This is a genomic window from Lachnospira sp., from assembly GCF_016290755.1.
Lineage (GTDB): Bacteria > Bacillota > Clostridia > Lachnospirales > Lachnospiraceae > Lachnospira > Lachnospira multipara.
Genome location: NZ_JAEEVD010000001.1, coordinates 1 through 111,241 on the forward strand (window position 1 = coordinate 1; position 111,241 = coordinate 111,241).

The 111,241-nt window shown below is 30.2% G+C and carries 151 protein-coding genes, 16 tRNA genes and 1 other RNA gene; 132 read left to right on the forward strand and 36 right to left on the reverse strand.

The window, feature by feature from the left end; translation table 11 throughout:
* Positions 1–191, forward strand: a 191-nt coding sequence (locus QVA17_RS00005; protein WP_287385528.1) for a hypothetical protein, incomplete at its 5' end; no start/stop codon positions are given.
* A gap of 343 nt (positions 192–534) precedes the next feature.
* Here the strand turns inward: QVA17_RS00005 and QVA17_RS00010 are convergent.
* The 23 genes from QVA17_RS00010 to QVA17_RS00120 form a co-directional block, all read right to left on the reverse strand.
* Positions 535–912, reverse strand: a complete 378-nt coding sequence (locus tag QVA17_RS00010; RefSeq protein ID WP_287385529.1) for a hypothetical protein — start codon at positions 910–912, stop codon at positions 535–537.
* A gap of 1,345 nt (positions 913–2,257) precedes the next feature.
* Positions 2,258–2,785, reverse strand: coding sequence for a hypothetical protein (locus QVA17_RS00015; RefSeq protein WP_287385530.1), 528 nt, complete (start codon positions 2,783–2,785; stop codon positions 2,258–2,260).
* A 351-nt stretch (positions 2,786–3,136) separates the two neighbouring features.
* Positions 3,137–3,334 carry a hypothetical protein gene (locus QVA17_RS00020; RefSeq protein ID WP_287385531.1) on the reverse strand — a complete coding sequence of 66 codons (198 nt, stop codon included), beginning with the start codon at positions 3,332–3,334 and terminating at the stop codon, positions 3,137–3,139.
* 284 nt (positions 3,335–3,618) lie between these two features.
* Positions 3,619–3,819, reverse strand: a complete 201-nt coding sequence (locus QVA17_RS00025) for a hypothetical protein (RefSeq protein WP_287385532.1) — start codon at positions 3,817–3,819, stop codon at positions 3,619–3,621.
* 981 nt (positions 3,820–4,800) lie between these two features.
* A complete protein-coding gene (locus QVA17_RS00030; protein ID WP_287385533.1) occupies positions 4,801–5,187 on the reverse strand; it encodes a hypothetical protein in 387 nt (128 codons plus the stop codon).
* Positions 5,188–5,266: 79 nt separating this feature from the next.
* Positions 5,267–5,593, reverse strand: coding sequence for a hypothetical protein (locus tag QVA17_RS00035; RefSeq protein ID WP_287385534.1), 327 nt, complete (start codon positions 5,591–5,593; stop codon positions 5,267–5,269).
* Between the two features lie 909 nt (positions 5,594–6,502).
* On the reverse strand, positions 6,503–6,808 hold the full coding sequence (locus QVA17_RS00040; RefSeq protein ID WP_287385535.1) for a hypothetical protein: 306 nt from the start codon (positions 6,806–6,808) through the stop codon (positions 6,503–6,505).
* 1,221 nt (positions 6,809–8,029) lie between these two features.
* Positions 8,030–8,155, reverse strand: coding sequence for a hypothetical protein (locus QVA17_RS00045; RefSeq protein WP_287385536.1), 126 nt, complete (start codon positions 8,153–8,155; stop codon positions 8,030–8,032).
* A gap of 1,032 nt (positions 8,156–9,187) precedes the next feature.
* Positions 9,188–9,397 (reverse strand): hypothetical protein, encoded by a 210-nt coding sequence (locus QVA17_RS00050; protein WP_287385537.1) that lies wholly within the window; start codon positions 9,395–9,397, stop codon positions 9,188–9,190.
* 552 nt (positions 9,398–9,949) lie between these two features.
* On the reverse strand, positions 9,950–10,141 hold the full coding sequence (locus QVA17_RS00055; RefSeq protein ID WP_287385538.1) for a hypothetical protein: 192 nt from the start codon (positions 10,139–10,141) through the stop codon (positions 9,950–9,952).
* A gap of 974 nt (positions 10,142–11,115) precedes the next feature.
* Positions 11,116–11,328, reverse strand: coding sequence for a hypothetical protein (locus QVA17_RS00060; RefSeq protein WP_287385539.1), 213 nt, complete (start codon positions 11,326–11,328; stop codon positions 11,116–11,118).
* A gap of 259 nt (positions 11,329–11,587) precedes the next feature.
* Positions 11,588–11,911, reverse strand: coding sequence for a hypothetical protein (locus QVA17_RS00065; protein WP_287385540.1), 324 nt, complete (start codon positions 11,909–11,911; stop codon positions 11,588–11,590).
* A gap of 431 nt (positions 11,912–12,342) precedes the next feature.
* Complete coding sequence (locus QVA17_RS00070; protein WP_287385541.1) at positions 12,343–12,531, reverse strand: hypothetical protein; 189 nt, start codon at positions 12,529–12,531, stop codon at positions 12,343–12,345.
* 513 nt (positions 12,532–13,044) lie between these two features.
* Positions 13,045–13,428: a hypothetical protein gene (locus QVA17_RS00075; RefSeq protein WP_287385542.1), complete on the reverse strand. Its 384-nt coding sequence runs from the start codon at positions 13,426–13,428 to the stop codon at positions 13,045–13,047.
* A 333-nt stretch (positions 13,429–13,761) separates the two neighbouring features.
* On the reverse strand, positions 13,762–14,130 hold the full coding sequence (locus QVA17_RS00080; RefSeq protein WP_287385543.1) for a hypothetical protein: 369 nt from the start codon (positions 14,128–14,130) through the stop codon (positions 13,762–13,764).
* Between the two features lie 263 nt (positions 14,131–14,393).
* Positions 14,394–14,744, reverse strand: a complete 351-nt coding sequence (locus QVA17_RS00085; RefSeq protein ID WP_287385544.1) for a hypothetical protein — start codon at positions 14,742–14,744, stop codon at positions 14,394–14,396.
* A gap of 558 nt (positions 14,745–15,302) precedes the next feature.
* On the reverse strand, positions 15,303–15,839 hold the full coding sequence (locus QVA17_RS00090) for a hypothetical protein (RefSeq protein WP_287385546.1): 537 nt from the start codon (positions 15,837–15,839) through the stop codon (positions 15,303–15,305).
* 108 nt (positions 15,840–15,947) lie between these two features.
* Positions 15,948–16,178 carry a hypothetical protein gene (locus QVA17_RS00095; protein WP_287385547.1) on the reverse strand — a complete coding sequence of 77 codons (231 nt, stop codon included), beginning with the start codon at positions 16,176–16,178 and terminating at the stop codon, positions 15,948–15,950.
* Between the two features lie 42 nt (positions 16,179–16,220).
* Positions 16,221–16,586: a hypothetical protein gene (locus QVA17_RS00100; protein WP_287385548.1), complete on the reverse strand. Its 366-nt coding sequence runs from the start codon at positions 16,584–16,586 to the stop codon at positions 16,221–16,223.
* Positions 16,587–17,374: 788 nt separating this feature from the next.
* Positions 17,375–17,590, reverse strand: a complete 216-nt coding sequence (locus QVA17_RS00105) for a hypothetical protein (RefSeq protein WP_287385549.1) — start codon at positions 17,588–17,590, stop codon at positions 17,375–17,377.
* A gap of 1,186 nt (positions 17,591–18,776) precedes the next feature.
* Positions 18,777–19,337, reverse strand: coding sequence for a hypothetical protein (locus QVA17_RS00110; RefSeq protein ID WP_287385551.1), 561 nt, complete (start codon positions 19,335–19,337; stop codon positions 18,777–18,779).
* 15 nt (positions 19,338–19,352) lie between these two features.
* Positions 19,353–19,625 (reverse strand): hypothetical protein, encoded by a 273-nt coding sequence (locus tag QVA17_RS00115; RefSeq protein WP_287385553.1) that lies wholly within the window; start codon positions 19,623–19,625, stop codon positions 19,353–19,355.
* A gap of 65 nt (positions 19,626–19,690) precedes the next feature.
* Positions 19,691–20,608, reverse strand: a complete 918-nt coding sequence (locus tag QVA17_RS00120; protein ID WP_287385554.1) for a PD-(D/E)XK nuclease family protein — start codon at positions 20,606–20,608, stop codon at positions 19,691–19,693.
* A gap of 1,185 nt (positions 20,609–21,793) precedes the next feature.
* On the opposite strand from QVA17_RS00120, the gene QVA17_RS00125 reads away from it, so the two are divergent.
* The 5 genes from QVA17_RS00125 to QVA17_RS00140 all read left to right on the forward strand — a co-directional run bounded on the left by QVA17_RS00125 (position 21,794) and on the right by QVA17_RS00140 (position 24,386).
* On the forward strand, positions 21,794–21,928 hold the full coding sequence (locus tag QVA17_RS00125) for a hypothetical protein (RefSeq protein WP_287385555.1): 135 nt from the start codon (positions 21,794–21,796) through the stop codon (positions 21,926–21,928).
* Between the two features lie 983 nt (positions 21,929–22,911).
* Entirely contained in the window at positions 22,912–23,379 is a 468-nt protein-coding gene (locus QVA17_RS00130) for a phage tail tip lysozyme (protein WP_287385556.1), read from the forward strand.
* A gap of 246 nt (positions 23,380–23,625) precedes the next feature.
* Entirely contained in the window at positions 23,626–23,958 is a 333-nt protein-coding gene (locus tag QVA17_RS12510) for an N-acetylmuramoyl-L-alanine amidase family protein (protein ID WP_330635113.1), read from the forward strand.
* Between the two features lie 78 nt (positions 23,959–24,036).
* Positions 24,037–24,198, forward strand: coding sequence for a hypothetical protein (locus tag QVA17_RS12515; RefSeq protein WP_330635114.1), 162 nt, complete (start codon positions 24,037–24,039; stop codon positions 24,196–24,198).
* Positions 24,199–24,224: 26 nt separating this feature from the next.
* Positions 24,225–24,386: a hypothetical protein gene (locus QVA17_RS00140; RefSeq protein WP_287385557.1), complete on the forward strand. Its 162-nt coding sequence runs from the start codon at positions 24,225–24,227 to the stop codon at positions 24,384–24,386.
* Positions 24,387–24,450: 64 nt separating this feature from the next.
* Here the strand turns inward: QVA17_RS00140 and QVA17_RS00145 are convergent, their stop codons facing one another.
* From QVA17_RS00145 to QVA17_RS00155, 3 genes are read right to left on the reverse strand one after another with little or no spacing between them, the layout of a single operon-like run.
* Positions 24,451–24,642 carry a hypothetical protein gene (locus QVA17_RS00145; RefSeq protein WP_287385559.1) on the reverse strand — a complete coding sequence of 64 codons (192 nt, stop codon included), beginning with the start codon at positions 24,640–24,642 and terminating at the stop codon, positions 24,451–24,453.
* Entirely contained in the window at positions 24,614–25,099 is a 486-nt protein-coding gene (locus QVA17_RS00150; protein ID WP_287385561.1) for a hypothetical protein, read from the reverse strand. Before QVA17_RS00150 ends, QVA17_RS00145 begins: the two co-directional genes overlap by 29 nt.
* Positions 25,100–25,151: 52 nt before the next feature.
* The gene (locus tag QVA17_RS00155) at positions 25,152–25,421 is read right to left on the reverse strand and encodes a hypothetical protein (RefSeq protein WP_287385564.1); all 270 of its coding nucleotides are present in this window, start codon (positions 25,419–25,421) and stop codon (positions 25,152–25,154) included.
* Between the two features lie 1,775 nt (positions 25,422–27,196).
* Between QVA17_RS00155 and QVA17_RS00160 the strand changes: the two genes are divergently transcribed.
* The 126 genes from QVA17_RS00160 (at position 27,197) to QVA17_RS00775 (ending at position 103,228) form a co-directional block, all read left to right on the forward strand.
* Complete coding sequence (locus QVA17_RS00160; RefSeq protein ID WP_287385565.1) at positions 27,197–27,664, forward strand: hypothetical protein; 468 nt, start codon at positions 27,197–27,199, stop codon at positions 27,662–27,664.
* Positions 27,665–27,794: 130 nt separating this feature from the next.
* Positions 27,795–28,334 carry a hypothetical protein gene (locus tag QVA17_RS00165; RefSeq protein ID WP_287385566.1) on the forward strand — a complete coding sequence of 180 codons (540 nt, stop codon included), beginning with the start codon at positions 27,795–27,797 and terminating at the stop codon, positions 28,332–28,334.
* A gap of 368 nt (positions 28,335–28,702) precedes the next feature.
* The gene (locus QVA17_RS00170; protein ID WP_287385567.1) at positions 28,703–29,236 is read left to right on the forward strand and encodes a hypothetical protein; all 534 of its coding nucleotides are present in this window, start codon (positions 28,703–28,705) and stop codon (positions 29,234–29,236) included.
* Positions 29,237–30,412: 1,176 nt separating this feature from the next.
* A tRNA-Ser gene (locus QVA17_RS00175) sits at positions 30,413–30,485 on the forward strand.
* A gap of 834 nt (positions 30,486–31,319) precedes the next feature.
* Positions 31,320–31,544, forward strand: coding sequence for a hypothetical protein (locus QVA17_RS00180; protein ID WP_287385568.1), 225 nt, complete (start codon positions 31,320–31,322; stop codon positions 31,542–31,544).
* A gap of 28 nt (positions 31,545–31,572) precedes the next feature.
* Complete coding sequence (locus QVA17_RS00185; protein WP_287385570.1) at positions 31,573–31,884, forward strand: hypothetical protein; 312 nt, start codon at positions 31,573–31,575, stop codon at positions 31,882–31,884.
* A gap of 220 nt (positions 31,885–32,104) precedes the next feature.
* Positions 32,105–32,377, forward strand: coding sequence for a hypothetical protein (locus QVA17_RS00190; protein WP_287385571.1), 273 nt, complete (start codon positions 32,105–32,107; stop codon positions 32,375–32,377).
* A 187-nt stretch (positions 32,378–32,564) separates the two neighbouring features.
* Complete coding sequence (locus QVA17_RS00195) at positions 32,565–32,858, forward strand: hypothetical protein (RefSeq protein ID WP_287385573.1); 294 nt, start codon at positions 32,565–32,567, stop codon at positions 32,856–32,858.
* Positions 32,849–33,256, forward strand: coding sequence for a hypothetical protein (locus QVA17_RS00200; RefSeq protein ID WP_287385574.1), 408 nt, complete (start codon positions 32,849–32,851; stop codon positions 33,254–33,256). Before QVA17_RS00195 ends, QVA17_RS00200 begins: the two co-directional genes overlap by 10 nt.
* Positions 33,257–33,260: 4 nt before the next feature.
* On the forward strand, positions 33,261–33,698 hold the full coding sequence (locus tag QVA17_RS00205) for a hypothetical protein (protein WP_287385575.1): 438 nt from the start codon (positions 33,261–33,263) through the stop codon (positions 33,696–33,698).
* Between the two features lie 41 nt (positions 33,699–33,739).
* Positions 33,740–34,108: a hypothetical protein gene (locus tag QVA17_RS00210; protein WP_287385576.1), complete on the forward strand. Its 369-nt coding sequence runs from the start codon at positions 33,740–33,742 to the stop codon at positions 34,106–34,108.
* Between the two features lie 23 nt (positions 34,109–34,131).
* Positions 34,132–34,365 carry a hypothetical protein gene (locus QVA17_RS00215; RefSeq protein WP_287385579.1) on the forward strand — a complete coding sequence of 78 codons (234 nt, stop codon included), beginning with the start codon at positions 34,132–34,134 and terminating at the stop codon, positions 34,363–34,365.
* 3 nt (positions 34,366–34,368) lie between these two features.
* Positions 34,369–34,686 carry a hypothetical protein gene (locus tag QVA17_RS00220; RefSeq protein WP_287385580.1) on the forward strand — a complete coding sequence of 106 codons (318 nt, stop codon included), beginning with the start codon at positions 34,369–34,371 and terminating at the stop codon, positions 34,684–34,686.
* Between the two features lie 46 nt (positions 34,687–34,732).
* Complete coding sequence (locus tag QVA17_RS00225; protein WP_287385581.1) at positions 34,733–35,098, forward strand: hypothetical protein; 366 nt, start codon at positions 34,733–34,735, stop codon at positions 35,096–35,098.
* A 2-nt stretch (positions 35,099–35,100) separates the two neighbouring features.
* On the forward strand, positions 35,101–35,514 hold the full coding sequence (locus tag QVA17_RS00230) for a hypothetical protein (RefSeq protein ID WP_287385582.1): 414 nt from the start codon (positions 35,101–35,103) through the stop codon (positions 35,512–35,514).
* Positions 35,515–35,776: 262 nt separating this feature from the next.
* Positions 35,777–36,136, forward strand: coding sequence for a hypothetical protein (locus tag QVA17_RS00235; protein WP_287385583.1), 360 nt, complete (start codon positions 35,777–35,779; stop codon positions 36,134–36,136).
* Between the two features lie 68 nt (positions 36,137–36,204).
* The gene (locus QVA17_RS00240) at positions 36,205–36,531 is read left to right on the forward strand and encodes a hypothetical protein (RefSeq protein ID WP_287385585.1); all 327 of its coding nucleotides are present in this window, start codon (positions 36,205–36,207) and stop codon (positions 36,529–36,531) included.
* 4 nt (positions 36,532–36,535) lie between these two features.
* Positions 36,536–36,670 carry a hypothetical protein gene (locus tag QVA17_RS00245; protein ID WP_287385586.1) on the forward strand — a complete coding sequence of 45 codons (135 nt, stop codon included), beginning with the start codon at positions 36,536–36,538 and terminating at the stop codon, positions 36,668–36,670.
* 109 nt (positions 36,671–36,779) lie between these two features.
* Positions 36,780–37,232 carry a hypothetical protein gene (locus QVA17_RS00250; RefSeq protein ID WP_287385587.1) on the forward strand — a complete coding sequence of 151 codons (453 nt, stop codon included), beginning with the start codon at positions 36,780–36,782 and terminating at the stop codon, positions 37,230–37,232.
* Between the two features lie 253 nt (positions 37,233–37,485).
* The gene (locus tag QVA17_RS00255) at positions 37,486–39,219 is read left to right on the forward strand and encodes a DUF2828 family protein (RefSeq protein ID WP_287385588.1); all 1,734 of its coding nucleotides are present in this window, start codon (positions 37,486–37,488) and stop codon (positions 39,217–39,219) included.
* Positions 39,220–39,630: 411 nt separating this feature from the next.
* Positions 39,631–40,041 (forward strand): hypothetical protein, encoded by a 411-nt coding sequence (locus tag QVA17_RS00260; protein WP_287385589.1) that lies wholly within the window; start codon positions 39,631–39,633, stop codon positions 40,039–40,041.
* A 12-nt stretch (positions 40,042–40,053) separates the two neighbouring features.
* Positions 40,054–40,127, forward strand: a tRNA-Ile gene (locus QVA17_RS00265).
* Positions 40,119–40,418 (forward strand): hypothetical protein, encoded by a 300-nt coding sequence (locus QVA17_RS00270; RefSeq protein ID WP_287385591.1) that lies wholly within the window; start codon positions 40,119–40,121, stop codon positions 40,416–40,418. The genes QVA17_RS00265 and QVA17_RS00270 overlap by 9 nt, the downstream gene beginning before the upstream one ends.
* Positions 40,415–40,753 (forward strand): hypothetical protein, encoded by a 339-nt coding sequence (locus QVA17_RS00275; RefSeq protein WP_287385593.1) that lies wholly within the window; start codon positions 40,415–40,417, stop codon positions 40,751–40,753. The genes QVA17_RS00270 and QVA17_RS00275 overlap by 4 nt, the downstream gene beginning before the upstream one ends.
* Positions 40,734–40,943, forward strand: a complete 210-nt coding sequence (locus tag QVA17_RS00280) for a hypothetical protein (RefSeq protein WP_287385594.1) — start codon at positions 40,734–40,736, stop codon at positions 40,941–40,943. The genes QVA17_RS00275 and QVA17_RS00280 overlap by 20 nt, the downstream gene beginning before the upstream one ends.
* Positions 40,936–41,151 (forward strand): hypothetical protein, encoded by a 216-nt coding sequence (locus QVA17_RS00285; protein WP_287385596.1) that lies wholly within the window; start codon positions 40,936–40,938, stop codon positions 41,149–41,151. Before QVA17_RS00280 ends, QVA17_RS00285 begins: the two co-directional genes overlap by 8 nt.
* Positions 41,152–41,566: 415 nt before the next feature.
* Positions 41,567–41,638, forward strand: a tRNA-Glu gene (locus QVA17_RS00290).
* Positions 41,639–41,677: 39 nt separating this feature from the next.
* A complete protein-coding gene (locus tag QVA17_RS00295; RefSeq protein WP_287385597.1) occupies positions 41,678–42,169 on the forward strand; it encodes a hypothetical protein in 492 nt (163 codons plus the stop codon).
* 64 nt (positions 42,170–42,233) lie between these two features.
* Entirely contained in the window at positions 42,234–43,346 is a 1,113-nt protein-coding gene (locus QVA17_RS00300; protein WP_287385600.1) for a radical SAM protein, read from the forward strand.
* A gap of 26 nt (positions 43,347–43,372) precedes the next feature.
* Positions 43,373–43,669: a hypothetical protein gene (locus QVA17_RS00305; protein WP_287385603.1), complete on the forward strand. Its 297-nt coding sequence runs from the start codon at positions 43,373–43,375 to the stop codon at positions 43,667–43,669.
* 204 nt (positions 43,670–43,873) lie between these two features.
* A tRNA-Thr gene (locus tag QVA17_RS00310) sits at positions 43,874–43,945 on the forward strand.
* Positions 43,946–44,471: 526 nt separating this feature from the next.
* Complete coding sequence (locus QVA17_RS00315) at positions 44,472–44,768, forward strand: hypothetical protein (protein WP_287385608.1); 297 nt, start codon at positions 44,472–44,474, stop codon at positions 44,766–44,768.
* Positions 44,769–45,137: 369 nt separating this feature from the next.
* Positions 45,138–45,296 (forward strand): hypothetical protein, encoded by a 159-nt coding sequence (locus tag QVA17_RS00320; RefSeq protein WP_287385610.1) that lies wholly within the window; start codon positions 45,138–45,140, stop codon positions 45,294–45,296.
* A gap of 768 nt (positions 45,297–46,064) precedes the next feature.
* Positions 46,065–46,136, forward strand: a tRNA-Gly gene (locus QVA17_RS00325).
* A 38-nt stretch (positions 46,137–46,174) separates the two neighbouring features.
* Positions 46,175–46,600 carry a hypothetical protein gene (locus QVA17_RS00330; RefSeq protein ID WP_287385613.1) on the forward strand — a complete coding sequence of 142 codons (426 nt, stop codon included), beginning with the start codon at positions 46,175–46,177 and terminating at the stop codon, positions 46,598–46,600.
* 9 nt (positions 46,601–46,609) lie between these two features.
* A tRNA-Gln gene (locus QVA17_RS00335) sits at positions 46,610–46,683 on the forward strand.
* Between the two features lie 130 nt (positions 46,684–46,813).
* The gene (locus QVA17_RS00340; protein ID WP_287385615.1) at positions 46,814–47,038 is read left to right on the forward strand and encodes a hypothetical protein; all 225 of its coding nucleotides are present in this window, start codon (positions 46,814–46,816) and stop codon (positions 47,036–47,038) included.
* Positions 47,029–47,424: a hypothetical protein gene (locus QVA17_RS00345; RefSeq protein WP_287385616.1), complete on the forward strand. Its 396-nt coding sequence runs from the start codon at positions 47,029–47,031 to the stop codon at positions 47,422–47,424. The genes QVA17_RS00340 and QVA17_RS00345 overlap by 10 nt, the downstream gene beginning before the upstream one ends.
* A gap of 130 nt (positions 47,425–47,554) precedes the next feature.
* Positions 47,555–47,896 (forward strand): group I intron-associated PD-(D/E)XK endonuclease, encoded by a 342-nt coding sequence (locus QVA17_RS00350; RefSeq protein WP_287385870.1) that lies wholly within the window; start codon positions 47,555–47,557, stop codon positions 47,894–47,896.
* A tRNA-Ser gene (locus QVA17_RS00355) sits at positions 47,897–47,989 on the forward strand.
* A gap of 533 nt (positions 47,990–48,522) precedes the next feature.
* Positions 48,523–48,918 (forward strand): hypothetical protein, encoded by a 396-nt coding sequence (locus QVA17_RS00360; RefSeq protein ID WP_287385618.1) that lies wholly within the window; start codon positions 48,523–48,525, stop codon positions 48,916–48,918.
* Positions 48,915–49,409, forward strand: coding sequence for an NUDIX hydrolase (locus tag QVA17_RS00365; protein WP_287385620.1), 495 nt, complete (start codon positions 48,915–48,917; stop codon positions 49,407–49,409). The genes QVA17_RS00360 and QVA17_RS00365 overlap by 4 nt, the downstream gene beginning before the upstream one ends.
* Positions 49,410–49,415: 6 nt before the next feature.
* Positions 49,416–49,489, forward strand: a tRNA-Lys gene (locus QVA17_RS00370).
* A gap of 30 nt (positions 49,490–49,519) precedes the next feature.
* On the forward strand, positions 49,520–49,807 hold the full coding sequence (locus QVA17_RS00375; protein WP_287385622.1) for a RyR domain-containing protein: 288 nt from the start codon (positions 49,520–49,522) through the stop codon (positions 49,805–49,807).
* Positions 49,808–49,863: 56 nt separating this feature from the next.
* Entirely contained in the window at positions 49,864–50,265 is a 402-nt protein-coding gene (locus QVA17_RS00380; RefSeq protein ID WP_287385624.1) for a hypothetical protein, read from the forward strand.
* Between the two features lie 672 nt (positions 50,266–50,937).
* Complete coding sequence (locus tag QVA17_RS12645) at positions 50,938–51,075, forward strand: HNH endonuclease (protein ID WP_442911559.1); 138 nt, start codon at positions 50,938–50,940, stop codon at positions 51,073–51,075.
* A gap of 363 nt (positions 51,076–51,438) precedes the next feature.
* Positions 51,439–52,221, forward strand: a complete 783-nt coding sequence (locus QVA17_RS00385; protein ID WP_287385626.1) for a DUF7873 family protein — start codon at positions 51,439–51,441, stop codon at positions 52,219–52,221.
* Positions 52,222–52,511: 290 nt separating this feature from the next.
* Positions 52,512–52,585, forward strand: a tRNA-Asn gene (locus QVA17_RS00390).
* A gap of 4 nt (positions 52,586–52,589) precedes the next feature.
* A tRNA-OTHER gene (locus tag QVA17_RS00395) sits at positions 52,590–52,664 on the forward strand.
* A 6-nt stretch (positions 52,665–52,670) separates the two neighbouring features.
* Positions 52,671–52,744, forward strand: a tRNA-Pro gene (locus QVA17_RS00400).
* Positions 52,745–52,823: 79 nt separating this feature from the next.
* Positions 52,824–53,981: an ATP-binding protein gene (locus QVA17_RS00405; protein WP_287385627.1), complete on the forward strand. Its 1,158-nt coding sequence runs from the start codon at positions 52,824–52,826 to the stop codon at positions 53,979–53,981.
* Positions 53,982–54,604: 623 nt separating this feature from the next.
* Positions 54,605–54,793: an HNH endonuclease gene (locus tag QVA17_RS12650; RefSeq protein WP_442911560.1), complete on the forward strand. Its 189-nt coding sequence runs from the start codon at positions 54,605–54,607 to the stop codon at positions 54,791–54,793.
* Positions 54,794–56,379: 1,586 nt separating this feature from the next.
* The gene (locus QVA17_RS00410; RefSeq protein ID WP_287385629.1) at positions 56,380–56,916 is read left to right on the forward strand and encodes a hypothetical protein; all 537 of its coding nucleotides are present in this window, start codon (positions 56,380–56,382) and stop codon (positions 56,914–56,916) included.
* 53 nt (positions 56,917–56,969) lie between these two features.
* Positions 56,970–57,188, forward strand: a complete 219-nt coding sequence (locus QVA17_RS00415) for a hypothetical protein (protein WP_287385631.1) — start codon at positions 56,970–56,972, stop codon at positions 57,186–57,188.
* Between the two features lie 288 nt (positions 57,189–57,476).
* Positions 57,477–57,549: transfer RNA gene (locus tag QVA17_RS00420), tRNA-Met, on the forward strand.
* Positions 57,550–57,801: 252 nt separating this feature from the next.
* Positions 57,802–57,874: transfer RNA gene (locus QVA17_RS00425), tRNA-Ile, on the forward strand.
* A gap of 160 nt (positions 57,875–58,034) precedes the next feature.
* Positions 58,035–58,120, forward strand: a tRNA-Cys gene (locus tag QVA17_RS00430).
* Between the two features lie 5 nt (positions 58,121–58,125).
* Positions 58,126–58,493: a transfer-messenger RNA gene (gene ssrA, locus QVA17_RS00435) on the forward strand.
* Between the two features lie 364 nt (positions 58,494–58,857).
* Entirely contained in the window at positions 58,858–59,292 is a 435-nt protein-coding gene (locus QVA17_RS00440; protein ID WP_287385632.1) for a hypothetical protein, read from the forward strand.
* 552 nt (positions 59,293–59,844) lie between these two features.
* A tRNA-Trp gene (locus tag QVA17_RS00445) sits at positions 59,845–59,917 on the forward strand.
* Between the two features lie 80 nt (positions 59,918–59,997).
* Positions 59,998–60,315 (forward strand): hypothetical protein, encoded by a 318-nt coding sequence (locus QVA17_RS00450; protein WP_287385633.1) that lies wholly within the window; start codon positions 59,998–60,000, stop codon positions 60,313–60,315.
* Positions 60,316–60,318: 3 nt separating this feature from the next.
* Positions 60,319–60,507, forward strand: a complete 189-nt coding sequence (locus QVA17_RS00455) for a hypothetical protein (RefSeq protein WP_287385635.1) — start codon at positions 60,319–60,321, stop codon at positions 60,505–60,507.
* 25 nt (positions 60,508–60,532) lie between these two features.
* A complete protein-coding gene (locus tag QVA17_RS00460; RefSeq protein ID WP_287385636.1) occupies positions 60,533–60,832 on the forward strand; it encodes a hypothetical protein in 300 nt (99 codons plus the stop codon).
* Positions 60,829–61,071, forward strand: a complete 243-nt coding sequence (locus QVA17_RS00465; protein WP_287385637.1) for a hypothetical protein — start codon at positions 60,829–60,831, stop codon at positions 61,069–61,071. Before QVA17_RS00460 ends, QVA17_RS00465 begins: the two co-directional genes overlap by 4 nt.
* A 374-nt stretch (positions 61,072–61,445) precedes the next feature.
* Positions 61,446–61,835: a hypothetical protein gene (locus QVA17_RS00470; RefSeq protein ID WP_287385639.1), complete on the forward strand. Its 390-nt coding sequence runs from the start codon at positions 61,446–61,448 to the stop codon at positions 61,833–61,835.
* A complete protein-coding gene (locus tag QVA17_RS00475) occupies positions 61,836–62,138 on the forward strand; it encodes a hypothetical protein (protein ID WP_287385640.1) in 303 nt (100 codons plus the stop codon).
* 79 nt (positions 62,139–62,217) lie between these two features.
* Complete coding sequence (locus tag QVA17_RS00480; protein WP_287385641.1) at positions 62,218–65,451, forward strand: TonB-dependent receptor; 3,234 nt, start codon at positions 62,218–62,220, stop codon at positions 65,449–65,451.
* Between the two features lie 122 nt (positions 65,452–65,573).
* Positions 65,574–65,885: a hypothetical protein gene (locus tag QVA17_RS00485; protein WP_287385643.1), complete on the forward strand. Its 312-nt coding sequence runs from the start codon at positions 65,574–65,576 to the stop codon at positions 65,883–65,885.
* Positions 65,886–65,887: 2 nt separating this feature from the next.
* Positions 65,888–66,778: a hypothetical protein gene (locus QVA17_RS00490; protein WP_287385644.1), complete on the forward strand. Its 891-nt coding sequence runs from the start codon at positions 65,888–65,890 to the stop codon at positions 66,776–66,778.
* A 7-nt stretch (positions 66,779–66,785) separates the two neighbouring features.
* Complete coding sequence (locus QVA17_RS00495) at positions 66,786–67,076, forward strand: hypothetical protein (protein WP_287385646.1); 291 nt, start codon at positions 66,786–66,788, stop codon at positions 67,074–67,076.
* A 124-nt stretch (positions 67,077–67,200) separates the two neighbouring features.
* Entirely contained in the window at positions 67,201–67,497 is a 297-nt protein-coding gene (locus tag QVA17_RS00500) for a hypothetical protein (RefSeq protein ID WP_287385648.1), read from the forward strand.
* 252 nt (positions 67,498–67,749) lie between these two features.
* Positions 67,750–67,941, forward strand: coding sequence for a hypothetical protein (locus QVA17_RS00505; RefSeq protein WP_287385649.1), 192 nt, complete (start codon positions 67,750–67,752; stop codon positions 67,939–67,941).
* Positions 67,942–68,196: 255 nt separating this feature from the next.
* Positions 68,197–68,451: a hypothetical protein gene (locus QVA17_RS00510; RefSeq protein WP_287385650.1), complete on the forward strand. Its 255-nt coding sequence runs from the start codon at positions 68,197–68,199 to the stop codon at positions 68,449–68,451.
* 25 nt (positions 68,452–68,476) lie between these two features.
* A complete protein-coding gene (locus QVA17_RS00515) occupies positions 68,477–68,794 on the forward strand; it encodes a hypothetical protein (protein ID WP_287385652.1) in 318 nt (105 codons plus the stop codon).
* 70 nt (positions 68,795–68,864) lie between these two features.
* Positions 68,865–69,062, forward strand: a complete 198-nt coding sequence (locus QVA17_RS00520; RefSeq protein WP_287385654.1) for a hypothetical protein — start codon at positions 68,865–68,867, stop codon at positions 69,060–69,062.
* A gap of 102 nt (positions 69,063–69,164) precedes the next feature.
* Positions 69,165–69,530, forward strand: a complete 366-nt coding sequence (locus QVA17_RS00525) for a hypothetical protein (RefSeq protein WP_287385656.1) — start codon at positions 69,165–69,167, stop codon at positions 69,528–69,530.
* Positions 69,514–69,813 (forward strand): hypothetical protein, encoded by a 300-nt coding sequence (locus QVA17_RS00530; protein WP_287385658.1) that lies wholly within the window; start codon positions 69,514–69,516, stop codon positions 69,811–69,813. Before QVA17_RS00525 ends, QVA17_RS00530 begins: the two co-directional genes overlap by 17 nt.
* A gap of 3 nt (positions 69,814–69,816) precedes the next feature.
* On the forward strand, positions 69,817–70,056 hold the full coding sequence (locus QVA17_RS00535) for a hypothetical protein (RefSeq protein ID WP_287385659.1): 240 nt from the start codon (positions 69,817–69,819) through the stop codon (positions 70,054–70,056).
* Positions 70,040–70,339, forward strand: coding sequence for a hypothetical protein (locus tag QVA17_RS00540; RefSeq protein ID WP_287385661.1), 300 nt, complete (start codon positions 70,040–70,042; stop codon positions 70,337–70,339). The genes QVA17_RS00535 and QVA17_RS00540 overlap by 17 nt, the downstream gene beginning before the upstream one ends.
* Positions 70,340–70,348: 9 nt before the next feature.
* Positions 70,349–70,576 (forward strand): hypothetical protein, encoded by a 228-nt coding sequence (locus QVA17_RS00545; protein ID WP_287385662.1) that lies wholly within the window; start codon positions 70,349–70,351, stop codon positions 70,574–70,576.
* Between the two features lie 236 nt (positions 70,577–70,812).
* Positions 70,813–70,971 carry a hypothetical protein gene (locus tag QVA17_RS00550; RefSeq protein WP_287385663.1) on the forward strand — a complete coding sequence of 53 codons (159 nt, stop codon included), beginning with the start codon at positions 70,813–70,815 and terminating at the stop codon, positions 70,969–70,971.
* A gap of 217 nt (positions 70,972–71,188) precedes the next feature.
* A complete protein-coding gene (locus tag QVA17_RS00555; RefSeq protein ID WP_287385664.1) occupies positions 71,189–71,473 on the forward strand; it encodes a hypothetical protein in 285 nt (94 codons plus the stop codon).
* Positions 71,470–72,330 carry an FAD-dependent thymidylate synthase gene (locus QVA17_RS00560; protein ID WP_287385665.1) on the forward strand — a complete coding sequence of 287 codons (861 nt, stop codon included), beginning with the start codon at positions 71,470–71,472 and terminating at the stop codon, positions 72,328–72,330. Before QVA17_RS00555 ends, QVA17_RS00560 begins: the two co-directional genes overlap by 4 nt.
* 423 nt (positions 72,331–72,753) lie before the next feature.
* Positions 72,754–73,017, forward strand: a complete 264-nt coding sequence (locus tag QVA17_RS00565) for a hypothetical protein (protein ID WP_287385666.1) — start codon at positions 72,754–72,756, stop codon at positions 73,015–73,017.
* Between the two features lie 311 nt (positions 73,018–73,328).
* Positions 73,329–74,168 (forward strand): DUF7192 family protein, encoded by an 840-nt coding sequence (locus QVA17_RS00570; RefSeq protein WP_287385668.1) that lies wholly within the window; start codon positions 73,329–73,331, stop codon positions 74,166–74,168.
* Positions 74,165–75,190, forward strand: a complete 1,026-nt coding sequence (locus tag QVA17_RS00575) for an AAA family ATPase (RefSeq protein ID WP_287385670.1) — start codon at positions 74,165–74,167, stop codon at positions 75,188–75,190. Before QVA17_RS00570 ends, QVA17_RS00575 begins: the two co-directional genes overlap by 4 nt.
* Before the next feature lie 311 nt (positions 75,191–75,501).
* Positions 75,502–75,573, forward strand: a tRNA-Arg gene (locus tag QVA17_RS00580).
* 119 nt (positions 75,574–75,692) lie between these two features.
* Positions 75,693–75,938 carry a hypothetical protein gene (locus QVA17_RS00585; protein WP_287385672.1) on the forward strand — a complete coding sequence of 82 codons (246 nt, stop codon included), beginning with the start codon at positions 75,693–75,695 and terminating at the stop codon, positions 75,936–75,938.
* Positions 75,939–75,947: 9 nt separating this feature from the next.
* Complete coding sequence (locus QVA17_RS00590) at positions 75,948–76,115, forward strand: hypothetical protein (RefSeq protein ID WP_287385673.1); 168 nt, start codon at positions 75,948–75,950, stop codon at positions 76,113–76,115.
* 317 nt (positions 76,116–76,432) lie between these two features.
* The gene (locus tag QVA17_RS00595) at positions 76,433–76,636 is read left to right on the forward strand and encodes a hypothetical protein (protein ID WP_287385675.1); all 204 of its coding nucleotides are present in this window, start codon (positions 76,433–76,435) and stop codon (positions 76,634–76,636) included.
* 114 nt (positions 76,637–76,750) lie between these two features.
* Positions 76,751–76,927 carry a hypothetical protein gene (locus QVA17_RS00600; RefSeq protein WP_287385676.1) on the forward strand — a complete coding sequence of 59 codons (177 nt, stop codon included), beginning with the start codon at positions 76,751–76,753 and terminating at the stop codon, positions 76,925–76,927.
* Between the two features lie 306 nt (positions 76,928–77,233).
* Positions 77,234–77,659: a ribonuclease H family protein gene (locus QVA17_RS00605; RefSeq protein WP_287385677.1), complete on the forward strand. Its 426-nt coding sequence runs from the start codon at positions 77,234–77,236 to the stop codon at positions 77,657–77,659.
* A 73-nt stretch (positions 77,660–77,732) separates the two neighbouring features.
* Positions 77,733–78,329 (forward strand): hypothetical protein, encoded by a 597-nt coding sequence (locus QVA17_RS00610; protein ID WP_287385678.1) that lies wholly within the window; start codon positions 77,733–77,735, stop codon positions 78,327–78,329.
* Positions 78,317–78,523: a hypothetical protein gene (locus tag QVA17_RS00615; protein WP_287385679.1), complete on the forward strand. Its 207-nt coding sequence runs from the start codon at positions 78,317–78,319 to the stop codon at positions 78,521–78,523. Before QVA17_RS00610 ends, QVA17_RS00615 begins: the two co-directional genes overlap by 13 nt.
* Positions 78,524–78,614: 91 nt before the next feature.
* Complete coding sequence (locus tag QVA17_RS00620; RefSeq protein WP_287385681.1) at positions 78,615–78,983, forward strand: hypothetical protein; 369 nt, start codon at positions 78,615–78,617, stop codon at positions 78,981–78,983.
* A 144-nt stretch (positions 78,984–79,127) separates the two neighbouring features.
* Positions 79,128–79,445 carry a hypothetical protein gene (locus QVA17_RS00625; protein ID WP_287385683.1) on the forward strand — a complete coding sequence of 106 codons (318 nt, stop codon included), beginning with the start codon at positions 79,128–79,130 and terminating at the stop codon, positions 79,443–79,445.
* Between the two features lie 22 nt (positions 79,446–79,467).
* Positions 79,468–80,307, forward strand: coding sequence for a hypothetical protein (locus QVA17_RS00630; protein ID WP_287385684.1), 840 nt, complete (start codon positions 79,468–79,470; stop codon positions 80,305–80,307).
* A complete protein-coding gene (locus QVA17_RS00635) occupies positions 80,291–81,550 on the forward strand; it encodes a DEAD/DEAH box helicase (RefSeq protein WP_287385685.1) in 1,260 nt (419 codons plus the stop codon). The genes QVA17_RS00630 and QVA17_RS00635 overlap by 17 nt, the downstream gene beginning before the upstream one ends.
* A gap of 147 nt (positions 81,551–81,697) precedes the next feature.
* Positions 81,698–82,270: a hypothetical protein gene (locus QVA17_RS00640; RefSeq protein WP_287385687.1), complete on the forward strand. Its 573-nt coding sequence runs from the start codon at positions 81,698–81,700 to the stop codon at positions 82,268–82,270.
* Positions 82,267–83,343: a DnaB-like helicase C-terminal domain-containing protein gene (locus QVA17_RS00645; RefSeq protein ID WP_287385689.1), complete on the forward strand. Its 1,077-nt coding sequence runs from the start codon at positions 82,267–82,269 to the stop codon at positions 83,341–83,343. The genes QVA17_RS00640 and QVA17_RS00645 overlap by 4 nt, the downstream gene beginning before the upstream one ends.
* 28 nt (positions 83,344–83,371) lie before the next feature.
* Positions 83,372–84,094, forward strand: coding sequence for an ATP-binding protein (locus QVA17_RS00650; protein WP_287385691.1), 723 nt, complete (start codon positions 83,372–83,374; stop codon positions 84,092–84,094).
* Complete coding sequence (locus tag QVA17_RS00655) at positions 84,091–84,684, forward strand: hypothetical protein (RefSeq protein ID WP_287385692.1); 594 nt, start codon at positions 84,091–84,093, stop codon at positions 84,682–84,684. The genes QVA17_RS00650 and QVA17_RS00655 overlap by 4 nt, the downstream gene beginning before the upstream one ends.
* Positions 84,685–84,689: 5 nt before the next feature.
* Entirely contained in the window at positions 84,690–85,367 is a 678-nt protein-coding gene (locus QVA17_RS00660) for a hypothetical protein (RefSeq protein ID WP_287385694.1), read from the forward strand.
* A 9-nt stretch (positions 85,368–85,376) separates the two neighbouring features.
* Complete coding sequence (locus tag QVA17_RS00665; protein ID WP_287385695.1) at positions 85,377–86,384, forward strand: toprim domain-containing protein; 1,008 nt, start codon at positions 85,377–85,379, stop codon at positions 86,382–86,384.
* A gap of 387 nt (positions 86,385–86,771) precedes the next feature.
* The gene (locus tag QVA17_RS00670) at positions 86,772–87,008 is read left to right on the forward strand and encodes a hypothetical protein (protein ID WP_287385696.1); all 237 of its coding nucleotides are present in this window, start codon (positions 86,772–86,774) and stop codon (positions 87,006–87,008) included.
* A gap of 7 nt (positions 87,009–87,015) precedes the next feature.
* Positions 87,016–87,549: a hypothetical protein gene (locus QVA17_RS00675; protein ID WP_287385697.1), complete on the forward strand. Its 534-nt coding sequence runs from the start codon at positions 87,016–87,018 to the stop codon at positions 87,547–87,549.
* On the forward strand, positions 87,546–88,544 hold the full coding sequence (locus tag QVA17_RS00680; protein WP_287385699.1) for a PD-(D/E)XK nuclease family protein: 999 nt from the start codon (positions 87,546–87,548) through the stop codon (positions 88,542–88,544). Before QVA17_RS00675 ends, QVA17_RS00680 begins: the two co-directional genes overlap by 4 nt.
* Positions 88,545–88,546: 2 nt before the next feature.
* Positions 88,547–88,900: a hypothetical protein gene (locus tag QVA17_RS00685; RefSeq protein WP_287385701.1), complete on the forward strand. Its 354-nt coding sequence runs from the start codon at positions 88,547–88,549 to the stop codon at positions 88,898–88,900.
* A 67-nt stretch (positions 88,901–88,967) separates the two neighbouring features.
* Positions 88,968–89,501: a hypothetical protein gene (locus tag QVA17_RS00690; RefSeq protein WP_287385703.1), complete on the forward strand. Its 534-nt coding sequence runs from the start codon at positions 88,968–88,970 to the stop codon at positions 89,499–89,501.
* A gap of 147 nt (positions 89,502–89,648) precedes the next feature.
* Entirely contained in the window at positions 89,649–90,287 is a 639-nt protein-coding gene (locus QVA17_RS00695) for a hypothetical protein (RefSeq protein ID WP_287385704.1), read from the forward strand.
* A gap of 23 nt (positions 90,288–90,310) precedes the next feature.
* Positions 90,311–91,075 (forward strand): hypothetical protein, encoded by a 765-nt coding sequence (locus QVA17_RS00700; RefSeq protein WP_287385706.1) that lies wholly within the window; start codon positions 90,311–90,313, stop codon positions 91,073–91,075.
* 2 nt (positions 91,076–91,077) lie between these two features.
* Complete coding sequence (locus tag QVA17_RS00705) at positions 91,078–93,561, forward strand: adenosylcobalamin-dependent ribonucleoside-diphosphate reductase (RefSeq protein ID WP_287385707.1); 2,484 nt, start codon at positions 91,078–91,080, stop codon at positions 93,559–93,561.
* Complete coding sequence (locus QVA17_RS00710) at positions 93,562–94,251, forward strand: hypothetical protein (RefSeq protein WP_287385708.1); 690 nt, start codon at positions 93,562–93,564, stop codon at positions 94,249–94,251.
* A complete protein-coding gene (gene dut, locus QVA17_RS00715) occupies positions 94,211–94,654 on the forward strand; it encodes a dUTP diphosphatase (protein ID WP_287385709.1) in 444 nt (147 codons plus the stop codon). Before QVA17_RS00710 ends, dut begins: the two co-directional genes overlap by 41 nt.
* The gene (locus QVA17_RS00720; RefSeq protein WP_287385710.1) at positions 94,635–94,865 is read left to right on the forward strand and encodes a hypothetical protein; all 231 of its coding nucleotides are present in this window, start codon (positions 94,635–94,637) and stop codon (positions 94,863–94,865) included. Before dut ends, QVA17_RS00720 begins: the two co-directional genes overlap by 20 nt.
* On the forward strand, positions 94,862–95,353 hold the full coding sequence (locus QVA17_RS00725; RefSeq protein ID WP_287385711.1) for a hypothetical protein: 492 nt from the start codon (positions 94,862–94,864) through the stop codon (positions 95,351–95,353). Before QVA17_RS00720 ends, QVA17_RS00725 begins: the two co-directional genes overlap by 4 nt.
* A gap of 4 nt (positions 95,354–95,357) precedes the next feature.
* Complete coding sequence (locus tag QVA17_RS00730; RefSeq protein WP_287385713.1) at positions 95,358–95,657, forward strand: hypothetical protein; 300 nt, start codon at positions 95,358–95,360, stop codon at positions 95,655–95,657.
* 26 nt (positions 95,658–95,683) lie between these two features.
* Complete coding sequence (locus QVA17_RS00735) at positions 95,684–97,669, forward strand: DNA polymerase (RefSeq protein WP_287385714.1); 1,986 nt, start codon at positions 95,684–95,686, stop codon at positions 97,667–97,669.
* 244 nt (positions 97,670–97,913) lie between these two features.
* Entirely contained in the window at positions 97,914–98,138 is a 225-nt protein-coding gene (locus QVA17_RS00740) for a DUF3310 domain-containing protein (protein WP_287385715.1), read from the forward strand.
* A 3-nt stretch (positions 98,139–98,141) separates the two neighbouring features.
* Positions 98,142–98,417: a thioredoxin family protein gene (locus QVA17_RS00745; protein WP_287385716.1), complete on the forward strand. Its 276-nt coding sequence runs from the start codon at positions 98,142–98,144 to the stop codon at positions 98,415–98,417.
* A gap of 17 nt (positions 98,418–98,434) precedes the next feature.
* Positions 98,435–99,502: a hypothetical protein gene (locus QVA17_RS00750; protein WP_287385717.1), complete on the forward strand. Its 1,068-nt coding sequence runs from the start codon at positions 98,435–98,437 to the stop codon at positions 99,500–99,502.
* 245 nt (positions 99,503–99,747) lie between these two features.
* The gene (locus QVA17_RS00755; protein ID WP_287385719.1) at positions 99,748–100,083 is read left to right on the forward strand and encodes a hypothetical protein; all 336 of its coding nucleotides are present in this window, start codon (positions 99,748–99,750) and stop codon (positions 100,081–100,083) included.
* Positions 100,074–101,021, forward strand: a complete 948-nt coding sequence (locus tag QVA17_RS00760) for a hypothetical protein (protein WP_287385720.1) — start codon at positions 100,074–100,076, stop codon at positions 101,019–101,021. Before QVA17_RS00755 ends, QVA17_RS00760 begins: the two co-directional genes overlap by 10 nt.
* A 224-nt stretch (positions 101,022–101,245) precedes the next feature.
* Positions 101,246–101,431, forward strand: coding sequence for a hypothetical protein (locus tag QVA17_RS00765; protein ID WP_287385722.1), 186 nt, complete (start codon positions 101,246–101,248; stop codon positions 101,429–101,431).
* Positions 101,424–102,134 carry a metallophosphoesterase family protein gene (locus QVA17_RS00770; RefSeq protein ID WP_287385723.1) on the forward strand — a complete coding sequence of 237 codons (711 nt, stop codon included), beginning with the start codon at positions 101,424–101,426 and terminating at the stop codon, positions 102,132–102,134. Before QVA17_RS00765 ends, QVA17_RS00770 begins: the two co-directional genes overlap by 8 nt.
* Complete coding sequence (locus QVA17_RS00775; protein ID WP_287385725.1) at positions 102,131–103,228, forward strand: AAA family ATPase; 1,098 nt, start codon at positions 102,131–102,133, stop codon at positions 103,226–103,228. Before QVA17_RS00770 ends, QVA17_RS00775 begins: the two co-directional genes overlap by 4 nt.
* A 57-nt stretch (positions 103,229–103,285) precedes the next feature.
* On the opposite strand, the gene QVA17_RS00780 is transcribed toward QVA17_RS00775, so the two are convergent.
* From QVA17_RS00780 to QVA17_RS00825, 10 genes are all read right to left on the reverse strand, one after another.
* Positions 103,286–103,825 carry a hypothetical protein gene (locus QVA17_RS00780; protein WP_287385727.1) on the reverse strand — a complete coding sequence of 180 codons (540 nt, stop codon included), beginning with the start codon at positions 103,823–103,825 and terminating at the stop codon, positions 103,286–103,288.
* A 426-nt stretch (positions 103,826–104,251) separates the two neighbouring features.
* Positions 104,252–104,437, reverse strand: coding sequence for a hypothetical protein (locus QVA17_RS00785; RefSeq protein WP_287385728.1), 186 nt, complete (start codon positions 104,435–104,437; stop codon positions 104,252–104,254).
* 354 nt (positions 104,438–104,791) lie between these two features.
* Positions 104,792–105,058, reverse strand: coding sequence for a hypothetical protein (locus QVA17_RS00790; RefSeq protein ID WP_287385729.1), 267 nt, complete (start codon positions 105,056–105,058; stop codon positions 104,792–104,794).
* A 273-nt stretch (positions 105,059–105,331) separates the two neighbouring features.
* Positions 105,332–105,928 (reverse strand): hypothetical protein, encoded by a 597-nt coding sequence (locus QVA17_RS00795; protein ID WP_287385730.1) that lies wholly within the window; start codon positions 105,926–105,928, stop codon positions 105,332–105,334.
* Positions 105,929–106,231: 303 nt separating this feature from the next.
* Positions 106,232–106,540 carry a hypothetical protein gene (locus tag QVA17_RS00800; protein WP_287385731.1) on the reverse strand — a complete coding sequence of 103 codons (309 nt, stop codon included), beginning with the start codon at positions 106,538–106,540 and terminating at the stop codon, positions 106,232–106,234.
* A 447-nt stretch (positions 106,541–106,987) separates the two neighbouring features.
* Positions 106,988–107,380 carry a PD-(D/E)XK nuclease family protein gene (locus QVA17_RS00805; protein ID WP_287385732.1) on the reverse strand — a complete coding sequence of 131 codons (393 nt, stop codon included), beginning with the start codon at positions 107,378–107,380 and terminating at the stop codon, positions 106,988–106,990.
* A gap of 755 nt (positions 107,381–108,135) precedes the next feature.
* Complete coding sequence (locus QVA17_RS00810; RefSeq protein WP_287385734.1) at positions 108,136–108,351, reverse strand: hypothetical protein; 216 nt, start codon at positions 108,349–108,351, stop codon at positions 108,136–108,138.
* A gap of 1,257 nt (positions 108,352–109,608) precedes the next feature.
* The gene (locus QVA17_RS00815; RefSeq protein WP_287385736.1) at positions 109,609–109,830 is read right to left on the reverse strand and encodes a hypothetical protein; all 222 of its coding nucleotides are present in this window, start codon (positions 109,828–109,830) and stop codon (positions 109,609–109,611) included.
* A 569-nt stretch (positions 109,831–110,399) separates the two neighbouring features.
* Positions 110,400–110,534, reverse strand: coding sequence for a hypothetical protein (locus tag QVA17_RS00820; protein ID WP_287385737.1), 135 nt, complete (start codon positions 110,532–110,534; stop codon positions 110,400–110,402).
* Between the two features lie 246 nt (positions 110,535–110,780).
* Entirely contained in the window at positions 110,781–111,050 is a 270-nt protein-coding gene (locus QVA17_RS00825; RefSeq protein ID WP_287385739.1) for a hypothetical protein, read from the reverse strand.
* Between the last annotated feature and the right edge of the window lie 191 nt (positions 111,051–111,241).

The following is a 111,241-nucleotide window of genomic DNA, read 5'->3' on the forward strand; positions in this document are numbered from 1 at the left end:
TAGTTTCATCTTCTTTATTAAGTATATTAGTTATTCCAGTAAATAACATACTACCACATCCAATAAAAGGAATCCATTTAAATAGAACTGGTGTAAGTTCTAACATAGGGTATAGCAATAAACACTGGGAACTTATGGCTATTAACAGCAGTAGCCAATTATACTTAGCTAACTATGAAATACTAGTCTAAGTTCCCTGTTTTATTGACATATAAAATAGTAAAGAAGTAAAAATAATTATCGATAAGCAAACTATTAAATGCATTTATTTAATAATAAATTACTTACTTTCAGGATCATCTGAACCTGCATCTGGATCTGGTTCAGGGAGATTTGTAGGATCCTAGTCATCTTCTTTAGTAGTAGGAACATCTGGAAGAGGTTCTGTAGGTTCAGGTTTAGGCTAATCTGTATCATTTTCTGAATCTTTAGGTTCTAAAGATAGAGATCCTGCTCCAACAGTATTACTCAATTCGAGACCTCTAGTATGATATCCTACATATTTATCCTAAAAAAGTACTTGTCTTGCCATAATTAATTATTGTTCTTTAATTCATCAATTTTGTTGTATATATCTGTTATTATTTCATATAATAAACCAGATGTTAAAAGTTTACGACTTCCTTCAGTAGGTTCATCATCAGTATCTAATATCAAAGCAACTTTTTTATGCATTCCAATTTGACCATCTTTACTGGTAGTTTTAACAACAGAAAACTCAGGAAAAATCCTTGGAACATCTAAATCACGATTAATGTGAGATGGAATTATTTCAACTACTTTATTAGTTAAATCTTCTTTATCTTCACATACTATACCAGATCCTTTTTCTAAATATAACTTATCCCTTAAAGCCATTTTCTTATTTAAAAGTTCTTTCATTTTGTTTTTAATAGTTAATAATATTTTCATAATCGTTGTTCTAAAATAAGTACTCTTTGAGCTAATGCTTCTAAAGCTGTATAAATAGCTCCAGAAGTTAATAAATTTTCACTATCTTCAGTAGGCAATGTATCACATACCAAGTTAAAGGATCCTGTATCCATTGTATCATCTGGATTTTCAAAATCTTTTATAATATTAGTAACTCTAAAATACCCACTATCTCCTTGAGAATCTCCTTCTTTAAATTCTATTCTAGCATCACTAAATTCATCATATAACAGAGGTTTTAATCCTACTAATCCTGCTCCATTATTTAATAGTAAAGTTCCATTTAATTGGTCCCCTTCCTTACTTATCTTAGCATCTAAGCAAGATTCAGCAGTTTCATGATGTACTACATGTTCTTCAGTAGATCCATCTTGAGTTATACTCTAAGAAGTTACATCTGCCTCTATATTATTAGATTTATCTAATTCTAATTCTTTAAAAGAATCGTTTTTAGAATCATAATATTTTAGTACCATAATTACATATTTCTTATTTTAAATTTTAAAGAAGAGCCTAAGCCTTGTACTCTTATTCTTCTATCTTTAGGCATTTCTGGATCTTCTACAAACATATTTATAAAAGTATTATCATTTAATGTATAATAACCCCCATCTTCATTTATATATCTGTAATTAGATAAATCACTTTTATCTAATTTAAACCTTAATATAATCTGTGGAAATTTAGTAATTATATTTTTAATAATAACCTAATTAATATTTTCCCCTTTTTGATTTATTAATTGTACAACATTAGCTGCACTATTTACTATACTAACTATAAATTTTTGATTTGTAAAATCAGGAGTATACTAAATAGGAGGATTTAGATTATTGTCAATACTGAGTTCTGAAATAGTAGAATCATCTTCTTCTAAAGTAAAATTCCAAATATATAAAGGTACTTCTATGATATCATCGATATTCTAAACATTTATTGTAGTATAATCTGATGGTGTAGATGGTATAAAAAACATATTGTTAAAAGTATCATAATTTTCATTCTCTACTATATCATAATAAGCATCATATAATTGCTATTTAGAATATTTATTTAGTACAAATACATATTTTTCAGACCGAAATATAGGTTTTTCTAAATATCCTTCAACTGCAGCGTCTATAACATCATCTTCTGCATTACTTCTATAACTTTTACCTGGGTCTATAAATACACAAGACTGTATCCATTCTTTTAAGGAACTTTGATCTATATTTGCTTCATTAATTTTTAATGGATATAGTACACCTAAATTATTTACCTAATCAGTTTTATAATAATCTTTAGCTATACAATAGACAGTTGAACCTTCAGAAGTAATTCCCTAATAGATTAGTCCTGGACATGTTGGAATAATATGTCCGTCATTATCTGCTAATCTAAATAAATCGTTTACAAAGTATGCATAATAATCTTCTTCTCCCCAATTATTGCTTATTATAAAATCTATTAACTTAGTAACATCATTAATACTTATTAAAGTGCCAGTTTCACCACCTTGCCAAGGGAACCTTAATATTCCTGAAGGATCATTTATAGCAACATCATATAAAGGAATCTCTAAACGAACGTTAGAACCACTTGACAATATAGTATAATCATTAATACTATAGGGAGGTTCTGTAAAATCTGTATCTTGTTCTAACAACAATTCCTCATCAGAGAACTCTCTGTTATGATGATTAATTAATATTATATTAGTAGGTTTTGAACCTTCAGTTGCATCTGAAGGAATTGTAAATTCTAAGTCAAATTCATTATCTATATAATCTATAGTTTTTTCAATTACATAGTGATTACTGTTGTCATAGTAGTTTTCATCTACTATAACACTTTTAGTAATATCACACATAGCCCCCTAATTGGCATCATAATAACCATCTATTTTTAATTTAAATTTATAAGTTGTACCCTAAGGTTCAGTATCTTGTTCCTATTCAATATCATTTTTGCTATCAGATTTTTTAAATAATATTTTTAAATGATTTTCTAATACTGTATTTTCAACATTTATAGAATCTTCTTCATTGTTAGTATTATTAGTTGGAATATTGATGAATTTAAATCTAAATTTAGTAGAAGAAAATTCTGTACCTAGTACACCTCTTGTTGATACTCCTTGTTTTTTCCTATTATTATTATCATCTATCCAATATTCATTAATAATAGCCCTTCCAAATGTAAATGTTATAGGATTCTAATCCTAATCATCTTCATCAAACAATAAAAAAATAGGTTCTATAGGGTTTCTTCCATCATTTCCATGTAACAATATATCTATTAAAGATGTTACATCTGATATATTTACCCTATTATCTCTATTTATGTCACCCCTTATGGGTTTTCCTCCATATATATTTCCTGGATAATTTTTATTATCTTCATCTAAAAATGAATACACAGTATTATGCACTCCCATGTATATATTATTAGAGTCATCATCCAAGTCATCCTTAAATAATCCAGCTCCTGCTTTTAAATTGTTCTTTAATCTACTATCGGTATATTCTTTAGCAGCTTGTTCAGAGTTTTCAATATTCTATAATAGTGATTTATTAATAGACTATTGATCTTTTTTAGTTTCTTCCCATTCTGAATCATGAATATATTCTGCCTAAGATAATACTTTATCGGAAGTTGCTGGGTATAATTCGTTTGATAATTTAATTCCTTTTGCCATAATTATTATTTATTTGTAATATGCCAAGTTGTTCCTGGTAATAAACTAGCAGCTGATCTAACAATATTATAGTTTGTAGTTACAGATTCTCCAACAATAGTAAATGTTTTACTACCAGTATCATCATAGTATTCATTACTTAAATTAAATTCAATTCCAGATTCAGCATCTTTAAAAGGTTGGAAATTCTCAGATGGAGCTTGCATAGTTACATGACTAGGTATAGCTATATAAACATAATAATTACCTCCACCATTAATTGTTATATTACAATTTAAAGAGTTTTGACAGTTTACTGGAGTACCATTACTTAATACACTATTATATGTTTCATCTTCAGAGACGCTCTACCAAATATAATAGGGTGCGTATAAATCTACACTACTATCTTTATAAGTATTTAATTCAGTAGTATTAATATTCATTCTAAAATTTAACGTAGTTTTTCCAGAATTACTAAAGTTGAAATTTCTATACGTATTATATGTGGCACTATCATTTGAATCAGTAATATTTTCAATTATTGGAATATAAGAATTTCCATTTTTATAAGATATTTTTATACTATTAATATTACTGGGGGGAGTGTCTTGATGATTAGAGTCTTTTATTTCCCAATTAAATTTAATGCCTGTATTATTCTAATAGAAGTTTCCTCCTGCACTTGATGCAGAAAAAGTAGCCGAGGGTTTTAAATTTTCTAATATTAGTAGTTCTATTTTATTAAACTAATCCTAGCTTAGATGCAATAAATTCTATTGTTCATTTCTCATATGAGATTGAATAGATACGTACTAATTATTAAAAGGAATTTTTAAAGAATCAGTTATTTGATTGCTAACTTCTAAAGCATTCTATCTATTTTCATCAGAAGTGCCTATACCCACTGTAAATATTGAATTCTCATTTGTTGAATTAAAGTTTCCTATAGTAGTTTCATTACTTTTACATACCTATAAATTACTTGACGTAGATTTCTATTTAATAGAACCTTCATAATTTTCGTCAGTATCCCAAAAGTCATCTCCTATATTAGACAAAGCATTCCAAACAGTATCTCCAGAAACAGGTCTGGTATCTCCCTAAGTTATAGTACCATTAGGTGATAAATTCTATAAATAATTGAAAATAACTCCTCCAGTTACAATATTAGGATTATCTTGTTCTATAGTTCCTCCTATAAGATCCTATATATAATCATATACAGTATCTCCAGCTACTGCTTGAGTATCTCCATCTTCTACTCTACCACTTGGAGCAAACCCTTGTACAAAATCATATATGGCCCCTCCAGTTACTGGTTTAAGTTCGCCTTGTGAAACTTCTGTTGCAAGTGGGTATAACTCTTCCATTTTATCCATAAGGTCTTTTCCATCACTTCCTCGAAAAGCATTATGAGAAGTATACCCCAATTCTAATTTATCTCCAAAATCAAAACTACCAAAGTTCCTTACAAACTCTAAAACAACCCCTAGTACATCTTGTAGATTTTTTAACTCTCCTTCATCTATTACTTGAATAGCTTGAGCATGAGTTACAGGGTAAAATGGTTCCTGTTTTTCACAATCAACCATCTATTTTATATTAAATTTCTCTCTATTATCCATAATTTATTTTTTTGACAAAGATAGTAAAATTTAAACTTTATACAAATTATTTTCTTAACAATCTTATAGTATTATTATCAGGGTTATTTTCACGATAATCTAAAGTGATATCATTATAGATATTACTAAAATATAAGTTTGTTCCAACAATCGGATCTCCATTTTCATCAAGAACATTTAGCACCAGTTCATAAGGATTACTTAAATTTTTAGTTATATAAATATAATTACCTTCTTTATGTGAGAAAGTTAGATTATCTATAGTAACAACACTATCATTTGGGAATGCTACAATATAAGGTGAACTATTACTGTTTAATTTATATGAAATTCTATTTCCACGACTATCACTATTTGGTAATTCTAATCGCATTATTAATTCTCGTAAATCAGCTTTTGTTAAAAAACTATTATTATCAACACCAGGTACTTCGTTTCCTAATTTAAATTTAAATTCTATAGTTACAGTTGGAATACCTTGTTCAGAAGATTCAAATCTAGCATTAGTAAGATATACTTTTACTTTATTTTCACTTACACCTAAATTAGTTTCAGGGTTTCCTTTAATTATTTCAAATTTTCTTTCTAACTCTACATCACTAATCTATATATTAGTATAATAAACTCCCTACTGAGTAATAACCCATTGATATTTTCCAGTTGTACTATCATAATTACTTATAAGAGTATATAGATTATTATCATCGATAGTTAACTATGATGTCTTTTCAAAGTATTTTTCATTATCAACAGTATTTATTTTATAATATAAAATTTCAGTATTTTGATTAGGTGTTTTAACAACGCAAGTTCCTCCATTATCATAAAGTAAAATATACGCTAACATGTGCTAATTCTATTCAAAAGTAGGTAGTTCAATTGTATTTTGATTATACCAGAAAACATTATTACCTGTTAAAGAAATACTTTTAGCACTTATATTACCTGTAATTTCTGCATTTTCAGCTACTAATTTTCCACTTTGATATACTCTAAATGGAGCTTCTTGTAGATTTATGTCTACACTCTCCTCTTCATAGTCTGCAGAAGTACCTGCCCAAATTCTAACTGAATTATTCTTATTTCCATCAATAGTAATATCTTCATTCTACAGTATTAATTTAGAGTCTCCTCCAGTCATACCAGCTACAATATGGGCATCTTTATTCTCATTATCTTTATCGAATATTACTACTTCATTACTAGATAAATAGTCAACTTTTCCTTCTTCTGCATAAAGTACCTTAGTAGCAATAAATTCAAAATTTTCTGCTTTTATCCACTAAGTAGTATCAGTAGGGGCAATACCTGTAACTCTTCTTATACCATCACCTGTTTCTATAGGTAATACCATATAATAAAAAGAATCTGTATATTTTACAATATCTATGTATCTTATTCCTGTAAGACCTAATTCTGAATCCAAGGCATTTTTCATATTAACATATTCTACAGCAGGATCATAATCTCCTTTAAATCTTATTACAGGACCCGCTAATCCTTGAACTTCTTCAGGTGTTCCATTTGTACCATCTTTTCCAAGACTACTCCATAAACTAGGTTTACTATAAGATTTCCATTCATACAAATCTTTATCATTATTATAGAGTTTCTTTCGAATACTTACGTACTAATATGGATTTTCTACTGTAAGACCTACTGGATTATCAAACCAGAACTTATTTTTAAAATTTGGTCTAATATATTCATCAGTTTGGAAATTAAAATCATTTACCCATTCTTCAGGATTACTTCCATCGTTAAGCCAAGGGTCTGTGTCAGCTATTTCCTAATTTAATGCACAATATATATATTCTATATTTGCAGAGTCTGCTCCATTAGCACCCCATCTAGACCATAGTACAGGCTTAGACCATCCTTCTCCTAAAGGCTAATTTTCTAAATTATAGAAACGACTGCTTACATACTCATACCTTTCTACAGGAGTTACTCCTTGAGGTTCTTCTTTCCAACCATACTGTGCCCAGTTATCTCCTGGAGTGTCTAAGTTTTTATAGTAAGTATCTGTTCTATAATATATTTTCTTCTCATATTGTTCTTGTCCTCCTACATAATTACCTGATTTATCATATAGAAGAACTATCTTCCAAGTCTAAAAATTTTTAGTAGTCCCTTTTACTTTAACTATAGTAGAAGCCATCCAGATATATTGCCCTTCTGCATTAGAATAGCTAATATCCCAATTATTAAGAATTTCTCCTTTACTATTAATTTCAGGATCTTCTGGAGTTTCTAATTCATCTGTTAATGTAAATAGGAGTAACTCATATTCATACTATAAATTAGATATAATATCATTTAATGATTGGATATTATCTTTTAAAGTATTTATCTAATTCTATAAATATTCATTATTATTTTGTTGTGTGTCTAAATCATCTAAAGCTTGCTATATAGAACTAATACTATTATTTATTAGACAAACATCATTTTCTAATTTTAAACCATCTACAGCACGATATGCTTTTCCATCAGGTAATTCTCCAGAAATTCTCTAATATAATTCTAGAACTCCTGTTTCATAATAATTTTTTATATTATTAATATAATCTGCTAATGAAATAGGAGATTCTTGTAGATTAGTTAATATAACAGCATTATCGGTAGTAATTGGATAGATAATTTTCTATCTATCCAAATCTACCATCTACTATATAATTGCTTCATATTCTTTTACATTATATTCACAATCCATAATCAAAAATTATTAACCGTCAGATTCACCCTAATCTTGATGTAATACTCTATTAGGATCATATACTATAGATTCACTAATATTTATATATTGCTAAGGAGATCCACCAATATTTGGATTATTACTACTTACATTAGTTAACTGAACAACTTGATCATTTACATTATGAACTGTTAAAGGAGCACCAAGTCTTTTTAATACAGCTAATAATTCACTCATAGAATACCACTTATCGCCTATTACAAAATGTATGTCTTCTATAGTTTTATTATCACCTCTGATAATTTCAACAACATTTCTTCTATGTATAGTCTAATCAGAACTATTATAGTACCCGTCTCCTATTGAAAATACTACATCATTAATTCCATTAGATAAAAGTTGTTGTGAACTCTATGGTGGTATTTGAGGAATATTACTATTGAAATTTCCTATAGTTATACCACCCTCAGAATTAATAACGTTACCAGTACCTATTGCAATTCCTCGATTGCTGAGAACTTCATTCCCAGTTCCTAAAGAAACACCTCCTGAATAATATACTTTATTAGAAAATCCAGAAAATCTTACTGAACAACCAAAATAACCATTATTATTTTCATCATATAAATATAAATCGTCTAAAGTACCTTCCTTTACTCCACTTAAAGTTACTTTATAACTATTACCATCTTTTGTTAAAGATTCTATACCTGGATATATAGGAGTTGCATTATTTTTTAAATTCTAAAATGAAAAAGATCCTAGGTATTTAGTTGAACCATTTCTCTAGGAAATATTGCTTAATTCTATAGCTTTACCTAATTCCGAATTCTATAATACTTCCCAATAGACAGTATTATTATTACTATCTGTGTGTTTATAATATAACTTAAATATTTCTAATTTGTCATCGTCGGTTGTGTGGGTATTAGTATCATAAAGATATAAATTATCAATTCTTAAAGTATCACCTAAGGAAATTGCCCCATGACTTGTATTTCCTTCACCATTTTTTATTATAGAACTATAATATCCTCCTGATAAACTTGTATCAGCATTTTCTATTCTACATCTGGTACCAAATATTAAATTATTGACATTTATAGAATTTGAAATTACATTACCATTACCAAATACTGCATTATTACCCCCCTTAATAAAGTGCCTTTCTCCAGCTACTATATTACAAGGTCCTGCTACAGAAATTAAGGTTCCAAATGCTGTGGAAAATTTTCCCCTTTTTTCTTCAGAATCTCCGTACTCATATACCTAAGTATTACCTCTGTAGACTCTATATCTACCAATTTCAACATCATATCCTAAAGCAGTTGCGAAAAAACCACTATTAAATACTTTGGCACCTATACTAATAGAATTTCTATTTGTAGCTGTACAATAATTGTTTTTGTTTTGGTCAGTAGTTTTTTCATAGGAACCTATAGCTATAGAATTTCTTCCAGAAGCAAATCCTCCATACATAGAAACATTACACTAAACATTTCCATATTTATCAATATTTAGTCTAGAAAATTCTGATTGTTTACTAGTATCCGTTTCATTTTTTGACTAACTGCTACTTCCTATAGATACAGAATAAGGACTATTAATAATAGTACCATTCATAAGAGCAATAGATCCTGGAGACTTAATAATAGTTCCATTATTTAATGCTATAGAGTTCTGTGAATCACTTTTAATTTTACTTAAAATAGCTCCAACACTATTGGGACTTTCTACTTCAGATCCACTTAAACCTAAAGAATTATTACCACTTACTTTGGTTCCGCTCTAAAAAGCTATAGAATTATCTCCAGTTGCTTCAGCCCCTTGCATTGAAAAGGAATTGGATCCGCTTGCTATTCCACCGTGTCCTTTTCTAATAGTACTTCCTTGGTTTGTTACCTGGTTTGTAGTATATTCTTCAAATAAACAATCTTCTCCTAGATGTAAATTATCTATATATGTTTTATCATAGTAGTACTAACTTAAGAAATTAGTTACATAATTCTCTACTTGAGATTCTGTAATATACTAACTAAGTAAATTATTTATCTCTTCGAAAGTATATGTTGTAATATCATAATCTTTAAAGGTAACTTCTTCAAAATCATTAGTATATACATATACTACAGTTTTTATTCTTTTAGGACCATTGTCTGTTAAAGTTTCATCTCTAAATTGTCTAGTGTATACTAATGTATATTTACCTTCATCTTCTCTCAAAGTAGCTATACATTTTAGTCCAAAATGTCCTGTATAAGAAGTTTTTAGTTGAACTACTACTTCTGTAACATTATTAGTTTCCTATAAAATACTATACACATCTTCTCTGGTAGATGGATTACTAATAGAATCCTACAAGTCACTTTCTTTTAAAAGCACCTGCTCTGTGTTAAAAGTAGTATTAGGAGTATAATTATATATATTTTCTGCATATAAATCTGAGTCTATTAGGTCAATTTGTTTTCCACAAGATGAGCAGCAAGACCCTTTACAATTATTTGTAGTTTCTTCTTTTTTATTGCAGCAAGAACTTTCAACATAAATTTTATCAACTACCTTTTTAGTGCATCCGCAATCGTTACTCATATTATTAAATATATTGATATAAATAATTTTTGAAATTTTCAATATCTGAATAATTTTCTATTAACATTATCTTATTTAAAATATCTTGGTAGCAGTCTACATAGTAACCATTACCAAACTGTTTACATAGTTTAGAAAATTCTTCTACTACCTATGATTTAATTATATCAAGAACATCCACAACCGTTACTATAATTTAACTAAAAACAATAAGAGTCTTGATCTGAATTATTTTTATTACATTGAGATACACAGTTTAACAGTGTTAAAGCCTTACAATAATTGCATAATTCGTTTGCATATTTTACAGCATTTAAAGCCATCCAATAATAATCTCTTAACTATATGTCAGCCTAATTAGCTTTTGCAAAATCACTACAACTTTTAGAACATAAACCTTCTTGATAGACTTTTAATAAATCGTTAGCTTTGTTTATGTAAGCTTCCTCTAAATAACTATAATTTACTAAATCATCTGAATAACATTTTATAGTACTTGTAAAGGTTGATTTTTCTATACAGAGTACTTCTTCAAAGGAAATTTCTCTCCAATCATAGTGAGTTTCATACTCGTAATGACTGTTATTGTTTTCATCAGTAATTAATACCTAATATTTAAATAGTTCTCCTAATAAGAAACAATACTTCTCAGTATCAAATACTACTATTCTTTCAGGTAATTCACAATCTCCAAACTTATTTATTAAGGATTCTTTTAAGGAATCTATATCTACTTCTCCATCAAATCCTAAATTAACAAAATATTGTTTTGTAGGAATAATTAAATGTGTAAATCTATACCAACCATCACTTTTAAACATATATTTTGTAACATCTGGATTATATTGAATACTATTAGTATCTTCGTCATAAGTAACATGAATTATTAAATTGTAAGGTTCACAAGTGTCACCATCCTCATTAGGTATTCTTGTAGTCTCATTAGCACAATTTACAGTTTCTATAATATTTGCACTAATACAGTTTGAATACTAATATTCAGTTAAATTTTCATGTTCTGAATCTACATACTAACTAATTGGTTTTCCTTCAATTGTTATAGTATGTCTAGAAGTGTTTTTATTCTAACCCAGACAAGCTTCCATCTTTAAAATAGTCTAATTGTTTATAATGTTTTAATAATGGTTTAAATATAGCATCCCAACTTACAAGACTTAGTATAAAACTATAAACTATAATCATAGAAAAACCTTCTGTCAATCCCATAATTGTTCCAAGAATAATTCCACATATAACTGCTATAATTCTTTTCATATAAGTTGGAACTTGTTTATCTCCATTTAAATTATCTATTAATTTGATTATTAAATAGGTCAATATATTTACAGAAAAAGAATACCCAAAATCAAAACTTCCTAATAATAAATCAAAAATTCTTTCCATAACTATTAATATTTAATTTCATCATTATAAGGATTACCATCTGATATTTGAGCAAGTTCTATTTTAACCTTCTATCTGTCTACGTCAATAGAATCATTTTTATAGGCTCTATCTGTTCTTGCCTAGAACCATTTAATCTCAGTTTCTGCCTACAATTTTTCTCTTTCTAACTAGATCCTCTATTCATCTAAGGATTGTATCTTAGATTGTAACTATTGATTCTATTGATTTAACTACTAAATCTAACTTTGGGCTTGTTCTAATTGCTAACCTAACTATTGTATTTGGTTATTTTCAGCTTTCTTTTTAGCCCAAGATTTAGCTATTATATCTTTTAGTTCAGTTAAACTACGACTTGTTAAAGCTTCTGTAGCCATATCAGGTTCCATAAGTCCTCCTTTAATTAATTCTACAATTATATTCTACATATTCTACATATCTTTTAGAATACGAGTTGAAGGTACTATATGGATATCATAATCTGTATGTGTAAAATGTTCTGGTAAAGCAGTAAATATTCTTTGAAGTTTATCTCCTAAAATAATAGTTCCAGTTAAACCATTCCTCCAAACTATTTTAGCAATATCAAGACAATCCCCTAGAATATCTATAATAAGCATATCCATCTACTAGTAGAATGGTTTAGTTATAGTAAATGAATTACGGGCTCCTGCTTCTACATTGGAAACAGCGTCTCTCTAAGTTATACCATTTAATCTTTCACGAAAAACTCCTGTTATAGATGATACTTGATTTTCAATTCTTTCAAGTACAACTTCAAATGCTTGCATAGTCTAAACTTTAGCAGCATCATCATAACCAGAAGTAAATGTATTATTATTAAATCCTCGACCTTCCTAAGATGAATCCATTAAAGCTAATCCTGCTTTTTTATAGGATTGCCATTTAATAAGACGTTCAGTCATATCTGCTCCTAAAAATTGAGGCAACATAGATACATCCAACCAGTCTCCCATTGTACCACTATTTGCTAAAATATTATCACGTAAAAAAGTTACTACATCATATTTATCCTATAGATGAGCACATTGAAGTATAAGGGATGTTGGTCTGTGGTCTCGATTTATTAAGAATATTCCACCAACTGATAGTGAACATTTAGTCAAAGAATCCTACGAACGTATTACATTTTTAGCTTTTCCACGAGGAATATAAATAGATTCTCCAATACGAACTCCTTCGTACCTATTTTCAACGTATACCCCTTCTTGTTTATCTACGTCTATCCATTCTACTTCATATACAGGTAACCATTTATAATTAAATGACTCATAAGTATTTGAAGGGTATCCTGGAATTACACTTTTACCACTATCCAGATCTGCCATATCTCCTTCAGAATATCCAAGACTTAGCTCTCCAGATCTACTACGTATATACATATAATTAGTATCGCTATAGTGATCGTGCATATCTTCAAGTTCGTTTATGGCTTCTCTAGTTAATTCACTACCATATTTATTAAGAATTTGTTGCTTTGTCATCCATTTTCTCATAACGACTCTATATGAATCTTTAACATACTATGAGTCTGGATTTTTATCAACAAATGTATTTAAAGGATCTAAAACTTCAATACTAACATTATTATTCTCTGGAGAAGCTTTTACCTAATAATAAGCCTATCCTCCAACCAATAAATCAGTCATTAATTCCCTTTTTCTAGTATCTAAATCTGTACTACGAGACTATATTACATATTCAAGAACTGCTTGAGCAGCTTTTTCATATTCACTAACAAAGTTATTGTCTATATCTTCAACAAGCTTATCTAACTCTTTCTTTATAGCAGTATCTTCTACTTGAGGATTTTTCTAACCATTTAAAAACTATAAAGTGTCATTATTCAATTTTAATTTATAATAATCAAATATAGCTTTAGATATAGCAACTTGTTTATCTCTATCTATGTAAGATATAGTATTTTTATCTTTACAAGATATTTTTGGCATCATAGGTATATCAAGATATTCTCCTATAAGAGCATCTACATGTTTTTTAACAAGAGGAGTAAACTCTACAGAAGTTGGATTGCCTATACCAAAATTTTCTTCAAGATACCTAAATTGTTCAGGATCTCTTCTTCCATTATAGTAATTATAGGCTTTTTGCATTTTAAACTTATTATACACAAGTTCATTAATTGCTTTGTCTATATTTTCTATTATGTAATCATTATTTCTTTTTGCAGCAGCCATCTTTATTACAATATATTTTTTCAGCAGTAAAGTAATCCGTATAATGATATCTATTATGCTTTAATTCCTTAAAAATAAATTTCAAAAATTGTTCTGGAGTACCTTCAAAGGCTAAAGTAATAGGACGTTCATCTTTATTAAGACCTAACTCTAAAACATAACCTAAATTTAAATATTCATCATTTTCATTAGGATATTCTTTTAAAGTCTATTTGACTTTAATCTTTCCATTGTACTCTGCATTATATAATTTACGAATCATTTCAATAACTGCTAATTCTAAGTCGTTCGTATCCATAATAATCAGTTTCAAATGTTTTAGCAGTTCTAAAATTTTCTGGACCCATTGTAGGTAATTTATCAGGTATTATACCCTTATGTTTAATACCTCTTTCATCAGTCCAAAATCCAAAATGTCTAAATTGATTTTCTTTAGAATCTATACGTGGAGTTACAAACATAAGCTCTTCGTTTGCTAACATTAACATACCAAGAGCAGCAACAATATCAAATTCACGCTTTCTTTCATAAGAATAAGAACTAAGTTCTTCTATTATCTCTTTAAACCATATTTCTCCACAATACTCATCAATATAGTCAGATATTAAATCCAATTGGTGCCTAATTACAGCCTCAGTTGCTGGAGCTCCAAACTATTTACTACGGCCATTCTAAATATCAGTTTGACAAGACCTAGGTCTACGCATTAAGTATTTATCAGCGCATTTCTTTTCTTTAAAAAATTGTAATACTGATATACGAGAAGATTCTAGACAAGCCACAGCATTATAATACTAAAGCATTCTTAAACAAGTTATATGTGCTTCTTTTAATTTCTCAGGCCTATCTTTATAGTAAGCAACTATCTGTGGAGGATGTACTCCATAGGCTCTTCTCATTATAACTACACAGAAGTTAGAAGGATCTCTAGTAAAGTCTGATGTATCTTCTCCACCTAAGTCAATACCGTCAATCCCAGCAACATATAAATTACGAGGAACAACCCCAGATTCGTCTTCTTTAGGACGTTCTATTATATGAACTTTACCATTTAATTCTGGTTTAAATACTATTTTTTCAATAGTATCTTCTGAGACTTTACCATCTTTAAATTTATATTGAAGACTACCGTGTTCTACTGTAGGACCATTTCCAAGACGTAATTGAGTTAACTAATCAGCTAACAATACTTTGTTAAATTGATTATCACCTTCTAGAGCAAAAGCTTCATCTGGAGTAAAGCAAAACTCTGCACATTGTATAAGATATGCTTTTGGATCGTATAACAGTGTAGCTCTCTGATCCTCTAAATATTTTCGAGCTTTTTTAGTATCTGTTACTCCTCTTTCGTCAACTATACCAGGTTTATTTACAAATGTATATGCTGGTACAAAAAATCCTGTAAAAATATAAGCGCCATCTTTGGTATGATTGTGTTTATAGGGCAATACATTAAATCCTTGAGGATTATAAAACATATCACTAAGTTCATGCATATATTTACCATCTCCTCCAGTACCCCATACAAATCTAGTACCAATCTTTCTACCCATTACCTCTACAAGAGCGTTACCTTGAATAAATGTCTTTTTAAGAACTGGGTTAGAACCAGCTTCTTCAAAAAATAACCTATCAATACGTTGACCACGAAGTTTACGAGGATCATCAACTACCTTTCCTTCTATATCAGAGTTCCAAGAACTAGGCAATTCTTCACGCTACCTATTTACTTTAGAAGCTTTTTTATGCATATCAGAATTATACTTCTAACGAACATGCTTCATTCCAAGTTCTGTATTAGAATTAAGATTATCTAACTAATACCAAGCTTTTGATAATACATCGTCTAATTGACCCTGGGCAAAAGCTGTATATACACAGTGAGTGTTTCTTCTTGTAGTATAAGTACCTACTCCTAAAGAAGCAGCAATTTCAGAGAATCCCACAGCACGACTTTTCACAGCTAACACATCATGTTTTGTAAGTTCACATATTTCTATATAATGAAAATACTCATATTGTTTGCTTAAGAAACTTGGAAATATCATACCACGACCTTGTCCTGTTTTTTCTACCTAAGATTCAGGTAACTAATAATAGTTTAAGAAAAAGTAATGGTCACCAGTAATTCTATATCCATGACTTTCGTAACCTTCATTACATCTGCGATATTCTTCGTCCCAGAAATCACGATATCTCTTAGTTCCTAAAGGATATGAACAATATTTTCCAGTTTCTAGTTTTACGTCACGTGCTTTAGTAAACCAATTAGGATCGAAGTCAAATCCGTGTTCTTCATCAATTGGTCTATATTTGGTTAATTCATAAGATAGTGTAGGATCAAAAAAAGGTATTTTAGAATCTATTTTTACATCCCACACTATCTCTTCTTTTTTAAATAAAGATTTTTTTAGTTCTTGTATTTCTTCTGAAAAATCTTCATTTATTTTTTTCATTATTAAGCTAAGTTACGTTTACTTATATCAGAAGTTTTACTATTATCTTTATATTTATTAGAATCAACTTTATTAATATTATTCTTTATTCCCCCAGTATTTAAATTATTTTTCTTAGTAGGAGTAGAATTATTCTAAGAGTTCTTCCCAGTATAATTGTTAGCTTTTCTTAAATTTTCTACAACAGTACCTTTTTTAGTATTAGGTAGATTAGAATCTTTTTTAAGATGTGAAGGCTTTTTTATAGGCTAAATTTGAGCTAACATTCCAGGCTATGCTTTTCTAACTTTAGTAGCACAGCCGCCACCACAATCTTTTTGTACTTTTTTAGTCTTACCACCACATTTATAAGCCTATAAATCTTCTTCAGTTACACCAGCAAATTGTTTGAAAAATTCGTATTCGTTATTCATAATTTTTAGTATTTATTAATCATATGCTCCAGCCTCAACATTACCCATGAGACCATTTTCTTGTTCTTGTTCTTTTTTATAAAGTATCTCAAGCTATTTAAGATCTTCCACTAACTAAGGAATTGTATTCATTTCAGCCATTACATCTTTTACTTTGTAAACAGGTTTACTAGTAACTGGATCTCTTTCCTACAAATCAATAGTATCAAAATAATCTATTATTTTATCTACAACTTGTTGTGTAGATTTTATTAACTTAAGTGAACGTGAAGAATTTTGTAAATCACGGTACTTGCGTACTGCTTCCCTAAAAGTAGGATCTGACCATTCTTTTTCGGTTAATCCAGCATCTTTTAAACATTCCTCATGTCTTTCCTATTCTGAATAATCAGCATATGGAGATGCCCAATCGCACATTAGCCATATATAAGCAAGTTCTCTAAAAGCACGAGTTCTCTTTTGTCCTTTGGGATCTTTCTTAGTTTTATTTCGAGTAGGTTCCCACAAATCAGCAAATTCTTTTACAAGCATTACTTCAGGTTCATTAACAACTATTTCATTAGTTGCATTATTAAATAAAAAGAATTTCATACTTAATAATTTAATTTTAAAGTATTGTTATAAGGATTAGGGTACTATAAAGAAGTGTCTAAATTTAATGATTCAGGAAACTAATAAAGTTCAGGATTAGGATTTTGAACTTTCGGCTAAAAACTTGGATATTTAACGTTTAATTGTTCAGATAACCTTTCTTGTAATTTTGAATTAGGCTATCCATTTTTAGAGGATTGTTCACTTCTATATTTATGCATGTCTTTTATAGCCTATAAAAAAGGGTCTATAGACTCATTCATTAGATAATCACCAGCCTATATATCTGCAGAAGCTTGCATAGGTTCATATCTATTAGATCTATTCATCCCCTAAATAGTTTTAAAAATTCCCATTCCTAAACCAGCACCTGCTTTTAGGAAGTTCTAATTTTTATCAACCCATTTAGCAGCTGAGTTTAATAAACCTCCAATCGAATACTGCTATATGTAATTATCTGGCTTTGGAATTAACATACCATTATAAGCCCTGTTTATATGAGTACTTCCATCCTCACTTTTCTGTTTTTTATTTTGTCGTGGAACCGCTATTTTTTCTGAATTAAGATACATCCACTATCCTTTATATAATCCAATAGATTCTTTACCATCTACCTGATTTTTATTTAAAGGATTTTTTAATTTCATATATCCACCATCAGATGTTCTCACGGCACCACCACTATAGAAACGGTTTAAGTAGGTTACCCTATTACCATGTTTGGCAAGGATAGCCTACTGTCCCTATTGTCCTTCCTAAATAGCTTTCTATGCTTCTTGTTGAGCCTGTGCTATATTTTCTTCAGACGTATCTCCAGACTAAATTATTTCAGCACACTTATTTAAAAATTTTGCTCGTCCTTGTTCTGACATCATAGTCATAGCCTACTTAAACTAATTAGGGTCTTTTAAACCCATTATTTGCATAGCTAGAGCTAATACTTGAGTCTGAAGTCTATTATCCATTTTATAATTTTATTAAGTCTTTAGTGTTAAATACAGATTCCTATAATTCTTGAGTTGTAGTAAACCATCTACAACGAATTCCTTTAAAGAAATCTTCTTTTTCTTCTTTATCTTTATCAGGTCTAAATGTTAGAGTTTCTTTTTTAACTACTAACATTATAGGTTTATTTGGTAATTCCTACTTAAGAGTTACTAAATCTCCTGGTAGGAAATAAATTTTATCATTCTCCATTATTATTTAATTTATTAAAACGTTCTTTAATTCCTTCATTTATTACTACATGAATTTGTTGTTCTGCAACAACTTCAAAACCTTGACGGAAAAATGGAATAGGTACTCCACAAGCCCTTCTATAATATACTATATCTCCTTCTTTTACATACTTACAAGCAGGACCTACTTCAATAACATCAGCCTGTACAGATAAATTATATTCTGTATCCTGTTCTCCAGTATCTGGATTTTTAAAAGAACCGTCTGGGGTAGTTATAATGATACCTCCTTCTTCTACAAGTTTTTCAAAAGGATTCTTTGCATAAGGCCTTACAAGTACATATGTTCCTAGTGGAACTATTTCCATTGAATCCATTTTCTCAGTCATACGTTTAGCTTCTGCTAATTCACGATCAATTTGTTCTTGTACAACTGATTTTTTCTTATCAAAATTTTCATTAAATACTTCTACTGCTTTTTCACGAGTAGCATCATCAAGAGTCTTTGCACCAGCAAATCCTACGGCAGATTCTCCGCCAAAATAATTCATTTTTCCACTTTCTTCCATATTAATTCATATTTATTACCATTTTCCAAGAGGACATTTAGATTTTGCTACTCTAGTTTTAGCATTTAACCTACAACCACATCCTCTACGATATCCTATCTTTGGTGTATTACTTACATCTCCTGTTTGTACATTTAAGTATTTGTTATTATTACATATAGGGCCTGCAAGTGGCATAACTTTAAATAAAGGACATTCTCTACATATATCCATTCTCCATTTACTTAAATCACCATTCTGCCCTACGAATTCCTTAATATGTCCATCAATAATAGCCCCTAAACCCATAGTCTAATATTTTATTTAGAAATTATAATATCTCAAATAATAATTGAAAGATACTCGGTAGCACATTAGAAAACTATAGGTTTTCGGCTATCTTCACGTTGTTTGATGATTAACTTTTTCTTGTAGTCTTTCAACATCCTTTCAACATCTTTTTTTAAATAAGGTATTTCATACTCAGTAACATTATTATCATGATCATAATGAATAATGCCTAAATACTTTATCTTAAAATTTGGATTTAATTTTTGAAGCATCCATGCATATGTAGATAATTGCATAGCATAATGCATTTTATTACAATCCATTAAGTTATTTAAAGGATATTTCATCATTTGATTTTTCTTAGTATTAAAATCAAAATATGAAGTATCATCAATTTTCTTGTTAGTTTTATAGTCGTATATAATGATGTCATCACCATCTTTTATTAGTAAGTCAATCTGTCCTGCTATTTTAACAATTCCATCTTTAGATACACTATATATTAAATATTCAGGAAAGATTCCCTTATCAATATCAAGTAATTTTATATTGTTACAATCGAGAGTTTCATTAGTGTTTACTTTGAATTTTCCACCTAATCCGAACTTTTTGAGGTCTGTTTCTTTTTTTGTTGTGTACATCTTTTCAAGTTCGGCATGAATTCTGGTGCCTCGATCACAAGATGCTTTATTTTCACGTTGCCATTTATCAAGTATATTTTGTTTTACGAGATTAAAATTAGTCTCGTTTATCTGATAAGCGTCTAAGAAATACTGGACATCTACTTTCTTAGTTTGAAGTAGGAATTTCTTTTCAAATTTAAATTGTTCTGGAGTCAATAACTCTTGTAAAGCTTTATAAGAAGACCAGAAATCTTTGTCATACTCATTCTCATATTTTCCTATTAAAGTAGTTACTGAAATGTAGTTTCCACTTTCATCCCAATAAATATGTTCTTCATCATTATAATTTACATTTCCATTCTTTTTATCAATTTTCATAATTCTTCTTTAAGTTATTAAAGTCTAATAATATAGATAATTTATGTAATCCAGGATATATTATATCGTGAGAATACTTTAAATTTATCTAAGGCATTTCATCTTTATAAATAACTACTAATAATCCTATAGCTTCTTCAGTACCTCTTATAGGATATAGTGCAGCATATTTAAATTCACATTTTTTTAGTTTATGCCAGAAATTTGGAAACCTTATTTTACTAGTTGTTTCCTAATCTATAATTGTAAAATCATTCTAATTTATTTTCTGTATCTCATCAATATAATTAATATAATCAAGATCTGTCCAAAAATCTATACAAGGATAATTATCCATCCCTCTAAATTTTTCAGAGATTCCTGTTAGATGTTTATAAGCTAATCCATTAGAACTTATTAAACTATTATGATAGTTCAATAGAATTAAGTTACTTATACAAGAATCCCCGATAATAATATCCTACATTAAATCATTAATTTGTGGTGCTACTTTTTCTAAGTAAGTTTCCTATTCCACTAATATTTCTTTTTCAATATTATATTTCTTATCAATATAGCTTTTTATATTATTATTTGCTAATGATAAAAATATGACTCCAATTAATCCTAATATAAGTATAGTTTTTATCTGGCAAGGGAGTCTATCGAGCCATTTATAAAACTATACTAGGTAGTCAAGTATTTCTTTCATTTTCATTTTTAAATTAAATAATTTGTTCGTTTGCAAAATTATCTATAATTTTGTAAATAAAAAAATATTTTTAAATAAATTTTAATATGGAAATAATAAACTATGATGATTTATATGAATAGGCTATTGTAGATTTTTCAAATAAAACAGGTTTAAAACCTTTTAAAAGTTATTCTAAGACGTATAATTTAACAGACTTTTTACCTGTAAGAGAAGAACCTACAGTACAAGAATCTATTATTTAGGAATAGCCTGTGTAGAATACTACTCAAGTTGCTAAAAATAAACCTAAAGAAGATTATTCTAAGTTTAAAGGATATGAACAATTTAATAGAGCTTATGATAAAGTTCAAGCATATAATCCAGATGCTGCTAGATATAGAAACTTATTGACTAAAATAGCTTCTATAGAATCTGGTTTTAGATTAGGTGTAGTAAATAATATAGGTGCTGCAGGATATTTCTAGTTTATAGATTCTACTAGAAATGGTATTATGAAGAAGATTGGTAAAAGTACTAATAAACAGGCATTCTTAAATAATCCAGAATTACAAATATTAGCAGCGATAGAATTAGCTAAAGAATTTGAAAATAGTTTTAGTAAAGATTACCTTCAGTTAGCTTCTTAGAAAGGTCACACTATAAATGGATTAATATCAGGAGCTTGGCTTGGAGGTGTAGGTGGAGTTAAAAGATACTTAAAATCTGGAAGAGATAGTTCCGATGGAGGGACTACTGTTTCTAAAAGAATTAAAATTGGCGATTATATATGATTAATTTTTATGACTTAGAGGGTAGTACATATAATAATGATGTTGTAGACTTTTCTTTCGGCCCAAATTTTAAAAAAGTTTTGAACCATGATTCTACCCCTAGGAGAGTAGTTCCTGATGAAGTAACTCAAGAACCTGTCTAGGAAACAACTCCTGTACAAACAACCAAGCCAACATTATATAATAGATTATTATAGATAATTAATCCTTTATTAGGAGAAAAATACAGTAACTCAAAAAGACTGTAGAAAGGATACTCAGACTGTTCTGGTTTTGTTAATAAAGTTTATAAACAACTTGGAATAGATTTAAAAGGAGCTGGTTCTGGTTAGTTATGGTAGATAGGCTCTTAGGTAGATATCAATAATATCCGTCCAGGGGATTTAGTATTCTTAACAAGTACTTCTAATAGAAAAGTAGCTGGTAGTGTTCGTCGTGCTGGAGTAGATACTTCCCATGTAGCTATAGTATTAGAGAGACAAGGTACTAAAATTAAAGTAGCAGAGTCCACAGGATCTCAGGGAACAGTTACTCAATGGTGGGAGATAGGTGATCCTACTAAAAAAGAATCAGGTGTGGTTAATTATGCAAATGGTTCTGGTAGAAGAGATACATTCTTCGGTTTTCGAAGATTAATTACATAAGATAAAAGTTAGGAAGTCAACTACTTATCAAAAGATAAGCAATACTTCTTGGGTTCAGGCCAATAACCTGAGAATTTTTAAAATATTTTTATGTTTGACTTTCTTTCAAATATTAACTTAAACAATTAATAAATGAAGAAAGTAATAAGTTTAGTAATAGTATTGTTTTTATTAAATCCATTACATATGGATAGTATGCCAGTAGATAATAAAACAGAATTTGTTTCAAAAAATAAAAGATTTAGTAATATTGAAAATATGACCCATATATGGAACTATTTTAAAAATCAAGGAATTGATGAAAATATAATTGCTGGTGTTATGGGTAATATGTCAATAGAAAGTAACTTTAGTAGTTCAATAAGAAACAAATCTGGACATGCTGGTTACGTACAAATGAATAGGACTTTACAAAAACTGATAGTATCTAAGTATGGTAGCTTTAATAAAGATACCCAATTATTACATTTAAGTAATTGGTTATTATGTAAAGAAACTGGTAAACTTGCTTATATGCAAGATAATTTTAAACTTGCAGATAATAGTACTCCAGAAAAAGCTGCTAGAAATTTTGCTAAGTACTATGAAAGACCAAAATCAAAGAATTATAGTAATAGGCAACAAATGGCTAGGATAATATATGAAAAGTTTAAAGAAAATTAATTTAATTTTAGTTGGATTAATATTAATGGTACTCTCTAGTTGTGGAGAATATATTCCAGATACTGTAGTATATACTGAAGTACCGACTACCTATGTAGTATATGATTATCCAAGATATTATGGTGTATATAGACCAAGATATTATTACAGGTATTCTTATAATAGAATTCATAAAAGAAATCCTAATCCTAGAATACATCCTAGAGATAATAGAAATAGTAAACCTAGAAAAGTTAATCCTAGAAGATGAGTAAATATAAAATTTTAATAGATTACGGTCATGGAAATACTAAACCAGGAAATGTTAAAGGTAGTCCTGATGGTTTTAAAGAATGGCAAGGTAATCGTAAGTTAGGTAAAAGATTAAAAACTGCTTTAGAGAATGCAGGTTATGATGTATATGAAGTTGTAACTGAAAACTCAGATGTACCTTTGTCAACACGTGTTGCACGTATTAACAAATGGTGTAAACAATTTGGAGCTGGAAAATGTATATTAATATCCTGCCATTCTAATGCTGCAGGAAATGGTAAATGGATGAATGCTAGAGGATGGTCAATCTGGACCACTAAAGGTTAGAATAACTCTGACAAACTAGCAGAAGAAATCTGGAAAGTAGCTAAAAGTAAGCTCAAGAGTATTCCTGTAAGGTAGGATATGGTAGATGGAGATCATGATTATGAAAGTAATTTTTATATAATTAAAAATTCTAATTGCCCATCTGTTTTAGTAGAACATTTTTTCCATGATAATAAAGAAGACTTAAGATGGGGAACTTCTGAAGAAGGAATTGATTTATTAGTAGATATAGATAAATAGGGTATTATAAATTATTTAAGTAAAAAATGAGTGTAAAAAAATTATTTAAAGATAAGTATGTAGGTTATCATACATTTGGCCTTTCTTTAAAGGAAGTTTCAGTTGGTGAGAAACAAGAAAATAATCCTTCAGAAGCACCTGGAGAAAATGATGAACCTGGTTTTGATAGTGGTGATGTACCACCTTAGAGAAATACTTAAGTCTTATATAAAAAATAAACCCTGGCTCTTAACTGAGTCAGGGTTTTTTGTTTTAATACTTAATATATTTATCTATAGTATTTAAAAGTTCTTTTTGAGTTGCTTTTAATTTATAAACAAGTTCTCGTTCTTTTGGATTTAAATTTTGAAACTCCTTAGAGTTTATATAAATTTCTGTTATTCCATCTAATAATTCTAGACGTTTAACTTGCTCTTCAATAAGTGCTCCTAGTGATTTTTTCAAAGATGTCATCATACTCATCATCATTATCATATTCACAATCTTCTTCATAATCTTCACTATCCTCTTCTGTTAAGATATTTATTTTACAAGATGTTTTATCACATAGATGAGGACACTTTTTACTTTTAGGAGGAAATTCTATACCAACTTCTTCATCATTAACATATGCATGGCATTCCTCATGACCATTATCATTTTTCGCTGTTATTTTGTATACTGTGCCATCTGGAGTGGTCTCTGACATACTGCAATATCCTATATAATTAGCATTATTGTTTACTTGTTCAATAGGTAGTTCAGCTGTTAGAGTTGAATTCGGATTATAATTATTAGTAGTTGAACATACTTTATTACTTACTTCACAAGTAGGATTAAAAGGTGGTTTTAAAACAGTATCATTAGTGTTAGCGATTGTGTTGATTGGGAAGATGTTAATTTCATCTTCAATGCAATCCATAATTGTTAATAGTGTTTCCAATTGGAATCGAGGAAACTTTTTGTTTAAATTTTTAAGAGTTTTGATTTTGTCTACCATCGTCATTAATTTTAATTGTTTCTTGAGTATCTTGAATATTTGTAATATCTATTATGTTAGGATACATCACAGATATTTTATTTAATCTATCTTGCCAATTTATAAATACTTGAGTATTTTGTAAATTGTGTTGTACAGCAAACTCGTATAATTGCATACATAAATTAATAGAATTATTACTGTTAATTATAAATGTTTGCATTATCTGCTGTTCTTCTTGTATTTTTTGTTCTTCTGTTGTCATAGTCCTCCCCCAAAGATTCGAACTTTGACCTACGGTTTTAGAGACCGCAGTGCTAACCATTACACCAGAGGAGAATAATTAGAGTCTTTATTGAAGACTCTTTTTTAATTGTAGAATAGCATCAAATGTTTTCTAATCTTTATTTTTTATAAAGTTAGACACATATTCATTAACTTCAGAGAGTTCCATTTGTTGAAAATCTTCAAAAGTTATGTCTTTATTTCTTAGATATTCTGCAAATGTATCTATAGCTTTTTGAATTAAATCAGGTCTCTATAATATATCTTCTTCACGTTGAGAAGATAAGAAACTAAATAATTCATTTTCTTTTTCGTATATCTTAGTAAGTTCATCATCTGTTAACATTTTCATAATATCCTAAGCAAGAGAAAATAACATTTTATTATAAACTTCTGAATGCTATCGATTATATGAATCCAATAATTTTTCTAATTCCTTTATATAATTCATGTCTTTAAATTTTTAACACTACAAAGATATATATTATATATAATGTGTAAAAATTATTTGTGTTAAATGATGTTAATGTTTCCACTTACGGGCATTCTCTGCAAAAGTTGCTCTTTTAACTAAAGTTGGGTTACCACTTGCTTTAGCTTTCTTAATGCAGGCATCTGTTACTTTACCACCACAATAAGATGTAAATTTACCACGATTTTCTTTTTTAATGTGAATCTTACTTCCTTTTTTATAAAGACTCACTAGATTTGCAATTTTCTATATTTTATTCCAGTCCATAATTAAAATTTTTTTGCAAATATAATAAAAATTTATAAAACAAAAAAATTATTGATATTATGTAAGGGAAAGTACAGTAGTACAGAAGACCCCCGCCCTCCTCGAAATGGAAAATGAAATCGATTTTGAAGACCCACCCCCAGGGGGGGTCAATCAAAATATTTTTTAGTTTTCCCCTGCGGTCTAGTAGTTTTTTCTACATCTAATATATCTATTTGATTTATTAACGTTTATTAATTCCTAAATTCGTACGATTATGGAAAATCCCATTATGAATCAGAGACCGAGCAAGCAAATGCAGCCTTGGGCTGTAATTGATGTGAACAATGGCATCGAAGTTTTCAGCGGAAGCGAGCAGGAATGCCGTGACTATGCTGAGAACAAGGAAACAGGTCGCATTGACCCCAACCTGACGCTTTGTCCCGTCTTCTGACTTACAAACCTAACCCACATTCGTGGGTTTAGGTTTTGTTCGGTTCTAGTAGTTATTTTCACATACATTTTATATATGTGATTTATTAACATTTTAATTCGTATCGATATGGAAACATTAGAAATTCTGTGGCCCAAGAATGGTGCCATTGTTCAGATTACCAGTGATGAGCCTCAGCAAGTGGAAGTCTTTGACCCTCGTAGGGGCTATGAACGTCCTATCTTAGGCATTCCTGTTATCATTGAACAGGGTTGCCTTCGCAAGCAAGGTTTAATGTCTCTGAATTTCTTGTTCGGGACCGAGATTCTGACCAGGAATTCTATCGGAGAAACTGTCAAGCATCACTTTGCAAGCGAAGAAGCCGCTCTCAAGGAACTTCAGCACTGCACCCTCAAGTACCATTGGGGAAGAAGTGCTAAGGGCAATTTTTGGCGTTTCTTTAGCGTTGAGAAGGGCCTTCACACATTCTCGTAATCATTCACGCTCTCAACCCCTTAATTGGGGTTTGGGAGTTTGGGTTCTAGTAGTTATTTTTAAACCTCATATATGTATGTGATTTATTAATTTTTTAAAATTAACGCTTATGAAAACTATCGTTTCCATCGCTATTGCTGGCTTGATGCAGCAGGCCGTTGACACTGATAAGCCAGCCGTTGAACACCTCGCAGAACGCATTGCCATGCTTATTCCTGACGATTGTGTCAACGGACTTGTCGAAGGCGTGCCTTTCGCTGCTGAAGTCGTTGACCAGAACAAGTTCCAGTCTCGACTTGCCAAGGCAACTCAAGAACGCTCTGAAGATGTCCGCTTGCAGGGCAAGATTCACGTTGAGCCGAATGGCTATATCACCATTCCTGTGGCTTATCGTCGTACTCGCTGGGTCGAGTCCGAAGAGAAGGCCACGAAATGTGAGAAAGCCAACGACATCTACGCTGGTGTGGGCGAGAAGGATGATGAACATCCTATCGCATACGAATGCTGGCGCACAACTACCAAGAACACCTCTCTCTGCGAAGCAGAAGAATGGGGTCTTGAAGTTGCACGCTTCTAACCCATCGTCGCTCGTCTAACAACACCCACATTTGTGGGTTGTTGTTGGGCTGGACATAGTAGTTATTTTTAAATCTAATATAAATATATGATTTTATTAACTTTTTATTAACAAATAATACGTAATCCCAATGGAATCTACTGATTTATTTGCAATCGCTCGCCGTCAGGCAGAGCAGGCTGCCGTCCGCAATGGCGGCTCGTGTGTAACCTCACAGCAGGCATTTGCCGCAGGTGGCGGTGGCAGGCCCCCGCGTGACCCTGAACGCATCCGTCTTCACAAGGACGATACGTTCCAGGTTCCTGCAAGTCAGGAGTCTGACCAGTGGCTCGCTGCCCCGCTCAGTCAAGGTGGTAAGCCCGTACTGCGCTTGCTCGCCAAGGTTCAGCGTGACGGTGCCGAGATTCCTGTCGAAGTGTTCTGCGGGACCTTCGCCAAGACAGGCATTAGGCCCGACGGCACTTCCGTGAGCACGGTGACCAAACTCAAAGACGGTCGCACCGCCCAGGACCTTGCACAGGTGTGTGTGACCTCAGGTGAGTTTTGGAGCGCCTTGTTTGGCAAGACCTTCAAGGTCACCAGCGAGAAGCGCGAGACCATCAAGTCCCGTACCCGTGACGGTATGGTGACTACCCGCGACACTATGATTTACGTCATCGAAGAAGTCTAACCGACTCTTCGGTGGCGTAAGTCACCTTACGGAGTGAACCCCCTTTTTATGGGGGTTTCACTTCGTTTCACCCTAGTAGTTATTTTTACATCTTTAGTAATTTTTTGAATTAATTGAACTGTTTTTAGTCAGGTCGGTCACTACCTAAGTGTGACAGTAACGGCTGTGCCCTGGTTCGCACCCAGGGAGTGCGACACAGCCCATCAAGGGCCTTAGTAGTTATTTCTACATCTTTTATATGTATTTGATATTAGTAGTGTAAACCGTATGTATTGCGGACTATTAATTATCTGACCGTCAGGAAAGGCTGACCAGTAACATTTTTTTATAAACTTAATCCTTTAAAATTTATTATGGAAGGAACTAATTTGTTTGACGCCCAGAAGCGTCGTGCCGAGGCTACTGCTATCAATAATGGCAAGCCTCTCGTGAGCGGTGAAGCCGCATTTGCTGTTGATAACAAGCCTCGTCGCAGGAGCCTGGATGCTTCGACATTCCACGATGGTGATAAGGTACAGGTGCCTTATCTGCCTACCGACACTGCTCATCCCGAGGACAAGGACAAGTGGCTCGCACTGCCTATCAATAAGGGTGGTGATCCTGTTCTGCGTGCTCATTGTTTGTGCACTGACAAGGACGGTAAGCAGAGCGTGAAGGAGTTGTTCTGCGGTACGTTGTGCAAGTTTGTGCGCGACCGCGAGACTCAGGTTGAGGTTCAGACCAGTGGTTCTGCTGTTGATCTGATTGCTGACTGTGAGACCAATCAGGAGATTTGGTCTAAGTTGGCTGGTAAGACTCTGACCTTCAGCAACCCCAAGCGTGTGAAGACCATTATCCGTGGATTTAACGGTAGGCCCGACCGCGAGGGCGAGCAAACCGTTTGGCAGATTGACGTAGCCTAATCTTAGGCTATGCCAATCACAGTACGTGGTATAAAACAAGGTACCTCGCTCTCGGGTGAGAGCGGGGTTTACCCTGTTATTAACCATTCTGAACTTCCAGAAGGACGGTATATATATGCTCTTCTGGATAAGAAACCCAATGGATATTATTTATGTATTAATTGGGTTTATTAATAATAAAATACTTTTCAACTATTTACATTTGTAAATTGTTTGCATTTCTAAATTTGCATTTGTAAACAATTTGCATTTGTAAACTATTTTTTATAATGATGGAATATGGCATATAACAGCTGAAAGATGCCAGTAGCTCATATCCCATATTTGCTATGCTGTTTAATATGACAGAATTTCTTTTTTAAATTGTTTACAAAAGTAAACACAATTTTCATTTGTAAATTTACAATTGCAAATCCCAATTTGTGATTGTAAATTATTTTTTCCTTACTTATAGGAGTTGTAAATCCAGGTCACCTCTGGTTATATAGTATCGGGCAGATATTATATAAGTTTTATTCTGAATGCACCGCAGAATAAGACTCGGGGATAGTTGTAGGGGAGGGCATCCTGCACGCGCGAACTATCTCGATTATACGTGGCGAGTATAATCTCCATAAAGGACTAAAAATGCTACTCGGTATCATAGTGTGAGTATAAATAAGACTATGCCTAGTCCTGTGATGGCAATCAGGAGCGTTCTTAGATACTTGTAGGTGGAACTAAGGGCAGAATAGAAACCTTCTAAAGTGGCGGGTGGTACTAAGCCATACACTAGGGTGACGAGACCAAGTCCCTAGATTTGATTTATTTATGAAAAAACGTAGTGCTGGCTGAGGTCCGAATCCTCAGATACTCTTTCCTTCCTATTTTGGCCTAGGGAAGGTTGTGGGAGTTAAAAAGAGTGCGTGTCGAAGGAGACTGAAGTAGATAAATCTTTAGATGGACCATTTTGGGAAAGGGGTCTTTAAATATGCCCAACTGTGAGACACACAATCACAGTATAATAAATAGATAGGTGTTGGCAGTCTGGAATAGACAGACATTATAATACTAATTTTTACAGGATTACACAACGTATAGTTTGGAGATACTTAATGGTAGGAGCCATTAATGTGTTATTATATGTAAATTTTAGTATTTTGTAAGATATGAACTAATCACTCATATTCTTATTTTTCAAGAGTAGCTCAGTCTGGGGAGAGCGTTCGTTGATTACGAAAGGTTGTTGGTTCAAATCCAATCTCTTGAACTATTTATTAACTATAAATTTTTAAAACAATGATACTGAGATTTAATAAATTGAATTTTACTATAGAAGTAAAAGGAGAAATAAAAGAAGCAGAGCACGAAGATACTGCTATTGCAATTGTTGTTTCTACAGATAGTTCTTTCTTATTGAAGGGGGATCCTCTCACATTAAAACAAATAATGACTATTTGTTCGTGCTGTATTACTCGTTTAGATGGTCAGAAATATCTTAAAATTAGAGATATTTATGACATAGAATTCTAACTCTACTTGTGGGAAAAGAGTATAATTGAGAAACCCTCACTTAAAAACTCAACTCATTCCAAGACGTTGAGGACACCGAGTTTTTCTTTATAGGAATATTACTACAATGCAACTAGGGTTGCCAAGACAAAAACAACGTCTGTCTTGATGTTTAAGGTCTAATATGTACTATCTGGTGGCTCAAAGTACAAGAGAGAGTCAGATTAATATTTAAGTATAAAGTTTTTGGTGTAAAACGCAATTCCCCATCTACAATTATCACTTGTAGGCAAGGCTCTTACGTTATGTACGTACATGTCCACATCCCTCGAAACCCTTGACTATTAGTGGTATAGTCATAGTAAATATCTTTATAAGATATTTATATAAAAGGGAACAAGGTTGAGATTTGGTATAGGGTGATAATAACTATACTAAGGGTGTAGGTTCGAGTCCTACCGAGGGCAGCTAATTTTTATTAATTTTAAATTTATAAAAAATGGAACCGTTATATAAAGTTGGAGATACTGTTAAGATAAAACAGTTATCACTGAAGGATAATGATCATTACAGACATGGACTTAATGATAAAATGGTAGAATTATCAGGAGAAACCTTCAAAATTATACTATTAGAACCTTCTATTTGTCCTCCAGGTACAATACCTGATGATGGATTCAAATATAAATTAGAAGGTAGTATTTGGTCTTGGGCTTCTTCTATGTTTGAAACATCAACCAAATCAAAGAATAAGAAATCTAAAACAAAAATTTCTTTTCATAAAAAGAGAAAAATACAGTTTGATTTTAGTTTGTAATTTATTAATATTTTAAAATTATTTTATTATGCAGAAGCCTAGAATTATGCTTGCTCTTATGAACAAGCTTGAGTGCAAGCAAAACGATGCTAAAGTAAAGAGGATCAAGAAGTGTATTGAAGTGGCCATTATTAATTCAGAGGAAAAGATGGCTAAGGCAGATGATACACTGAATACATTGCTTAGTGATTTCGATGTAGATTCTGATGCTCAGGATCTTATCTCTGGTATCTCTGAAGCCCTCACTGAGAAAGATGATGCTCAGGCTGAAATCGATCAGCTTAAGCGTATTGAGAAGTATCTCTTTGAGGAACTTGATGAACCTGAAGAAGAGAAGTAATTTCATGATAAATTGGTGTGCATAGTATAGTCGCTATGCATACCCTTTGATAAATTGATTGTAACAATTTATCATTGTATTAGTTTAGTGATGTAGTGGAAAAGAGAAGACTATTTCTTAGCACCTGAATTAACAGGCAATGGTACATCCCTTATAAGGATGGAGCCCAGGTTCGATTCCTGGCTAAACTACTATTTTATTAATTTTTATATTTACAATTATGGCAAAGAAAACAAAAAAGAGTAAAGATAATAGGTTTTTACCTGGAACTCTTGTAATGCAAAAAGATACTCGTCAACATGGAGTTGTTCAATACTCTTATGCTGATGAGTTTGGTGGAGATGATTATGAAAGTCTCTCTATTATGTGGTTAAAAGATGGTGATCAAAAAGGTCATTGTTCTGCTTGGCATAATGCCTCTGATTTTGTAGAAGTACCTTTTGAGGAAATGATAGCTTTATATTTAAAAGTCATGCTTTCTAATGTTTTCTAAGGTATTAACTGATGATTAATTAATAATATTTATTATTTTTTATAAATATGACACTTGAATTAGTCAATCCTTATGCAGATTTTTATAATGATTTTAAAGATTTGCTATATACCCAACCTATCATTACTCCTAGAGAGTATGGAATGCGTTATAGAAAACGTAATAAACCATTTAAAAGAAAATAATTATGTTTCTCGACGATAAACTTGCAGAAATATTTGAAGAAGGCGCTTTTAATGAGGCTTCTATGGTAGATACTTGTCAGGCCCTTCTTGATGAATGCGTATCAAGAATTCCTGATCCCAGCACATGTTCAGTTGAAACTTGGATTAATTCTGTTAAACAAACAGAGAATGGTTGGAGACTTTTCTGTAAAAAATATCCAAGGTTTAGTCCTGATGGATTTAAAAATGTTATGTTAAACAGAACTAACCATAATCCTAAGTATAATTATATTTACGAAAAACTTGGTTGGTTATAGGATCTATTAATTTTTTATTTTTTATAATTATGGCAAATAAAAATATTGTTCCTGGAACTTTAATTCAAGATAAAACAACTGGAAAAAAAGCTATTGTAGAGTTCACTTCTTTACAGGCTTTCCAAAATGGGAGTAATTCTGAAGTTAGTCTTTTGTGGCTAGACAATAATGAAGAAATTGATTTTAGTAGTGCTTGGCATTCTATCTCAAGATTTAATATTTTAGATAGTGATATCGAAGAAAATTTGAAGAAGATTGTTAAGTATAATCGTAAAGAAGGTGAAGGTGCTCCTATTGGTATGAAGCCTGAAATGGCTAAAAAGCTTGGTTATACTAGTATTCATACTTATTCATCTGCTATGTCAGGTAGAAAAAGAGGTGATATAAAAATTAATTAAAAATATGAAAATAACTAAACAATTATCAGATACTAAGTTTGAGATTGAACTTGAACCTCATGATATGAGAAATGAGCAATCTATTAGGGTTGCTCATGATTATGTAAGGTTTGTAGGTAACAGTGGTATTCAAACTAATGGTTCTCTTACAGTTGATGGTCCATCTGCTTGGTGTTCTAATTGGATTCGTACTCAGCATGAAGTAACAATTGATATTCGAGATATGGTAAAATTCGTTTTACCTCTTCTTAATAAAAACGAATATTGTACAGAAGAACATCTTTTAAATGAAGACGGTACTCCTAATTATACTTGGGGAAATTCTGTAATCTTCTTTAGTGAAAATGGAGAGGAAAAAGTCTATATCAGACTTGATCGTAGTGATGAATGGACAATTATTCCTAGAAGTGTTTATAATTATTTAAAAAATAATAATAAATGATACCGCTAATAGTAACTATTGTTTTAATTATAACCTTTTTTATGATTAAATTTCTTAAAAAAGAAGATAAACTTGTAAAAGAACAAGAAAAGAAATTTGTAAAAGTTCCTATGATAACTCATTTGGATGATAATTCAGTTTCTGTCATAGGAGCTATGTGCTTAACTATAAATGAGAATATTAATTGGTTTTCTGAATATCAAAAACTTTTAGCAACAGATATTCTGAAATATATTCCCAATTACTCTAAACATGATTCAATTATATTAAAAACTACTAACGAATTAATACAAAATTTAATTGATTCGTCAGTTAACTCTTCAGAACCTTTTCAGAGGAGATGTGCTTGTGAATCGTTAATTAGAGTTATGTTAGAAGCGTTAACTAGAGAAGAACTTTTTAAAGAATAGTTATATTTATGTATAGTGATGTAATGGATACTGTAAGATCTTTGTTAGAACAATCTAACGAAGAGAGTTCTACAGTATTTGTAGCGACTATCGCACCAAATGGTTTAACTGCAAATGCTACTTTTTTAGGTAATGAAGAGCAAATGGTTAAACTTTTTGTAAGTTTAATTAAACTTGCAGATGAAAGACTAGATGGGAAAATACTTAAGGAAGCTGTTCTAGAAGCCTTTTCTAAAGGTGTAGTTAATATAGAATAGTTTATGAGAGGTTTAGATTTTCCAGTAAACATCAGGATATCTAATGAATATTTTGTTGGATATCCTGATGTTAAAATTCCAGCTAATTCAACATATCAACTTTTCTTTGGACAAACTAAAGAAGAAGTTCCTATAATTATTATTAAAAACATTGATAATGAAACTGTTTATTATTATGAAGAAGACGAATTGGTAAAAGAGTTAATGTACTCATATTGGAATCTTTGTATTCCTTATAAAATTATTATTAAAAATAATACAGAATCTCCTTGTGAACTGAATAATAAAAATATACAAATATATATAACAAATGAAGAGTGAATATAACATAGGACAAAAAGTAGTTTTATCTCGTACGTGTTCCTGTATGGCAGGAATAATTTTTGAGAAAGGTGAAACAGTAACCATCAGTAATATTGATGAAGATGGAGGTTATAGTTTCATTAACGATAAAGGTGAAGAGATTATTGAATGTGGCTGGGATTGCATTGAAAAGGCTGCAGTTATGGAACAACCCACAACTTCAGACAAATTCACTGAAAAAGAACTTAAGTTTGCTGAAGAAATGGCTCTTAAGGTCTTTAATGCCTCAATTGTAGAAATAGGAATTAAGAAAACCCTCAACATGATATTTGATGAAGAAAAAGTTGACTTCATCATAAAGGGAATTCAAGGAGCTTTTAAAACAGGCTTTGATTGTTGTATTGAATATGTACTTAATACAAAAGAATAATTATGGGTAGTTTTGGAAAATTTCTTAGTGGACTTTCTGTCCTATTAGTTTGTGCTGCTTTTATTTGCGGTCTGGCATTTGGCTGTCCTAGATATAAAGTCTGGGAACAAGAAATGTCTGGTAAAGCAGAATTTGCTAAAGCAGAACAAAATCGTCGTATTAAAGTAGAAGAAGCTAAGGCTAATCTCGAAGCAGAAAAGCTTAATGCCCAAGCTGAGATTGAACGTGCAAAGGGTGCTGCAAAAGCCATTGAAATTGAAAATGGTAGTATCACACCTACATATATTCAGTATTTATGGGTAAGGCAACAGGGTAATTTGAATGATAAAACTGTTATTTATATTCCTACGTCTGGTCCAGGAATTCCTAATTTTAATTTACCTGTAACTGAATCTACACGGATTTTAAATAAATAATAATATTTTTGCGATGTGGAGAAGTAGACTATCTCGCCCGACATGCTATATTATAGGTTGGGAGAACGGCAGTGCAAATCTGCCCATCGCCACTAAATTACAATTCTAAAAAATTAAAAAAACTATACCCGAGAGTGACGACTTTTAGGTCATGAGGGGCTCTAAGTCCGCAATCGACTTAGGTAAATAAAAGTTAATAAATCGGTTTTGGGAGGATATTATATCCTCCCTTTATTTTGTATAATATTTTATTAGATATTTTATGGAAAAATTAGATTTTGCAAAGAATAAACATTCTTTGGATCCTTTAGGTAAGGATACTTTATGCACTGTAATTATATTAATTCCAAATGGAATTGATGAATCTACTATTAAAAATCTAGAAGAATCTTTTAATAAATGTATAACCTATATAGGATTAGGACATGTAGATTCTGAGGGTTTTACTGAGGATAAAGCAAATGTTATTGTTGCAGATCATCGAATCCCTAAGGAAGATTTAGATGAAATATTCAGTTTTTGCGAAGAACTTAGTGTTATACCTTTATCATTTTATATGAGGTATGAAGATTTAGATAATTCAACTAATTCTTTTATGGGAAAAGTTATACCTGTAGTATAATAAAAATAACTTTAGTATTAATTATAAATTTTATAAAAATTATGACACAAGATTTAATTGAGGAAAGATTGTTTGAAGCTATTACGAATCCTAAAGTAGAGAATAATGGCCGTACTTTTACTGCAAAAGAAGTTGCTATAATAGCAAATACTGTAGCTGTTATGGTAGGAGACCCCAAGCCTAAGGATAATGCTTCTTTGTACAGGAAACTTCTTGAATATGTGAATATCCCTGATGATTTGCATATTTGCATTATGATGGGAATTCTTTCTGCAAGGGAAGCTCTTAAGGATTATTTGAACTCGGAAGTAAGGTCTTTCAAAATGGGACCTGATAAGAGCCAGATTCTTAAGGAGATTCAGGATTTCATTAAGAATATCAATAGCGAAGATTAAAGCAATGCGATTTGGTGTGCTTAATGCTACAAGTGGAATTCTTGTAGCAGTATTTTCTACTCCAGATAAAGCTCTCGAGAGAGTACAAAATGAGAACCAAAATGACCCTGACCAGATTTTTACAATGGTCCCCCTTTAGTGCTAATACTAGTTAATATAAAATATTATATATAATATATAGGTAGTCTTTTTAAGGACTACCTATATAATTATTTTTAAACTCAAGAATTAAAATAAATTAATAGATTATGGATTGGAAGAAATATCAGATTCAGGCTGTAGTAGATACAGTATTGGAAGAAGTTGGTAAGAAAGTAGAAGAATTAAAGAAGAAAATTAAAGAAAATCTCACTTTTACTAAGAAGCAGGAAGAACTTATCGACAGTTGTGAGGAAATAAAAGAACTGGTTTACAAGAAAAATGAAATTGAAAGTAAAATTTCAGAATTAAGGGCAAAGGTTAATAAGATTTCTAATAAGGAAATTGGTAATGACCTTTTCCCCTGGAGTATTTCTAGTCCTGAATATGTAGACTTTCAAAAGAACTCTTTCATTGATGAGATAGTTGATAAGAAGTTACCCCACGTTCCAAACTATGAGGAAGTACAGCGTAAACTTACTTTGCAAACTTTGTCTGCAGGATTCGATGTTGAAGCCTGGATTGAGAAGTTTGTGAAAGATTTAAATCTATGCGAAGAGTAATTATAACTTCACAAGATATACTTAATCCTACTAATACAAAAGAGAAAATCTATGAATATGATATCAACGAAGGAGCATGTTTTACAAGGTCTTTCCAAGATTTCGGAATTGATATCAAAGATTTCGATCAGTGGGAAGTATTACTGGGCTCACTACCAAACGGTGATTTTTACGAATGTAGAATTATTGCTTTGCGTGATAGCCCAATCATTATAACCTATAAAGAAATACTAATCTCAAATAAATAAAAACTATGAACGAATTCATTAAGAATGGCCTCAAAAAGGCTGCTGAAACTGAGTCTGGTAATGGTGCTTTAAAGTACTCAACAAGTCTCAATGTGTTTGTGGATGATTTTAGCTCTATGGGGCTGTACTTAAATCGTTCATATGAAGAATCAGCATCTACCATTCAGAAAGAATGGTTAACTTGTCCTGAAATGGCTCTAAAGATGCTGGGGTATCTTCGAATCATTACTCGCAAAGAGACTCATATCCATAAAACCAAATCGGTTCAACGTGGACAAGGTCTTCGTAAGGAGTACATCCATAGGATGATGTGGCTTGCATCCAATCATCCTGAAACTTTCTATAAAAACATCGATATTTTTGTAGAAATTGGTTCTCCTCGTGATATTTTTGCCCTTCTCCGTTATGATTTTATCAAAAACGGTTGGCAAAATCGTGAGTTGAATTGGAATAAGATGTACGAAGTAATTATCTCTCTTCTTGAGAATGATTCTACTCGTAATCTTGTACTGAAGTTTATGCCGACCCCACGCACAAATAGTAAGGCTACCACTGATGTTGCTAAAGCCAATAATGTTATTGCTCGTTGGATTAGTTGGAAGATGTTTCCTGCTAATAAATCTGCAATGAAGGAGTATCGTAAGCTTAAAGCTTCTGGTACTGCTCATACTTGGCAGCGACAGATTGCTGAGGAACAGTATCAAGACATTGATTTTGATAAAGTTCCTAGCGGAGCTCTTACTATGTTTACGCACCCCAGATACACTGTGCATAAACTTAGAAAGACTACATGGTCTAAGGAAAAGAAACTCACCACTGTACGTAGTGATGGAACAACTTTCCTTGAAAGACATAACCTTGAAGACAAATTCATTGAATGGCTTGATAAACAAGAAGATGTGAATACTACTGAGTATCCTCACATTATTCTTAAGCCTCTCTATGAAGTTTGTCCTGATGGTTTTAGGCAGAAAAGAAATTTGCCCAGAGTAACTGAGGTTACTGTCAATAAGAAGTTTGAAAGACTTCTTAATGTTGGTAAAGACGGAGTTAATACAGACTCACGACTCATTGCAGTTCGTGACACTTCTGGTTCTATGTCTGCATTGATCCCTGGACAGAAATTTTCTGCTAATCATGTAGCAAAGTCTTTGGCACTTTATCTTTCGCAATTCCTTGATGGGCCTTTCAAGGATGCTTGGATAGAGTTCAATCACACTGCTCAGATGCATATCTTTAAAGGATCTACAACTACTGAGAAGTACTTGAATGATGCTTCAAGTTATGTTGGAAATACTGATTTCTTGAAAGTTGCTAACATTTTTGTTAGTGCAAAACAAGAAGGTATTTCTGAATCTGAGATGCCGACAGGTATTGTTTGTTTTAGTGATGGTGAATTTGATCCAGTCAATAGCTGGAGAGATGTACCCGATCACACTACAAACTTTCATGCATTCTTGGGAATCTTGCGTCAAGCAGGATTTTCTGAAGAATATGTGAATAATTTCCAAATTATTCTTTGGGACATTCCCAATGGGTATTATGGAAAACCTTCGGTAAAGTTCGAAGATAGTGCTGATGCTCCTAATTTCTTTTACATCTCTGGATATGACCCTGCTGTCATTTCATTCCTTATGGGAGGAGAGTATGAGAAAAAGCAAAAGAAGCAGCCTAAGACTGCAGAAGAGTTGATGCAAGCAGCTCTTGACCAAGAAATTCTTGACAAATTATTTGTCTAGAATAAATATATGTTGTAATTTTGCAAGGCATCTGTATAAGATGTCTTGCTCGATTACGATATATCCCACCATTATTTAGGCCTAAAAATGTGTGGGCAGGTACAATGGAAGCTTTTACAGCAAAATCATTCTTTAATTTAGTAACATGAATCAAAGGTGATTATATAGTTTCTGATGAGTTCTATCGTAATATTAAAAACTCATTGTAAAGCTTCTTAACAACGAAAACTCTTACAGCAAACAATAAAGTATTTTACTTAAAAGCGTTTGTTTAGTTTATGTTTAATTTTTAAAACATTTCTTTTATTGGCTTTTGGGATGTTTTCCAATTAAAATAGAAATGTCCTTAAGAGTTTTTATTTATTAATATTATTTTACTTTAAAAACATGTGTACAAGAGTAACTTCTGAGATGCATATATCTCATGGTGTTGTTTGTTATAAGGTAGTAAAACTTCCTTTTAAAAGTACTCTTAAAGATGTACTCTTACATAAATTACATCTTAAAAAGAAATATAAAACTTGTTTTTATAATTCTGTTGTTAAAATTGGAAAAGAATATGTAGGTTCTCCAACTTTAACTAAACAATTAATTGAAGAAAATGTACGTATTGGACATTCAGTTGGTGGTGGGTTTATACATTCTTTTAAATCAAAAGAAGATGCTATTGCAGTTGCTAAAAGTTGGGGCTACTTATGTCCAGCAGTAATAGAATGTATAATTCCAGATGAAACTCCTTATTTTGAAGGCCTTTGGGAAAGTTCTATGGTTTGTGATTGTTATGTTTCAACTAATATCAAATACGTAAAACGAGTTTATTAATATTTATTAATTGCTCCTATGGCGCAATCGGTTAGCGCAGCTGTCTTATACACAGGAGGTTCTAGGTTCAAGTCCTAGTGGGAGCACTTAAAATTTTTTATATTATGGAACCTTTACTAGCAATAACTATTGGTGTAGTAATTAGTTTATTAGCTGGATTTTTCTGGCATGACAAAAAGAGAATGGATATAGAAGAAAGATTGGATTTTCTTAATAGATATATTAATATCTTAGTTAAAGATAATGACGATCTTAATTCTAAAGTAAGAAAACTTGAAGCAAAGATTTCTGATCAAGGAGAAATTATCTCTAAACTTAGGGATGGTATAAATAAATTAGCATTTCATACAAATTTTCCAAAAAGTAAGATAGTATGATTTATACAATAATTATATCTATAGTTGCAATATTAGCATTGATAATCTGTTTTTATCTATTAAATAAAATTAAAGTAATAAATTCTAATGTAGTTTCTTTAAAGGAAGATTTTAGTAAACTTGAAGACTCCCAAAATAAAGGTCTCATTACTTTACTTACTTTAAATAGACGTGTATCTTTTAATGAAAAAGATATAGAACGATTAGAAACTTTAGCTACTGAATATATAACTCAAGACGATTTAGATGATTTTTGTGAATCATTGTATACTAATATTCAAGGTGTTGGTGAAAGAGTTAAAAAACAAGTAAAAGATGAAATTAGTTCTAAATAATACAACTTATGAAGTACAGCATACTTCAGATGCTTTTTCAATAATAGAAGATTATTGTGAAGACAATGGATATATTATGGGGTATGTTCAAACTATAGGTACTAATATAGAGGTTGAAATAAATCATGTTGAATTTTATCCTGATAGTGCAAGTTTTATAACTGAAAAAGCAATAATTAAATATGCCTAAACTTGATATTAATGAAGTGCTTGAGGATCCTGATGTAAAACTTGAGATGGATCCTTGGGAATGGGAGAACAGATGTGGTGCTTGTGATAACTTTTACGACCCTATTCGTGGTTATTCAAAACACGCTATTTGTAAATGTCCCCACGAAGGACATGTAACAAAAGATACAAATTGGAAACATTTACATTGTAAAAAATTTCATGATTAAAATATGTCTTGGCTAACATTTAATGTCTTAAGTGGTATAATTATATTTTTAGCAGCTCTATTTTTAAAATTTTGCTTGTTTAAAACAAGAGAAGGTACATTAACTAAAGTTAATGATAACTGGAGCTGGCAGTTAAAAAGACCAAAGTATCCTATTTGGGAAGTTATACTAGTTATGATAGTTTGTTGTATTCCAGTAGTTAATTGGATATTATTTGGATGCCAATTAGTATGGATTCTATCTAGTATATCAGATAAAGATTATGTATTCTCTATTATAAATATAGATGGTATATATAACAATGAAGAATCTTTAAATGAATTTAAAGAACAATGGGTACAGACGCATAAACTTAAATATAAATTATATAAAAATATAAAAAGTGTATTCACTTTTAGTATAACTTAAGTTAAGTGGCCTTCTCGTCTATCGGCTAGGACAGCAGATTTTCGATCTGTAAAGCAGGGTTCGACTCCCTGGTTGGCTACAAATAATTAGTATAAGATAAATTAAAATACTTAGAAAGATGGCAGATAGGTTATTAATTGAAATTCCTGAAGGATATTCTGGAATTGATATAGAAAAATCTGATTTTGATAAAGGTATTATTGTCTTTAAGAAAAAACAAGAAATTCCTTGGGAAGATAGTGATCCTGATGTTAAAGGTTTTTATATTGATGATGATAATAGAATAATTCATCAAAAATCTTCTATTAGATGGATTAAACGTAATCGTAATATTTTTGCTACTGAAGAACAAGCAAGATCGGCACAAGCTATGGCTGAATTAAGTCAGATTATAGCTAATGATGAACGATTTGGAGGTCCTATTACTGGAGTAGAGTGGTCTTATGCTCATTGTACAAAGTATATAATTACTAGAATTGATAGTACTGTTGGTTATCAACGATACACTAATAACTGTTATTTCTTTCTTGCTTTTCATACTGAAGAACAGGCTCGACTATTTCTAGAAGAAAATGAAGATTTGATTAAGCAATATTATATGATTGATTAAATTAAAAAATATGTTTAAACGTATTATAGATAAAAAAGACTTTATTCAAGATCCTATTCTTGAAATGAATGAACAGGAGATTGAAAAAGCTTCTACAGATAAGATTGTATTATTTGATAAAGAATACAGAATGTATTCCGATGAATGGAAACATCATGTTCATATCAAATGTACTGACAGATGTGATGCAAACTGTGCATTTTGTATCGAAAAATCTGAAAGGAATAATCCACAGAATGCAAAAAACTTACTGCATTCTACAGGAGAAGTACTTTTGCAACTTGCTATGCAAGGTCATCTCAAGACTGTTTCTATTACAGGTGGAGAACCTACTGTATTTGTAAATATAAAAGAACTTGTCAATCTAGTAAATTCTTTTCATGTAAAGTTGTTTTCCATTAATACTAATGGTAGATTTTTAAAAAAGATTCCTACTAATTTTAATGGTTGGGTAAATATATCTAAACATAGTATTGATGATAGAGATGTATTTAACCGTTCATATTTTGTTGATTCTCCAAATATAATTTCATTTAAGAAAAATCATCCAAATGCTAAGGTTAGACTCCAATGTGTTCTTGGAGTATCTAACGATATGAAAACTCTTGAAGATATTATTGAGTTTATTGTAAAGTATCGTGGTTGTGTTGATGACTTTTCTTTTAGGAATTTGATCATTGAGGATGATGAATCACATATTAATGATTTGCTGTTAGATCTTAGAAATCTCATGTTTAATCATGGAGAGTTTGTTGAACAGGTTATTCAGGATTATTATGTTTATGAAACATATAACTTCCTTGGTACATGTGTAACTCTTTCATGGTCTAATATGAAGGAATTAAAGGAATATAATGAATCTCATGATTCTAATTTCCTTGAAGAGATTATTGTACATCCTGATGGAATGGTAACTGGTTCTTGGAATAAGAAATCTCTTATTATTTATGACCCTGAAGATAGAAGTAAAGATTCTTTTATAGAATGCAAAGGAGTTGGATGTAAAAATCCTTGCAAACGTCATATTAGTAAGCAATCTCCTTCCAGTGTGATTTCTTGTGCTGCTGATTCTTGTAGTTCTTCAGTAGATAGTTGTAGTTCTTCAGTAGATAGTTGTGGTCATTCTGTATCAAGCTGTTCTATTGATACTTGTGGAACATCAATAAGTAGTTGTTAATAACTTAACAAAATCTGTATAAACATATGGGATTATCATCAGAAATTGAAAATGTATTAATAGAAGATTTAAGGCATAAAATAAGTGCTTTATTAATGCATACTAATGAACAAAATCCTCTAGACTGTTATATTACAATAGGTGAAGATGAAGCTATGGGATTAAGTTCATTAGAACTCCCAACAGTTATACAAGCATTTCAAGAACCTTCAGAAGGAATTATATGGTTCCGAATGGAAGGAGTAGAAGAACCTATTGAATTTGACAGCTTTCGTGTTAAAGATCTAGAAGATATTTACGAAGGATTAATTGAACAAAGTTAATAATACAAAAATTTAATTCAAATAAAACAACTCTATGGCTGTAGACCAGCATTTAAACTGTCATTAGAACTACGGGTTATGCTAGCATTAAGACCACGTAGTACTTGATGGAGTATGCGTAGTGATCCTAGGCAAAGAAGTATGCTCCCATAGGCTTTAGCTTGAATATATTGGGCGAGATGGAGTGGAGTTGTTTTTTTGGTTGCCTCCTTAGCACAGTGGTAGTGCAGCTCACTTGTAATGAGCAGGTCATTGGTTCGAATCCGATAGGAGGCCCTTTCTTGATCTTTGTAACTTTAATGCAAAAGTTGCCATCGCAAGATGCTTTCATGGACGCATGAATTGAGAAGAGTAAAATAGATATGCGTTAACTGATATTTATTTTATAGTGAGCATAAACTTCAATAAAAAGGCTCTATATAAGGATGTTAAGGTGTGGTAGCTGTATTAAAGTCGAGAGATTTTGGTATGTGGTTCGAATCCACTGTCCTTATATAAATTGATAGTCCTGTAACTTATAGTGATATTGTGAAGGCCAGTGATTAAGAGCCAAATGTAGGTTCGATTCCTACCTGGACTACTAATTTAATAATTAATATTTAAAATGGAAGAAATTAGAAAATGTAAAGTGCATGGGTAGACTATTTTTAAAAGATATAAAAATGGTAAATCTTATAGATGGAGATGTTTAAAGTGTAATACTGAAGCTGTTGATAAAAGAAGACAAAAAATAAAAGAATTATCGTTAGAGTATAAGGGTACTAATTCTAGAAATGATTCTAATGCTCCATTATATAAAAAAATGATTGATAATGCTTTATGGACACTAGATTCTAATAATCCTTCTGGAGGATTACAAGGAGTATTTAATAACCCTGTTGTACAGGCTTCAACACTTGCTGCTGGAGGATATAGACTTTTACCACTTATACCATCTATATTAACAAATAATATAACTACTCCATTTACTGGCAAATCTATAGGACAACATTTAGGAGATGCTCTTCCAATACTTACAGGTACTTCTGGAGATGTATTAACAACCAGTTTATTATATCCTTCAATTCAATATAAAGGAAGAGTTGCGTTATATAATTAGAAAAACCCTTTTGGATATTCTAACGATATAGGAAGTACTTTTACTGGTATAAAACCTGTAAAGAATGAACTTCGTAATGTAGTTCTTGATTTTTTTAATCCTTTATCTATAAAACCTAAGAATAATCCCTATTGGTTAAAAGTTTTAACTTCTCCTGATAATTCTGTTAAAACTATGACAGGTATGCCTGCAGGTGCTGCTGCTGAATTTCGTAATATGATGTATCGTAAAGCTTTAAGGTTTAAAGATCCTAAAGAAGGTACTATTTTTGTAAAAAATTCTGATGGTACATATAATGTTGATATGAATAAAGTAAACACTATAAGGTAGAAATATGGTGGAAATAACTATGAACCTCATATATATTAGATGAGTGAACCTCAGGCATTTGAAGATCCAGTATACCACACACGTTTTACAACAGTTGATGATTTAGCTGGTGTTGGAGGCGGAGCTTCTGGTATTTTAGCATATAATCCAGAAACTGGAGGTACTAAAGGTATTATAGAAGATACCTGGGATTTATAGCCTTTTAAAGACTCTAGAAGTATATGGAAATGGGGTTCTAAAAATATTCCAGGTTTAAATAATATGGAAGTATTAAAGGTAATGGGAGGAAGGACTCCAACTACACGTTTTGTTTTAGATAATCCTAGAGTAATTCCTAGTTATTAGGTAGATAGAATTCCTCAACCGATTATTCCTAATAAGAAATTGTAAAAAATTGTATATAAGATATGACATTTTTACTTATTATTTTTTCTATTATAATTATTGGATGTATAATTCTAATATATAATAGTGATAGTATTCAACAAGAACGCTGTGAAGAATTTCGTCAAGAGAAATTAAAAGAAGGTTGGTCAGAAGAATTAATTAATATTGAATTATTAAGTAATGATTTCATGGTATGATATGTAAAATCTTTAATAGAACTGTAGAAATTTTATATAGTTTAGCTAACAAATTACATATGACGTATAATGAAATTAATATTATAGTATATTACTTTATTATACCGTTTACATATTTATTGATGTTAGATTTTATAATAGGAATTTTTCCTGTTTTATCACTTATGTGGATAAGTATATGTATTTCTACTATTATATATAATTATAACAGTTTTAGCCAGTTTTGTGATTTTATGTTTATAAAATCCGTAAATTTTTTATTAAAGTTTAATTATATAGGCTGGAACTATTATAAAGCATCAGTTAATATTTGTATAATATTAATGATTTTAATATATATAATATTAGGAATATTGCTTATAGTTGTATAATACTATTTTTTGCAGATATAGCACAATGGTTAGTGCTCCAGCCTTCCAAGCTGGAGATGCCAGTTCGATTCTGGTTATCTGCTCAAGTTTTAATTAATTAAAATTTTTAATAGATATTATTATGTATAAAAAGATTCTTAACAAGAAATTTTATGTAGATGAGACTAAGAACACTTGTGTATGTGTTCTTGAATTTGGTATTGTTCCTCAAAATTTTCTTGAAGAGGAAGTACTTAGTAAGTATGCAAGTAAGTGCAAACAAGCTGATAAGGTAAAGACTTATCTTCAGAAGTTTGAAGTACGTGGTATTGCTAAATGTTCTCCTGAGGATACTTTTGATAACAGGATTGGTACTGATATCGCAGAATTCCGAGCAGAGAAAGAAATGGCACGTATTGAACGTGAAATTCTCACTAATATGATTCGCAAGGTTGATATTTTAAGAGAAGAGTATGAATATATGTGGAATAAATCTTCAATGTTCTCTGAAACTCGTAAGTTTAACCTTGAAGTTTTGTGTAAACCTAATAAGGAAGAAGAAGAGTAATTAAGGTTCTGGGAATTAGCGTAATGGTAGCGCAACAGATTTTGGTTCTGTCCGTACAGGTTCGATTCCTGTATTCCCAACCAAATCACAAGACTATGAACACAACAACTCAGCAACTTGTTGTTTAGTAAACAATTAAGGGACTTACAGCAAGTATTATTTTATTTTAAGGATTAATCTTGTAAATTAACAACCAAAAATAATTAGTTCCTTATGGCTAAAAAAGAACCTATTAATAAATCAAATGAAGATTTAAGAAAAGAATTAGATGCTGGAGATATTATGTTTAAATCTTTAGCAAAACTATTACAAGAAGGTGAAGTTACTATTGATATTCATCTTTATAAACAATTTTCTGAACTTTTAAAAGAACGTAAAGTTACTTTTGAATATTCAAATAATATATTCAAATTAAAAGAAATTAAATCATGGAAATAATTATTTTCATCACCCTTTTAATTCTTATAATTAGTACTCTAATATATGGATTTCTAATTTTCAATAAAAAATATTATTGTAAGTATTTTGAAACTGAAGATTGGGTTAAATGGGAAGATATATTATCAAAAGTAGATAATATACATCTAGAGTTGATTTTTGAAAAAAGTCGTAGCTATTGGTTTACTATAGATGATTATCCTAATTATAGAATATCTCTATATAAACATAATGGTAAATATGTATCTTGTGTAAATGATGAAGAAACTTGCGAGAGTGTTCTTTGTTTCTTTGACAATTATCATTCAGATAAATTAGTTAAAGAACTGTTTAATATTCTTGAAAAAGAAAAGGACAGTCCAAATGTGAGACACAATCCTTATTAATAGGTAGGAGGGATGCCAGAGTGGTAATGGGCCTGACTTGAAATTTTAAAAAATAATGTTATATATGAAAAAAAATCCGTGGTCTAGTGAATATAAGTCTCACTAGGGAAATTTAGGTTTAGGAAGAGCAATAGCTTATTATACAACTAATTGCATTCCAGTTATGTTACCATTAAATGATACTCAAAAGTATGATTTAATAATAGATAAAGATAATAAATTACAACGAGTTTCAGTTAAAACTACTCAACACTTAAATAAAGCTGAAACTAACTATATTGTAAGATTATGTAATAGTGGTGGATCTTCTGGAAAATCTATTATTAGAAAATTTGATAAAACTTCATGTGATATAGTTTTTATATTAACTATAGAAGGAACAATGTATGAAATTCCATCTGAAAATATTGATGCTATTACAGAGTTAACACTGACAGACAAGTGGAATAATTATATTGTAACTTTAAATTAAGGAGGATTAAGCCTAATTGCTAAGGCAGTGGTCTTGAAAACCACCAGTAATCACTTAATAAGTGGTGTATGGGTTGGAATCCCATATCCTCCTCTAATGCATGAATCTTACATTGTTTTATAGTAGTGTGAGAAATGTATAATCAATTAAAGTAGTTACAGCAAAATATACTCTGAAACCGAAACTGCTAATTTCGCTAATTATAACTACTTTTTATGTTTAATTTATAAATAATTTATTATGATTTATTTATGTGGTTGTATAGCAGCTATATTATTCATAGTAATAACTGAAGTATATAACTATTTTGTTGTAGATGAATGTATAGTATTATTTGGTGATGCTATTACTTATATTATTCTTACATTATTTAGTTGGGTAGGAGCATTTATTGCATTTATTATAATGCTTATAGCAGCTGATCAACTTGTAAAATGTGAACAAGATCCAAATTATAAAGCCCTGTGTATGTTAGCAAAACAAGAAGTTTTAAATAGAACTGGTATTTGGTATGTAAGATTAATATAAATAATTAATTTAGGATATAGGAACCTGCGAGGAGTAGGGACGGTTTGCTAAACCGATCGGACACATTGTGTTTGGGGGTCGGAACCCTCCATATCCGCATGATGAAATATATTTTAAGTTTAATTTTAACACTATTTATAACATTTAGTGTATGTGGAAATACGTATAAAGTAAAGGCAACTTTCTACTGGCCTGGTCATGGCTGTGGTTGGGTAACAGCAAGTGGAGACCGAATTGATAATTCTAAATTAAAAAATAATCTTATAAGATGGGTAGCACTATCTGAAGATATGTTTAGATTATATGGATTTAAGATAGGTGATATAATTGTAGTAGAAAGTGAATTTTCTGAGTTGTGTGGTGAATGGATTGTAAAAGATAAAATGGGAAAAACTAATAAAAAAGGAGAAAAACAGAGTAGAAGAATTGATTTTCTTAGACACCGTTCCCATAAGAAATTTGACACTCATAATGTTAAAATAAGAAAAAAATGAAAAATGAACCTATTATTTTGCCTGATGGTACTAAATTTTATAGGAATAGAGGTATTGGAACTGTATTAGTACCATTCTGTCTTTATAATGGAGTTTGGTATACTCTTGCTAATAAAAGGGGTAAAAGAACTTCAGAGTGTAAACTTAAATGGAATAGTCCATCAGGATATCTTGATTGGGATGAATCTGGTGAAGAATGTGCTGCTAGAGAAACTAGAGAAGAGTGTGGACTTGATATTCCAGTTGAATGGATTGTTGAAGCAGAACACTCTACTTCTCCTAAGGAGAATAGGCAAAATATTATATTCAGATATTACGCAATTGTTCCAGATTTTTGGATAAATAAATCATTATCTTATAAAGATTCTGAAGAAGATGAAGTAAGAGAAATTAAATGGATTCCAATTAGTGAAATTGATAATTATGATTTTGCATGGAATCAAGCTGAAACCATTAAAAGAATATTTAATAATTACATAAATAATAAATAATGGGTTGTCTTCGTAGCTCAGTTGGTTAGAGCATTACACTTTTAATGTAGGGGTCCTGGGTCCGAGTCCCAGCGGAGACACTTTTATGTTTAATTTTAAAGATTTTAATTATGATTAATGATTATGTTCCTAACCCTATAGATACTAGTAATGTACAATTGCCAAGTGCACTTAACATTTTAGTAGAAAAGATGGCTGAAAATGTTCATGAAGAATGGGCTAAAGCACGTATGGAACAAGGTTGGACATATGGTCCTCAAAGAGATGATGTTAATAAAAAACATCCTTGTCTTGTTCCTTATGACCAACTTCCTGATTCAGAAAAAGAATACGATCGTAATACTGCGATTAGTACTTTAAAGTTAATTATAAGTATGGGATTTAATATTAATAAATAAGCTATATGAATTTCTTAGGTAAATTATCAATTTGTTTTATAGGTGTAATCATATTTATGGCTATAATTGGAGCTTGTGAACGTAAAACCTATAAAGAGAATAGAGAAAGAGAAGCTCGATCGAATTATGAAATGTATTTTAATGCTGTAGCAGAATCTTGTATGGAGAATTCCGATTTCTATGATAAACTTAGTAGAAATCTAAAGGAAGGTCATATGAAAAATTGTCCTGCCTGTAATTTTGTTATAGTTAACGAATACCTTAATAATGAAAATTGGGATGACACTGTAGGAGAATTATCAGAATATGATAACATTGATACTATGATTGCTGGATATTTAGATCTTATGAAAGATAAAAAATTAGAATGTACTCATAGTGATAAACATTTTAGCGATAGTTCTTCAGAACAAAGTTCAATAAATAATCTATTGTTTTATCAATCAGTAATGTTGTAATAAATTTATGGAAAAATTTTTAGGTTGTCTTACTGTTATAGGTCTATTTTTAGTAAGTCTTGCTATATCAACTGTTATTATATGGGCTTTATTTAATTGGTTAATTCCTCTTATCTATACTTTACCATTTGTTGTTGGTTGGAAAGAATCTGCAATTATTGCATTAATTATTACGCTTATAAGAAGTATTTTGTAAATAGGTTTGCGCCTGTGGTGGAATGGAAGACACGCCAGACTTTAGCAAAGTTTAATTTTTATTTTCCAATTTTATTTTGCGTACTCAATAATTTTTTGTAATTTTGTGTATTAAATATTTGTATTATGGCAAGTAAAAGGTATACAGAAGAACAATTTATTTAGGCGGTAAAAGACTCAAAGTCTTATTCCGAAGTATGTAGACGTATTGGAATTTCCGATAAAGGAGGAAATTTAAATACAGTTAAACATAAGATTGAAAAACTAAAATTAGATATGAGTCATTTTACTGGAGCTAGATGGAATAAAGGTCTTACTAGTGAAGATCATAAATCCATTAAAAAGAAAAATATTTCTGAAATTTTGATTGAGAACTCTGGATGGTCTTCATATAGTATAAAAAATAGAATACTTAAAGAAGGTCTTAAAGAGTATAAATGTGAAAGATGTTAGAAAACTGAATGGGAAGGCTTACCTATTCCTTTAGAATTACATCATATAAATGGAATTCATAAAGATAATAGATTAGAAAATCTTCAAATTTTATGTCCTAATTGTCATGCATTAACAGAAAACTATTCAGGAAAATCCAGTAATAAGGTATTGAGTGCTTAAGAAGAAACTCTTAAAGTAGAACTAGGCTAATTCGGGGAAGGTACAAGCCTTATAAAATAAATTGTAATAATCCCGAGCTAAATTGAACACACACGACTGAGCCGAATTGAAGAGTGTGAAGGAGTATCCGAAATACAGAAATAAGGTGGATATGATAACATGGCCGATGTCCTTCTTTAGTGTTCATAAATGTGTAGAGACTATACACCTAGTACCTAAGTCAACTTTTTGATATGGTAAAGATATAGCCCAAGCTGTTTGACTCAACAGTATGAGGATCTGGTGTCGCAAGACGTGTAGGTTCGAGTCCTATCAGGCGCACTATTATTGTTTAATTAATTAAAATATCTTAAGAATATGAAAATGAATTCTATGCTGGCTAAGATTGAACAAGTTGCTTCATCAGTTAGCCAAATGATCCATGATTATGCTGCTTTCTTTAAGACTAAGCAGGGAGCTTTTATGGGTGAAAAGAACACTTATGAACCTCGTGATGGTTTTCTTGATAAACCCGAAAAGCGTAGTTTAATTCGTGTACAAACTACTGTAAATGAAAAGCTTCAATGGTTTGAAGAAAAATACATTCCTTTTCTTGATGATGTATTTAGTGTAGAAGCTACAAATAGTTTAGATGCTCCTCGTGTTGAACTTATTGTTGAAGGTAAGCATTTCGGTAAACTTTCTGCAGCAGAGTTAATGCGTTTACGTAGTATTTTAACTAATAAAGAGTTAGATTCTATGTATCAGAATATTCCTGTTCGTTCTGATGCAAAGATTTATGAACCTTGTACAGATGAAGAGTATGAAGGTAGGGATATTATGCAGACTCTTCTATCTAAGTCAGTAGAACGCACTACAGATACTGAAGAAGTTATTCTTAAGGATCCTAATATCGATCCTGCTCATCTTCCTGCAAATTATCGAGCCACAACTACACAAAAGAAGAAAACTTTTGAAATTGGAGATTCTACGCATCAAGAATTTACTGGTGCTTGGACTCAAAGGCAAAAAGCAGAGTTACTTCGTCGTAAATCTGCTATTCTTAATGCTATCGCTGTAGCTCTTAAAGAAGTAAATGATATAAGTGTTTCTGATTCAAACTTGAATTGTGAAGAACTTATTAAATATCTACATTACGGAAAATAAATAATTTTTGACATATAGATTTAGCTTTACAAATTAGCTTTATTAATACTAGGTATTTAGCGTTAGATTTGTGTCAAAAGCTTTAGCTATATGGTTATCATAAATTCCCAGTATCTATTTTTAGAACGTAAAATCCTGGGTTCGAATCCCAGTACCCCCTCTAATTTATTAATAATAATATGGGGGCATAGAGTAGATGGTTAACTCGTACGTAATTGTTAGCTTAAGGATATTGAAAGGAATTTAAAACATTTCAGGATACTACTTCTAGGATATTGATTAGTATCTTGAGGGGTTTAGCTCAATAGGTTAGAGCACATGATTGTTAATCGTGGTGTTGGGAGTTCGAATCTCCCAACCCCTGCAATGCTGAGATGATGCAACGGTAGACATCACTATGTCCTAGTCATATTGTATTGATGGTTCGAATCCATCTCTCAGCACTATATAGGGAAGTAGTTCAGTAGGTTAGAATGCTAGTTTTGGGAACTAGAGGTCGCTGGTTCGAGTCCAGTTTTCCCTACTTGTATTTTATAAATTTTAATATATTAGATTTTATGAATGAAAAAGATGTATGGATGATATCTGATATGGGAGCCCGTATGATATCTCCAAGTTTTGTTATTAAGGAAAAACTTCCAGTAAGTGTTTATAATGTTAATTTAGTACCATTTACTGGATGGGTTTTAGAGCCTTATGCTAAGAAGTTTACATTTGATTATAAATTATATGATTTACAGAATGAATTTATAGATCACGTATGTAAAACATATAATAGTACTACAGGTAATCTTGGCATTCTATTGAATGGAACTAAAGGTACTGGTAAGACTGTAACTGCTAAAGAATTAGCTAATAAACTTAATCTTCCAGTAATTATTGTAAAGAGTTTTGGAGAACGTAATCAAGATTTGATTGAGTATCTATCTAGCATAAATTCAGATTGTATATTATTCTTTGATGAATTTGAGAAGAATTTCAACGAAAATGATTCTACAATTCTTCAAATTATGGATGGAGTATATAATTCTGGAAATAGAAAAGTATTTCTATTAACAACTAATACTATGACCATTAATGATAATTTAATTGGTCGTCCTTCTAGAATTCGCTATGTAAAAACTTTTGGTAATCTTGAACTTAAAGTTGTTAAAAGTTACCTAGATGATAATCTAGAAGATAAAAGTTGTTATGGTGAAGTTATAGAATTTATTGACTCTCTAACTATTTCTACTATAGATATTCTAAAAACTGTAGTAAATGAAATAAATATTCATGGTATTGAAAAGTTTAGAAAGACCAAGGAATTCTTTAATGTTAAGAGTACTAAGTATAATTATCAGATTTATGTAAGTGATGTAAATATACAACTTTTCTCACTTGATAAAGAAAGTAATCCTAGAAAGTATAGCGTAGAGAATTTCCTCGAACATCTAAAATATAAGAAGAAATTTGAAGAAGTAAGACTGCATTACATAGATTATAAAGAATTCGAAGATGCTAGAGATTCTTATGAAGAATTTAGGAGGAACAGTCCTTTTGGTAACTTCCAGTTTAATCAATTCGAAAGTAATTGTAAGTTTGCATCCTTACATGAAGGAGATACCACTGAGTATGGTACAGTTCTTCATATAGATCATGAAAGAAATGTTATCATAACTTATGACAATAATGATGGAGAGTATGAAGAAATTCATTTTATTTATTGTATAAATCCTAATACAAAGCCTTCTCTCTATAGCAACTATAAAGTATATTAATTTTAGAGCAATTAAAAATTAAACAGCATTATTTATTTATCTTCGGGATTTTTTTGATTTTTGAAAAAATTAGTATACTTTTGTACCAAAATACTATAAGAAGTCTTACTGCAAAACACAACTTTATTTAATTGACATTCATACAATTATAACAAAGCTTGTAGACTTCTTTGTATGCTCGAATGTTGGAATTGGTAGACAAGACGGACTTTTACGGAATACTTGGGGTTCAATATTTTATTTGTCTACCAATAATTTTGTAAACTAATTTATTTTATATAATTTTGTATATAAATAAAATGTATAAAATTATGAAAAAAGTAAATTATTCAAAAGAATTATTGGAATAGAAAATAAAGGATTGTTACTCCTTTGCAGAATTATGTCGTAGATTAGGTTTAAAACCAGAAGGTTCTAATCCTAATACAGTAAAAAAGAAATTAGATGAATTTGGAGTAGATTATTCACATTTTACAGGACAGGGATGGAAAAAGAAAGGTCATCCTAGTTTTGAAAAAAATTCTATACCTTTAGATAAGTTCTTTGTAAAAGGAAATATACAAAGGCCTTCTAAAATAAAAGAAAGGCTTTTAAATAATGGTATTAAAGAAAATAAATGTGAAATATGTGGTATTTCTGAATGGTTAGGTAATCCAATTACTATTCAATTACACCATATTAATGGTGATAGAGAAGATAATCGTTTAGAAAATCTCATTATGTTATGTCCAAATTGTCATTCTCAAACACATAATTTTTGTAAAAGAAAAAGTTTAATTAATAAAAAAGAGTGCTCAGATGGAAACGTCTGAAGTAGAACCAGGCTAATTCGGTGAAACTGCTAGCGGTTGCTAGGACAACGCCGAGCTAAGTTGAGATACAAATAATCTTGCTCAGACATGGGTAGAAATCTCATAAATGTGTAGAGACTATAGACCTGGCCCTAAGTTGAAGTTTGGAATTTGATCAGTGGAAGCCTGATATTTGTTGCGTAGGGTGCATGTATCCATCTAGCTAGAACTTCAATATGGTGATAACATAGTCCAGACTACAACAGACAATAATAATAAAGGAGTTCAGGTTAGAATCCTGTTAGAAAATGGGCTACACATCATGGTTTGTCCGTTTAGTGTATAGAATTTGAAACAGCACATTATTATTAATTGTTTGGCTATGGTAACATAGAGTAGTAGGAAAATCCGTTGGCTATTGCAGCCGTGTGGGTTCAAGTCCCACTTCGAGTACCAGATATATTGAATTGTTATAAATTAATTTGATAAATAATGTCGACAAAATTATTACCAAAAAATAATATACCTGAATATTAGTTAGGAGGTTTTATTAGTAATTTAGCTTTATCTTTAACTAATTTAACTAATAATTTATTTGGAAGATCCCCAGTATAGTAGAAAACTAGTGTACCTAGAAATCCAAAATATAATCCCTAGTTAAAAAAATTATAGGAACAGTTATATAATATAGGTGCCTTTAAAGGAGTTTCTAAAAATAAAGCTGTGGATGGAATACCTGGAAAATTAACAAATAATGCTATAAAAACTGCTTAGAGTATGGGATATTCTATTAAGAATAACAAATTAGTATCTCCAAATAATAACAGTTTTATAGATGGTATAAGAAATGCATGGAATAAATTATTTGGTTAGAGTGTACCAACTCTAGAAGAATTTAAAGAAAAGAAAAGATAGGAAATAAGGGATAAAGCTGCTTTAGTTAATTCTCAGATTATTACACCTGATTTTGTATAGCTAGGTACTGCTCCTGAAAAAGGACATGATTTAGATGTATTTGGCAAAAAAGGATGGTCTGTTGAAAAAACAAGGAAAGAATTTACTAAATATGCTAAATAGGCTAGAGAATACCTACAGAAAAATCCTAATATAGAACCTTTAGCTAAAAGAAGAATTGAAAATGCTATAAAATATTATGATAAAGTTATAAAAGATCCAACATATTTAAATAGAAATGGTGGAGGATACGGTTGTATATATACTGCTTCAGGTTCTTATGGAGATAACATGAGATATTCCAGCAATATATAGATGGCTAATGATATTTTAGCAGGTAAAGATACTGGATATGAACTTGTAGAACCTGGTAATTATAAAGTAGGAGATATCATATAGTTAGGACGTTCAGAAAAAAATAATTATCCTCATCATGCTCAAATGGTAACAGATACTTTTTTGGGATATCCAAAACTAGCTCAAACATAGGCAGAAGGGTATGGACCAAAAGATAAAGAAAATGATTGGAATAATATGGCATATCATAGTATTAGAGGAATGTTTGATAAACACGGTGGTCTCTAGGTAATACGTTTTGTTGGCACTAAAAAACAAAATGACTAGTGGGAAAAAGAATACCATAAATTATACGGATGAAAATTTTTAAAGTAATATTAATAATTTTATTTTTAGGTATAGTGTATTATGTAGCTTGGACACCTTCTACATATAATATATCTGAAAAAGCGAAGGAAGCTGTAAATATATCAGAGAATACTTATAAACCTAATACTGATTTTAGTAATTGCATTAATTTACCTATAAAAGATAGACGAGATTATACAGGAACTCCAGGTCCTTTTCCACAAACTTGTATGAATACTGTATCTTCTTTTTATAGTCCTAATGCTAATTGGGCTCAATGTAATTACTTTATAAATAATTTAAAAAAGTTAGGTTTTAAAGAAACATCTAATCCTAAACCAGGTGATATAGTAATTTTCTTTAAAAAGAATAATGATGCTAGACACACTGGTTTATATGTAGGAAAATCTTTATTTGGTCCATTAATGAATCATTCAGATGGTGGTAAAAGACCTCATAATTATCAAAAACATTTTCCTATAAAATTATTTATGTTAACAAGAAAAGATTATATAGAATATAGGTATTATACCTATATAAAATAAATGCCAAATCTTTTTAGATTTTATTAGTAATTTTAATTAAATTTAATTTAAACATGAAGAAATTAGTTTTTGTAATGCTAGCTGTACTAGCAATGAATTTTGCATCGTGTGATTCGCTTGCTGGTAAGAGCGAGCAAGTTCAGGATTCTATAGTATATACTGTAGATTCTGTAAGTGGTGATACTATTAGTGTGGATACAATTAAGGCAGATATGCCTGAAGTTGCTACCCCTGATTCAGTAGCTCCAGAGGAAACTGAAGACAACAAGTAATTAATTTTTAATTAATTATTACTCTCGTAGTTTAAGAAGAATGACAACTTATTTAGTTGAAGATGAAGGTTCGAGTCCTTCCGAGAGAACTACTATTGGCCATAGTGCATCGCTTACTATTTGCTTCGGGTGGAAAATAGCGTTTAAAGGGTACGAAAACCCTTTTTATATGAATATTATTAATCATACTACAAGTTTTTAGGCATCTACACTCTTAAATGAGGCAGCATAAAACTATATGTAGACATACGGCAAGAATTTTAAAGTAGTATGATTTTTATTATAGATAGCGGGATGCTAGCAAAGGTAGCTTGTCAGTCTCATAAGCTGAAGGTTGTTGGTTCGAGTCCAACTCCCGCTACACTAGTCCCAACCATTGGGTTAAGTGGTCCTTCTTCTTGTTTCTTCTATATAATAATTATAACTGGTTAAAGAAACAACTCTCATATAATTATATGGATTTTTCTTACTAATAAATAAATAGTGTTTTTGATTTATTAGTAATGCTTGCTACTTAAAGTAAGTAGATAGTTTTTTGCATGTTTTTCGGAAATCAAAAATATGAAAACTTAGGCCATATTGTTAAAGTAAGCCTTTTGATATGGCTATTTTTCGGAGTATAGCTCAGTTGGTAGAGTATCTGTCTGATACACAGAAGGTCATTAGTTCAAATCTAATTGCTCCGACGATTGGTTATAATCATTTAGGGTTTGTTCTTGTAACCCTTTATCAAAAACAGGGACGTTCGAGTATTTTCGGTAAAGAAGTACTAAAACGTAAATAACTAAAGTACAAGGTTATTTATATTAAGGACTGTTGAAGTGCATTGCTTTTGGTTCTTTAAATGTGAATGTGCTAGAGTGGCCAAATAGGACGGTCTGCAAAACCGTTTAGTAGTAATACTTTCGTTGGTTCGAATCCAACCATTCACTCTATTGGGGATAACTGGTTTTGACAGCGTGTAGAAGTGATAAATAAGCATGTAGAATGACTCACTTTAAGAGTTGTAATAAATTAAGTGGCAACACTGTTTATTTGATGGCTGCCTGATCGAAGTATAGTAAATCAGACCCATGCCTTATTCAATCCTGTAAGTGTTAAGGTTAATTGATATATTAGGGCTCATTGAATATGACACTACATTTAAGTTACTCTGTATACTTATTTGCTTAATAATCAGATAGTTTATATATAAGAGATGTCTTTAACTTTATATATAGGCGAATTTTTAAGTAAAGACTAAGCATGTAGAAACCTTATTAGTTCCACGTTTGGACGAGGGTTCGATTCCCTCTATCTCCACTAAATTAAAAATATTTTTTAACTATTATAACTTATGCCTAATAAAGAATATTTAATATCACAACATCCTACATATGAGGATTTTAAAAAATACTATGGATTAGAATCTACTCCAGGTACTTAGATATTATTAAGTGATCCTCATTTTAATTAGATAGATAAAAACGGAAGTTATCTTACTTAGAATAATAGAACTTTGACAGAAAAAGATATTCTTAATAAATGGAATACTTGGTAGAATATAGGTCCACAGAGTTCGATTAATTATGGGAATCCTGTACAATTAGATGAAATAGTTGTATAGCCAGATAAAAAATAGTTAAATGAATTAAGAAAAGCATTCCCAGATAATATTATAAGACAAAGTATGTTAAAGTATATTAATTCTGAAACTCCTGACAACTTAAGTACTTATGATACTGCTAATAGATTACTAGAATTATATGATTTAGCTGGAAAACCTTCTATAAAATTTAATATAGTAAATAAATCAATGACCCAAAAAGTCTTTGGACTATCTCCAGATATTCTAATAAAGAATTCTATAGAATATAAAAATGGTGAAAGATATCCTAATTATAATACAGGTAAAGACATTCTATCAGAATTTGGACATTCATTTGCGTATAAAAAAGATGAAAAAGGTAACAAATTTTCTGATAAAATACCTTGGAGAATTTGGGATTTCAGATTCCCTGATTTTAGTATAGGAAAATATAAAAATGCTTATGTAACTCCAGGATCGGAAGAACATATAGCACATTGGATATTTGAACCAGCACAATACTCATTTTTAACTTAGAGACCTATTGATTATTTTACAGAGAATAATAAAAATAATTCTCCAGATAATAAAGAGCTTGTAAATAGTAATTGGTATAAGAAGAACAAAGGCTTATATAATACTACTATAAAGTCTATTGAACAATTAAAAGAATTTGTAGATAAGGTATCTAATAATGCTATAAAATATGGATTGAGTACATATAATAAATAATGTTTTAACTTAATATGTATATTTATAAATCACGAGGTGAAGTTATAATATCTCGTATTCTTGAACAGCATAACTGTGATTTCTTATATGAACCTAAATATAGAGGAATCAAACCAGATTTTTGTATTATTAATAAAAAAGGTAGAAAATGTTTTATAGAATATAATGAAAGACAACATTATGTTCCAGTAAAATATTTTGGAGGTTTATTAGGTTTTACTAAACAATTATTTCGTGATATGTACGAAATAATTATGTGTAAAATTGACCGCATACCTTTATTGCGTATTAAATATAGTTTAACAGATTCAGAAATTGAAAAGGCCATCTTTAAATTTTTGAAGAAATAATAGTTTTTGGGGCATAGTTCAGTCGGTAGAATGCTGGTCTCCAAAACCAGAGGTCAGAGGTTCGAGTCCTTTTACCCCAGCAAATAATATTTAATACGTTTAATCATAGCCCCTAATGAATTTTTATAATTTGTTAGGGGCTTATTTTTTTATTTTAATTATGAATTATAATTTAGATAATGTAAAATGTAAGTACCCGAAAATTATATCTAGTGGTACTTTTGATGAGATTATTAAGTTGTTAAACACCTTAGAGGAAAAAGAGGAACAGTTAAGTAAGATAAATACAGAAAAGATTAAACTAGAACTTGAGGTAGAAGCTCTTAAATTGATAGTAGATGATTTTAGACCTCTTATAGAAGTTACAAGTACTAGAGGTGCTGTAAAAAATACAGAGAAAACTGAAGAATTTGATTCGCAGAAACCTCTTCCTTTTGGAATTATAAGTTCTGGAGAAGGTAACACTAGGATTGGATAAAATATGGATGAGAAAGTTATTTTATATTTGAAAGAAATAGATAATATAAGAAAATCTTTAGATATTAGTCCAGATGAAATTTTAGAACTTGTAAAGTTAAGTTTAAAAGATGATAACTATTTAAGAAAAATGGCTATCTGTTATGTAAATAAGAACTATAATAGTTATAAAAATGAACGGGTATTATATTGAATATTCTGTAGGAAGACCTAGGTTTTTGGAAGAATATAATTCTGACAAAGGAGTTTTATTTAGTGTATATGATTATTGTAGATCTGCAATAGCTTTGGCTAAAATAAGTCAGAAATTACTTAATGATCCCCTATATGGTGGTATAATTACTAAAGAGGAATGGGATAGTGATATTATGAAGTATACTATACTAAGGTTAAACAATGATATAGTAACTGATGAAAATGATAGTGTATTTAGAGTATTAGCTTTTCATACTCCAGAACAACGGGATCTCTTTTTAAAAGAAAATATAAACCTTATAAAAGATTATTTTATGCTATGAGCAATGAATTAGAAAAACTTACATCAATTAGTCAAGATTTAAAAGACTTTTTAATAGATATTAATTGGGAAGAGCGTACTTTTATGACTGCTATTTCTATATTTGAAACTACTATTAATAATGCAGGAGTAACAGATGCTAGTAAAAATATTGCATTTATAGGAGAATTAGCTGATAGTGCAATAAAATCTGCTAAAATATTTATAGATAGATATAAAAATAATTTACAAAATTCTTAATGTATATGACATTATTTGCTTTTTTTATTGGTATTTGTATAGGAATACTAGGAACAGCTTTTTTATATAATAAAAATCAGAAAACCTTAGAAAAAGATCTAGAAAATACACGTGATAATTACGAAGATACTATAATAGGATTGAAAAGTGAAATAAATTCTTATAAAGATATTGTTAAGTCTTTAAATAAGGATATTGAAAATTTAAAGAAATGACTACTCTAAATGATTTAATTAGACAATCTCAAGCTATTTCTAATAGATTTATATCTGGAGATATTCCAATCTATGTTAATGGAACCTCTATAAATATAAAATTAGAAGAGAAGCAAGATTGTGAAGGTAAATTTTGGGTAGATATGACTTTTAATAAAGATGTTTAAATATTTTAATCCTAATCCTTTATTTGATGGTAATAAAAAAGGTTGGAAATCTGTAGATTGTTCCGTTCGATCTATATGTGCAGCTACTGGATTAAGTTGGCAAGCAACATATAATAGTTTGTGTAAAATGGGGCTTAAAACTTTTTCTATGCCTCATGAATTATCTACTTATCATAGAACTATTACTAATTTAGGTTTTAAATTAGTAAAGAAATGTAAAAATAAAGAATTAAAAGTTAAAGATTTAGCTAAATTTTCTAAATTAAAAAATATTACTTATCTTTGTAAAGTTAAGAATCATTATGTGTGTTGTAAAGATGGTTATGTTTTAGATACCTGGGATAGTTCTGAACTTTATGTAGAACAGTATTGGGAAAAATAAATGAATGATGAAGAATTAAGTTTAACTTCTGGTCCTCCAATTACTTCATTAGATAATTATAGTTGGCAAGTTATACCTACGCAAACAACATTTAGTACAGTAGATAGTTCAAGAGAAAATCTACAAACTCAAATATACGAATTAACATCTAAAAACTATTCTTTAGAATGTCAGAATAAGATGTTAATGGACAGAATAAATTATTTGGAGCAACATATTTTTGGTTTATTATCTAAAGTAGATGAGATGGAACAGGTTATTATTAAAATGTATGAAAAGTATGCTTTGAATAATGAGGATTAACAAAAATTTCTAGATATTGTATTAATAAATTTAATTTTGTTTTATGTTTAAAAGGCTAACGTTTTTTATTATTTGTGCGATGTTAGTATTTGCATCTAATGCTCAAATTACTACATCTTCATTATCTGGACTAATTACAGATGAAAATTCTAGTCCTATGATCGGTGCAACAGTGACTGCTGTACATACTCCATCTGGAACTGAGTATTATACTAGTTCAAATATAGATGGAAGATTTCAAATCTCTGGTATGAGACCTGGAGGTCCTTATACTATTACTGTTAAATATATAGGTTATCAAGATAATAGTATTGATAATGTTAATTTACAGTTAGGTAATACTTTTAATATTGAAGTTCCAATGTCTGTAAGTTCGACTACTCTTGGAGAAGTAGTGGTTACTGGAACTCATTCTAAATTTCAAACAGAAAAGACAGGAGCGGTAACTAATATTAACAATCAACAAATTAGAAATCTCCCTACTGTTACTAGAAGTATTACTGATATTACTAAGTTATCTCCTTATGCAGGAAATGGTATGAGTATTGCAGGTACTGATGGAAGAACTGCTAATTTTACTGTAGATGGAGCTAACTTTAATAATAACTTTGGATTGAGTGATGCATTACCTGGTGGAGGTAATCCTATTTCTTTAGAGGCTATCGAAGAAATGCAAGTTGTAGTAGCACCTTATGATATTCGTCAGACCAACTTCATCGGTGGTGGTGTGAATGCTATTACTAAGAGTGGTACTAATAAATTTAAAGGAAGTGCATATGTTTTTCATCGTAATGAAAACATGCGAGGGGATGCTGTAGACCGTCAGCAAATTAGTAAAGCCCGTGATAAATTTGCTGAAACTACATATGGTGCATCTATAGGAGGTCCCATTGTTAAAGATAAACTGTTCTTCTTTGTGAACGGTGAAATGACCAAGCAGCCCACCATCGTGAACATGTGGCGTGCTTCGCAGAACGGTGTTGCCGTTCCCGACCAGTACATCTCTCGCACCACGTTCGCCGACCTGGAGCGCGTGAGCAACTTCGTGAAGAGCAAATATGGTTATGACACGGGTTCATGGACCAACTTCCCCGCCGACGAGAACAACTATAAGATTCTCGCCCGCTTGGACTGGAACATCAACCATGACCACCACCTGGCCCTGCGCTATAACTACACTAAGAACCGCTACTGGCAGAATCCCAACGCTACCTCGATGGACGGTGGCACTCGTATGGCAACTGCCCGTGTATCGCAGAAGTCCTTCTCCTTTGCCAACTCGATGTATGGCATGGACAACCTGGTACACTCACTATCATTTGATTTAAATAGTAGATTAAATGATAATCTATCTAATCAATTCTTAGCTACTTGGTCAAAACTTGATGATGTTCGTGTAAGTAATTCTTCTGAGTTTCCTTTCATTGATATAACAAAGACTGATGATGAAGGTAACAGGGACAATTATATGGCTTTAGGTTATGAATTGTTTACTTGGAATAACGCTGTTCATAATAAAATTTGGAATATCAGAGATGATTTAACATGGGCTTATGGTAATCATAAGGTAATTGGAGGTTTATCATTTGAACATCAAATGGCTGATAATTCCTATATGAGAAATGGTACAGGATATTATCGTTATAATAGTGTTGATGATTTCATTAATGGAGCAGCTCCTGAAGTAGTTTGTTTAACTTATGGTTATGGTGGAAACAATGCTCCTGCTGCTAGAGTACAATTTAATAAATTTGGTGTATATGGTCAAGATGAATGGAATATTAGTCGAAACTTTAAATTAAATTATGGTTTACGTCTTGATGGACTATTCTTCAATAACAAAGACCTTATGACTAATAATGCTATTTTAGCATTAAATTACCCTGGAGATCGTCATATTGATACTGGAAAATGGCCAAATAACCATTTAATTGTACAACCTCGTTTAGGATTTAATTGGGATATAGTAGGTAATAAGATTATTACTATGCGTGGAGGAACTGGTTTATTCTCTGGTCGTTTGCCTCTGGTATTCTTTACTAATATGCCAACTAATTCAGGTATGATTCAATATCAAGCACAACTCAGTGCTCGTAATGGTATTGATATGAATCAGTTTGCAGGAGGTTTAGTAGTTGATAGTGAGGGTAAACCTACAGTAGATGCTCTTAAGAATAAACTTATTGCTATGGGATATCCTGAGAATGTAAATCCTGATATGGGTACAGTTCCTTCATCTATTAGTGCTGTAGATCCTTCATTTAAAATGCCTATGGTATGGAAGACTTCATTAGCATTTGATTGGCAAGTTCCTGTTAAATTCCCATTTACTATAACTGTAGAAGGAATTTATAATAAGAATGTAAATGCTGCAACTATTAGTGATTGGAGTATTCCTTCTGTAGAAGGATTTGAAAGATTTACTGGTGTAGATAACAGACCTATTTATCCAAAGAATTTCCGTCAAGGTACTAAAGCATTTGTCCTTGGTAATACTAGTAGAGGATATGGTTGGATTGGCAATGTTACATTAAATGCACAGCCTACTGATTGGCTTAGTTTGATGGCTGCATATACTCATACTGTCAATAAAGAAGTAACTGGTATGCCAGGTTCTGCTGCTGAAAGTGCGTTTACTTATGTACCTACAACAGATGGTCCTAACAATATTAAACTTCACAATTCACAATATGTAATTCCTGACAGATTTGTATTATCGGCTGTTGGAAATGATAAGAGTGGAAATCATTATGGTTTAATTTATGAAGCATTCAGAGGTGGAAATAATTATTCATACATGACAAGTAATGATATGAATGGTGATGGTTATAACTATGATGCTATTTATATTCCTACCGATGAAGAAGTTAATACAAACCAATTCCGCTTCGTAAGTGAAGGTGATAAAACTCGTTTTATGGACTATGTACATGCTAACAACTACCTAAACAATAATCAAGGTAAAGTAGCTGAAGGTTATAGTGTATACAGTCCTTGGGTTCATAGAGTTGATTTAAGCTATAAACATGATTTCTCATTTAACGTTAGTGGTGCAAAACATACACTTCAGTTGTTATTTAATGTAAAGAATGTTCTTAACTTGTTTAACTCTAACTGGGGAGTTGCAAAATATTTGAATCCTGAAATTGGTAGTGATGCTCGTATTCTTAAATATGAGGGTCGTGATAGTGAAGGATATGCTTTATTTAGTACTCCTAAAGCAATTGATGGAAATACTAAGACCTTCGTTCCCAACAAGGCCATCGGTCAGTGCTGGAACGCTTCTATCGGTATTAAGTACATCTTTAACTAATTTTAATAATTAATATACAAACTTAAACTACGGGTATTTTATATATCCGTAGTTTTTTATTTTATATAACCATGAGTAATAAAGAGTATGTCTGGTTAAAAAAGAAAGAATATGTCAAGGCAATGGATAAATTTGGTAAATTTCTATATTACCTTGGAATTATTAAACAAAAACGCTGGAGTAAAACTTCGAAAGAATATTGTGGAACTAAAGATGCTGGTCCAGATGAAAGACCTTATCAAATACACTCTGGAGTTCATTATAGTTCAGTATTTGGTCTAAGATGGTGGAATCCTTTAACTTTAATTTGTGCAATTATATGTTTAATTATTGCTATTTTTAAAGTAGTAAAAGAGTTCATTCAAGATATTGACTGGAAAAAAGATCTTGAATTAGAAGTACATGTTAATAAACCTTTAATTAGTAAAGAATAACTATGATAAATATTGCAGAATTATTAAAGGATGCTCCTGAAGGAATTGAGTTATGGTTTACTTTGTACGGTAAAGTAAAACTTATATCAGTTAATTTTTATGAATCCTATCCTATTCAAATCAGATTAAATGATAATACTGTAGAAAAATTAGATAAATATGGTAGATACTTTAATCATTATGAAGATGCTGAATGTGTTCTTTTCCCCAGCAAAGATTGCCGTACTTGGGAGGGGTGGCAGACACCCGTTGAACACAAATTCAAAGTGGGGGATTGGATTACAGATGGTCATTGTATATGTCAAATTTCATCTATCGATAGTCGTTATTGGTATTCAGAAACTTGTGTATTAGGTAATATTATATCTATTGATAAAACATTTCATCTTTGGACTGTCCAAGATGCCAAGGATGGGGATGTACTTGTAAGTGGAATTGGTAATCCATTTATTTACAATAGTACTTATAAAAATGTTGAGTCCTCATTTATAGGCTCTTATGTTGGAGTTTCTCGAAATGGAGAAATTAGGTTAGATTTGTTTCCAAGTAAGGCCTGGACCAGCGTAAAAGATGTAAAGCCCGCCACTAAAGAGCAACGTAACTTGCTCTTTGCCAAGATGCGAGAAGCAGGGTATCAGTGGGATGCCGACAAGAAGGAACTGCGCAAAATCAAGCCCCACTACGACATTGCCAACTTTAAGCCTTTTGACAAGGTGCTTGTGAGGGAATCAAATAGGAGTACATGGGCTATTGATTTCTACGGTTTTGTTGATGAAGACAACTTATTTATCTGTAGTGGTTATGGCTATTATCCGCAGTGCATCCCCTTTGAGGGCAACGAACATCTGCTTGGCACTACTGATATGCCCGATGAAAGATTTATTAACTGGTAATTGAATTATGACAAGAGAAGAAAAGAACGCCTATAAGTTTTGGCGAAGATTTTATCTAATAGTACTTATTGTCGCTATTATTGCTATTTGTCTTTGTTCATGTGCAGAACACAAGTATTGTAATAGACACTTTGAAACTGGAGTAGTTGAATACGTAGAAAAGAGTCATGCTTATGCAAAGTATAAAGTTTGTGTAAAAGAACATGGTATGGGTACTCTTACTAAGTTTGATTATTATTGGTTTTATACTAACGACCTATTACAAGTTGGTGATACTATTCACATAGGTAAAAAGTGATTGAACTATGAAAGAGGTTTATGTAAGTTACGAAGTAGCCGAACTCCTTAAAGAGAAGAGGTTTGATTGGGAATGCCGCAGTTATTATGAATATTTTAGTTCAAATGTAACCTTGTTTCAAGGAATGTTACCTGAATTATCAGAAGCTGCATTTAATTTTAATAATAAAGGAACTGATATATGTAGTAGGCCAACTCAACAAATGGCTTGCCGTTGGTTAAGAAAACGTGGTATTCACATTATGCCAACAATAGGATGTGATGTCGATAGAACACCTCGTATCTTTTACAGAGCCATAATTGCATTATTCAATGATTATGATGACATAGATTATCGTGACCCTCTTGATGAGAATGGTTATGATGAGCCAGAAGATGCCATTGAAGCAGCATTGGAATATTGTTTAACTAATTTGATTTGACTATGAGAATGTATGGTTTTGTATGGTCAATGGGATGGCCGTGTATTTGCTTCGGCAAGAAGTCTTGGTTCTTCAAGATATACTACGGGAAAGCCATAAAACGGTTTAGGTTTCAACACTGGATTGCTGATACAAAAACAGTATGGTTTCAACGTGTTAATTCTTATCCATTCAGGTTCTTTGGCATCATGATTTTGCCAAACGAGGACATTTACGATTTATCTTAAAATTTGATTTGATATGAGTAAACAAATGGACATTTACACGGAATTAGACAACTTTATTGAAGAGAATGAAGGTCAAGTAACATTGACTGATGTGGCAAAGCATTTTACAGATTATGGCTGCAACTATACCGTTGATAAGACTTGCGAATGGCTGGACTCATACTTTGAGGATGGTTATGATTTATGTGATGATTACCGTAAAGCAATGGAGATATGAAAAAAGAATATTTTTCTAAGCATTTTTGCGATGAAAGTAAACTCGTTGATTTTCTAAACGAAAGAGTAAATGATGTTAATGTTATTTCAATAACATATAATGGTCGTTCATTAACACCTTATTATGTGTTGTTTTATTGGTGTTATGAACCGAAGGAAGAGTGATTATGTTTGACTTTTTAATAGTAACAATGGTTGTTTATGCGTTATCATCAACTTGTTTTTTGATACACATAACAAGAAAGGTGAAATAATTATGACAATAAAGATTTATAATAAAGATAATGTCTTTGTAAGAATGTATGAGTCTGATGCAGTACCCAATGTTAGTGATAAAGTTTGCATATTTCTCGGAGGTGTAAATAATCGTTATTGTAAAGGTAAGGTTACAGAGCGATTATTTGGTGAAAACTGTGTAGCACTCACAATAGATTCAGAGGATAAACCACTCTCAAATTATGAAATAGAAGCGGACGAATACCAATGGCTTGACGAATATGACGATTGGTAATTATTAATAGAAGGAGGAGTAAAATATGACACTTGATGAAGCAATAAAACACGCACAAGATGTTGCTGATACTAATTGTGGCCAGTGTGCAGAAGACCATAAGCAACTAGCCGAATGGTTGAAGGAGCTAAAAGAACTTAAAGAACAAGGTTGGCATCCAGCAAGCGAGTTACCCTCATTGAATAAAGATGGTAATTGGTATCACAGGCATTTTGATAACGCGCAAGATGTATGTACCTTCTTAAACGAAAACGGTTTGATGCCTGGAGATTTTGTCCTTGGTAAATGTAGTACTGGTGCAACATACACTATACTTTATTACTCAGATAAGTATTTGTATTAAATGGTGGTGTTATCCACCAAAAAAAGAATTAATTATCAAAGAATTGTGTGAAAGATAAGGAGAACTGATTATGGATAATTTTTACAAAGGAGAATTTGTACATCTTTTGATTGATACTGCACACAAACTTGAAAGTATAAGAGACGATATTAAAAATCATCCAAGAGGAAGCAGTGTCTTTGGTGCAATGTCTAAAGATTATATCAACGAAGCTGTAAGAAAAATACGAAAATTATCTTATAGAATATTAGACGGAGAGGTAGAGTGATTATGACTTGTATAATAATATTAGGTATTATTGCAATATTTGTAGCATGTGGAATATGTTTTTGGTTAGGATATTTGTGCGGTTCAGATAAATATTCACATTATGGTAGCAACAACAATCGAACAAAGTAAACATCTGCTAGAGCTTGGGTTAGACCCCAAGACAGCGGATTGTAATTGGAACATAACATTCGGTGAATGGGCTTTATGTGTTGGCAAGAATAATCTACCACACGCTGTTCCAGCATGGAGTTTAAGCGCATTACTTGAAGTGATGAGAAAATTAAATGCAACAATTACTTTGCAAATAATTAATAATTTTGCATTCTTACGTATTAAAGACAATGGGTTTATATGGCAGAAAGACATACACGTCAAAGATCCAATGGATGCCGTATATGGTGGTATGTTATGGCTGTTTGAACAAGGACTGATTAAGAAAGAAGGACAAGATGAAAGCACGAGTTAAAGCAACAGGAAAACTTTTAGAAAATGTTATTCCTATTATGTCAGTAGATAGTAAGATTGTTATGTTTCATGAATATGGAACAGAGAATGATTATTACTACTATGAAGATTTAGATTTTAGTAATACTATTGACTGGGAACAAGTCCGCATTGATGCTGCTATCAAGTTAACCTGTGCATTGAGTGATAAAATGCTCAGAGCTGGTTATAGCGAACAACAAGTCGCAGAGCAAGCAGTGAAACTTGCTGATGCTTTGATTGCTGAACTACGAAAGGAGGAGTGAAGTATGGTTTTTCTATACATATATTTGTCTGGAGTTGTTACAGTAATGATACTGTGGATTTTCATAAAGTGGTTAAGACCTGCTGCCAAGTGGGAAGCCATTGTTGACTGTTTGCTTTCGTGGATTACTATAGGTATGATTATATCTGTGTATATTGATAGTTGGAAACTGACACGAAAAATCCGTAAAATGTCGGATGAGGAATTATTAAAACAAGAAGAAAAAGATGAAGAAGTGGTCTGAATTAAAGCATACAACAAGGTGTGTAATAGTTGATATTGTTTGTACTGTGCTGTGTATACTATTATTGACTTTCTGTTCTTGTGATGATTATCATTACGCAAAAGGTGGTATTATAACAGAGGTTAAAGTTCATTGCGATAAGAAGATGGCTAATGGTGAATACCTTGATGCAAGATACAGATGCAAAGTAAAATGCAGTTCTTTTTATAATGGATTTTCCACTGATTTTTATTTATTAACTGACTCTTTATATCAAGTTGGTCAAAGAGTACAAATTAAGTAAACATAGATAGTGATGATTAATTTAATAATAATACTTCCCATTCTTATACCCTATCTTATTGTTGGTTTTATAATTGGGGCATTTGCACAAGATGATAGTACTCTTGAAAAGTTGGGACCTATTGGCTGGTTAATAACTTTATTTATAATTGTTGCATGGCCATTATTTTTCCTACTAATATGGTTATTTGGAGAAGATGGTTTTTTAGAAATATGTTCAAAGAAAAATAAATTATAAAAATATGAAGTGGATTGTACTCATACTATGCTTAATTTTACTTTTCGGTCCAGCAATTTGTTTTTGGCTAGTCAGTTATATATGGGAAAAATCTGATGAAAACTCTATAGAAGATTCAAAAAATAAAAATACCTTATGGTCATTTGATGAATGTTCCTATAAGGGGTCATGTTTAACAGATTGTACTTATAGAGCTGAATGCCCTTATTATTCATACTAATAAAAGGGAATAAGATATGGATGATCAAGAAATTTTAAATGAACTTCTCGATATTAGACATCGATGGGAGCAAGAACTTGAAGATCTTGAAAGACGTTGTAAAGAATGTCGCGTACAGATTGAGAAGGATACTAGACTTATTGTTTTATTAGAAGAAAAAATATACAAAAAATGAAACCTTTACTGTTGAAAATATTTGATAAAAAATTTAATTTAATTACTCAAATTCTTTGGGAATATAAAATACCTTCAGAAGGAGATCGTATAAGATGTAAAGACAATTTAGACAATATTGTTGATTGTAAAGTAGTATTAAAAGTATATGATTTTACAGATAAAAGTATAATATTAAATACAGATTATGAAAGAGATTAATTCAAGTTGATTAAAATATGTATAAAGTTAAATGTTATCACAATAGAGAAGCATGGGTTAGAGGTGACTTAGAAGAAGAAGAAGTACTGGTATTCTCTGATATATTTAAAACAAAAAAAGCTGCTAAAGAATATATAGAAAATAAAGTTAGAGGTAAGTCAAATGTAACTAGAGAATACCATCGAGGAGATAAAACAAGTTATGTATGGTATAATACAGGGCATGAATGGATTAATGAAAATTCTGGAGAACCTTGTTACGAGTGTTATACTTATACTATTGATAAAATTAATCCAAAATGAGACTAATAGACCCTGCTGTTGAATATATTCCCCAAGGAAATTCTTTAGAAGATGCTTATAAACATATAGAATTATGTGCTAGAACATGTTATAAATCAGAAGATAAAATAACAACTGATAGTGCAAAAAAGATGATAGATAATCTCATAAAGGATGGTCATACTTCAATGCTTGAACATGGTACTATATATTTAGCAGTTCCAATTACAACTAATCATTCTGGATTTGGAGTATATAGGTATGAAGAAAATCCATATTCTAAAGTGTATACAACTGAAGGTTTATCTATGTATGATGAATTTGGAGATTCATGTGATGGATGGTTAATAACAACTAATCTTAGAGTTATTATAGAAAATCATTGGGAAGATGATCTTGAATATTTATGTGAACCTACAGCATTTCATTATAAAAGATATACTATGAAATTCACTTGTGCTAGAATTGATTCACAATCTATAACCAGATATAGACATAATAGTTTCGCACAAGAAAGTCAAAGGTGGTGTAATTACTTTAAAGCTTCATTTGGAAGTTCGGTAACTTTTTCTAAACCAGTTTGGATAAAACCTGAAGATTTAAAAGAGCTAGAAGAAGATGTAAAAATATCTGAAAAACTATATTTTAAGTGGCTAGGAAAAGGTTATAAACCTGAACAAGCCCGTTATTTTCTTATAAATGGAACTAAGACTGAAATTATGGTTACTGGTTTTATGAGTGATTGGGAACATTTCTTTGATGAAAGAATTACAGGAACTACAGGTAGACCTTCTCCAGATATGAAACATTTAGCTACATTAGCTTTAGATCAATTTGTTAAAAATAAGATAATTGATCCTAATTTAAACCGTTGGTAACTATGAATGATCCTAATATAAAATATTGTGAAGACTGTGGTTATGAAATAGAAGATACTAATGATACTGGAGATTTGTGCTATAGATGTTATATGAGAGAATATTATGGTGAAGAAGTATGAAATTTGTTATTGAAGAAATTCTTTGGAGTTACACTACATCTATAAATGGATGTAAAATAAACAGTAAGTATCTATATGTTATACGATTAAAAAAATCTTTTCTTCAGTTTTTTAAAAGAAAGAAATACTTAAGAATAAATTCTTGTTATAATGATAAATATTTAGTAACTCTAACTACAGATAGTAATCATGCTACCAAATACAAGACTGAGGAAGAAGCCTCAAAAAGACTCCAAGATATGTTAAATAATCCAGAAAATTATGAAACATGATATCTTATAAAGAATTTGAAGAGTATTATATGTTTTTGGATGATTATTTATTCAATACTTTTGAAGAGATTAAATCTTTAAAGTGTTTTAATATAGGATATAATACTCAATATGAAGGAATTATTGATATATCTTCTGATACTATTACTATCGCTTTTGTGTATTTAGATTCAGATGGAAACTATACCGATTATACAGAATCTTTAAAGATTCCAAGTAATGTAGTATTTGATGAAGATGCTTTACACGATTGGATTCAAATAAATAAAGCTAATGGAGCGTTTAATACCTGAGAATTGCGAAAAACTTCAAAGTTTAGGACTTCCAGTTGATTTTGCGAATGGAAGCTTTTTTAAACCTGATGGTAAAACTTACTGTTATTGTGCTATACCCTACATATTAAATAGTCATACCTGTATACCATGTTGGTCATTGAATAATCTATTTGAATATTTAAATTCAACATTTGGACAAGATGATATAATTTTAAGTAATTCTGGAACAGGTTATTGGACTATTGTAGTAAAGTCTTGTGAAAAGATAGCTAATGGTAAAACAGTACTAGAAGCAGTGTATAATGTTATTATAAATATACTTAATAAAGATGCCTAGAGAGATATATAGAGAAAATTTTCCTAGTATTGCTAATCTAATTTCTACTATAGATAATAGAAAAAATTGTCATGTTATGAGGAAGGAACATTCTTCACAAACAGAAGAAAGTCGTGGAGGTAGTTGGTATAATACTAGAAATTATAAAGAAGCATGTGAATTTGCTAAATTTGGATGGCCTGATGTTTTAGATGATTTAAAGAAAGCTTTAAGGGCTTCTATTAAAAATAGTGCTAAATATCAAGTTACTCAAAAGACTATGCCTTCAAGTAGTATTGTTGGATACGTACCTCATGTTCCAAATGCAATACAAAATCTTCCAAATAGTATGATTAATACTGAAAGATTTCCTCAAAAAAGGAAAACTATTCACGTTATTTATTGCAATGGAGGTAATTGTTGTGAAGATCCTGAATTTTATTTAAATGCAGGAACTGCAATGATAAATGCCCTTAATATTATTGAAAGAACTGGTGTACAAGTTAAAATTGATTTGTGCTTTAAACCATCTGAATGTGGAAATGAGGTTGTTTGTCCAACAGTAACTTTGAAGGATTATGGACAACGATTTGATTTATTAAAACTTTGCTTTCCTTTGGCAAATTCTTCAATGCAAAGAAGGCTTGGTTTTAAATGGTTAGAGACTTGTCCTACTATTACAAATTCTAGTTGGGCAGGTGGTTATGGTAGAACTATAACTAGTCATGATACTTGTGTAGAAATACTTGGTGATGATTCTACGTATGTATTATCAAATTTCTGGATAAGGTCTAATGACTATAGTGTCGAAAAAATACTAGAATATTTAGGATTTAAAATTAATAATAAATGAAAACAATAGAAGAAATAAAAGCAGAGTTAGATAAAGATTTAACATCCCCTAAAGGGAAACGTACAAGTTCTGCAACTAAAGCTGTAGAAGCCATTCAAAAAGTTATAGTTGAAACTGTTGTAGGAGATGGTTTAGATGAAATAGTAAAATCTATTAAACCTGAACTTGATAGAAAGCTTATAGAAATTTATGGTAAACTTCCAGAAGTACATGTCATAAAAACTTCTACAGGTACTACAAAAATTAAAGGTACTACTCATGAAAAATTCGATAGGGTTCTTCAGTTAGTATCTGCTAATATTCCAGTATTTTTAACTGGAGAAGCAGGTACTGGTAAGAATGTTATTTGTAAACAAGTTGCAGAAGCTCTTAATTTAGACTTCTATTTTACTAATGCAGTAACCCAAGAATTTAAATTAACTGGATTTATTGATGCTTCTGGCAAATATCAAAAGACTCAATTTTATGATGCATTTACTAAAGGAGGAGTATTCTTCTTAGATGAGATGGATGCTTCTATTCCTGAGGTATTAGTTATTCTTAATGCTGCTATTGCTAATAGGTATTTCGATTTTCCTATTGGTCGTATAGAAGCGCATGAGAATTTTCGTGTAATTGCTGCTGGTAATACTGTAGGTAAAGGTGCTGATAACAATTACACTGGTAGGTATTGTATTGATGCAGCTTCTCTGGATAGGTTTGCATTAATAAATATTAATTATTCTGAAAAAATTGAGTTAAATATTTGTGAAAATAACGAAGAATTAGTTAACTTTGCACATAAATTTAGACAAGCAACACATGACTGTGGAATTGAATGTTTATTCTCATATCGTTCTATTATAAGAATTCATGAAATGGAGAAACTTGAAATTCCATTGTATGAAATAATGGATACTTCTGTATTCAAAGGTATGCCTGAAGATGATAGAAATATTCTTATTGAAGCTCTAGAAAGAGCTGGTATAAGTACCAACAGTAAATATTATAAAGCATGTAAAGGTCCAAATTTTCAGATGTAAAGGTTCCCAAAGAACAACAAAGTGTTATAGAACCCCAACACACCCTATCAGGAGATCCAGGAAGTCTAAGTCTTAGTGATGAAGAAATAAATGCAGTACTTAATAATAGTAAGTACAGAGGATTTAAAGATTATCATCCAGGTTTTATAAATGAAAAACCTTATGATCAAATCCCTGGCCCTGGTAAAATAAACCATATACATAAAATATGGGTACAAAACGGAAAAATAGTTGGAGATTTCTGGGTTTGGGAACCTACTTATTGGCCTTTACCTTTTTAAAATAATATAACCCTTTATAGGGTTATATATGCCTCTATAGTTCAACGGATAGAATAAGGGATTTCTAACCCCTCGATCTGAGTTCGATTCTCAGTGGAGGTACTATTAGATAATAAATATTAATTAATTAAATAAATAACATGAAAGAAAATAATATTACTTAGAATTTAGGATTAGATACTGTTCCATAGTATTTTTTTGGTGGTATATTTGATCCTTTTATGTGGGTTTTAGGGAAAATCATAAAAGAATCGTCTAAAAAAGAGGATGATAAAAATACTACAAAAGATGTAAGTTCAAAAAAATCAAAAACAGCTAGTACAGGAAAAAAATCTACTACTTATACTACTAGAACTGTAACTACTTCTACTCCTCAAAGTTCTACATCTTCTAGCAATACTTCAACTAGTAATATGGATTGGATGTCTGAGTATGGTTCTCCACAAACTACTACTGAAACTACTTAGCAAGAAGAGGTGGAGGAGAGAGAGCCTTTTAACGCAGTAGAAAAAGTATGGAATGATGATGTATTAAGTAAAGTAGATACTGCTGTTGCTAGTAGATATTTAAAAAATAATTTACAAGATCTTTTGAATTTATATAATATGAAGGTTGCAGAAACAATAGGACAAAAAAGAGGATAATAATTATGGCAATTAAAAGAAAAAGTAATTCAAATTAGTATTGGACTTAGAAGTTTACAAATATGGAGTCCATATATGATAAGGATGGGAATATAAGAAATGATTTAGGAATCGATAGAGATTAGTTAAATAAATTATATGGTGAAGCTGTAAATAAAGGATATGGTAGTTTTTATGATAAAAATACCAATAAAGAATATACTATATATGCTCATAGATATGATGATAATGGTAATAAAATTGGTATAAATACTACTGGTAAGGGTATAACAGATTCTAATACAAATAAGGATAGGGACCCTTTAGAAAGTTACCAAGTGTTAAAAGCTACGCATAATTATAACCATAAAAACGATTTACAAGAATATTCTGATTTAAATAGTTATATAAGACCTAGTGTTGTTTCTGAAGCTTCAGCAATTGGAAAATTAGACATACCTGAAATTACAATGGGACCTAGCTATGAAGGAATAAAGTATCCAAAACCTAAAAATTTTGATTTCGGATTAAATCAAGATTAGATAATAAATTTAAATAGTATCCCCGAAACAGGTAGAAAATCTAATTTTAGACAAACTCTAGGATTATATGAAGATTCTGATAAATATTTCAATAATCCAGATGTTATAAGGAGTATGAATTACTACTATGGAGCAGGTGATTGGGATGGTGATTATTATCTACACCCAAGTGGAGGCTATATAGATCCTAGAAATTCTATGAGAAGTACTTTAGACTATATTTACAATAATGCTAACCTTACCAAAGATAGAATGGGTAAAACTCAGAATTATCTTACTATGGAATCTTAGAGGTTAGATAGAGGTATTGGAAATTATGATGGTATATCTTACCGCAATTTATTAGACTACTTTAGTAATAAAGATAATCAATAGTGGCAAGCAGGAAAATATAGTAATGATTATAATAAGTTTATGTAGGAATTATTTGAATTAGGTGCTTCTAGGAATGGTATGTAGAAACATGAATTAAAACGTTTATTTGGAAATTCTTACGATGATGTTATGAAAAATATCCAAACTTATTATGGAGCAACTTTAAAAGATGGAGGAGTAATAAAAATGTTATTTATTTAATAGATAATAATAAATTATAGTATGTATAAAGTTTATACTGATGGAGCCTATTCCCCACGAAAAGATGTTGGTGGAATAGGTTTTATCATTTTAAATGACAAAGGTAGTGTAGTAGCAGAATTTAATAAATCCTATACTAATACTACAAACCAGCGAATGGAACAAATGGCTGTTATTCAAGCACTTAAATCTATAACAGTTCCTTCTGAAATAGAAGTGTATTCTGATTCAGCATATGTTGTGGAAACTTATAATAGTGGTTGGAAACGTAATTGTAATAATGATTTATGGACAACCATAGATTTATTATTAAAGTTTCATAAATCAGTTAAATTTATCCATGTTAGAGGTCACAATGGAGATGATTTAAATGAAAGGTGCGATAGAAATGCTAGAGCAGCTGTAGAAAGATCAAGTTATATTAAACCTAATGTCTTTAAATTATAGTTAATATTTGTTAATAGTATTGCGTAATAGCATTATTTTATGTAACTTTGTAGTTACATAAACTATAAAAATTATGAGAATAATTGAATCTGAAAAACAAAAACCTACTAATATTGACACTGTAGAAGTAGTAATATTAGAAGATACAACTAATTCTAAAGATACTATTAATTCTATTGAAGATACTAAGAAAGTTACAGATTTAGATAATGCTTTAATTAAACAAGTAAAACATTATTTAAGTAAGCATAAAGCTTATTTAGATATAATAGGTTATTATTATCATAATGGATTATTTAAGTTAAAAGAATTCTTTTATAGACAACAATTAGATTCTCTTAATAATGCATTATGTCTTCATAAAGGTTTATTAGACAGTGGTATAGAAATATCTTGTAAAGATGCTACTATAGATATTGATATAAAAAATTTAATAGAATCCCATAAAGACCCTATTATATTATTTAATAAACTAGAAGAAGAATCTTATAATAATCTTTTAAATATATTTGAAATTGCTTGTGAAAATAAGAACACTCCCTTAAAACTTACAGTGATGAATCTACTGCAAGTGGCCAGTGAGAAGAAAAAATTATCAGAAAAATTATTAAAGATAGTTGATTGTAGTTCTGATTGGTTATCAATACAAGATACAACATGCAGTTTGTAAACTTCTTTAAAAATAAAAATAATATAACAGTATTATTAGTAACTTTAATAGTTGTTATACTTGGAATATGGACTTATAGATGTGTTTCAAGACCAGTAAAAACAGATCCTTATAAAGAACTAGTACAAAAAATAGATTCTTTAAATTCAAAAATAGAAACTCTAGAATTACAAAGAGATACTATAAATAATTAGATTACTTTATCTAAAGAAAAAGTAATTTACATAAAGACTGAATATGAGAAGGATCGTAATACTGTTATTAATTAGTCTGTTGCAGACGACTGTGACTTTTTCTCAAAGTATATCTTATCCCAAACAAATTAATGATTCTGTTGTAGAGATTACAGCAGAACAATTGAAAAAAACTAATCTTATATTTGTAGAACACAAATCTTTAAAATCTGAAAATAAAGAATTACATTTTCAAATAGAAAAATATAAAGATTTAATTAATAATTATAATCAACAGGATTCTATAAATAGTATAAAAATTAGAGAATTAACAGATTATTCTAAATTTGCTAATGATCAATTAACTATTAAAGACAAGGAGATATATAAATTAAATAAACTAAAAAACAATTATAAGATTTTTACTATATGCGGTATAACTATAAGTACTGTATTAGGAGTTCTATTAATTTGTAAATGAAACATAAGGATGGTAAAGTAAGAGATTCTGGAGGAGTAATTCTAAAGTATCCTGAAAGAGATTGTATTGAATGCATAAATTATCCTTGTTTTGAAGGGATAAACAATCTATCTTGTAACTTTGCTAAATATGGTTGTCAGCAGTATGATAAGGAAAGTATTGAGAGCGGAATTAGTGACTCTTCAAAATGAGATAGACGGCTATATAACTTATGTATTTAGAAACCCTGAAGCTCAATTGACCTCTGAAAAATATATTATGTGTACGAGATTTCCAAATTGGAAAACTGACGATATAAATATAGGAGATAAAGGATTTTTAGAATATAACGAAGTATTGGCTGGAGATGATTATTGGTTTGACTATTATAATAATATATATGTACCTTACAAGTATACCAATAATCATTTTATAAATTTTATTAAAGATAAGGAACCCATAAAAAAAGAGATAATACTATGAAAATAAGTAAATATATTTATATATGATAGAGGAAAGATATAAAGAAGCATTGGAAAAGAAGAAAAATGATATTAAATCATTTGTTTGGAAAGGTAAAAAAGTTATAAAGAATGGAGAAATTATTCAAGATGAGAAACGTCTTGTAGATTGTTCTGATGAAGAACTGAAAAGTTTTTATACTCATTGTGAATCTATGCTTTATAATAATTCTAAGGACAACCCTGGAAGATATGTTGTTCTAGAATTAATCCATGATCAAATAAGTAAATGCAATGCTGAATTATTTATCAGATGGCTTGAAAAATCAAGAGATACTTCTAGATTTGTATTTTTAACAACCTTAAGAGATTTACTCAATAATAATCCTCAAATAGACCCTAAAGAAAATACTGTAGCTATTGCAGTAGGAGATTGTCCTAAAGAATTTCAAAATATTAAAATAAATACTGCTTTAGAAGCTTGTTTAGATACTTTAGGTAAATTCTCAAAAAGTCATATCACTTTATCATTTCTATTAAAACAAGGAGTATATCTTACAGAAGATGATTTAAAGAATATTCCTAAGAATGCTAATAAAGTAGAATATATAAGAGGCTGTCTTGACTTAAAACCGACTGTTAACATTTATGTAAGTTCTAAAGGACTGACTCTAGATCAAATGAAAGCTATGATTACATTGCGTAATCGTAAATATTCTGAATTATCTACAACTCAACTTGAAACATTACGTAATAGAATTTTATTTGCTCTAGAAGATGATGTTAGAACTCATATAAAACAATGGGAAGAAAGAGAAAGACAAATTAAACTTGTTCTTAAGTCTAGAGGAATTTCTATAGGAAACGATGGTGAGTCTGTATGATGAAACTTCTAGTAGAAGTATTAGACAAAAGACTTGCGTAGATAATTGGGTAAAAAATAAATGTGTTGGTACTGTAGTAGCAGCTACAGGATTTGGTAAAACTAATATAGGATTAATGGCTATTAAAAGATTCTTGGCCAAAAATCCCAATAGAAAAGTTTTGATAGTAGTACCAAGTGATCCTATAAAATTACAATGGGAATCTAAATTACAAGAATGGGACTTAAAAGCAGAAGTCAAAACTATGTACATTACTTCTCACACAGAAAGTATTTGTGATTTATTAGTTATAGATGAAGTCCATAAAATAGCTGCTCCTACTCTTTATTCTACATTTGAAAATATTACTTATAAAATAATATTAGGTTTAACTGCCACCTTTGAAAGGCTAGATGGAAGAGACATTCTTCTTTCAAAACATGCTCCAGTAATAGATGAAGTAACTGTTACTGAATCAATTGAAAATAATTGGTTAAGTGATTACAGAGAATATTTAATATTAGTTACTCCAGATGATATAGAAGAATACAATAAAATAAATAAAGAATTTATAGAACATTTTTCGTATTTTAACTATAACTTTGGAACTGCTATGAAAATGGCTACTGACTGGAAAGCACGTGCTAATTTAGCTAGACAAAAATGTTCTTCTCCAGATAACTTTAAGGATGTAAATAAACAAATATTAATTCATGCAATGGGTTTTAGTAGAACTCTACAAGCAAGAAAAAAATATATTAATAATCATCCAAAGAAAATAGAACTTACCAATTTAATACTGGAAAATCGACAAGATAAAAAATGTATTACCTTCAGTGCTACAATAGCTATGGCTGAAAAAATTAAATATGGAAAGGTTTACTCTGGAAAAGATTCTGCTAAAAAAGGAAGAACTACTTTAGCAGAATTTATAAATCAAGATACTGGTGTAGTAAATAGTATAGCTAAACTTAATGAAGGTTTTGACGACCCTTCTTTATCTGTAGCTGTTATACTAGGTATGAATAGCAGTAAAACTGTAAAAAAACAAAGACTTGGTAGAGTTTTAAGACATCAAGAAGGTAAAACAGTAGAAGTATTTAATATTGTATTAAAAGGTACTGTTGAAGAACAATGGTTCTATAATAGTACAAGTTCTGATAAATATATTACAATAGATGAAGATAATCTTTATCTAGTTTTAAAAGGTAAAAAGCCTGCTATAAAAAAGAATAAAGAAACCAAAATGTTATTTAGATTTTAATATAAATAATACGAGCATTTATATTAAAATACTTATGACATAGAATATCTGAGAAGATAGTAATCTATGTACAGTTAAATAGATTTAGCTCTTATAAGTCTTAAATTTATTTAATTGGAACCTTCAATTGAAACTAAATTAAAATTAATGATAAAATATGAACTTACTGCTGAGGAATTATTTATCATTGATTTACTATTTCTTGCTAGTGCAGAAGAACGTCACCCAGAATATCTATGTGAATATGTTGTTAATTCAAAAGTTCATTTAAGAGAGATACTACATTCTTTACAAGAAAAAGGAATAATATTAAAATCTTGGAAACTACCTAATACAGGGGAAAAATTTGATCCTGAAACTATAGTATTTAATAAAAATTTTATTAATAACTATAAGAAATATAGTGCAGAATTAGGAATAGAGTTCTTTAATGCTTATCCTAGTGTATGTATTATAAATGGTGTAGAAGCTCCTTTAAAGAATTTTGCTAAAAAATTTAATTCGGAAGAAGAATTTTATTTTGCATATGGAAAATCTATAGGTTGGAATCCAGAGACTCATAAAAAAGTATTAGATTTAGTACAATGGGCAAAAGATAATAACTGTCGTTTGATTAATATGAATATTTGTGACTTTGTAATATCAAAAATGTGGCAAAGTATTCAAGAATTAAAAGATGGCGGTGGAACTATAACCTTTGATACTATGCAAACAATATGATTAGTGGTAAAGAGAAACTTTTTGAACTTATAGAGAAAGGTAGAGACGGTTTTAATGTCGGACTTCCTATAGGTTTACCAAAAATGGAATTGTATATGGATGGATTATTACCAGGAGTATCTTACTTAGTAGCTGCTCAAAGTGGTGTTGGTAAGACTACTTTTACATTATATGCATTTATATATAAACCACTAATGGCATATTTAGAAGGAAAAGCTGCTATGAGAGATCCCCATTGGATAATGTTTAATCTTGAAATGACTCAAGAACAAATATATGCTAAATTAATTTCTATGTATATTTTTGATAAATATGGTGTAGAGATTTCTTTTAAAGAATTATTTTCAAGGGGTGAAGATATTAGGCTTTCAGATGAACATTTTGAATTAGTAAAATCATGTAGCGATTTTCTAGATATTTTAGATTCTAGAATAATTTTTCATGATGGGACTTTAAATGCAGAAAAGTATGAGAAAATCCTAACAAAAGATCTTGAAAGATTTGGTACTTTTACATCTAATGGTACTTTTATGCCTAATAACGATAATCAAGTTATAGGTGTAATTATAGATCATATGAGTTTAGTAAGGGCTAGTTCTGGAAGAGATAAAAAGAAAGAAATGGATGATATCTCATCATGCTCTGTAAGATTTAGAAATAATTACCATATAATAAGTCCAATCCATGTGATGCAATTTAATAGGAATGCAAATAATTCTGAAAGACTTAGACAAGGTCAACAAGAGCCTGATTCTTCCGATTTTAAAGATTCTGGTTCTATGTATGAAGATAGTCAGGTAGTTCTTGCATTACATTCTCCTATAAAATTTAAGCAGTCTAATTATAGGGGCTATAATATAAAAAAGTTAGGTCATAATTTTGTATCTTGTATTTTATTAAAATCAAGATTTGGACTTTCTGATGTTATAGATGGATTAGGATATTATGGTAATTGTGGTATTTTCAAAGAATTACCTAAAAGTGATGATATTATAGATTATGATAAATATTTAAACCCAAGTTGGGAGATAGTTCAAAAATCAGATACTCACAAAGTAATTTTTAATTTATAATTTTTTAATGGAGATACCTTTAAAGAAATTGCCGAAAGTAACACAAGACCCTAAAAATCTTATATTATATGGAGTACCTAAAATTGGAAAAACTTCTTTATTATCTACTCTTGAGGATAATCTAATAGTAGATTTTGAAGATGGTTCTGATTATGTAGAGGCTCTTAAAGTAAAAGTTAATAGTGTTAAAGATGTTAATGAACTATGTAAAGCTATAAAAGAAGCTAATTTTCCTTATAAGTTTATAACTATTGATACTATTACTGCACTAGAAGAATTTGCAAAACCATTAGCTCTTAAAATGCTTAGATTGTCTCCTCTGGGATCTAATTTTATTGGAGACGATGTATTACAAGCACCTCATGGAGCAGGTTATGGTTTCCTTAGAGAAGCTATACAAAAAATTATAGATAAACTAAGTAATTGTGCACCTAATCTTATATTAGTTGGACATGTTAAAGATAAAGCTATTATATCTATGGGAGAAAGTCAAGATACTAATATAAAAGAGTTAGATTTGACTGGTAAAACTGGTAGAATTTTAGCTGCTAAAAGTGATGCTATAGGATTTGTATACAGAGATAAGGATAGTAATTTATGTATAAACTTTGAAACAAATGGAGAAGCTACTGCAGGAGCTAGACCTGAACATTTAGCTAATAAAAGAATTGTAGTTGCTGAAAGACAACCTGATGGTTCTTTTAAATCCTGTTGGGAGCGTATATACCCATCTTTAAATAAAAAGAAATGAAATTTAAGATAGAACTTATTATAAATTTTGATCCTACTACAAGTAGGTCCAAAATTGAAACTACTAGTATATCTTTAATAGATTCTGGAGAACCTTTAACGGGTCCAATTGCTACCTTAGAAAGTAATAAAATTATTTTCAATAAGGAAGCTCTTAAATTTCTTAATAAAAATGAAGGAGATCGTATAGGTATTGATTATGGAGTATTGTCTGATGGGCTACTTCATCCTATTTTAAATTTAGAACAAGGTAATAAAATTACCAAAACAGGTACTTTAAGTTGTAGGGGTACTGCTAATGAGGTACTTTCTAAATATGGAAGTAAGTTTATTATTGAGAAATTTGATAATAAATTTATATTAACTGATTTAAAATTTAAGAAAGTTATTCATGAAGAAGATCCTGCAATAGTATTACCTTCAGAAGTAGAAGAAGCGGATATTGGAAGCTCTACTTTTAGTATTGACGATCTCATTAACGAACTAGATGAACCTACAGTAGAACCTGTAAAAGAATATAAAGATTTCTTTGGTAATACTGACGAAGGTAAAGAATTAAAAGATATTGATTTTGAATCGTTAATTGAATAAAATTTATGAATTTTAATCTAACAAATACTACTGGGGCAGCTAGTGCTCATATTAAAGCTTATGAAATTTCAAAGGTAACCTTTGAAGGCATTGAACTAAAAACGGGTACTTCTAAAAATGGAAGGGATTGGAAAGCATTACAGTTAAATTTTAAAGGTGATGGCTGGACATTTGAACCTATGTTTTTCTGCCCTGGTGAAGATGGCGAAAATAGAGTAACAGGTGAAACAGATGGCCGTAAATGGGAATTACCTTCTGCTATGGAAGATTTAATGCATAATGTAGGTCACTTTATGCATATTATTGCCCCTGAAAATTTTGAAAAACTAAAGGGTAAGATAAGTTTTGAACTTCCAAAAGAATTTGATAAACTTGTTGAAATCCTTAAGAAAGCAACTGAAAAGTCTATAGGTAAAGAATTATTTATTAAGACTGTAGCTAATAATCAAGGCTTTGCTAATCTGCCACATGTCGTTAAAATTAATTCTAAGTCTGGAGAATCCTTCTTAGGTAGTAATTGGTTAAGTGTTGATGGTAAAGATTTATCATTTACTGCTAATGAACTTAAGAAAAAAGCTGCCTTAGCTTCTATGAAGCCTTCTTCAATGAAAGATGATGATGAAGATGACTTGGAAGACGATACCATCGAAACTAGTGGAATATTGTCTATAGAGGATCTTTGATAAATAATTATGCCTATTTTTAAAATAGAACCTTCAATTACTAAAGAATTTCTATTAAGTAAAAATAGTCAAGAAACATATTTAAACTATTACCTAGGAGTTCCTGTAAGGAAAGGTTTATTTGTATCTCCTTTAAGAGATGATAAAAGACCTACTTGTGCTTTTTATACTAATAAAAAAGGGGATATTATCTTTAAAGATTTTGGATCTGATATGTGTGGAAATTTTATAAATGTCGTAATGATAAAATATAATTGTTCATACTATCAAGCTTTGAAGATAATTGCAAATGATTTTGGGTATATTAATAGTTCAATCCCCAAAAACCCAAAACCAATAAAAGTGTGTGAAGAAGAGTTTAAAGAGACTAATGAAGCAGTTATTCAAGTTAAACTCAAAAGCTTCACTACAGAAGAACTCAATTGGTGGAATAGTTACGGAGTCACAGAGGAAATCTTAAAGAAATTTAAGATTTTCTCTTGTGAAGCCGTATTTTTAAACGGTAATATATTTACTACTTATAATTCAAGACATCCTATATATGGATACTACAGAGGTAAAAACTCTAATGGTACTGAATTATGGAGAATATATTTACCAAAACATAGGCAAAAAGAACCTAAATTTTTATCTAATTGGAAATCTACTATGCTCCAAGGAGCTAAACAATTACCAAAATCTGGAGATTTATTAGTTATTACTAAATCTTTGAAAGATGTAGCATGTCTATATGGATTAGGTATTACAGCTGTAGCTCCAAATTCTGAAAATTTATTTATTACTGAAAATCAATTTAAAGTTTTGAGTAGTAAGTTTAAAAAAATTGTTATATTTTATGATAATGATTTACCTGGTATTCATAATATGAATAAGTTCAGAAAACAATTTAAAATAGATTGTTTTTGGATACCTAGAAAATATGGAGTAAAGGATATTTCCGATTTTTATAAAAAATATGGTAGAGAAAAAACTTTAGAATTAATAGAATATGCCAAAGAAAAAGCAAATTACAAATAAAGATTAGTTACCGCCAGAATCTTCTCAGAAGAAAAGTAATATTGGCAAAAAGAACAGACGTAAAGGTAACAGGTTTGAACTTGAAATTGTCAATAAATTAAAAGATATAGGATATTCTGGTTGTAAATCTAGTAGATCTGTTAATAAATTAGCAGATGCTAATAAAATAGATATAATAGATCAGAATGGTGAATTGCCTTGTAATATACAGACAAAAAATACTATATCTACTCCTAGATATTTTTCTATTAGAGATGCCTGCACTGATAAAACTAAACCTTTTTGTGTAATTTGGAAAAAAACTGGTGTTGGAGGTCATAACAGTCAAGGGACTGTGGCTATTATACCAGTAGATTTTTTCTTGGATTTACTTAAAAAGAATAAACAATGAGCACATTTTTAATGCCAATTTATGAATCCGATGTTGGTCCTTATATAATTGATGTAAAGGCTAATAATGGTCATGAAGCACTTCAAAAATTTGTAGAGGAATTAAAAGAAATATATGATTTACCTAAGAGTATAACTACTATTAGTGAACTTGATAAATATATAACTGAAGAATACGATAAAGGAGTGCTTATAATAGGTGAAATATATAATACAGAAGATTATAAAAAATGATTAACTTATGTTAAGGATAGGTTTAGATATAGACGATTGTCTTTGTAGTTGGTGGGAATCTTATTGTCTGTATTATGATACAGATAAGAATCCTAGACATCTAAAAGATGCTCAAATAACAAAGAATGTAGTTAGAGATTTAAAATTTAATCGAAAGTTTTGGTTAAGTCTCCCTGTAAAAAATACAATTGATTTTGTACCTGTTCTTTATTGTACAGCTCGTGTGAATAATAAAGATTGGTCAAAAAAGTGGTTAGAAAATAATGGATTTCCTAAAAGTCCAGTTTACCAAATGTATGGTCACAAAGTAGATAAGTCTAAAAGAATAAAAGGTAAGGTAGATGTATTTATAGACGATAGTGTTTATAATATGATTACTTTAAACTTAGCAGGAATTCCTTGTTTATTATATGATACTCCAAGAAATCAAGAATGGGGAGATATTGGAAGAATTAAATCTCTGGATTACAATACCATAGAATCTACCTATAATGAATTTATGGATAATCATTTTTATAATTTTAAAACATTAGTACAATGATAGAAATAGAACTGATTCCAGATAGTATTAAATATATACAAATGGATGATGAAAGATATTTTTCAAAAGAATTTTCTAATTGTATTAGTAATTCTAAATTATCTTTAATTAATCCAGAACAAGGTGGTTCAAAAGAAAAGTATTTAAATGGATTAGGTAAAAATTGCTCTGATAGTTTAGTATTTGGAAGTGCAGTGCATGAACTAGTATTACAACCAGATGATTTTTATTTAGAAGATAGTGTAGACAGACCCACAAGTAAACTGGGCTTTGTAGCAGATGATTTATATAAAAAGTATTCCGAAAAAGGAACTATTACTAAAAAAGATATTATAGATTCTTGTAAAACTATAGGATATTATGCTAATACTATAGAAAATAATGAAGATAAAATATCTTATGTTACAGATTCTTGTTTACCTTATATCGTAGAAAGATATAATATTGAAAAAGATTCTTTGAGTACTCCTATTTTCTTAGATGAAAAAAGTAGAACAAAGTGTATGGAATGTACTCAAAAGGTATTAGGAGATATAAATATTCAAAGACTCTTACATCCAGAAACAGGAAGTTCTGAGAATGAAGCTGCTTTATTTATAGATTTTAAAGCAACTGATACTGAAACTGGAAAATCGGTGATTCTTAGAATTAAAGGTAAACTTGATAATTTTACTATAGATCCTGAAAACAAGAATCTAGTACTAAACGACTTAAAAACTACTGGACATTTATTAAAAGATTTTCCTAATAGTTTTAAGAAGTTTCATTATCCTAGACAAATGGCAATATATACTTTATTATTAAAGGAGTATGCCAGAGTATATCATTCTATTGATTCTCCTAATAGCATAAGGGCTAATATGCTAATTGTTAGTACTATATCTGGATATTTTACAGGAGTATATAAGGTTAGTAAAGAAGAAATAGAAGAAGGTTTTAAAGAATTTATAGAATTATTAAAACTTGCTGCAGAAGTTGAATTAGAAAAAGCATAATTATGAATGAATGGAATCCTACTTATGCAGATTTAAAAGGAGTGTATGAGGAATACTTTTCATTAAAATTTGCATGTTCATTAGAAGATAAGTTTACATTAATAGGTTTAATATGTTATTTAACTAATAAACTTAGAATAAAGAATCCAGACTTAACTTGTTGGGAAGTTATTGCAAAAATAGCTTTTAAAGAAGGAACATATACAGATGAATATGTTCAAAGTTTAAGGGGACTGTCTATAATGTGTGAAGATTTTATGTACGGGGTAACTAAATTTCCTACTTTAGGATTTAAGAATGATAAAGAAATTTTAGATAAAGTTAAGGAAATTTTAAATAATTGGGTACCATTTTAATTTGGTAGTTAAAATTATTTATATTATCTTTGTGCGTATAATCTTAAAATAATATGAATTAATAAGTATGGCAAATTTTAGAACAATTGAAATCGAGGCCTTTTCTGCTCAAGAAGCAATGATAAATGGCCCATTTGCTGCCTATGCTATAGGAGCAAACTGTACTCAAGCTTGGAAAAAAGCTGGTTGTCCAAAGGAACCTGAACTATTGAATGAGTTCATGGAAGAACAACTTGAAAAGAAGACTAAATTCGGAACTGGAATTGGTCTTTATATAGTCCTAGAGAATGGCTATAAAAACAAAAGTACTCGTCCTTATAGGTATACTAATAAGAGAGTTGATTCCTATCAGAAGTGGACTAAAAGTTATTTGTTAGTGGACGATTCTAATAAAATAATTAGAGAGGTAAAGAGCAACAGGAGAACTGATGCTATAAAGGCCGCTCGGGAAGAGTATGCAAATGGATTCCAAGGTAACCTTAAAATTAAAATGGTTAAAACTGCCAATGACGACGTAGTTGGTAATTTTGAGTATAAACCTTCTAAAGGAACTCAACTTGGAAAATATTTATTATTCGGTACTGTAGGGTCTCTAGAATAATTTTAATTAACGAGTTTGTTGTAGGCATCCTCAGATGTGATATCTGGGGATGTCTTTTATTAGATCATTTCTTATACAAGATATTAATTTATTAAGAGTGAGAATCCCCTGTAGTCAAGGTATAACTCACTATAATTTAAATAATATATGACAAAAGAAGAAAAAGATCTGTGTATTAGTAAAATAGGATGGTGTCCTGATAAAGGAATAACTCCTACCCCTGATATGTTAAAAATACCAAAGGAAATGTATTTACAAGTTAGAATTAATGATTTAATATTTAACAAAACTGATGGAAAAATTGATTTAAGTGATTCTCCATTATATTCCGATGGTATGAATATTGTGAAGACAACAGATGGTAAAAAGTTATATAATATAATAGTTGAATATAAACAGGGAAAAGATGGTAATTTTGAAGATGCATTAGTTTTATTTGATACTTTATCTCAAGTATTATATTATTATTATGCATCTTGTAATGTTAATAATTATATACCTAAAAGACCTAAACAAGCATGTTTTATATTAATTTCTGATAAATATGTATGTAGTATCAATACTTGCGATATTTTAGATATGTTGGAAGAATTAAAACCAATATATCTTAAAGCATATTGGTCTAGAGATTTGAGTGCTTCTAAAATAAAGAGGTCTGAATTTATGGGACAAATTCAAGATATTTTTATAAAGTATAAGATATTAGATAAAATTACCTTCACTAAAACACTAGACACAGATTTTGCAGATATAATAGTAAACTCTGTAATTAAATTTACCATTTAGTGGATATTAAATTAGAAGAACTGTTGGAAGGTAAACCAACAATTATAGGTAAAAAAGCTTATTTTAAGACTGCTAATTATGTGCAGCCTTTCTTTGATAGATTAAAACCATTTACAGATGATTTTAGAATTCATGTTCAAACTCCAGAACAGATAACATTAACTCAACAAGGACAACAAGTAACTACTGATACTACTTATAATCGTATATATATAGAAGCTGTTATGCCAGATTCTAAATATTATGATGATCATGATAAAGTAATAGGAATGGTTATGGGTATTGATGTCAGAAAACCAGTAGTTAAATTTTATAGTGGAGCTTTAAATAGTGCATGTACAAATTTGTGTATATTTAATCCTACTCACTTAAGTATACAGGCTCTAGACCCTGAAACTCCAATTGATTTTAGACCATTAGAGGATATTATAAAAGTAGAAGACGATACTAAACAAATTCTAGAAAAACTTCATGAACAAAAGTTTGAAAATAATCTTCCTCGAAGAGAATTCTTATTAGGTCAATGGGTTAATAATGCTATTTTAATGGATTGGAATAATGGATTTCAACCAGTTAAGATTAGTACTGATAATGTAATTTCTGCATATAAAAGTTTATTTATAGATGAAAATTCTCAATATTATCAAGTAGGTAATTTTGTAAATATGTATGATATTTATAATGCATTTACTCAACAAATTACTAATATGGTAACAAAAAATAAAGATGTTTTTAGTGTTCCAGAAAAAACATTATTAGTTAGTAAAATTCTACAAATAAATCCTTAACCATGAATCAACAGCTTTTAGACTATTTTAAAGGAGATGATTTAGCGGCATCTACTTGGGAAAGTAAATATAAATTTGAAGATGAGAAGATTCCTTTAGATATGTATAAAAGATTAGCTAAAGAATTTAGTAGAATTGAATCATCATATTATAAAGATGATTTTATATATGATGAAAATTCTATTGAAAATGCCTTTAAAAATATGTATATAGTTCCTGGAGGATCTATTTTAGCTAATTGTGGTACAGGAAAGCCAGTCAGTTTATCTAATTGTTTTGTAATAGAATCACCTGAAGATAGTTATCATTCCATAATGAAGAGCAGAGACTATCAAGTAGAATTAATGAAACGTAGAGGAGGAGTTGGAAAAGATTTATCTAATTTACGTCCTAGAGGATCTGCAGTAAACAATGCCGCTGATACATCAACTGGAGCTGCTTCTTTTATGGAAGTTGATTCTGCTCTTACTAATGAAGTTGCTCAAGGTGGGCGACGAGGTGCCTTAATGTTAACTATTTCAATAGATCATCCAGATGCTGAAGAATTTATAGAAAAGAAACAAGATCTTACTAAAGTTACTGGAGCTAATATATCTGTAAAAGTTACCGATTCATTTATGAAAGCTGTAATTTCAGATGAAATATATTATCAAAGGTTTCCGACAGATCTTGATTTGGATACTATTAATTTACCAATTGACAGTAAACTTGGAGAACTAATAGAAGTAGGTTATCATAAGTATGTTAAAAGAATAAAAGCTAAAGATTTATGGAATAAATTAATTCATTGTGCTTGGAATACTGCAGAACCAGGAATTATATTTGAAGATACTATGCATGGAAATTCTCCAGATGCAATGTATCCAGAATTTAGAATGATATCTACTAATCCTTGCGGAGAAATAGGTATGGGTGCTAATGATTCTTGTAGACTTATACATTTAAACCTTAGTAAATTCGTAGAAAATCCATTTAATAAAGATTGTTATATAAATTATTCTGCCTTACAAGATGCTGCTTATATGGCTATGAAACTCGGAGATGATCTTGTAGATTTAGAATGTGAAGCAGTACAAAGAATAATTGATATATGTGATAATGATCTTGAAAAAGATATGTGGAGAAGTATTTATGATACAGCTATTAAAGGTAGACGAGTTGGGGTAGGAATATTAGGATTAGCTGACATGTTAGCTAAATTAAATGTAAAATATGGGTGTCAAGAAGCATTAAATGTTATAGAAGAAGTTATGAGAGCTATTATGATAGCCGAAATAAAAGCTACCACAGATATGGCTCAGACAAGAGGAGTATTTCCAGGTTATGATGATAAATTTGAAAATTTAGCATTTTATGGGTTAATTAGTAGCATAGATTTAGGATCTTATACTAGACTTATGAAATATAAAAGACGTAATATATCTTTTAGTACTATAGCTCCTACTGGAAGTGTAGCAATGCTCGCTCAAACATCATCAGGTATTGAACCAGTATTTATGCCACTGTATACTAGACGTAAAAAATGTGTAACAAGTGATGATAGAGTGGATTATACTGATAAAATGGGTATAAACTATTCAGAATTTATAGTAATACACCCAGGACTTAAACAATTTGCTAAAATATGGGCTACTAGAGATCTAGGCATTCCTAAAGAAAAAGTAGAAGATAAAATAAATAATCTAACTTTAGAAGAATGGAAAAATATTTTTGAAGAAAGTCCCTACTATGGTGCTACGGCTCATGAAGTTAATTGGGAAGATAGAATAATGACTCAATCCATTTGTCAAAAATATATAACTCATAGCATATCTTCTACAATAAATTTACCAAAAGAAACAACTGAAGAAGAAGTTTCTAATATATATAAAGAAGCTTGGTATAATTCTTTAAAAGGAGTTACTGTATATAGAGATGGCTGTAGAGAAGGTATTCTTAATTCTATAGAAGATAAAAAGAAAGATGATAAATTTATATCTGATATAGATGCTCCAAAACGACCTAAAAAATTAGAGGCTGATTTTTATTCTGTAGTAGTAAAAGGAGAATTATTTTATATAATGGTAGGATTATATAATAATAAACCTTACGAAATATTTGTTTGTAAAGGTAAGGATGGACTAAAATTAGCTAACCATAAAGGTGTAATTATTAAGAATAAAAAAGATAATTATACTTTTGATTCTGACAAAATCAGAATTAATAATATAGTTGAAGAAGGAGAATTAACAGAATTAGAATCTTTTGTATCTTTAGCTTCATCTATGTTAATGAGACATGGAGCTCCTTTAAAATGTATTATAAAAACTTCTCAAAAAGTAAAAGCTAGTATATCTAGCTTCTTAGCTGCAGTAACTAGGATTCTTCGTAAGTATTTAAAAGATGAAGAAGTAGAAGGAGAAAAATGTCCTGCCTGTGGAGGAAGACTTATCAGAGAAGCAGGATGTATAAGGTGTTTAGACTGTGATTATAGTAAATGTTTATAAATGTATACTTTAAAAATAGTTTATAACAGTCTTCTTGGAGATAAAACAAATACTCTAAAGTTGAAATATACTTTAGAGTATTTTATCCCAGGACTTCATATAGAAATATATGATGAAAATATTTATGGTAAAGAACGTAAAAGGGCTTTACAAATAAAAAATGCTTTTGGTGCTAAGTTAGTTCCATTTGCTGGAGTTTATGATGATAAAAGAATTATTAAGGGGTTTTACTCAGAAGATAGTTCTTTTAGAAGTGATAATATATTTAAATATTGTATGGATAATATGAACAAGATTAATAAGATAGAAATTCCTGTTGAAATAATGACTTTTGACGATAGGGTAAATAATATCCTAGAATTAAAAAAGTTAAGTAAAGAGGAATTTTTAGCTAGATATCCTGATGAAAATATTTATAATGATTTACATAATAGTAAAGTAGGACATATTAAAATAACAAAGATTAGCACAAATCCTGGATACCTAGGAGAGAATGAATCTAGAGAAGGATTTACTCCAGGTTTTGGGGAAGGCATTTCTTGTATTATAAGTAATCCTGAGTACTATTATTATACTTCTATTATAAAACAAATAGATTGGGAAAATAAGATATTTTATACTTTAAACTCTAAATATTCTTTTGAATTTAATGAATCAACAGACTCTGAAAGTTCGATTCAAGAAACTTGATGAAAAAGCAATAATCCCTACTTACGCTAAAGATAGGGATGCTTGTCTAGATTTAACTGCTATTAGTGTACGCAGAGATGATAAAGATAATTTTATATATGGTACTGGATTAGCATTAGAAGTTCCAGAAGGATATGCATGTTTACTATTTCCTAGAAGTTCTAATAGAAAGACATTTTGTTATTTAACTAATCATGTCGGAGTTATAGATTCTGGATATAGAGGTGAAATTGAAGTAACTTATAAATCTAGAGACTATAATCAAGTAGATATACCGTATAGAGTTGGGGATAGAATTGCCCAAATAATGATAATTCCATATCCAAAAGTAGAATTAATAGAATCTGATGAATTATCAGAAACTGAAAGAGGGACTGGCGGACATGGTAGTACAGGAAATTGATATGGATGTTTTAGAAATTTGCAGGAAAGTTTCAAGTTGTGAACAATCTTTAGAACTTGCTAAAAATGACAAGGACTATTTAGAAAAAAAGCTTGAAACTGTTAATGAAATGATTCCTAAATTAGAAGAAGAATTAAGAGAACTGCTCTCTATTCTTTCGAGTGGTGTTTACACCGATATTGATAATATTGATGATAATAATATAGTATGAAAATAAAAGGAGATATTCTTATTACAGATCCTTGTTATTGGATGAGGGATGAAGAATTTAATAAGTATTGTTTAGGTGCAGAACCTGGTGAAATAATTTTATTAAATCCAATAAATAATATGCAAGGAATGATGGCAGACACTATATATGGTGACTGGCATTGTGAGGTATACAAAACAGATGGTCCAGTAGATCAATCTGTACTAGAAGATATTATAAGATATAATAAAGCTCCTATAGGTACTTTAGTAGGAGAATTTACTGCTGATGCTGGATTGGTGTCTATATCAGAGTATAATGAAACTTGGGATTATGACAAGAAAAAAGCAGAAGATTTAGTAGATAAATACACTTGGACTGCAGCTTTATTAAATAATTTTGATGGAGATATTACTTTTGTAGATATATATCCTGGAAATGATTCTGAACCTGTAAGGTGTATAATAGGTAAGGGAAATTATAATTTTTATACTATACAAGTTGGTTAAAGTTATGGATAAGGAACTTTTTAAGAAAATCATAGAAGAGTTTATTAAGTTGGAAGTTTTCACAGATAAGTTATCTGATGCAGGGTTAGATATTTATGATAGCCCTGCTTATGAAGTTGGAGGTTTTTTATTTGATAAACTCTTAGAGGCTTACTTTACAGAAGAAGGATGTGATTGGATAGTTTGGTATATGTTTGAAAAACGACCAAATCCCGATAAAATCCATGCTACTGATGAAGATGGAAATGAAATTTGCACAAATATAGATGAACTTTGGGAAATAGCTAAAGAATATCTAAAGTGATATACCTAGTATCTGAACAGCCAAAATTGTTTGAATCAGAATATTATAAAAGAATGAGCGTCGAGGACTCTTTAAAGATATTAGAGTCCTTAGACGCTATTCAATATGATAGTGAAACTATAGGATTAGACCCTCATGTTGGAAAACTTTTAAGTATTCAATTTGGATCTAAAAAATTAGATATTCAAATAGTGGTTGATTGTGATACAATAGATATATTAAAGTATAAAGATATTCTTGAAAATAAACTATTAATAGGTCATAACTTAAAATTTGATTTACAGTTTCTATATAATTATGGTATTGTACCTTTAAAGGTATATGATACTATGATAATAGAACAGTTATTATTTCTCGGTTATTATAGTCTAAGATACAATTTAGCAGCAGTAGTAAAAAGAAGATTGAATATTACTCTTGATAAAAGTATAAGAGCTCAAATTGAACGTAGAGGTCTTGACGAACAAGTAATAATATATGCTGCATATGATGTTCGAGATCTTGAAGATATTAAAGAACAGCAAGAGAAAGAATGTCAATTAAAGAATTGTATTTTAGCTCAAAAAATAGAAAATAATTTTGTCCCAGTAATAGCTTATTTAGAGTGGTGTGGCATAAGACTAGATGTTTCTAAGTGGACAGAAATTATAAACAAAAACTATTCAATAGTATGTGAAACTACTGATAAATTAAATAAAATAGTTTTAGATTTATCAGAAAAATATCCTAATAAGTTTGACAATTATCAATTTATAGATCGTACTTTATTTGGCAAGGAGTGTGCTATAAATTGGAATAGTCCAAAGCAATGTATACCTTTATTTGAAAAACTAGGCTTTAAATTAGATGTATTAGACAAGGACACTCATGAAATGAAAAAGAGTCTTGCTGAAAATGTTCTAGAATCTCAAAGAGGTATTCACGATGAATTATTAGATACTTTCTTAAAATATAAAGAAGCTTATAAACAATATTCTACTTATGGATATACTTATATCGATTCTATAAATCCTAATACTGGAAGAATTCATACTGAATTTAAACAATTGGGAGCAGATACTAGTAGAATGTCTTGTGGAGATGATACTGCAAGAAATCATGATTTAGCTAAGTTAAAAGGTATTGATCCTTCTAGATGTAGATATGTTGCCTTACAAACTCTTCCTAAGGAAGCGGAAGTTAGACATTGTTTTATACCAGAAGATGATAATCTAATGACTAGTTGTGATTATTCTGCTATGGAATCTAGGCTTGGTGCTAATATATATAATGAACCAGCCATGATAAAAGAATTTCTAGAAGGAACTGGAGATTTACATTCATTAACTGCCAAAGCTTGTTTTCCAAAAGAATTAGAGGGTATAGAAGTTAAAGATATCAAAAGATTAAGACCTGATTTAAGAGATAGAGCAAAACCTGTTGAGTTTTCACAACAATTTGGGGGTACAGCTAAAGCGATTAAAGATCAACTTGGATGTACAATGCAAGAAGCTCAACATATAGCTAATAATTATAATGAGGGTTTTAAAGGTATTGCTAAATTTAAAGAAAGAGGTTCTAAATTTGTTAGAAAGTATGGCTATGTAGTTATTTGTAAAAAGACTGGACATAAAACATATTGGGAAGATTTTTCTAAATGGAAATCTATAGAAGAAGAACCAGAAGAAATAAGAAAACTAACATATTCAAAGAAAGAATTAAGTGAACATAGTGGAGCTATTTCTAAATGGGCTGAACGTAAAAGCCTTAATAGTCCTACTCAAGGTACGGGTATTATAATTATGAAATACGCTATGATTAGATTCTTTAAATGGATTGTTAGAAATGGATATTTTGGAAAAATATTGTTATGTGATTTAGTTCATGATGAAGCCTTAGTTGAATTCCCAAAGGAACTTGTAGATATTGTACCCAATAAGCTTAAAGAGTTTATGGAAAATTCTGCTAGTATATTTTGTGAAAAATTACCTATTCCAGCAGTTCCAGAAACTGGTAAATTTTGGATTCATTAATGAACAACTATACTATAAATAAAGAATTAAAATACTATACCTATAAAAATCGTAATGGTACTGCTTATTATTATAAAGATAGGTTTCTAAATTGGGGTAGTTTAACTTTCTCAATTTACGTATTTAAAGATAGAGCCTATAAAGAACATGGAAAACCTGATCGAAATTATAGGAAAACTAGTAAGATACCTTCTACTTTATTTAATAGATATAAATTTGGGGCATTAAAAAATGTTGATTAACTATGGAAGAACATAATAATATAAACCATCCAGAACATTATTGTACTGGTTCTATTGAGTGCATTGATGCTATGATAGCTGCATATGGAAAAAAAGATGTAGAAATATTTTGTAGATTAAATGCTTTTAAGTATCTTTGGCGTTCTAAACATAAAGGTAAATATGAAGAAGATTTAGAAAAAGCCTTATGGTATTTGAATAAAGCAGAAGAACTTAATAATCAATAAAATATGAAACTATATAAATTTTATGCAGATTGGTGTCAACCATGTAAAGCACAAACTAAATTACTTGAAGATCTAAATGAAAATATTGAAATTATTCCAATTAATATTGAAGAAGAGTCAAGTAGTGAGTTATGTGAAAAATATGGTGTAAGATCACTCCCTACACTAGTTCTTGTAGATGAATTTGGAGGAGATTTAAAGATTTGGCATGGAGTAACTCATCCAAAAGAAATTAGTGAGGCTATAGATGAATTAGAAAAAGCAGATACTGAAGAATGAATTAATGAAAAAATAACATGAGAAATTTAGTTTTTATAATGGTTGCGTTATTAGCAACTTTTAATATGTTTGGACAAACTGTAGAAAGTTCTAAATTATTTGATAATATTTCTGTAGGAGTACGTGGTGGAGCTACTGCTCTAACAAATCCTGTAAAGAATGGTTATCAAGATTGGGAACATTCAATTGAAGGAACAGCAGGTCTAGACATTACAAAAATGATTACTCCTGTTTTTGGAGCTGGTATTGAAGGACAAGTAGGCTTTAATAATGGAAGTAAGTTTGGTAATTTTCAGGGACGTAATGTATTAAATTATGTAAACGTTATTGCCAATTCAAAATTTAATTTAAATAATTTATTTGCTGGTTATAATGGAACTTGTCGTCCAGTAGAATTAGTTGCAGTAGCTGGTATAGGTTGGAATCATGGATTTGTATATTGGAATCCAGGTTTAAAGCAAGGTACTGCTCATACTAACGATATTATGGCGCATTATGCCGTTGAATTTAATTTTAATATTAATGACAAATGGCAAGTTAATCTAATACCAGAATATAACTTTAATTTAACTCCTAGTAGGGGATTTAAACATGTAAATCAACCTTCATTTGACCATAAAAATTCTTGGTATGGAATTCAAGCAGGTTTAACTTATAAGTTTAAAAATTCTAATGGAACTCATAACTTTAAACTTTGCCCATATAAATATACTCAAGAAGAATATAATTCTTTAATGGAGGAAATTAATTCTCTACGTAATAGAGAACCTGAAGTAGAGTACGTAGAAATCGAAAAGGTAGTTTATAAAGAACTTCCTCGTAAATTATACACTATCTCATTTGATTATAATAGTACAGAGTTGGATGCTCTTGGATATGATATCTTAAAGGAAATTCCAGCAGGATCTGTACTAGAAATCGAAGGAGAAGCAAGTACTCCAGGGTCTAAAGAATATAATGACGGAATTAGTTTAGAAAGAGCTAAAGTATTAGCAGAAGCAGCTAAGAAATTAGGTCATACTATTAAAAGTATAAAAGGTTTAGGTGCTACTGGCCGTCAAATAGTTAATATTATAGTAGAGTAATAGTATTTATTAATATGGGAACCTATTATAGGTTCCCTTTTTATTAATTTTTAATTTCAATTTATAATGAGACGTTACATTTTTAGTATTCAATATAATTCTTATGATAAAGATACAGATTTGTATTTTATGGATGGTTATAGTAAAGAAAATGCTCTTAGTAAAATTAAAAAACAATTTCCTGGGGTATTTAGTATAACTTTTGTAAGAATTGAAAAAGAATTATGAAAAGCTTAGGAGTACTAATGGGAGAAAAGATGGAGTTAGAACAAAGACTCCATGAAATTAATAAAGAAATTAAAAATCAAGAATCTGAAAAATATAAATATCTTGTAGGTAAATGTTTTAAATTAGGTAACATTAGGTATAAAATACTTAAAGTCAATGATATATGTTATCACGGACAAGATAGAATAGATATATTTTATACAGCTTTAAAAATAGGTAATAAAACTATAACTACAGATCTACAAGAAAATTTATTACTTGTTATTGAAAACAATGAGATTTCTTCAGAAGAATTTAATAATAAGTTCAATAATATGGTTGATTATATAAGAAATAATATTTTATGCAAATAGTTGATCCAAAAATAAGTATTTTAGAGCAAGGAGGCTCTAATATTATTTTAGATAACAATTCTACACCAGAAGATATTTCTAAAATACAAGGAGAATTATTTGAGCATATGATAACACACTTGGAAAAGTGTAATGAAATATGTTTAAAGAATCCTTTAAAAGATTCTGTAGAAAAGGGAGATAGTCTAGATATTTTGGAACATGGTACTATTTATTTAACTGTTCCTATAGGAAAGCCAGATCCTAAAACTACAGAAGATTACATGCGTAGAATGCAATTAGTTAATTTCTACCAGAATAATCCAGAATCCGTAGTAAAAGGATATAAATCTGATGAAGATGGTGTTTTATATGTATATTTTATAACAACAAATTATAGAGTTGTTGTTGAAAATAATAGACATTCAGATCTTCTATTTTTATATAATTATTCTGAATATCACGTTAAGAGGTCTACTTATTCTATCATAACAAATAAATATATTGCTGATAAATTATCGAAGATAAAATATTTAAGTGTTAGTCAAAGTATTCCTATTATAGAAGATGATGAACTTATTTTAACTAGTCATATATTTGATAATAATAGTGATTTAAAAAACAAGTGGATAGAATCTTGTAAAGAATCCTATAAAATTTATAAGGAACTAGTTAACAATGGAGTTTCAGAATCAAACGCATATAAGATACTGCCAGATACTATAAGAGTAAATGTAGTAGTAACTGCTTTTAACGAAGATTTTGAAAATTTATTTAAAACTCTTGAATTTGAAGATGATGTAGATTATTGCGATATAGTTCATATGATCGCATATGATTACGATAACCTTAAAATTAGTGAGGAAATAGCTGATGAAATGGTCCAAGAAAATTCGGAAGAATCGGGAGAAGTGGAAGCAGTAGAAGATTCAGAAGGAGAACCAGTTATTCCTGAGTAATTCTCCTTTTGAAGTTAAAAAATATATTCGACAAAAATTAATTTTTGATATTTACCAAATGATCCAATCTAAAGGTGGAACTTTGAACTTCGGAGTTTGGGATTAAAAATTAATTTTAAGGTACTTTAGAAGTCTTCTAATGAACTTAAATTTTGTAGATGATAAACTTATCGTCTTCAATATAAAAGTTCGTTAGAAGGCTTTATTTTAATTTTAAAAAAATTATGAATGGATATGTTGAAATTTGTATAGACGGTTTAAAAACTAGAGTAGATTTTCATGAAGAGGATGGTGTTTCTGGGCATGATTTAATCAGGTATTTTGTCGGACTTATGTATTCTCAAACTTTCGCTAAACATACAATTCAAGAAGGTCTTGAAGAAGAATTACAAAATTTAAAAAATGATTAAATGTATTGCTATAAGTGATTTACACGGAATTTTACCTCAGATAACTGAGGAATTCGACGTATTATTTATTTGCGGAGATATTTTACCTTTAAATATTCAAAGAAATATTCCTAAAAGTGAAAAATGGTTAAAAAAGCAATTTAGTAATTGGATAAATTCATTAAATTGTGATAAAGTTTTTGCTGTTTGGGGAAATCATGATTTTATAGGGGAATCCTGCTATTATGATAAAGCTAGATACTCTAATATATTATATAAACCTACAGATAATAAAATAAAATTCTTAGATGATGAATCTGTAGAATATATCGGTAGCGATGGTAAAACATATTTATTTTGGGGCTCTCCTTGGTGTAAAATATTTGGAAATTGGTCTTTTATGGCTCCTGATGGATTCCTAAGAATAAAATATTCAAGTATGCCTTTTAATTGTGATTTAATATTAACTCATGATGCTCCTAACATAGGAGATATTGGTGTTATACAACAAGGATATTATTCTGGAGAAAGAGCAGGAAATACTATACTATATAGTAGTATATTAGATCACAGTCCAAAAATATCTATATCTGGTCATATACATTCATCTCAGCATGGATTGAATAAATATCCAGAATGTGATACTATATTTTCTACGGTTTCTATTGTAGATGAGTCTTATAATGAAGCATACGAACCTTTACAATTTGAATTAGACAAATGATAAAAGACGAAACATTAGAAAGAGATCTTGAAAGACAAACACTAAATGCTATGGATAGACTAGCTTCTAGACAGTATCCTATAACTCTGGAATCTAATAACGATGATGAATATTGTTATATGTTATTTCATGAGATATATGGAGGAGTTCCAAATGTTATGTATTTCTTTGATGAAATTACAAAAGAAGAACGAAATCTAGACGAAAATTGGGATGAAGATGGAGAATATCATCCAAAAGGAAAGATAGATGTAGACAAAACTATCCATAATATTATTAACAATTTTAATTGTTATGTTCATACCTGGAAAACATACAAATTAGTTGTTACAGAAGATTTTATAGTATTTAGAGGGACTATCTTTAATAAAAATCTAAAGAAAAGTAAAGAACTTATTAGTTGTATCGTAGAGGAGTGTCCAGATCAAGCAAATCTAAAGTTTGTATCAGTTGACGCTAGAGGTAATTTTAATGTAAAATTATTACCTATTAATGAAGCAGAAGTTGACGTTGAAACAAATTATAATGATGATTTCCCATATGATAAAATAGAAGAGGAAGTACAAGGTAAAGAAAGTTCTCTTATATTATTACATGGAAAACCTGGAACTGGTAAATCTTATTTTATAAGAAAACTTATAAAAGATAATCCAGATATAAAATTCTTCTGGCTAGATAGTTCTATGTTTTCACAAATAAATACAACACCTTTTATGGATTTCTTATTTAATTGTAAGAATTCAGTGTTTGTATTAGAAGATTGTGAAGTAATTCTTAAAGATAGAAGTACTAGTTATAATAACTTGATTACTCCTATATTGAATATATCAGATGGTATACTGGGGGATTCTTTAAATCTTAAATTTATATGTACTTTTAATGATGAATTGACTAATATTGATAGTGCAATATTAAGAAAAGGTAGATTAAAAGTAAAATATGAATTTGGAGATTTATCTAAGGATAAAGTAAAAGTTTTATTTGATAAACTTGGTATAAAAGCTGAACCTAAAGAAATGCCTTTATGTGAGGTATTTAATTATACTAAAGAAACAGGAGTAAAAGAACAAAAGAAAATTGGATTTGCTATTTAACAAAATGGGGGAACATAGTCGTGATGACTGTGTTCCCCCTATTTTTTTGTCTTATTATTATAAGAACAGAACGTTTTCTGTCTGTCTAATTAAACCGATATTTTCTGACATTACTTTACTAAAGTCTTTATCACCAGACATCCACTCTTTAGTATCTTTATATACATTAGTTGCAAATTTTAAACTTGGAGGTGTCCAATCAGTAATAGGGCTTATTAAGTCTTTAAAAGCACCTAAATCTTCTACTGAGGATGCCATAGAAAGAGCAAATGTTTTAGCAAAATCTCGCTCCATTTTATCTAATGTGCTTAAGTTTTTGTATTTATCATCTTTCTTTTGTTCTTTCAGTAGTCCAAGTAGTATACCTGCTAACCATGATATTAATGCATATACTCCTAAATCATGAATCATTAAACTCATATTAGAGCGTCTCATAGTTCCAACTGATTCATCTCCATTACCAGTTTGCCAATCTTTAAATCTTTCTAAGAATCCTTTATCACTATCAAAATTTAATATAGTAGCTTTACATAAAGACACAAATGATTGCCAATATCCTTCTTGATAATGCCCTTTCCAATCCATAGCAGGGTCCATTGTATTAGGATCAGCTTCATCTCCCCAAACAAGTTCTACTCGCTATTCTCCATCTTCAGTAGTGATTACCTTTTTATAAACAAGTTCTCCATCACGAGTTTTCATTTGTTCCCAATGTCCTTGGTTATAAACTTGTCCTTTTAACCACCATCTATTTCTAAGAGAAGACCAGTATGTTCTAAATTGAGTATACATAGAACCTAAAAGATAGCTATTTAGAAGCATCTTATCCTCATGGTTATAATATCCATATAGCTAATCTGCAAAAGACTTAATACTACGAGCTTCTTTATTTGTATATGCTTGAGGCAAATCATCCCCTATTTCAAGACGTCGAATTTCTCCAGTTCTCTAATCAATAGTAGTATAACCTTCTTGATTAAACTACTGAATCATTCTTTCATATAAAGCTTTTTGTTTCCTATACTATAATGAATTTTTATCAGCATTTGGATTATTAAATACTTTGAATCGACCATCTTTTTTAAAGTCATATTTAATAGTCATATTCTTTTGATCAAGTTCATGAGCTTCATAACAACCATCTTTCTTCATTTGAGCTATAAATATGGCCATTCTATTTAAGAAGTCTGGAGCACTTACTAGCCACATAGCTTTACCCATAAAAGTAAGAGAGTTCTATCCTTCACGTAATCTATCAGCTTTCTAATTAACATCCTAGTCATTAATGCTATATTGTTCATTTAGAAGTTGTCCCATAGATACAGTTTTAAAATGATTTGGAGTATCTCCAAATAGTTCTCTCATGGCTGATAAATATTCCTTAATACCAAACTAGTTTTCACCCATAGGTTTAAAATAAGATCTGCTAAAGTTTTTAAATACTCCTTCAAATACCTGGAATAAACCAGATTTAGGGTTAAAACCTAAAGCTCCCATAGTAGTAGCCATTTTTAAATTACCAGCTACTTGGGAAATTCCTCTGTAATCTTCAGGAATTAAGGACTAGTCTAATACCTTTGCTTGTATATAATCTCCTACATACTCGGTTAAATTTCCTAATTTTAGACCATCTAACAACTCTTGACTTTTTAGTGAAATTAAAACTGCTTTCATTACTGGAAGATATTCATCCATAACTTCTTTACGAAGTTTTACTGCTGCATAATTATAGAATATACGATCAAGACTATGTGAAAAATAATACTCATCATTCTCTCGAATTAGACGCATTCTATTACCAGTTTCACTATATTCAAACCTATCTATCATTTTATAATTTTCAGCATTAGCTCTCTGTAATTTTAAATCATCTTCATTATGAGCCTTCTATATCATTTCAGATGCTTTAGCGTTAAAATGTGTAAACCACTACATAGTACGTTTAAACCAATTAACCATACCTTTAGTTTTACCATTTACAATTTTCTCTTGATTCTCAGCTTTTAGTAGAGGTACATCATAATATGAACTATTACGATCAGCTCTCATATTAGAATGGTTTTCTTCAGTATAATTTTGAGTGCCTTTAAATCTTAGTTCCCACTAAGCTTCAAGGTACCATTTCAACAATTCACGTTCAGGAGCTTTTAAATCATTAGTAGCGTCCCAGGGGTCTTTAAATTTAAATATACCTAATTCTTTATTATATTCCCACATATTTTGAAATAAATAATAATCAGAATCAAGCATATAACGACGTCCTTGATTAAAAGCATCGTTTAATCCCATATCTTTTTTAAACTTCTTAAACCTCTTTCTCCATTCTGCAGTATATTCATTAAGTTTAGTAGTAAATTGCATATTAGCATTATTAACTACAGTATGTAATTTACGTACATTGGGACTATCCATAACCTCTGGATTAGTAATATTCATTAAAGCTTTTTTACCGTTTCTTAGTTCTTGAGTATAGAATGCACCATTTATTTCTGCAATAGCTTGCATTACAGTATAATACATTAGTCCTTGTGGTTCTGATGTATTAATTTTACCTCTTGCAAGGTTATTATCTGCAGCTTCTAATTCTTTACGCACTTGATTTAATTCATCTAAAGTCATACGTATTTGAGCACCAGTTTTCTCATATTTAGAAGCAATAGCTTTATACCTTCTAGTCCCAATTTTATTTGCTAATTCCATAATTGTAAGCCTAGCTTTACTCGATGCGTCTAAGACTTCAATTTTATAATTGGCAAAATTATTTTCGAGTTTATTACCTACTTCTTCATGTTCATTTAACAAGTTGCACAATTGATTAAAATTATCAAGTGTCTACTTACTTGTAGGCATTCTTCCTTGTTGTAGGTGAGGGTTCATAACTCGAATATTTCCTACTTTTTCTCCTTTAAATAGTAAAGACTGTGCTGCTAAGTTAATTGCAAGACAAGTTTTCATTAATTCTATGTTGCCTACATTAGATTCTAAAGCATCTACTCCATAATACTAAGAAGTAATGTCTCCTTCAAAACTACCGAATACAGTATGATTTCCAGGTGAAAATTCTAATTCAGTATCTAATGATATAGCAGATAATCCTATAAAATCAAAATAACCTAATTCTTTATTTTTTAAGATAATTATATTAGCATCATTTAAAGGTCCACATTCAACGTATTCCCATTCACCATTACAATATCTTTTAAAATTATTTAAGAACCAATCTCTGTCATTTTGACCATTTAAAGCATGATGAGTTTCTGGTAACCTATCAGTATTACCATCATTAACAGCATCTTTTATAGCTGTTTTCATACCAGAAAGAGTATCTCTATTATGTCTAATGGTTTTTTCATGGTAATCTAAAATAGCACTTTCAGTTATATCCTCTTTAGAATCAAAATACTGTCTATCATCAGGATTTGGAGTAGGTAAAAACCATTTACCTGTATTTCTATCATGTCTAGCATATCTAACAATATCTTTAATACTAGCTTCAGTAAGCTCTTCCTAAAAATTATAATTAGGAAACATAGCTCTTAGATAATATGAAAATTTATTTATAAAATCATTAGTTTCTTTAGAAGTCCATTTTCTAGCAGAGTTTTCTGTAGCTAGATAATGTTTCATAGAACGTACAAATTCTTTGCCAGGATTTAATTTATCTCTACCATCTTGATACATAATACTGCGAGTAGGGCTATCTTCTTGATAACTTTCCCAAATTATTCCTCTAAAGAATGGTTTTAATGATTCGTCCAGCTAAAAATTATCCATTAGTAATGGTATAATACCTATTCTAGTATTGTCAACATCAAATTTCCATGCCCGAAGCATTTCTCGATAAGCACCAGTTTGACTTTGAAAAGCATCCTCTTTTGCTTGAACCCATTTAGAAGGTTCTTTATCAGAAGTTTTATAATCATATATATGAGGTACTCCATTCGCATCAACAACTAACAAGTCAATAATACCCATTAACTTTGCACCAGGTTTTCCTGGCATAGCCCCTTCTATAAGATCGCCTGTTATAACAAATTCAGGAAAAAATTGAGGTTCTACTCCATTTATTGTATGTTGTTTAATTAACATTGCTTTTAGCTGTGCCATAGTAGATAGTATACTTCCTACTACACTTTCGTCAAAAGCTTGCACTCCTCTTAACTAAGGTACTTCATTCAATAAATCATTATATACTTGAGTTACATTTACATTACCATTATTTCTCCAGAATTGTTCAGCAACATAGTGAACAGCACTACCAGCTGCTCCTAAACCTAGCCAATACTATTTTATATACCTCTAAAAAATATCCCAAGATTTTGGATACCTCTACTATATAGGTAAATTTACATTATTTCTAGTATTTTCAGGTATATCAGCATCAGGCATATCTCCTGCTTCATAAGTACTACCACTTATTTTATTTAATACTTCAAGAATCTTACCCTATATACCTCTCTAATTAGGTTCTGCATTAGGATTGTGCCACTCTTCAAATAATTTTAAAGCGTAGTTTCTTTCATCAAACTCTGTAGTAAGTTTAGGACGTCTTCCATCAGACTCTTGTTTATACTAATTATCCAACTAACCTAATGCATAGTTAACTCCATAGAAATTATCTGCAAGAGCCTATTCTTCAGGAGTTATACGATCACCATTTCTTTTACGCTATTTAATTTCATTTACAACTCTACCTAATTCACCGTTCTACTCTAATCTTTGTACAGCTTCTCTCTAGGCATTGAATAAAGAATTAACAGCATTAGTCTATGCTGGTGATTGACTAAATACTATATCACTTATATTATCTAAATTTAGAGAATTTCTATAAGTAAATAAGAAATTATCTAAATCAAGTTCTGAACCAAAATGTCTTCCAAATAAATTATATACACAATTACTCATAATTATTTAATTTTTATTCGTTTATGGACATAAGATATATTACCACCTTTTGGTCCATCAGTACAGTATTCTTTTAAATCTCCTCTTTTTATAAGTTCTTCTTTAAGATTTGCTAACTTTCTATTATATACAGAATTGCCTTCATAAGCTTGTATAAAAGCATCCCTATTAATACAAGTTCCAAACATATCCATTATTTCTTCGAATGTACTATTCATAATATCTACAGTAGTTCCTTTAGTAGTACTAGTATTTGGAAATATTGCAGAATCTATGGTATGTTTTACTTCATACTCGAGTTTATCCTATGTTAATTTGTCTAAAGGTAAGTCTGTACCTTGTGTAAAATGTTTAGCGAACATATCTACAAATATTTCTTCATTAGCATCTGATCTAGAACGATTTGGATATTGTTCAAGTCTCTGCTAATAATCCTCTAACTATTCTACAGATGATACTATATTATAGTACATATTAGGATTAGTAAATTTAAGAGATCCTAATATAATATGAGATATTTCATGTATAGGGGCATCACTAGATGCGCGATCCATATTTATGTAGATTTCACCATCTAATATAAAGGCATTAATACTAGTGGCATTTTCTATTATACTGTTAAAACTTCCCTACATAAGATGTGCAGTTGTAACTCTGTGAAATTTAACACCATACAATTTTTCAAGCCTATCTAAAATTGTATTTAACCTATCATTATTCTTTTGTTTAAAAGTACGTACAGGAGGTACAACAGGCATATCTTCAGCATTATACGTAGTATTATTTGCTTTTCTAACGGTATATTTATTAGTATCTACTTGAATTATTTCATAGTCTACAGTATCTCCCTATAAAACCCAGTCTATAAATTCCTAATTATAACCTTGAGCTTTTAAAATATATTCTTCTAGCTATTCAGGTTGTTCTATATATCTAGGATTTATTATTATAGTACCATTATTATTTTGATATGGGTCATCTATAGACTCATCGAACTAATAATCAGAATAAAAGGCCCTTTTGTTTATCCTTACAGAAGAAGGTAATGGCTCGTTAGATTCTATAGTAATCTCTTGTCCTTGCTGTAGCTTATTTAAATTCTCATTAATACTACTAATAACCGAGTAAGTTTTATTTACAAAAGGCAAAGTACTAAGATCATTTTGAGCTTCTATAATTGTCTTATAGGAAGGATAATTTACTAACAAAGTAGGCCTTGAAACTCGACAAGGAGTTCTATATATAGTGCTACCGAACTAGTATAGGTAGTAATTATATTTCGGATCTTTATAAATTGGGAATATATCCTATGTAGTACCTACAGGTGTAGGCAACATTTGACTTTCAGGACCTTTCAAATCTCTATTTAAAATTGCTCTAGGTTTTATAACAATACGATCACCTAGCAAAGGATAACTGACTGCTTGTACTTCTACATCTCTATATTTATTATTGATACTAGGGATGTCAAATTCCTAACCATTATCTAAAGTATAATGGTCTCCACGTTTAGTTAAATTATATTCTTTAGCTAATGCTTTTTCAGTAGTCGATCTTTGTAGAAATTGGTCTACGGTAGGAAATTCTTGATATTTTTCAAAGTAATCTCCTACCATAGCAGCAACTTCTATGTCAGTAAGACCTGTTATTTTTACCAGATTAATAAAATCTGGATGATTCTTATTAACACAATACATAATTAATTACAACCTATAAATTCGTCTATTTGTTTTAATAAATCCTACTAAGGATTGTCTAAATTATTTCCTAGGCTATCTTTACCTGTTAGAATTCTTTCAGCTAGACCTTCAGCTTTCTTTTTAATATCAGTAGTATTTTCTTTAGAAGACCTCCATATTTTATAAGCTTGTATATCTGTGGAAGTGCCTAAAAAATAAATATTATCGTGATTATTTAATACTATTGCTACATCAGAACCAAATTCATTATCAGTTCTTTCTCCTAATATTGCATCATTACCCTACTATTTAACAAGAGTCATTACACCCCTCTATTCCTCATAGTAAGTATTCTAACCTTTTTCTCTATAAGGATTCTAAGTATTTATTATAACTGGATATATACCTCCAGTATTTGACTTTCTGCCAGGTAATTTTTCATTAGGGATTCTTTCAAGTCTTTTAAATATATCTGAGTTTCTCTATACCCAGGTGTTAAAAGTATCTACTCCCCAGCGTATTCCAAACACTTCTTCAAAGAATTCTTTATCTGTTTTATTTTGGTATCCATAATCAGCTTTTCTTTGCTATAAAGTTTTACCATGACCTTTTGATAAATCAAATTCCCCACGTTTATTTGGAATTTCTTGTCTAACACTATTAGGATCATCCCCTATAACTAATTCTTTCCATGCATTATTTTCTCTACGACCATTGGACATTATTTCTTTTAATTCCCACCATAATTTATTCCAATGACCAAATCCATTTGTATCAGACCCTTTTCTATTTACTCCACTAACATATTGGAGAACTGTCCAAGGCTATCTAGCTAAATAAAAATCTTCATCTCCCTATATTTCAGGAGCACCAGATCCTCTACCTCGTTGCGCTGTTTTAAAACCACCACTAAAATCAGAATCAGTTCCGTGCCAATATATAGACTTCTCTACAGAATCAGGGTATACCTACAATAAATAATCTAAATATTCATCTAAATTACCTCCAGCATCTTCTACTACCTTTTTTAATTGAGGCATTCTATCAAATACTATTTGAACCTGTTTTCTTAAAGCTTCTCTTTGTTGTTTTGATATTTGCTTTACACCTTTTTTATCTAATAAAGCATCAGTTAAACTTTTTAAAGAACCGTCAAATTTTATGTCAGTTCCTGCAACTATAAAAGTAGTAGCTCTATTACCAAATTTAGGAGGATTTCCGATTTCTGCATCTAACATTCTATATCTAATCCATTTACCAGGAATTTTATTAGCTAGTATTTTAGAAGCTACGTCAGTCCTTAAATGTTTTTCTGACCATCCTTCAGAACTAGTCCATGCTTGTACAAAATCTTGCTTTACACCATCTATGGATATAGTAACAGGTTTTCCATCCTTTAAATCCTAAGCCATCTATAAAGTAATATCAT

What these genes read in the sequence shown, in the direction of transcription:
- QVA17_RS00345 (WP_287385616.1), top strand. Translation starts at nt 47,029, where the DNA reads ATGGAAATAATTATTTTCATCACCCTTTTAATTCTTATAATTAGTACT.
- QVA17_RS00035 (WP_287385534.1), bottom strand. Translation starts at nt 5,593, where the DNA reads ATGCGATTAGAATTACCAAATAGTGATAGTCGTGGAAATAGAATTTCA.
- QVA17_RS00635 (WP_287385685.1), top strand. Translation starts at nt 80,291, where the DNA reads ATGGTGAGTCTGTATGATGAAACTTCTAGTAGAAGTATTAGACAAAAG.
- QVA17_RS00115 (WP_287385553.1), bottom strand. Translation starts at nt 19,625, where the DNA reads ATGGGTTTAGGGGCTATTATTGATGGACATATTAAGGAATTCGTAGGG.
- QVA17_RS00510 (WP_287385650.1), top strand. Translation starts at nt 68,197, where the DNA reads ATGACAATAAAGATTTATAATAAAGATAATGTCTTTGTAAGAATGTAT.
- QVA17_RS00810 (WP_287385734.1), bottom strand. Translation starts at nt 108,351, where the DNA reads ATGAATAGTACATTCGAAGAAATAATGGATATGTTTGGAACTTGTATT.
- QVA17_RS00485 (WP_287385643.1), top strand. Translation starts at nt 65,574, where the DNA reads ATGGATAAATTTGGTAAATTTCTATATTACCTTGGAATTATTAAACAA.
- QVA17_RS00025 (WP_287385532.1), bottom strand. Translation starts at nt 3,819, where the DNA reads ATGCAAGCTCCATCTGAGAATTTCCAACCTTTTAAAGATGCTGAATCT.
- QVA17_RS00710 (WP_287385708.1), top strand. Translation starts at nt 93,562, where the DNA reads ATGTATACTTTAAAAATAGTTTATAACAGTCTTCTTGGAGATAAAACA.
- QVA17_RS00375 (WP_287385622.1), top strand. Translation starts at nt 49,520, where the DNA reads ATGATTAATGATTATGTTCCTAACCCTATAGATACTAGTAATGTACAA.
- QVA17_RS00570 (WP_287385668.1), top strand. Translation starts at nt 73,329, where the DNA reads ATGCCTAGAGAGATATATAGAGAAAATTTTCCTAGTATTGCTAATCTA.
- QVA17_RS00540 (WP_287385661.1), top strand. Translation starts at nt 70,040, where the DNA reads ATGAAGAAGTGGTCTGAATTAAAGCATACAACAAGGTGTGTAATAGTT.
- QVA17_RS00745 (WP_287385716.1), top strand. Translation starts at nt 98,142, where the DNA reads ATGAAACTATATAAATTTTATGCAGATTGGTGTCAACCATGTAAAGCA.
- QVA17_RS00750 (WP_287385717.1), top strand. Translation starts at nt 98,435, where the DNA reads ATGAGAAATTTAGTTTTTATAATGGTTGCGTTATTAGCAACTTTTAAT.
- QVA17_RS00575 (WP_287385670.1), top strand. Translation starts at nt 74,165, where the DNA reads ATGAAAACAATAGAAGAAATAAAAGCAGAGTTAGATAAAGATTTAACA.
- QVA17_RS00725 (WP_287385711.1), top strand. Translation starts at nt 94,862, where the DNA reads ATGAAAATAAAAGGAGATATTCTTATTACAGATCCTTGTTATTGGATG.
- QVA17_RS00015 (WP_287385530.1), bottom strand. Translation starts at nt 2,785, where the DNA reads ATGTGTGATATTACTAAAAGTGTTATAGTAGATGAAAACTACTATGAC.
- QVA17_RS00225 (WP_287385581.1), top strand. Translation starts at nt 34,733, where the DNA reads ATGGCAGGAATAATTTTTGAGAAAGGTGAAACAGTAACCATCAGTAAT.
- QVA17_RS00210 (WP_287385576.1), top strand. Translation starts at nt 33,740, where the DNA reads ATGATTAAATTTCTTAAAAAAGAAGATAAACTTGTAAAAGAACAAGAA.
- QVA17_RS00585 (WP_287385672.1), top strand. Translation starts at nt 75,693, where the DNA reads ATGTGGGTTTTAGGGAAAATCATAAAAGAATCGTCTAAAAAAGAGGAT.
- QVA17_RS00790 (WP_287385729.1), bottom strand. Translation starts at nt 105,058, where the DNA reads ATGATAGATAGGTTTGAATATAGTGAAACTGGTAATAGAATGCGTCTA.
- QVA17_RS00785 (WP_287385728.1), bottom strand. Translation starts at nt 104,437, where the DNA reads ATGTGGCTAGTAAGTGCTCCAGACTTCTTAAATAGAATGGCCATATTT.
- QVA17_RS00185 (WP_287385570.1), top strand. Translation starts at nt 31,573, where the DNA reads ATGCAGAAGCCTAGAATTATGCTTGCTCTTATGAACAAGCTTGAGTGC.
- QVA17_RS00190 (WP_287385571.1), top strand. Translation starts at nt 32,105, where the DNA reads ATGGCAAAGAAAACAAAAAAGAGTAAAGATAATAGGTTTTTACCTGGA.
- QVA17_RS00705 (WP_287385707.1), top strand. Translation starts at nt 91,078, where the DNA reads ATGAATCAACAGCTTTTAGACTATTTTAAAGGAGATGATTTAGCGGCA.
- QVA17_RS00495 (WP_287385646.1), top strand. Translation starts at nt 66,786, where the DNA reads ATGACAAGAGAAGAAAAGAACGCCTATAAGTTTTGGCGAAGATTTTAT.
- QVA17_RS00440 (WP_287385632.1), top strand. Translation starts at nt 58,858, where the DNA reads ATGTTAAAGTATATTAATTCTGAAACTCCTGACAACTTAAGTACTTAT.
- QVA17_RS00125 (WP_287385555.1), top strand. Translation starts at nt 21,794, where the DNA reads ATGAAGAAGATTGGTAAAAGTACTAATAAACAGGCATTCTTAAATAAT.
- QVA17_RS00340 (WP_287385615.1), top strand. Translation starts at nt 46,814, where the DNA reads ATGGCTAAAAAAGAACCTATTAATAAATCAAATGAAGATTTAAGAAAA.
- QVA17_RS00360 (WP_287385618.1), top strand. Translation starts at nt 48,523, where the DNA reads ATGATGAAATATATTTTAAGTTTAATTTTAACACTATTTATAACATTT.
- QVA17_RS00215 (WP_287385579.1), top strand. Translation starts at nt 34,132, where the DNA reads ATGGATACTGTAAGATCTTTGTTAGAACAATCTAACGAAGAGAGTTCT.
- QVA17_RS00075 (WP_287385542.1), bottom strand. Translation starts at nt 13,428, where the DNA reads ATGAGAAAATGGATGACAAAGCAACAAATTCTTAATAAATATGGTAGT.
- QVA17_RS00515 (WP_287385652.1), top strand. Translation starts at nt 68,477, where the DNA reads ATGACACTTGATGAAGCAATAAAACACGCACAAGATGTTGCTGATACT.
- QVA17_RS00780 (WP_287385727.1), bottom strand. Translation starts at nt 103,825, where the DNA reads ATGGACCCTGCTATGGATTGGAAAGGGCATTATCAAGAAGGATATTGG.
- QVA17_RS00535 (WP_287385659.1), top strand. Translation starts at nt 69,817, where the DNA reads ATGGTTTTTCTATACATATATTTGTCTGGAGTTGTTACAGTAATGATA.
- QVA17_RS00490 (WP_287385644.1), top strand. Translation starts at nt 65,888, where the DNA reads ATGATAAATATTGCAGAATTATTAAAGGATGCTCCTGAAGGAATTGAG.
- QVA17_RS00670 (WP_287385696.1), top strand. Translation starts at nt 86,772, where the DNA reads ATGAGCACATTTTTAATGCCAATTTATGAATCCGATGTTGGTCCTTAT.
- QVA17_RS00410 (WP_287385629.1), top strand. Translation starts at nt 56,380, where the DNA reads ATGAAAATTTTTAAAGTAATATTAATAATTTTATTTTTAGGTATAGTG.
- QVA17_RS00405 (WP_287385627.1), top strand. Translation starts at nt 52,824, where the DNA reads ATGATATCTCCAAGTTTTGTTATTAAGGAAAAACTTCCAGTAAGTGTT.
- QVA17_RS00260 (WP_287385589.1), top strand. Translation starts at nt 39,631, where the DNA reads ATGCATATATCTCATGGTGTTGTTTGTTATAAGGTAGTAAAACTTCCT.
- QVA17_RS00820 (WP_287385737.1), bottom strand. Translation starts at nt 110,534, where the DNA reads ATGTCCAATGGTCGTAGAGAAAATAATGCATGGAAAGAATTAGTTATA.
- QVA17_RS00110 (WP_287385551.1), bottom strand. Translation starts at nt 19,337, where the DNA reads ATGGAAGAAAGTGGAAAAATGAATTATTTTGGCGGAGAATCTGCCGTA.
- QVA17_RS00730 (WP_287385713.1), top strand. Translation starts at nt 95,358, where the DNA reads ATGGATAAGGAACTTTTTAAGAAAATCATAGAAGAGTTTATTAAGTTG.
- QVA17_RS00630 (WP_287385684.1), top strand. Translation starts at nt 79,468, where the DNA reads ATGATAGAGGAAAGATATAAAGAAGCATTGGAAAAGAAGAAAAATGAT.
- QVA17_RS00220 (WP_287385580.1), top strand. Translation starts at nt 34,369, where the DNA reads ATGAGAGGTTTAGATTTTCCAGTAAACATCAGGATATCTAATGAATAT.
- QVA17_RS00800 (WP_287385731.1), bottom strand. Translation starts at nt 106,540, where the DNA reads ATGAAAACAGCTATAAAAGATGCTGTTAATGATGGTAATACTGATAGG.
- QVA17_RS00060 (WP_287385539.1), bottom strand. Translation starts at nt 11,328, where the DNA reads ATGTTTAAAAGTGATGGTTGGTATAGATTTACACATTTAATTATTCCT.
- QVA17_RS00235 (WP_287385583.1), top strand. Translation starts at nt 35,777, where the DNA reads ATGGAAAAATTAGATTTTGCAAAGAATAAACATTCTTTGGATCCTTTA.
- QVA17_RS00505 (WP_287385649.1), top strand. Translation starts at nt 67,750, where the DNA reads ATGGACATTTACACGGAATTAGACAACTTTATTGAAGAGAATGAAGGT.
- QVA17_RS00690 (WP_287385703.1), top strand. Translation starts at nt 88,968, where the DNA reads ATGGCAAATTTTAGAACAATTGAAATCGAGGCCTTTTCTGCTCAAGAA.
- QVA17_RS00640 (WP_287385687.1), top strand. Translation starts at nt 81,698, where the DNA reads ATGATAAAATATGAACTTACTGCTGAGGAATTATTTATCATTGATTTA.
- QVA17_RS00105 (WP_287385549.1), bottom strand. Translation starts at nt 17,590, where the DNA reads ATGAAATTCTTTTTATTTAATAATGCAACTAATGAAATAGTTGTTAAT.
- QVA17_RS00150 (WP_287385561.1), bottom strand. Translation starts at nt 25,099, where the DNA reads ATGGATTGCATTGAAGATGAAATTAACATCTTCCCAATCAACACAATC.
- QVA17_RS00330 (WP_287385613.1), top strand. Translation starts at nt 46,175, where the DNA reads ATGTATAAAAAGATTCTTAACAAGAAATTTTATGTAGATGAGACTAAG.
- QVA17_RS00680 (WP_287385699.1), top strand. Translation starts at nt 87,546, where the DNA reads ATGATAGAAATAGAACTGATTCCAGATAGTATTAAATATATACAAATG.
- QVA17_RS00655 (WP_287385692.1), top strand. Translation starts at nt 84,091, where the DNA reads ATGAAATTTAAGATAGAACTTATTATAAATTTTGATCCTACTACAAGT.
- QVA17_RS00550 (WP_287385663.1), top strand. Translation starts at nt 70,813, where the DNA reads ATGGATGATCAAGAAATTTTAAATGAACTTCTCGATATTAGACATCGA.
- QVA17_RS00160 (WP_287385565.1), top strand. Translation starts at nt 27,197, where the DNA reads ATGAAAACTATCGTTTCCATCGCTATTGCTGGCTTGATGCAGCAGGCC.
- QVA17_RS00065 (WP_287385540.1), bottom strand. Translation starts at nt 11,911, where the DNA reads ATGGAAAGAATTTTTGATTTATTATTAGGAAGTTTTGATTTTGGGTAT.
- QVA17_RS00475 (WP_287385640.1), top strand. Translation starts at nt 61,836, where the DNA reads ATGAATGATGAAGAATTAAGTTTAACTTCTGGTCCTCCAATTACTTCA.
- QVA17_RS00155 (WP_287385564.1), bottom strand. Translation starts at nt 25,421, where the DNA reads ATGACAACAGAAGAACAAAAAATACAAGAAGAACAGCAGATAATGCAA.
- QVA17_RS00625 (WP_287385683.1), top strand. Translation starts at nt 79,128, where the DNA reads ATGATAAGGAAAGTATTGAGAGCGGAATTAGTGACTCTTCAAAATGAG.
- QVA17_RS00465 (WP_287385637.1), top strand. Translation starts at nt 60,829, where the DNA reads ATGAGCAATGAATTAGAAAAACTTACATCAATTAGTCAAGATTTAAAA.
- QVA17_RS00560 (WP_287385665.1), top strand. Translation starts at nt 71,470, where the DNA reads ATGAGACTAATAGACCCTGCTGTTGAATATATTCCCCAAGGAAATTCT.
- QVA17_RS00660 (WP_287385694.1), top strand. Translation starts at nt 84,690, where the DNA reads ATGAATTTTAATCTAACAAATACTACTGGGGCAGCTAGTGCTCATATT.
- QVA17_RS00665 (WP_287385695.1), top strand. Translation starts at nt 85,377, where the DNA reads ATGCCTATTTTTAAAATAGAACCTTCAATTACTAAAGAATTTCTATTA.
- QVA17_RS00500 (WP_287385648.1), top strand. Translation starts at nt 67,201, where the DNA reads ATGTTACCTGAATTATCAGAAGCTGCATTTAATTTTAATAATAAAGGA.
- QVA17_RS00775 (WP_287385725.1), top strand. Translation starts at nt 102,131, where the DNA reads ATGATAAAAGACGAAACATTAGAAAGAGATCTTGAAAGACAAACACTA.
- QVA17_RS00100 (WP_287385548.1), bottom strand. Translation starts at nt 16,586, where the DNA reads ATGAAAAAAATAAATGAAGATTTTTCAGAAGAAATACAAGAACTAAAA.
- QVA17_RS00720 (WP_287385710.1), top strand. Translation starts at nt 94,635, where the DNA reads ATGGTAGTACAGGAAATTGATATGGATGTTTTAGAAATTTGCAGGAAA.
- QVA17_RS00815 (WP_287385736.1), bottom strand. Translation starts at nt 109,830, where the DNA reads ATGTATTGTGTTAATAAGAATCATCCAGATTTTATTAATCTGGTAAAA.
- QVA17_RS00250 (WP_287385587.1), top strand. Translation starts at nt 36,780, where the DNA reads ATGGATTGGAAGAAATATCAGATTCAGGCTGTAGTAGATACAGTATTG.
- QVA17_RS00315 (WP_287385608.1), top strand. Translation starts at nt 44,472, where the DNA reads ATGATTGATAATGCTTTATGGACACTAGATTCTAATAATCCTTCTGGA.
- QVA17_RS00045 (WP_287385536.1), bottom strand. Translation starts at nt 8,155, where the DNA reads ATGAGTGAATTATTAGCTGTATTAAAAAGACTTGGTGCTCCTTTAACA.
- QVA17_RS00245 (WP_287385586.1), top strand. Translation starts at nt 36,536, where the DNA reads ATGCGATTTGGTGTGCTTAATGCTACAAGTGGAATTCTTGTAGCAGTA.
- QVA17_RS00530 (WP_287385658.1), top strand. Translation starts at nt 69,514, where the DNA reads ATGAAAGCACGAGTTAAAGCAACAGGAAAACTTTTAGAAAATGTTATT.
- QVA17_RS00275 (WP_287385593.1), top strand. Translation starts at nt 40,415, where the DNA reads ATGATTTATACAATAATTATATCTATAGTTGCAATATTAGCATTGATA.
- QVA17_RS00285 (WP_287385596.1), top strand. Translation starts at nt 40,936, where the DNA reads ATGCCTAAACTTGATATTAATGAAGTGCTTGAGGATCCTGATGTAAAA.
- QVA17_RS00455 (WP_287385635.1), top strand. Translation starts at nt 60,319, where the DNA reads ATGGATGAGAAAGTTATTTTATATTTGAAAGAAATAGATAATATAAGA.
- QVA17_RS00195 (WP_287385573.1), top strand. Translation starts at nt 32,565, where the DNA reads ATGTTTCTCGACGATAAACTTGCAGAAATATTTGAAGAAGGCGCTTTT.
- dut (WP_287385709.1), top strand. Translation starts at nt 94,211, where the DNA reads ATGAATCAACAGACTCTGAAAGTTCGATTCAAGAAACTTGATGAAAAA.
- QVA17_RS00255 (WP_287385588.1), top strand. Translation starts at nt 37,486, where the DNA reads ATGAACGAATTCATTAAGAATGGCCTCAAAAAGGCTGCTGAAACTGAG.
- QVA17_RS00095 (WP_287385547.1), bottom strand. Translation starts at nt 16,178, where the DNA reads ATGATATTTCCAAGTTTCTTAAGCAAACAATATGAGTATTTTCATTAT.
- QVA17_RS00600 (WP_287385676.1), top strand. Translation starts at nt 76,751, where the DNA reads ATGAATTACTACTATGGAGCAGGTGATTGGGATGGTGATTATTATCTA.
- QVA17_RS00605 (WP_287385677.1), top strand. Translation starts at nt 77,234, where the DNA reads ATGTATAAAGTTTATACTGATGGAGCCTATTCCCCACGAAAAGATGTT.
- QVA17_RS00555 (WP_287385664.1), top strand. Translation starts at nt 71,189, where the DNA reads ATGTATAAAGTTAAATGTTATCACAATAGAGAAGCATGGGTTAGAGGT.
- QVA17_RS00675 (WP_287385697.1), top strand. Translation starts at nt 87,016, where the DNA reads ATGTTAAGGATAGGTTTAGATATAGACGATTGTCTTTGTAGTTGGTGG.
- QVA17_RS00030 (WP_287385533.1), bottom strand. Translation starts at nt 5,187, where the DNA reads ATGGTTGATTGTGAAAAACAGGAACCATTTTACCCTGTAACTCATGCT.
- QVA17_RS00070 (WP_287385541.1), bottom strand. Translation starts at nt 12,531, where the DNA reads ATGCTTATTATAGATATTCTAGGGGATTGTCTTGATATTGCTAAAATA.
- QVA17_RS00305 (WP_287385603.1), top strand. Translation starts at nt 43,373, where the DNA reads ATGGGATTATCATCAGAAATTGAAAATGTATTAATAGAAGATTTAAGG.
- QVA17_RS00365 (WP_287385620.1), top strand. Translation starts at nt 48,915, where the DNA reads ATGAAAAATGAACCTATTATTTTGCCTGATGGTACTAAATTTTATAGG.
- QVA17_RS00755 (WP_287385719.1), top strand. Translation starts at nt 99,748, where the DNA reads ATGGGAGAAAAGATGGAGTTAGAACAAAGACTCCATGAAATTAATAAA.
- QVA17_RS00050 (WP_287385537.1), bottom strand. Translation starts at nt 9,397, where the DNA reads ATGTATGGAGGATTTGCTTCTGGAAGAAATTCTATAGCTATAGGTTCC.
- QVA17_RS00010 (WP_287385529.1), bottom strand. Translation starts at nt 912, where the DNA reads ATGAAAATATTATTAACTATTAAAAACAAAATGAAAGAACTTTTAAAT.
- QVA17_RS00120 (WP_287385554.1), bottom strand. Translation starts at nt 20,608, where the DNA reads ATGAAAATTGATAAAAAGAATGGAAATGTAAATTATAATGATGAAGAA.
- QVA17_RS00615 (WP_287385679.1), top strand. Translation starts at nt 78,317, where the DNA reads ATGCAGTTTGTAAACTTCTTTAAAAATAAAAATAATATAACAGTATTA.
- QVA17_RS00760 (WP_287385720.1), top strand. Translation starts at nt 100,074, where the DNA reads ATGCAAATAGTTGATCCAAAAATAAGTATTTTAGAGCAAGGAGGCTCT.
- QVA17_RS00180 (WP_287385568.1), top strand. Translation starts at nt 31,320, where the DNA reads ATGGTAGAATTATCAGGAGAAACCTTCAAAATTATACTATTAGAACCT.
- QVA17_RS00520 (WP_287385654.1), top strand. Translation starts at nt 68,865, where the DNA reads ATGGATAATTTTTACAAAGGAGAATTTGTACATCTTTTGATTGATACT.
- QVA17_RS00480 (WP_287385641.1), top strand. Translation starts at nt 62,218, where the DNA reads ATGTTAGTATTTGCATCTAATGCTCAAATTACTACATCTTCATTATCT.
- QVA17_RS00385 (WP_287385626.1), top strand. Translation starts at nt 51,439, where the DNA reads ATGAATTCTATGCTGGCTAAGATTGAACAAGTTGCTTCATCAGTTAGC.
- QVA17_RS00205 (WP_287385575.1), top strand. Translation starts at nt 33,261, where the DNA reads ATGAAAATAACTAAACAATTATCAGATACTAAGTTTGAGATTGAACTT.
- QVA17_RS00230 (WP_287385582.1), top strand. Translation starts at nt 35,101, where the DNA reads ATGGGTAGTTTTGGAAAATTTCTTAGTGGACTTTCTGTCCTATTAGTT.
- QVA17_RS00300 (WP_287385600.1), top strand. Translation starts at nt 42,234, where the DNA reads ATGAATGAACAGGAGATTGAAAAAGCTTCTACAGATAAGATTGTATTA.
- QVA17_RS00415 (WP_287385631.1), top strand. Translation starts at nt 56,970, where the DNA reads ATGAAGAAATTAGTTTTTGTAATGCTAGCTGTACTAGCAATGAATTTT.
- QVA17_RS00525 (WP_287385656.1), top strand. Translation starts at nt 69,165, where the DNA reads ATGGTAGCAACAACAATCGAACAAAGTAAACATCTGCTAGAGCTTGGG.
- QVA17_RS00825 (WP_287385739.1), bottom strand. Translation starts at nt 111,050, where the DNA reads ATGTTAGATGCAGAAATCGGAAATCCTCCTAAATTTGGTAATAGAGCT.
- QVA17_RS00610 (WP_287385678.1), top strand. Translation starts at nt 77,733, where the DNA reads ATGAGAATAATTGAATCTGAAAAACAAAAACCTACTAATATTGACACT.
- QVA17_RS12515 (WP_330635114.1), top strand. Translation starts at nt 24,037, where the DNA reads ATGGTAGATGGAGATCATGATTATGAAAGTAATTTTTATATAATTAAA.
- QVA17_RS00695 (WP_287385704.1), top strand. Translation starts at nt 89,649, where the DNA reads ATGACAAAAGAAGAAAAAGATCTGTGTATTAGTAAAATAGGATGGTGT.
- QVA17_RS00740 (WP_287385715.1), top strand. Translation starts at nt 97,914, where the DNA reads ATGGAAGAACATAATAATATAAACCATCCAGAACATTATTGTACTGGT.
- QVA17_RS00080 (WP_287385543.1), bottom strand. Translation starts at nt 14,130, where the DNA reads ATGGCTGCTGCAAAAAGAAATAATGATTACATAATAGAAAATATAGAC.
- QVA17_RS12510 (WP_330635113.1), top strand. Translation starts at nt 23,626, where the DNA reads ATGAGTAAATATAAAATTTTAATAGATTACGGTCATGGAAATACTAAA.
- QVA17_RS00380 (WP_287385624.1), top strand. Translation starts at nt 49,864, where the DNA reads ATGGCTATAATTGGAGCTTGTGAACGTAAAACCTATAAAGAGAATAGA.
- QVA17_RS00770 (WP_287385723.1), top strand. Translation starts at nt 101,424, where the DNA reads ATGATTAAATGTATTGCTATAAGTGATTTACACGGAATTTTACCTCAG.
- QVA17_RS00140 (WP_287385557.1), top strand. Translation starts at nt 24,225, where the DNA reads ATGAGTGTAAAAAAATTATTTAAAGATAAGTATGTAGGTTATCATACA.
- QVA17_RS00795 (WP_287385730.1), bottom strand. Translation starts at nt 105,928, where the DNA reads ATGGAATTAGCAAATAAAATTGGGACTAGAAGGTATAAAGCTATTGCT.
- QVA17_RS00645 (WP_287385689.1), top strand. Translation starts at nt 82,267, where the DNA reads ATGATTAGTGGTAAAGAGAAACTTTTTGAACTTATAGAGAAAGGTAGA.
- QVA17_RS00765 (WP_287385722.1), top strand. Translation starts at nt 101,246, where the DNA reads ATGAATGGATATGTTGAAATTTGTATAGACGGTTTAAAAACTAGAGTA.
- QVA17_RS00565 (WP_287385666.1), top strand. Translation starts at nt 72,754, where the DNA reads ATGTTTTTGGATGATTATTTATTCAATACTTTTGAAGAGATTAAATCT.
- QVA17_RS00295 (WP_287385597.1), top strand. Translation starts at nt 41,678, where the DNA reads ATGGCAGATAGGTTATTAATTGAAATTCCTGAAGGATATTCTGGAATT.
- QVA17_RS00165 (WP_287385566.1), top strand. Translation starts at nt 27,795, where the DNA reads ATGGAATCTACTGATTTATTTGCAATCGCTCGCCGTCAGGCAGAGCAG.
- QVA17_RS00450 (WP_287385633.1), top strand. Translation starts at nt 59,998, where the DNA reads ATGAATTATAATTTAGATAATGTAAAATGTAAGTACCCGAAAATTATA.
- QVA17_RS00320 (WP_287385610.1), top strand. Translation starts at nt 45,138, where the DNA reads ATGAGTGAACCTCAGGCATTTGAAGATCCAGTATACCACACACGTTTT.
- QVA17_RS00280 (WP_287385594.1), top strand. Translation starts at nt 40,734, where the DNA reads ATGAAATTAGTTCTAAATAATACAACTTATGAAGTACAGCATACTTCA.
- QVA17_RS00685 (WP_287385701.1), top strand. Translation starts at nt 88,547, where the DNA reads ATGAATGAATGGAATCCTACTTATGCAGATTTAAAAGGAGTGTATGAG.
- QVA17_RS00130 (WP_287385556.1), top strand. Translation starts at nt 22,912, where the DNA reads ATGCCAGTAGATAATAAAACAGAATTTGTTTCAAAAAATAAAAGATTT.
- QVA17_RS00470 (WP_287385639.1), top strand. Translation starts at nt 61,446, where the DNA reads ATGTTTAAATATTTTAATCCTAATCCTTTATTTGATGGTAATAAAAAA.